Genomic DNA, 115343 nt, shown 5'->3' with positions numbered 1-115343 from the left:
CACTGCATGCCCCCAATGTAGTGAACCCCATTTTGTTCCGTATGGATGATACTGGTAAAACAAATGGTATTCACCCTCATAATAAACCATCCCATTGGGATCGTTCATCCAGTTAGCCTCGGGAGAAAAATGAAATTGATTCCGGTACGTTTCCTGATAATAGCCTGGATCTGATGCAAACGCTTTCGATACTGGTGTAAAAGATAATAAGATGATGATTCCAAGGACTAAAGAACAAACCCGATTAATATTTTTTCTCCTCATTTTTTCACTTCCCTTTTAAAATTTCATAAATTAAGATAAAGCGCTTACAGACATTGAAAGGACATCCCGGTCAGGGATATCCTCCTTGACCGGACAGGAATTATTCAAGCCAAGACACCGAGAGCATATCCAATAATACCTATTGCGAACAGAGCAAAGATCAGAGCTATAGCATTCACTTTCTTTTTGAGCAGTCTCATGCAAAGGAAGGTCAGCAAGAGTGGTAGCAGCCCGGGCATTAATTGATCCAAAATCATTTGTACAGTGGTGACAACTTCTTTCCCATCCGAACCAGTGTATCTTGACACCTCCAAAGGTACATTCAAGGTAGTCCATTTGGATACAAGTGCACCCATAACAAAGAGTCCTAAGATAGAAGCCGATTCCGTGAGTTTTTGTAACCGATTACCTGACATGTCGGAAACAATCTCCGTCCCTTTCCGGTAACCGTATTTCAGACCGTACCATTTAGTTGCCAGACGAAGGACGTTAAAGAGCAGGAAAAAGAGTACAGGGCCGATGATGCTTCCAGATAAAGCAATAGAAGCTCCAAGCGCGGCCAAAACCGGACGTATAGTCCCCCAAAAAATAGGGTCGCCAACCCCAGCCAAGGGCCCCATTAAACCGACTTTCACACCGCTGATGGTGGCATTGTCGATCGGTTGGCCATTCGCTTTCTGCTCTTCCATCGCCGCAGTCACACCCATAATGGGTGCAGAAATAAACGGTTGAGTGTTAAAGAATTCCAAATGCCGCTTTAAAGCTTCTTTTTGATCCTCTTTCTTGCTGTACAGCCGCTTAATCGCCGGAATTAAGGTAACGCAAAAGCCAATCGACTGCATTCGCTCAAAATTGAAAGAGCCAAGCAGGAACCATGAACGGACAAACATTTTGTTTAAGTCGTTATTGGTCAGCCTCTTTTCTTCCATTGTACTCCCCTTCTTCCATCAAAAATTTACTTATAACTCTTCAATTTCCGCCGTTTTATCGTTCCGCAGATTATATTTCGGACTGAGCTGGATGTATAGCAGAGCCAGCACAGCTCCTACGATCCCGAAGCCAAGCAGATTGATGTTCGTGAATGCGGCAACGACAAATCCCAGGAAGAAGAAGGGCATAAGATATTTGGCCGACATCATATTTATCACCATCGCATAACCTACAACCACAATGAAACCGCCTGCAATTTGCAGCCCTCTTGTAACAACTTCCGGAATTGCATTTAGCAGTTCTGTAACCAGGCCGGTTTCTGCAGCAATTGCTACCAATACGGCAGGTAGAGCAACGCGTAACCCTTGAAGAAGGAGAGCTATAAAGTGACATAATTCTATGCCTTTAAAATTTGCTGACTCGGCATATTTATCCGCCAAGTGTTGAAAGAATACGGTAATCGTTCTTACAAATATCGTTAACACTTGCCCTGCAGCCGCAATCGGAATTGCAACAGCAATCCCGGCACCAATCGACTGATGTCCGACAATAACCAATATAGTCGAAACCACACTCGCCAAAGCAGCATCCGGAGCCATTGACGCCCCCACATTCATCCAGCCCAAAGCCATCAATTCCAGCGTACCGCCAAGAATAATGCCCGTTTTGAGATCACCCAGGACCAAACCAATCAAGGTGCATGCAACCAAAGGCCGATGAGTCTGTCCTTCGTCCAGCACACTTCCCATCCCGCAAATGGCCGCAACCAGCGTTACCATTACGATTTCAAAAACACTCATGCATTAACCCCTCCTTTATATCAATCTACTATCAGAACTGTACTTCCTGAAGTTTGTTCATCAAATTGATTTTCGGATCACTGGCCACTTTTCTAATTTCCAGCTCAATGCCCTTTTCGTGGAGTTTCCTGAATGCGTCCACATCCTGTTTATCTATGGACACAGCTCCGGTAATCTGTTTTTTTCCTTCTTTAAAGCACATACCGCCTACATTCACCGATGTAAATGGTACCCCTCCTTCCACAACCCGCAGCACATCAGTCGGGTTGGTAAACAAAAATAAGGTCTTGAAGTCGTTGTACTTGGGGTTATTGTACGCTTCAATTGCCTTGTCAATCGTGACTACATAAGCTTTGATTCCAGGCGGGGATACTTGCAGCAATAAGGTTTTGCGCAGCGTATCAGCGGCAACCTCATCACTCACAGCGATGATTTTATTACACTTTGTTTCTTTCACCCACACCGTTGCCACCTGACCATGGATCAGACGGTCATCAACCCGAACAAATGAAATTTCCATTTACAAATCCTCCTCTATCTGGATACCTCGGATAACACGATAAGACATCATTGAATCCTGACCCGCACGGATTGCCAGATCACTCAGATTCTCCTCCTCTAATGCTCTGTTCGTGAGCAAATCTACGATCATTGGCAGGTTTACTCCGGTTACAATGTCCATATTTTCATGAACGGACGCTAAGCGGCTGGCCGCATTGTATGGACTACCCCCAAACAGATCAACAAGAAAGATCAGTCCATCCGTCCAATCAATCGTTTCCATTGCCGCTTTATATTTCTCAACAAGTCCACTGACACTTTCACCAGGTTCGAACGTCACACCTACCACATTCTCCAGTTGGCCGAAGACCATCTCCGTTGATCTTAGGATTTCTTCGGAAAATTTCCCGTGTGTGCCTACTATAACTCCTATCATTTGTTTCACCCCCTCAATGTTTCCTTCGCCTATATTATTATGCAAGACTCGTGCCAAACATCTGTATGCTTCAGTCTTCAATTGAAAAAGACCCAAATCCCCTAAGCTACAGGGATTTGGGTCTTAAGTTGCCAGGTGCTTATTTTCATACCCTCCATCATTGATACACTTTTGTGAGCGTTTTATACACTTTCCCAGCTGCTAGGCAATACCAATATATTCTTCGCTCAACATTTCGCAAATATAATACTTTTCGTCCTCAGTCAGTACCAGGTTAATACCACTAACAAATATTTCACAGGAATAGTTCACCGCAACCAGTAAGCGCTGATCAAATAAATTCACATCCCCCCGGTACACTAACCCGTCATGGATGACCATGCGCTCCAAGGCATGAGCCATATGAACGGCTATTTGCACTTGCAGCGCATAATTAAAATTGAATTCCAGTTCTTCTTCGAGCTTTTGAATAAATTTCATCAACATCCCCAAAATTTTGTGGGGATTCAGATACGTCATGAACTCCTTCAGAGTATTCTCACAGATATCTCTAACGACCACACTTTCTTCAGCAGGTACAATTGGGAAATGATTGTTCAATAACAGCTCTCTCAATGCCTGCTCGCCGCTTGCTTCGATCAATTGTTCCAAAGGAATAAACGGGACATGCGGATCACTAGACCGCTTTACTCCAACCACGGCAAGAATCGTATGCTTGGTCCGCAAGTCTTTTACCACTTTATCCAGCTCCCTGACTTTTACCGGTACAACGAGAACCCTCTCCTCCGTCAAATCGTAAACAATCTTCTCTACAAATTCCTTTAGTTTTACCGCAGCGCCTTTGCCGGAAGAACAAACCGTTACGATTACCCTGTTGCTATCCGCCTCCGCCTTCACTATGGCGGTACCGTTGTTATATCCACGAAAATCCTTAAGAGATTGGTAAATCCCCTCTACATCCATGTCGAAAATACTCGCTTTTCGCACTGCCTCTAGTGTGAGCGGGGTAGATACCATATCAATGGTTCTGACCTTGACCCCGACACGTTCCATAATGGTAGCTTCAAGATTGAGCAAGGAGCCCATGTCTACAAGCAGCAATACGCCCCGGCCATTGTCAATGCTCTTTACTTTCTCGACAATAATCTCGAGTACTTCCCTCGGACTTACATCCAGGGGCATATCCACCGCAGAAATATAGGAGCTGCCCAGCAAGTTGTTGACTACATCGACGATGCTGGTTGCAGTGCTGTTTCCATGGGCAGCTACAATTATCCCCACATTTCCCTGATGCTCCTCTTCCACAGATCTCAGTAGAATCGCCACATATGTAATCTCGGCATCGGGAACACTGATCCCGAAATAGGATTCGATCATGTCCTTGATAATCAGCGCCAATCTGTGTTCTTCGTCCTTGTCATCCACCGGCTTATACATTTGTTTCACCACATATTTCTTTTCTCTAATTCGCTTTAAAAAAGAGCTCATATGCAGGCTGAATGCATAAACGAACCTTTTGCTGTAATTCCGCTTCAGTTCTTTTTCCAGCATAGCCTGTACCTCTTCTGAAAAGTCCAGGATCTCCTTGTCTACGATTTTGAGGATCCTGTCTCGCCCTCCCTTAATGTTATAGAACCGGTTATAGAAGCCTTTAATATGGATATTGACATCTGTAGTAATGAATTTATTGATATAGCCATCGTCGAACCCTTCTTCCTTCAACAGCTCAATCTTATCTTCAATAAGCTTATAGAGGTTAAACGGTGGTTCGGAAGCATCTTCCTCATCGTCCCCTTTACTTCCCTCAGGAGTAACGTACAGATGAGAGATGATACCGCTCATTTCGTCCATTTCCTTGCGGTTTCTCCCGATATTAAATAAACCTTCTCTAATGTTGCCCGGCAAGATTTTGAAGTCCAGTTCTATTTCTTCCTGATTCTCATGAATGCTGTTCAAAAATCCTTTGGCGCAAACAAGCTGAATGCTGGATTTTAACTGGCCAATATTCCCGTAGGTTACACTGCCGATGAGTGCTTTAACGACCTCAGCCTCAACCCGGAGCGATTTATTTACCCGATGAGCCTCGTTAGTGAACAAATGCTTCAGAATCATTAACCGCTCTTCCATGGTACGTTCCTGAAAGTTAGGAATATTGATCGTAATGGGTATCCGCCGGATAAAGGTTTTCAGCAAGGAGGAACCGGGATCTTCGGTTGTAGCGCCGATCAGCAATACATTCGCATTCCGCTTGCGCTCTGACTCTCCCAATTTATTGTAGCTGTGCGTATCCATGAAATAAAAAATCATTTCCTGGCCTTCCGGAGGCAAACGGTGTATCTCATCCAAAAACAGGATTCCTCCATCGGCTTTCTCCACCAGCCCCGCCTTTTCCTGGTCAGCTCCGGTGAACGCCCCTTTTACATGACCAAAAATGTGGGAGAGCAGCAGTTGGGGGTTATTATAATAATCAGCGCAGTTAAATACGATAAATGGCGCTTGCTCCGGGAATCGCTTCATGTGCTTCCCATAATTGTACATTAACCTCGCAAACATCGTTTTCCCCACGCCTGTCTGCCCTACAATCAGCGTGTGCAGGCCCTTAGGCGGGTATAGTATGGCCGCTTTTCCCTGCTCAACCTGGTTTCTCATACTGCCCATGAATCCTATCAAAGTGTGAAACGGGTCTACCTGTTCACCAGGCAGCATCAACTCCTTAATACTGTTAACTTCTATTTGTTTTTCTTTAAGCTGAACCCGGAAGGTCTCCTCAATCACCTGCTTGTGCAAAAACTTGACAGGTCTTCCTTTGATTTTAATAATCAAATCAGCGCGTAGAAGACTATTAAGCTCTTTACTCACATTATTTCTAAGCATCTCCTGATGAGCAGCTATTTCCTCAGCAGTAATCCCATCACCTGCAAGCAAAGCCTCTTCCGACAGTTTCTTTGTGCAATCAGCAATATACGCTAATATCTGATCAATCCGTTTCACGTTGTCCCTCCACTCTGAACAGGTTTATAAGAAGCAGATAATAATTCTTTACCTGCACAAGGTTTTGGCAGGAAAATTGCATAATCTTTCCGAATATATATAAATGATACCATTTATTGACTTTAGAAAGGGGTTGAATTACATGATGCGATTCCGATTACAGCAAGAGCAGACAAACAAGCTGGTTATGACTCCCGAATTACGACAAGCCATCATGCTTCTTCAGTACTCCTCTGTTGATTTGATGGCTTATCTTCGTGAACAAGCGAATGAAAATCCGCTCATTGATTTGTCTGAGATCGAGATGTCCATTGAGAGGATAAGCAAGCCAGAAGAATTTTCATTTGGAAAAAGCGCTAACCCGGTAGACCTTCTGGATTTTGTCGCCAGTCCGGCGGATAATTTATTTGAACATCTGGTTGCGCAGCTTGGATGGGTTCGCGGGCTGTCACGGTCGCAACGCAGGGTTGCAAGGTTTCTTATTGGAAATCTAGATGAGAAGGGCTACCTTGAGTTGGATGTAATGACAGCAGCCGGATTACTTGACGTTTCTGTAGATGAGGTTGAGAATATGATTACCCTGGTCCAGCGCTTTGAACCGGCCGGCATCGCCGCTCGTAGTCTAGAAGAATGTCTTTTGCTTCAACTTCGGCATACCGGTAAGAATGATCCTTACTTGACTGCGGTCGTGTATCATCATCTCTCCGACCTCGCTTGTAATCGTATACAAAAAATTTCGAATTCCTTAGGAATAGGCATTCAAGAAGTACAGCAAATCGCCGACCGGATTCGAAAGCTGAATCCTTGTCCAGGAGCAGCGTTTGCTGCTAATGAACACCATTATATATTAGCTGATATTTCAGTTGAGTATATAAACAACAAGTATCTTGTACTGGTTAATGATATCACTGCACCAAAAGTGGAAATCAACCCCTTTTACCAGCGAATGCTGAAAGAGATACCTATGGAAGAAAACAAGCAGTTTTTCCATGAGAAGATGAATACGGCATTATGGCTTATGAATAGTCTTGAACAGCGCAGACTAACCCTTAAGAAAGTTGCTCAGGCCATTGTTGACAGGCAGAACGATTTTTTTGAACTTGGCATTCATTTTCTCAAACCAACCACCCAAAAGGAGATTGCTGAAATAACCGGCTTGCATGAATCGACGGTCAGCCGTGCGGTCAATAACAAGTACATACAGACCCCCCGCGGATTATTCGAACTCAAGCATTTCTTCACCTCCGCCCTGGCATCGGAAGACGGAGATGCCGTTTCATCGATGAGTGCAAAGGCGCACATCAAGCAGATTATCGACAATGAAGATAAGCAGAGCCCAATGTCCGATCAGGAGATCACTGAACTGCTTAAAAAGGAAGGACTGGAGTTGTCACGCAGAACAGTCGCCAAGTACAGGGAAGAACTAAAATATCAAACTTCCCGCAGAAGAAAGAGGTTTTAATTACAAAACACGAATAAAGCCCTTCCGAATTCCTGCCAAATGATGAAAAGACGGAGGCACGAGCCCCCGTCTGATGCATTAGAAGAATGATTGTTTCAAGATTAAATATAGCTGCCCCGCCTATTTTCTGATTTTGCTGATGAAAAACGGATATTCAGGAAAGGCTTCGTATAAATCGTTTTGCATAATTTGATATTTAGTATGACTTGCATATTCTTCCAACATTTCAAAGGGCGTATATTTTAAACCTGCCATAAACATCACATGTCCTCCAGGCTTAATTAAACGAAAGCATGAATCTAAGCATTTCTTGAAGTCCCCGGTTTCATTAATTGCGGACCCAATTAGGGTTACAATATCAAAGGCCTCTTGAGGCAAATCGGAATCGAAAATGCTTTTGCATAAAACCTTCGATGGATTCGGATGCTGTTCCCTCTGCTGTCTATACTCGAATATCCCACAAATACTTTCGTCAATATCAATGCTGGTTAAACTGCCTCTTCCCTTAAGCCAATATCCAAGGTAGTCGTCCCAACCTCCAGTTCCAATCCCAATATTACATACCTGGATTTCATCAAAAACATCAAATTTCTTCTTTACATAATCCCTTGTCGCCAATAGGGTGTGAATGCATGTTGGAGAGGAGTTCCATTCTCCGGCATCCGGACCATTAAGTTCCAAATAATACTGAAGTAATTTATCATCATCTATTTTCATTGATAAATGCTCCCATCATTTAATTATATTTGGTTTCTTCATTTCCGTCCGCATCCAGAGCAGCCGTTCATTGACCTCATCGATCTTTTGATTGTCCATTTCGATCAATTAAGAAAGACGCAAGCCTTCGTACCCATTCAAGATCATTGTTAGCTTTATATCTCATGAAACAGGATTTAAGCCGCCAATTTGGCGACCTCTGATGACACATACATTCTTATCCCCGTACAACAGCATGATGAGGTTAATGATGGTGTTAAACAACTCCACGGCTGCAGAGAACGAATAGTTTGCTATGCCCTTTGCGAAAACTGTAATCTTTAAATGCGATCAGAACACCATACATCGGGAAATATTTAAAGACAATAGTCAATTACGGCTCACGGCAGGACAAGCAGGTAAGCAAATAGTTTGTTTTGATGTACCTGAGTTTTTCTATAAGGCTGCGTGTTCGCTTTCGAGCCTCCGATTCTATATTATCTGTGATTGATGCTGTTTGTTGCAATGTCTCTTCCCCCTTAGTTTTCATTAGTACAACATAAATATGCTTTTTGAAACTATAAAGAAAGTGCTTCCATAAGTCACTGCCAACAACCTAGCAAATTCAATTTAAAATATAACAATTGTATCGTCAAGACTTTTTATAGATATAAAAATAAACATATGTACATATTTAAAACGCTTTATTATTTTATTATGTAAAATTCATTTGTTTTTCTGCTAAAAGAACGAAATAATAGCCTTTTATCACGATATATCCAAAATATAACAAATGGGGAGTTGTTTATTTTTGCGCAAAATGTAAACACGAAAACTCTTTGTATGCAATATAATTAATGTTCATTTGTAACATTTAACTCGACAATTTCATTGAATTATACTACATTTATTTTTGTCAAGCACGCAATACTTCTGCCAAAGGAGCCATTATTTTTGAACAAAGAGAAAATTACAATTCAAGATATAGCCGATTCACTAGGACTTTCCAGAAATACTGTATCCAAAGCATTGAATAATCATCCCTCCTTACCGGGCGATACACACAGCAAAGTGATTCAGAGAGCTACCGAGATGAATTACAAGCACGCTCGAATCGATCTCAATGAATCATTCTGCATACTCGAAGACGACCGATATTTTGCTGACTATAAGTGGCTTAAGGAGCGACTAGCAAGCATGAAAAAACTTCCGTCTGCGTTCGTGTGTGCCAACGATTTCATTGCTATTCATGTCATTCGTATTTTGAAGGACCTAAATATTCGCATACCTGAGGAGGTTATGGTTTGCGGATTCGAAAATGCCCCGGAGTCGCGGATCGTGGAACCCCATTTGACGACCGTCCATATTCATCGATCTGAAATGGGTTTTCTAGCTGCCGAAATGCTTCTTTCAAGAATCGAAAATCCCGATAGACCTCCACAGGTTACATATGTCAAGACAAAACCGATTTTCCGCCAATCGACGGGTCATGTATAGTTGAAAGTATGGTGAAGTGAGACAAATCAGCTTAATGCTGACATCGGAACCCCTGCGCTGATGGCTGATCATCTTGAATAAATGATAGAATCCAGAGGCCACTGAAAAACCAGTTTTTCATGGTAATAACAAGTACATGTATCAAAAAGACGACGGCTTATTCTGAATTCACAGAATAAGCCGTCGTCTTTATCTTGGGATTTATAGATACATAGAAGGGATGAGGATTCATTGCAACAGAAATTACATGAGCCGACTTGGTCACGACTTGGCTTTTCTCAACCGCCTGAACAGCAGCTCGATACGCCGGGAGGTATTGGCTAGACCAATATGCGTGTACTGGTCATCCGGTGAGGCGATCCTGGAGCGCAGCTCCTGCAGCTCGGACCGGGTCATCCCCCTGCCGTTTTCAACTTTTTAAGATTCGATAAATGAAATCAGAATCGAGGAGTAAAGGAACACGGTCACCAACTTCCATAAAAGCGAACATAAAAAACGGTCAACCAGAAGCTACTGGCTAGGTGCCGGTGACGGACAGCTTCTTCTTATACCATCACCGAGCTGGCCCGAATTGAGGACCGTTAATAGAGCTTCGGAGTTAACTGTTTTAGAAAGTCCGGTAGAACTGCTTCGCGCTTTCCTTCTCGGGCAGCGGCAGCCGCAGGCTAACAGGCAGCATCTCCGGGAAAGATTTGTGAGGCTCACGCTGATACCAATAAGCTACCGAGGAATAGTCATTCGACTGGGAGTTCCCATGACCGTGCTCAATACTGAAGCGCAGGGACTCCCGGAAGATAATGGGGTCGACTATATGGAAGCGGTATTGTGTCATTTTGCCGGAGTAGTCATTGAACAGGATGGTATTGCTCTCTCTCCATGCATCCCCGTTGCCGCGAATCGGCGCATACAACGACACTCCATGAAATGGACTGTCATATTTGCCGGACGGGTAGCCCCAGGCCGCACAGAAATAATCCTCCGTACCTGTGCCATGCAGGCGGGGCGGCCACGGCTCACCGTCAATGAAGAACATATCGTCCCCTTCTCCCGGCCAGCTGAAGCCCGGCATCGGATTCAAATGATCAATGCTGAGATTACAGCCGACGTAGTGCCCCTCCCCCACGGCATCCATAATCACATAGTTGTCTTCACCCGTCAGATTGTTAAGCTCATACACTTTCTGGTCGGCATAATTAGCCTTGTCCTGCCCATCATGCTCCAGCTTTAAGGCCGCCAGATCGACCGTCCCCCGGGTAGGATTCTCCCTGCGCCAGGAAGCGTGAAAGTAGAAGCTGTCCTCCGGGATCTGCTTCTCCACATAATCGACATAGAAATAAAGTACCATCTCATCTTCACATTCGTTGATAATCTCGATCCGTGCGCTGCTGCGGAACGGCATTTCAAAAAAACAGTTCATCGCCGCCTTGTCCTCAACAACCCCCTGGGTCGTAATCATATTGAGCGGCATGGAGACATAGTGGCTGGCTACCCCGTGGCCGACCCCGAAGAAATCGCCTACCGGCGATTCCACACTAGGCTCTTCCTCTCCATCCCAGTACATGCGGACCAACACTTTGCGGAACGCATATTTATTTTTAGCGGCTATCGTCATCCAGATATGCTGGATGATGCCCGAGCCTTCAATTTCAGCGATGGCTGCCGTATGGCCGGCTCCGATAACGATGAAATCCCGGTTGCCCCCGGTCTGATCCCAGCTGGACAGTCTGCGGGAGAGCCCTTCCTTGCGCAAATATAATGAACTCAACATCGATTCTCACTCCTTGGATAATTCAGGCTTTGATGCCTGTAAGTGTAATGCCCTCGATAAAGTACCTCTGCCCGATAAAAAAGACGACAATCGCCGGAGCCAGCACCACCGTAGCCGCGGCCATCATCAGATGCCATTCCGCTGCGTACATGCCTTTAAATTGCTGCAGTCCCAGCGCCAGTGTATATTTGGACTCGCTGTTCAGATAAACCAGCGGCCCCAGGAAGTCATTCCAGGAAGCCAGAAAGGTGAACAAGCCTACAACAACCAGCGCGGGCCGCGTCAGGGGGATAATAATGGAGATGAAAATCCGCCAGTGGCTTGCACCGTCCACATAAGCCGCCTCGTCAAGATCGCGGGGAATACTCAGATAAAACTGGCGCAGCAGGAAGATATTGAACGCGCCTCCGCCGAACCAGGCCGGTGCAATCAGCGGAATGAACGAATTGGTTAACCCAAGCTTGCTCCAGCCGATAAAGGTCGGAATCAGCGTAACCGCATAGGGCAGCATCATACTGGATAAGAGCAGGCCGAAAACAAGGTCCCGGCCCCTCCAAGACATGCGGGCAAAGCTGTACGCGCTGATGGAGCAGGTCACAAGGACACCCAGCATCGTAAAAATCACAATAACCGTTGTATTGATAAAGTAACGGCCAAATGGCAGAATGGTCAGCGCTTCGCTGAAATTACCAAACCGGAAGGGATCGGGTATCCATATGGGCGGCAGCTCAAAAATTTGCCCCATATCCATCAGGGAGCTGCGGATGAGCCAGATCAGCGGGAGCAGACTGAAGAGGCCTCCGGCCACAAGCACCAAATATACCAATCCCTTCTCAACCCATGCCCTTGTCCTCATCTGGCTTCATCCCCCTCGTAATACACCCATTTTTTCGATGTCTTGAAGACCATATAGGTCAACAGCATAATGATGATGAACAGCACCCAGGCAATGGCGCTCGCGCTTCCCATCCGTGAGAACTGAAAGGCTTCCCGGTACAGATAGAAGACATAGAATAAGCTGGCATTGTTGGGTCCGCCGCTGGTCATGACATAGGCCTGGGAGAACACCTGAAACCCGTTAATGATACCCATAATCAAGTTGAAAAAGATCGTCGGCGTCATCATGGGAATCGTAATATTCCGCAGCTTATGAAGCTTCGAGCCACCGTCAATTTCAATCGCCTCATAGAGCGAGCGGGGAATATCCTGCAGGCCGGCCAGGAAGATAATCATCGTCCCTCCCGTTGTCCACAGGTTCATCAGTGCCAGTGAGGGGACCACGGATTTCTCTCCAAAAATCCACTGGCTGCCGGGGAGCCCGATAGCACGGAGCAACTCGTTGGCCAGCCCCAAATCGGGATTCAGGAGCCACAGCCAAATGAACGAAATCGCAATAATCGGCACAATGGAAGGCAGGTAGAAGACGGTCCGGAAGATAGCTTTCCCCTTGATGTTCCGATTCAAAAGAATGGCCAGGAGAAAGGAATAGATAATGCCGGTTGGCACGCTAAGCACAACAAAATACAGTGTAACTCCGAGCGACTTGTAGAAATACTGGTCTTCCCCGCTAAACATTCTTGTGTAATTGTCCAGACCGATAAAGGTTGGTGAATTGGACCCCGAATAGTCGGTAAAGCTCATATACAGGCTGTATATCATGGGACCCAGCGTGAAAATCAGCAGTCCAAGAATGGCAGGAAGGGCAAACAGGATGCCGTAAAGCTCATTCCTGTAGGAGCTGCGTTTCGTCTTCGGACGGTTTACGCTCAGGGAAGAGACGGGTTCCATACACATGCTTCCTCTCTTCGGGCTGCCGCCGGCAGCGGCTCTGCCCCGTGAATCCGGCAGAGCCGCCTTTCGGCAAAGCCCGTTATTTCAAATAGGTGCCTTTTACCAGCGGCTTCACTTTGGCTTCCACTTCTTTCATCGCTTGTGCGGCGGTTTTGGTGCCAAGCCACACCTGATCCAGCCCCGCTGTTACCGCAGCGTCGATCTCCACAAAGTTTCTGACATTATTCTCTGCCGAAGGCTCTGCATGCTCGTAGGTGGAACGCATAACGGCATCCTGGAAACCGGCTGGGCGGCCCGGAAGCTCTTCATTTGCCCAGCTGTCGACCAGCTTCGGATCTTCATACCATTGCTTCAGCTGCGGCATCCAGAGTCCCTGATGAAGCTCCAGCACATTCTGCGGGTCCGTCAGGAATTTAGAGAATTCCCAGGCTTCCTTCGGATGCTTGGAGCTCTTGAAGATAATCAGGGAGCCTCCGAGGAAGAAAGTCTTATAGTCCTTCAGAACCGGCAGCACACCTACCCCCCAGTTGATATTGGCTTTGCTCAGATCGAGGTGATTCCAGCTTCCGTCGATGACCATGGCAACCTTTCTGGACTGGAGCGCCGTAGCCGGTGCCGGAATACTGCTGGCTTGAACCGGTGATGGAGCAACATGGTGCACATTGATCAAATCCGCGATTCTTTGGATGGCTTCAGTCGCTTCAGGCTTGGAGAGTCCGAATTCCTTACCGTCCTCTGTCAAATAGTCCCCGCCGTTGGACAGCACCAGCGGCATGTAGGATAACCAGCTGAGGCTGAATTTCACACCGTATTGCTTGATGTTCTTGGGATCAAATCCCGGATCATCTGGATGCTTACCGCTCCGGTCAAGCGTGAGCTTCTTGGCGGTTTCCACGAATTCATCCCATTGCCAGGCTTCTTCCGCTTGGGTTGGCGGCAGCTCTACCCCTGCTTCTTTGAACAGATCGGCATTGTACATCAGAGAAGGAACGACGGAGGCTTGATAAGGTCCCGCACTTTTATCCGTATCCCAATTCCACCAGGCGTACTGGAGATAATCCTCCTTTTTGATACTTGGATCATCCTTCATTAAATCGAAGAAATTATAGATCAGGCCTTCTTCACCCATCTTCAGCTTCCATGCGGCAGAGTAACTCAGATCCGGTGCTTCATTCCCGGCAATCATGGCATTCAGCTTCTGTAAAAAGTCTGTGCCCGGGATATGGATGGAATCAATAGTGACGTTCGGGTTCTTCGCTTCAAAAGCCTTAATGGCATCCTCCACCGCCTTCTTCTCCTGCGGGCTGCCCCAGAACGTGAATTTCAGCTTAACCTTTTCCCCTGTGGTCGAGCCTGTATCTCCAGTAGCGGGATTATTCCCCTCCTGGTTATTTCCTTTGCCTGTATTTGTCGTCGTATCCGCATTGTTTCCACCATTCCCGCAAGCGGTTACAAGTAACGCAATAATCATTAGGAAGAGTAACATCAGCTTGGTTTTGCCGGTATGCTTGCTCATTTGTTTATCCCCCTCGATTCGAATGTAAGCGCTGCAGTCGCCTTATATCCAGTGTATATGGGCCCGCCGCAAAAACCTATGGTATGATTTTTCGTTTCTTGTACGATTTTACGGTCAATCCTAAAAAGATAGCCCCGCAAGCCATTGGCCGGGGGTATGAGCACTTTATAATGTGGACCCTCACTCTGATCCCGGATACGGTATATTCAGCTTCACCCGTGTCCCGAATTCAGGGACCGATTCAATCTCTATGCCGTGTTTACTGCCATACAGCAGCTTTATCCGTTTATCCACATTTTTCAGGCCTATATTGGGACTCTCTTCCCTCAACAGCTGTTCCAGACGCTCCGGCTCGATCCCGCTGCCATTATCCTCTACACAGAACCGGATATCACCGCCCTGCCGCTGTCCGTAAATAGTGATCAGCCCGCCGCTCTCCATATTTCGAAAACCATGAATAATCGCATTCTCCACCAGCGGCTGAAGGAACAGCTTGGGCACGCTCACTTCCAGCAAGTCAGGCTCTATATCGAAATCCACGCGGAACCGGTGCTCGAAGCGGTTGGCCATAATTACAATATAATCCTTGAGCCAGGCGATATCCTCTCTCAGAAGCATCAGGTCTTTCCGGTTGTCTGTAGTGTAATGCAGCATACGGGACAAGCTGATCAACATATTGCTGACCTGCTCCTTTTCTCCATATACAGCCATCCAGTTAATTATATTCAGCGTGTTATATAGAAAATGGGGATTGAGCTGAATATTCAGCGCGAGGATTTCCGTCTCCCGCTCCCGCAGCTTGACCACATAATTCTCATTGATCAGTTCCCTGACCCGCTCATTCATGCTGTTGAACTTCATCAGCACATGGCCCAGCTCGTCCCTGCCCTCCACCTTGATCTGCGCATTGAAATCCCCGCCGCCCACCCGCTTGATAGCCAGCAGCAGCTTGCTGACCGGAGAAGAAATACGCGCGGAAATCACATAGGCGAACACAAGTGAAAGAGCAAGCAGCGGAGAGCCCAGCGCCATAATAAAGAACAGGATGGTATTCGCAATGTCATGGGTCAATGCACCTGGAGGAATCAGCACAACGGATAGCCAGTGGGTCACCGGAGACTGGGCGAAGCAAGCGATCATCCGCCGGCCGCCGACAGTCACATAAGTTGTTCCGCTTCCCTTGCTGCGCAATTCTTTGAGCCAGGCTGCGGATTCCACGGTCCCCAGACGCATTTTATCCTGATGGGAGATAATTGTTCCGTTCTCACTTGCTACAAGGAATACCGATCCTTGAATGGGAATGCTGTCCCTGAATATGTTGGCATACACATCACCCTTGAAATTCATCACCAGAACCGGCTTCTCCGACCCCTTGCTTGCCCGGACAATGATGTCATTCCGGACACAGGAGGGATTGATCTGCCGGACAGCCGAGAAAATATAACGGTAATCGATGTCGGTTCCCGCAAGCTCAGGCAGCGCATGCATCCGGGTATAATCATAGGTCGGCACCCAGGCGATACGCCCTTTCCCTTCGGCTGCGGCCTGATACAGCTCCGAGCTGTAGAAGTGGTCCGGCGGATAAGTATTCTTGACCTTGCTTCCATACACGAATGCTTGCGTGACCAGTTCAGCGGAGTACAGATCGGCAGATTGCGAAAAGTACCGCCCGAGAATCTCCGTCACTTTTTTATTGGTCTCCAGCAGTTGCTGTCCCCCTGCCGGTCCGCGACCGTCAAAAATCTGATACAGCTCGCATTCCACCATCAGCGAGAGGCTGTTATCCTGAATAATTTTCAGACGTTCATTGATGATCTGGTTGTTCTTCAGCACAATTTCACTAACGTTGTCGCGGGCCAGCTTCAGCATAATTTCCTTGCTCGCAAAATAATAACCAAAGCCGAGGATCGCTAAAGGGAGAGTAATTAGCACAATATAGGACAAGACCAGCTTATTCTTCAGCCTCATGGCCCCACCTATAATAAATCTTTCTTCCGGAATTCCTCCGGTGACAGTCCGGTTTCCCGCTTGAATACTCTGGTAAAATAACCGGCATCCCTAAAACCCACACTTAAGGCGATCACTGAGATTTTCCGGTCCCCGTCCTGCAGCTGTTCTTTGGCTTTGTCCATCCGCAGGCGCAGCAAATATTCGGTGAAGGTCATGGAGGTGTGCTGTTTAAAAAAGCTGCTGAAATAAGCGGGGCTGAAAAAAAATTGCCGGGCGACATACTCCAGCGACAGGTCCTCCATATAATGCGCCTCTAGAAATGCTTTGCACAGACTGATTGTCCGTCCGCTTTTGTTATCCTTGCGCTCCTCGATGCTGTCCATAATCCGGTTCAGAACATATACCGCCCGCTTCTCGACTTCGTCCAGACTTTCACAGGCCGGAATTTGAAATTCCATCTCAGAAATGAAGTTGCTAGCTTCCTCCTGACGGAGAAATACTTCACTTCCTTTGACTTCATTTACCAGAGCGTACAGGACACAATCTTTCAGATGGGCTGGGGACGGGCAGTCCCCTTCGAGCAGTCTCCCAATCAGCGCCTTTAGAGCCTGAGCTACTGTGTCCCTGTCCAGCCGTGCCAAGGCTTCAGTCATGCCTGAACCTACAGGAACCATCTTCAAGCTGGGCTTCTCCGGATTGTAAGCGATTTCATCATAGAGGACAAGCTGGCCTGCTCCCGTATAAAAGGTGTACTCCAGCGCTTTCTGCGCCTGCTCAAAAGACTTCGGAGCCCCGCTGTACAGATCCGCCACCCAGTTCCCTGCACCCAAAGTCAAGGTCAGGCCAAATTCGTCCCGGACCTGGCGGATAAATTGCCGAAACTGCTCCATATCCCGCTTCATCAGCCACTCCAGGGAATGGGCCGAGGTCACAATGGACCCGATCACCGGCTCCGCCCCTTCCAGGTTGAAGGAAAGTGAAGGACCCACCGTCAGGTAGATTTCCTTCATCCAGTTTTTCACACTGGTCTTAAGCTCCACAAAATCCTCAAGCGTATAGGTCTCCGCGACCTCCCTGTTCTGAAACTTGGCCAGCATGACGAAACCTCCGCTGATGGAAGGAAAAAGATTGCGGATTTCCTCAAGCTCCTCCTCACTTGAAGAAGAACGCATCCACCGGCTGAGCAAATGCTGCTCATAGACCGGAGCTGCCGAGCTAAGCCGCTGACGGAGAACCGCGCCATCCTGAAGACTCAGCCGTTCTTTCTCCAGCGCCGTATCGAGCTTGTCCAGGATCCCGGAAAGCTCTTGGAAGGCCAGCGGCTTCAGCAGATAATCGAAGGCTCCGAGCTGCAAGGCCTGTCTTGCATATTCAAAATTTCCGTAGACGCTGAGAATAATGATTTTGACCAGCTCTCTGCGGCTCTCCATATGTTCAATCAAAGTCAATCCATCCATATTGGGCATTCGGATATCTGTGAGAATAATATCGATCCGGTTATCTTCGATGATGCGCAGTGCCTCCAAACCATCCTTCACCATGAAAATCCGGTATTCCGGCCTGAGCTGCTTAATCATGTCCGCAATGCCCCGGCGGTGACGCGGTTCATCATCGGCAACAAGCACGTTGTACATCGCTTTCTCTCCTCTCGCAGAACAATCAAATTGTAAGTAAGATAGTAAGTCAGCCTACTGCGTCTGTCAATCTTCGAGTTCTTCCTATTATTTACAAAAAGGCTGCCGAAAACCTCTCGACAGCCTGTAGCCTTTCCAACCCTAGCGCATTGCTTGCATACCAGCTCAGCTGGTATGTCTTGCCATCAGTTCAATGGGGAACATCCTATCAACAGGCTGGGCAGGCTCCCCCTTCGATTCAATGGATTGAATCATTAGCTCCGAGGCATTCTGTGCCAGTTCGTTAATCGGATGCCGGATCGTGGACAGACTGAGCAGCTCGGATACAGTCGGCATGTCATCCACACCCAGTACCGCAAGGTTCTCCGGTACGGACAGATTCAGATCCTTGCAAGCCTTCAACACCCCAATGGCAGTGATATCGTTGAGGCAAAATAACGCCTGCGGCAGCTGACCATTTTTGCCCAGCTGCATCACAGTTTCGTACCCGAAGCTTTCAGTCATGTCTCCGGTAATAACTGTTGTGAGATTGCCCTTCTCCTGCATAGACTGGGAGGCACCGTTCAACCGGTCGTCAAATCCGGGGACCTGTCCATGCGGATAGGTCAGAATAATAATTTTTTGATATCCCCGGGACATTAAATGATCGACTCCCGTCTGGCCGCATTGATAGTCGTTCACCCGGACGATATGTGCTCCATAGGATAAATTATGCCGTCCGATGGTGATGACCGGAACATTGAGATCCATGAGCCTCGGCATGAACTTCTCCGTCTCCAGGGTCGCTTTTACAATAATTCCATCCACCATCTGGATATTCATGAAGATCTCATCAAAGTCCAGGAGAATCAGCTTGTACCCCATAGTCTTCAGTTGCTGCTTCAGCACCTTGGCGAAGTGCAGGAAATATAAATCTTCGAAATATCCGTCATAAGTGCTGTTCGACAGAACGAGTCCAATGGTATGCATTTTGCCGGTAATCAGGCTTTTGGCAACAGGGTTTACCTGATACCCGAGCTTTGTAATCGAGTCGCTTATTTTCTCCCGGGTCTCAGGGCCCATCCGGTGAAAATTACCGTTCATGAAATGGGAGACTGTTGCCGGCGACACGCCTGCATCTTTGGCGACCTGTACTAAAGTAACTCTTTGTTTTGCCATTTGCTGCACCTCTGCGAATTTACTTGCACAACTTGTATCCGCGGTTAACGCGGACGTCTTTCCATTACGTCCGGAAATTCCGGAAACGCCTGATGCGGCTCAGTCTGATACCAGTAGCTTATCGAGCTGATATCGTCACTGCGTTCAAATAAGGCTTGGCCGTCATGTCCTATTTGCTGTACAGTCACCTTCAGGTCCTCTTCGAACAGAATCGGATCAAGGATATGCCAGCGGTAGAAGCCCCGCATCGGGCAAGCCGCCCCGTCATAAATGTGTGACCGGGTGTTGTCCCTCGTCGCAAAATAAGGGAAACCCATAAATGAGGTGGAGTACGTCTGCTCCTGCACCGGGTTTCCATTGTCATATTTCACAAATCCCCAGGCACCGCCGAAATAATCCTCTGCCCCGGTGCCGCAGATCGTCGGCCAATCCCGGTCGCCGTCGATATAGAATTTCACTTCTCCTTCACCATACCAATAACGGGATAGGGAAGTCCAGGACATATAAGTGCCGATAAATTTGCCTCTTCCTTTAATTCCATCAATCAGGGTGTAATCCTGCCTCAGCACAGTGGGATTTTCTCTGCGGAACTGGGCGTGAAAATACTCGGTGTCCTCATCCAGCTCATCCACCAGCATATAGTCGAATTGATAGAAAAACGCCTCAATGCTCTGCGGATGCTCATTCGTAATCGTCACTTTGGCAGCTTGGCGGAAGGGCATGGCAAAGTAGCTGTTCATGCCGCCGACCGGATTAACGACTACCGGCAGTGAATTGACTACCGCCCGTGCCCCAAAGCCGTTGCAGAAGAAATCGCCCAGCGGCACTTCAACGGATGGACGTTCTTCATTGTCCCAGTACATGCGCAGCACCAGATCGCGCAGCACGAACCAGCCCGATTCGGTCTTATCAGTAACGGTCATCCAGATATGCTGAATGATCCCGGGACCTTCAATATCTACAAGCGTTGCGGTTTCTCCCTGAGCGAGCGAGATGAAAGCCTTGCCTTTGCGGGCAACGCCCAGAGGACCTTCCGCTTGGCCGCCTTGTCCCTTGAGGCCCTGCGGATTCTCCGCCGTAATCGCTCTGCTCTTGCCTTTCATTCTGCCAAACAGCTGATTCATCGATTGCATGTTTTATCGTCTCCTTATCCTTTGACTGCGCCGTCCGACGCCCCGGCCATTACATATTTATTCAGGAACAAGTACGTAACAATAATGGGAATAATGCTGGTGCTGATTGCCGCAAAAGTCTGGCCCCAATCTGTTGCCCCAAAGGCACCGATAAATTCCTGGAGCCCGACGGCAATCGTCTTGTATGCCTTATCATTCGTGAACGTGTTGGAGAATACGAAATCATTCCAGATGAAAATAAAGTTAATCGATGCCACTGTGATGGTTGTATTGATAGTAAGCGGCGAAATAATTCGGATAAACACCTGATAGATGTTGCAGCCGTCGATCACTGCAGCCTCTATAAGCTCATTCGGAACATACCTGTAGAAGCTGGTGAAGATCAGAATTGACAAGGGCAGAGCAAAACCAACCTGCGGCAGGATCAGTGCCGGATACGAATTCAGCAGCCCGTAATCCTTATACATAATAAACAGAGGAATCAGCGTAACCTGAATCGGAATCATGATGCCGATTGTAAAGAACAGCAGCAGCTTCGAATTCAGCCGGTTAATCATTTTGACAAGAGCAAATCCTGCCGTCGCGCTTAAGAATATAATTAGAGCCAGACAGGTAAAGGTTACAATGGCGGTATTCTTGATATACAGCAGCAGGCTGCTCTCCCGGAATACACTGACATAATTTTCGAACGACCAGGAGTCCGGCAAGGCGAATGGCTGAGTAGTCAGCTCGATGCTCGACTTAAAGCTGGACAGCATCAGCCAGACTACCGGATAGATTTGAATCAGGAGAATGGCAATGACCACGATATACAAAAGAGAAGAGGAGAGCTTGTTCTTTGCAAGCATGTCAGGCATCTCCTTTCCTTGAATTAAAAATAGCCCGAATAATCAGTACCGCAAGCAGACTTTCGATGACGATGAACACGGCAATCGAGCTTCCGTATCCATACTGGATGGTGGAGAACGCTTGTTTATACATATAAGTGGTGACAAGCTCGGTTGCAGACCCGGGCACACCAATAATGTAAGGAATGTCGAAGCCCCGCAGCGCCCCAGTTGTACACATAATCAAGGCCAGGCTCAGCACATGCTTGATGCTTGGAAGCTTAATATAACGAATCAGCTGCCATCCGGTTACACCGTCAATTTTAGCCGCTTCTTCGATTTCTTTGGGGATCGCAATCAGGGCCGCATAAAAGATAACCATATACATCCCGATAAACCGCCATCCCTCGGGAATGGACACAGCAATTAACGCCGTATGGGGATTGGAGAGCCAGGCCGATTGAAGATGCCCCATTCCCACCCAGTCCAGGAACATATTCAGCAGACCGAGAGGTTGAAGCGAATAGAAATTACGGAACATTTGTGCAATAGCTACGGTTACAACAACCGCCGGCAAATAGTATAGGGTTCTGAAGATTCCTGCGCCTTTGGTGACATAGGAGAGCAGCAGGGCAAAAAATAAGCCGATGAACACCTGCATAAATACCACAATCACCACGTATACCAGATTGTTTTGCACAGAATTCCAGAAATAGGTATCGTTGAACATCGCAATATAATTATCGAAGCCGATGTAGCGCGGCTCCTGAATGCCATTCCATTGCTGAAAGCTGTAATTCAGCGACTGGATAATGGGGACAAAGACCGTTCCCAAATAAAATATCAAAGCCGGCAAGATGAAGACTAGCCACGCTTTTTTGTCTTTAAGCACATTCATTTAGGGTCACCCCGCTTTTGTAATTACGCTATTATTGATTTAGTTCTCCACCCGGCCCTGTAGGCCCGGGTGGAGAACTATCAAGGTATACGAACTTATATTTTTATTTGCTGCCCGTATTCTTGGCAATGGCTTCATCAATCTGTTTGGCAAAATCCTCGGGAGTCATAAAGCCCATGGTCATTTTGGTAATCAGGTCGCTCATCACCGAGTTGGTGTTCGGATCAAGCAGAGTATCCCAAGGCTTGGCGAACTCTGAGCCGTAGTTGTCCATATCTTTTTTGATCCGCAGGAACAGCCCGGAGAATTTGGACTCGTCATCAATGGTGAATTTCAGTGGTGACATTTGTTGCTTGGCCACATAGACATCGCTGAAATTTTTCAGCACATAGCTCAGGAATTCCTTAGGCAGTCCATCGAACGTTTCCGCGGAAGCCCCGAGTCCGATGCCGCTGTTGCCGAAGAATTCATTATCCGGTGTAACCGCATTGCTGGTGGTTGGCAGATAGAAATAATCCACATTGCCCTTGAGTCCTTCCGGCAGGCTTTCTTCCACGAAGGATGGTATTTCCCAAGTTCCCATGTTGTACATCGCAGCCTGGCCGTTCAGGAACAGATTTTTGGCTGTCGTATAATCGGTGGTAGCGAATCCATCCTGAAAGTATTTTCCGATTTGAGAAGCGAAGTTAGCCGCCTGCATGCCTGCCGCATCCGACATTTTGGCTTTGCCCTGGCTCAAATCACGGATGAACTGATTGCCTGTGGTCCGGAACGGGTACATTGCCGCATAACGCAATACCGGCCATACATCAACGCCGTCTACAGCGATAGGAGTAATTCCCTTGTCTTTGAGCGCTTTGCTGACTGCAAGCAGATCATCAAGGGTTTTGGGCACCGCAAGGTTGTTGTCGGCAAATATTTTTTTGTTATACCAGGTCATTTCCATGTGGTATTCCATCGGCAGGAGATACAGGCTTCCATCCGGCAGCTCCTGGTATTTCAGCGCGGGCTCATAGAACTTATCATACAGCCCCTCGTCCTTCAGAAATTTCTCCATGTCCACCAGCAAGCCCGCTTTTACAAGCTCTTGGGCAAACGGGTCGGCATCACTGTCAATGAAATCCGGCATTTGTCCTGAGGCAACCAGCGTTCTCAGCTTGGTCAGGTAAGAGGGTCTGTCCGCCGTCACCTGAAGGTCCAGCTTAAAGCCGGGATGATCGGCGGCGAACCGGTCAGCAAGCTCCCGGACCGTCTGGACAATGGCCCCGTTCTCTGGTCTGGCCGAGAGCCAGGTCACCGTCTGCTCCTTAGGCGCATTCGAGGCACCGGCCTTGTCTGAGCTATTGTTGTCTGCGGAGCTGCCGCAGCCTGCCAGCGCGGCCCCGGCCAAGGAGAAAACTGCAAGCCCAGTGAATACCTTTGACATTTTCTTTGTCATTTTAAAAACCCCTCCAATATATTTATGTTATAAGTGCCGTGAAACCATTCTGTGTTCAAAGCTCAGCAGCCGTTTTCAGGATGATGTCCTGAACCGTTACAGCACCTTCATTGGCAAAAAATCCAAAATGGCCGTCTTTGAAATTATAGATCCGCGTAGTCATTGCAACTTCATTATTGACATAGAGGCATAAGATATCTTCTTCCAGAATCAGCTGGAAATGAATCCGGCTGTGGCTCGCAAAATCAAACGGACGCTCCAGCTCAATCATTTGCGGCTTGTCCCCGGCAATTTGCCATTGAAAGAATCCCGGCTCCGTTCTTGGCCACATATCAAAGGCAATCCGGTTGTGAAAAGGATCAAATTTGATGAAGTAACCATTGTCCAGTGCCTTGTCCGTGCGAACCGCGATCCCAAAGTCCTTCACATGCTGCCAATCCGTAAAGGAAGCCTCAAGCATGACCTGAGAAGGCAAAGGGTTAAGCACGCTATAAGCCAGCCCATCCGGGGAAGAGAGCTGCAGCCTGTTCCCTTGCTGAATGCAATTTTTCTCCTCTTGCAGCAGAATTTGTTCTTCCCTATTAAAATGTCCATAGATGGAAGACGGCATTCTCACAAGCAATTCTCCCTCTTCGTTCTGGTGCAGCTCATGGACAACCAGAGTGCCAGCCCATTCCCAATCTCCATAATCATTCGAGCCCTTCTTCGACGGAACCCAGCCAAAGGCGTACCGCTTCACGCTGTCGGTGGCTGTTTTGGCTGCATAAAATCCTCGGCCGTCAAAGGTATCCAGCGTCGGTGATGTGTATACGCCATCGATCGTTTTGCTCTTTTTATAATGGGTGACGAACTTCTCACTGAAGGTGGAGTAGACCAGGTAGTGCCACTCCCCCATCTTGAAATAATCGGGACATTCCATCGTAATGTATTTGTCCGGGCTGTAGAAGGGTTCACGGTATTTCCAGTTAAGGAGGTCATCCGATGTCAGAAGTGCGATGCACCCGCCTCTTTTCTCAGAAGAGTTCATTTCCCTGGTAGTCACCAGCATCCAATATTCCTGCTTCTCTTCGTTGAAGAACACAAAGGGATCACGCCAATCAAATTGCTCATAGATCACTTCATCCCCGTAAAGATTGAAGCCGCTATCCTTCGTCCAATGAATTCCGTCGGTACCGGTGGCCCGCAGTACAACTTGTAAGGGCTTACCATCCTTGCAAAACGCAGGGCCCGGGTTATGTCCCGTGTAGAAAAGATGGTACATGCCTTCCTTATCCTTGATCACAGAGCCCGTATACGCATTCCGGTCTAGAGCGCTTTCATCTCCGTTCGGCAGAACCTCTCCGTAATCCTCAAAGTCAAGTCCATTTCTGGTGGCCAGCAAATTCCATGAGGTATGGTTGCCATAGTCCCCCCCCACTCTCTCATCATGAAGATAGTAGAGCTTGTACTCCCCATTGTCATAAAAAGGAATCACATCACCGACCCAGCCATTCGCAGGTCTGTAGAATACTTTTCTCATTATCATCATCTCCATTAGTAAAACGTTTTACAAACATATAGTAACACAATTTTTATTATTGTCAACGGTTACATTTGTTTGTTTGCTGAGTTTCTAGGTATATAACGAACTGAGTATAATTGCATATGGTAAAACGTTTACTAATAAAGGACACTCTGCCCAAAGGCCACCTCTACAGGTTACGCATGTTAAGACAACGCCGGTTTTCCGCCAATCGACAGGCCATGAGGAGTAGAAAGTAGAACATTATCGTGAGCTACGGGTTGGCAGGAGATGAGAATTGAACGAGTCGTAAAACAAAAACAAGGAACCATCCTTCAGCATATTATTTGCCGAAATGGTTCCTTTGTTTTTAGTGTAGATAACTATAAATTCCCACTCATGTAAGGATATGCGGAAGGGGTTTTACCATACGGTACAAATAATACGGTTTTTTCTCTATGGAATCCGTAATCCGGTATCCTAGCCGCTCATACAGCTTGATGGCCCGGAAGTTTTCTTGCTTGACGGTCAGGGAGCATTTACCATAGTTGCTTAATCTGGCTTTTTCCTCTGCATAATGAATTAATTTCGAACCTACCCCGTATCCACGGCTTTCCGGCAATGCAGCCAACGCTCCTATATGGTATTCATCCGCTCTTCCCTCATTCAAGCTTACCGTAGACCACAACTCCCGCAAATGCAGCAGCGAATGCTTGATGAGATTCCATTTGCGCAGTTTGATTAGCTCCCGGACAGTGGGCCAAACCAGCTTATCCATTACAGATACCGGGTAGCAGGAAATGATCCCTATCGTTCTGTTGTCCAGCCTGGCTTCAAAAGCATATTGATGGCTGAAACGGTTCTTTCCGAGACCCCATAATTTTTGCAGAGTGTTCTCAATTAATGCTTTATCTACCGTTCCGATCAGCGGATAGGCCATATAATCCAGTGCCATCCCCATGAGTCTGCCTCCGGACGCCGATTTGGGATTGCCATGTGTTATTGAAATATTATCCATATAAAAGCTCCTTCCGATTGAATATGGTACTAATTGCAACTTAATTGGAATGACCCGTAACTCGTCCAGTTCCTTTTGAAGTATTCAGAAGAACGACTCCACCTACGATAAAAATGATTCCAATTCCAGTAAGAAATCCAAATGGATCATTCCATATGAAAACACCGAGTAAGGCAGTTAAAGCTGTTCCAACGCCTGCCCAAATGCCATAAACCAAACTTAATGGCAAAGTTTTCAAACAAAGTGATAAGAAAAGAAAGGCGGAACCCATTCCAACACTCAAACCTAATACGGGCAATAAATTTGTAAAGCCGTCAGAAAACTTAAGCATTGTAGTACCGAAAACTTCACCCAGTATTGCAATGCATAAATAGATATATCCTTTATTCATGTATTTTACCCCCAATCAATTTGTTGCTACCTTCATAATAACAACACCACTAATGATAAAAAGTATACCTGCAATCTTTTTGATGTTAACTGCCTCTTTATAAACTGCAATTCCAATTAATGAGGTAAGCGCAGTACCCGCTCCTGACCAAATGGCATATGCCGTACCTAAAGGTATGGATTCTATCGATACAGAAAGACCAAAGAATGCTAATCCCATACCTACTATGACTCCAATTGAAGGGTAAAACTTTTTAAATCCATTGGATAATTTCAACATCGAACTGCCAAACACTTCAGCCAAAATAGAACATGCAAGAATGAGATATGGATTCAATGTGTGTGCCCCCTAAATTTAACGAATTCGAGAATGAATGCGACTATGGTACTGTGATTTCTTCGACATCGACTTGAATACATCCGATTTCAAGCCCCGTGTATCGCTCTACCGCTTCTCTGATGTTCTGTTGCAGCTCCCTGCACACTACATGGATCCTAATACCATATTGCACGGCAATGCTTAAGCGGATATCGAAGTATTAAGGTACCTGATTTCAGTCTTTTTGTCTACTATCCGTTGAAAAATCAAGACTGATCCGGTTGGAATTGAAACTAAAAAAAGCCTGAACCAACAAGGGTTCAGACGATGACAATTCATATTCTTATCTGGTGACAAACTAATTTCCAAGTGATGCCCAATTAGAAATTGAATTCATATCGTTATTTAATACAGTTGTATACTATCTGTGCAATTTGTGCCCGGGTAGCAGAGACCTTGGGACCCAGCTCATTACCATTTCCCGTGATCAATCCTGCTTCCACTAATAACTTCATCGCATCTTTAGCATAACCGGATACAGTAGCTGTATCAACAAAGCTGTCATAGCCCTTATCATTTTTACCGGTTGGCAGCTCATCCAGTTGCTTCAGAATCTTGTAAAGAATAACAGACATATCTTGTTGGCTTATCGTTGCTTCCGGCATAAATGTATTGCCGTCCACACCAGAAACGAACCCTAATTTACGTGCTGTGCCCAGGTACTCGGTATAGTACTTATTCCCTGCATCCGAGAAATTATCGGTTACTGCGGCTTCTGTCTCGATCCCGTAAGCTTTCATGACCATCATCAGGAAGTCAGCCCGCGTCACATTTTTCTCAGGTGCAAATGTACTGCCTCCAACGCCATTCGCAATCCCTCTTGCCGCCAAATAGCCAACCGCATCGCTATACCAGTTCTCCGGGCTAACATCATTGAATTTCACTTCGTTATATCCCACAGCATAATTTGAGAGATGGGTTGTCTGAAAGTTAACCTTTCCTGTTGCTGCATCATAACCTCCCCTAACCGGTTTGAGGTTTTCTGCTTTGTTGATGTAATATACAACAATGGCATTCTTCTTTTCACTCGTCATTGGAGTATAAGGTACGCTAATTTTTAACTTCCCTCCATTGAATTCAGTAATTTCAGCATTACCTGCTTTTACAGAGAAATCAAAAACTGATCTGTCCTCTATTTTGTTCTGAACATTTTCTGGCAAGTCAGATTTAGCAAGCTTCATGATGCTTATTGTGCTATCCACTGCTGTACTACCACCAAGGGCAGACACTGCTTTTGGATCAAAAGTGATCGCAGCAATGCCTGCATCCACTCTTAGGTCAGCTTTTGTCGTGTCGACTAACGGTTTGAGAGCCTCCTTCGGAATGACTAAATTGACAGACTTTTCATTTGCTGCAGCATCAATCTTGATATCGATCACCACTTTTTGTCCAGCGGCTTCAGACTCTTTAACCTTTTGGACAAGGGCGGTAATCACGCTCGAATCAAGCTTGGCAGTGGCTACATTTGTTGCCATATCCTTTGTTGCCTTGATCATCACGGTATAAAACGTAGTATTGCCAGTGATAAGAGTACTAGGCTCTGTTCCTGAAGTACTAGGCTCTGTTTTTGGAGTGCTAATTCCCCCGTTACCGCTACCAGAAGGATTATTGCCGGCACCTCCACTAGTTGGGGGAACTGGCGTCCCTGGGGAGTCACTGGTTTTAACCAGAACAAAATCGTCATAGGAACCCCAGTCACCAGGCTTCGCATCCAGAGAAACCCCTATTTTCAACGTTCCGTCAATGACCTTAATATTTTCAATAGCTGCTTTGTTCCATACATTCCAACCCTTATTCGCAAAGCTGGAAGTTAATTGGGTCTGATCACCACTAACTGCATACAACTGATTCTTCATTTCCTCGCCAGCGCCCTGCGACCAAGCCGACAAAGTGTAGGTTCCATTCGTCAAGCCGGTAATCGTCTGAAATGCTTCAAATGTATATGCCGCTTCCTTCCAAAATCCAAGTGACTTTGCACCTGTGTAGGCAGAATTCGATGCTAAAGGCGTAGAATCAGGAGTGGTCCAACCCTCAGGAGTACCATCTTCATTAACATTTTCAAAGCTGGAATTCATAACAGGGTTCGGGTCCACAGTGAAATGAATGGTATACGTTCTTGTACCCTCTCCCGTTACAACAACCTTTGCGCTGCCAGGTAAAGCAGTTGCTTGTGTAATCACTGCCACTCCGCCGTCTGCTGTTGTTGCCGCAATTAAAGGTATGGTAGTCGTACCATACGGCAGAACCACATCATATTCCTGAATGTTTGGATCAAATCCCGGAACCGTAGCATTATTTACTTTTAAATCTGCCAATCGGGTGTTATCTTTCTTGATCAGCTCAAAATCGTCATTATTCCCCCACTGCCCGCCAGAAAGTTTATAATGGGCACCTACGGTTAGCGTTCCATCCGTAACTTCAATATTATCCAGAGTTGGCTTGCTCCATTGTTTCCAGCCTGTATTGGTAAAGCTCTGAGCTTTGCTGCCGGCAAAAATCTCCGAAACTTCTTCACCACCACCGCCGGAGACCCAGGCCGATAATGAATATGATCCATTTTCCAGCCCTGTGATGGTTTGAGAAGCCCTGAATTCAGCAGGGGTCGCACTATAGTAGTGTAATGCCAATGTACCGGAATGCACGTCAATATCGGTGCTAACCGCGCTTTCATCCCCTGAAATGCTCCACGAATTCAATCCGTCCTCAAAACCAGGGTTCTGTATCAAACTTGTACTGGGTACTACGGTAACTTCGCTTGAGGCAGTAAATCCTCCATCATAGGTAACAACTGATACGGTTGCAGTTCCAGTGGAAATTCCGGAAATAGTCCCACTATAACGGTCTACTTTGACAACTTCTGGCTTAGAACTGGTAAATGTTACTCCTTTATAGGTTGCATTCGTAGGGTCGATGATTGCTGATAATTTATCCGTCCCACCAACTTCAATATTAGCCGTATGCTTATCAAGAGCCACCGATACAACCGGATTAGGGTTGATTTCGCCAGCACCATCAATGAATGCATCCATAGCGAATGTCGGTGTGCCATCTATATTCCATGCGGATAAGGGATAGTCAAACATGATTCCTGTAGGTTCCCAGTAAAATATACCGGTTCCCATATGGTTTGGAACGCTATGCAGTTTATTTTGAACGGCTACAAGCATGTTATACACGCTATCAACATCCTTGGAAACGTCACCTCCGACTTCAACTATCATTACTTCCTTCCCATATTTCGCTTCCAATTTATTCATGTTTTCGCTTAATTCATTAATTGAGGATGTAAAGACTGAAGCCGGATAATAGGACAAGCCTATGATATCGTAATCGCTATCTTTGAGACCGGCATCTACGAGACCGGCAAAAAAGGGATCAACGCCTGCTTCAGCTCCATTTGCTCTATGGATAATAACCTTGATTCCTGGAAAAACCGCTTTCGCAGCGCTTGATCCGGCTTGAATCAGTTGAACGAGGTTGGACGTATTGCTGTAACTCCCCAACGGATGCATCATTCCATTATTAATTTCATTTCCTATTTGTACCCATTCTGGTGTTACGCCTGCTTCTTTTAGTGCATTCATCACCTCAGAGGTATATTCCGATACATGTACTTTTAATTGTTCTAAATCATCGTTAACCCATGCTGCAGGAGTGATCTGTTTTCCAGGGTCAGCCCAAGTATCGCTGTAGTGTAAATCAATCATAACCCTAAAACCGAGAGCGCTTACACGAGAGGCCAATGCAACTACTTCTTCTGTACTGTTATGACCATTGGAAGGGTCATCTGAGGGATCAACCCATGCCCTAATTCTTATGGAATCAATTCCATGATCCTTTAAAATCTGTAGAAGATCCTGTTCTTTCCCATGATCATTATAAAATTTATACCCTAAAGCCTCTAATTGTGGCAACCAGCTAATATCTGCGCCTTTGGAGAATGAGTCAGGAGCAGCCGAGGCTATTGCCTTTGCAGGTAAACCAAATGATGTCATAGATAGAATCATTGAAAATGTAAGAATGATTGCCAGAACTCTTTTTCTGTTTTTCATAGTACAGCCTCCATATTTAAATTTGTGAATCTTAGATTTTTCTTCTCAATTTAGTTAAGCGCTTTCAAAGATAATAATAATTTTTTTGTGCTAACCAGGTTGCCTGCGGTCAACGTTCACGTAACTTCCGTTCTCCAACGGAAAGCCTGCTACAGGCCCTCCTTATATAGAATAAAAAGGGCTGCCCCAAAGCCCATGCTTTGAGGGCAGCCCGGAAGCCGTTACATAAAGCTCTTATTCAGCTATTTTTTTTGTGCTGCAAGGAAGGCATCAATTTGCGATTGCATTTCAGTCTGGACCTTGTCGATGCCGGCTGATTTCAGCTGCTTGATCAGGTCTGCCTGGCCTTTTTCGATATCATCAATCAATCCGTACTCCAGCGGTATGGCGTAACGCAGCATTACGTTACCGATATTTGCCACTTCATTCTTCACTTTTGCTGTGTCGAAGACAAAGGTTTCGAGCGGGAAGTGATAGATGCTGGACTGCCAGGTGTTGAACATATCGTCAGCTTCCTTAGGATAAGCTGCATCTTGACGATTCAGCGGGGAATTCCAGCCCCAATTCGAGAAGCCAGTGTAGTTAGCTGCTGCAGGGCCTGCAGTGAACTTTTTATCGCCCTCAGGATTATAGTGAGTTCCGGAGATACCATACATAGTCAAGTCGTGAATTTCCTTGTCATTTTGCAGCAGATCGATCAGCATCAGAGCACGTTCTGGATTCTCCGAGGTTGCATGAATTGACATGCCGTTCTGTGTTGAGATCGCTGCGATTTTCTTATTGTCCGGAGTGAGGTCGGCAATTCCCAGTTCCACTTCCGGTTTGTCGCGGCGCATTTCGGAAAGGTTAGCGGCTACAGTGCCCAGGTTATGGGCATATGAGGAAATCTTCCCTGCTTTGATATCCTGCCATACATCATTTTTGTTGCTGACTACGTTTTTGGACCATGCGCCATTGTCGGCCAGATCTTTATAGTATTTAAGCAATGATGTGAATTCTGGAGTATCATAAATGTTGAATATTTTACCGGAAGCATCATCCAGCTTGTAAGCCAACGGCAGAAGGTTCGCATCCACCAGGTTGAAGTTGTTGTTCTGCTCCAGCAGTGTTTGGTCTAACTCATGAAACTTCCAGCCATCAGCAGGCTTAGCTCCGAAAGCGGTTATGCCTTTTTCTTCTTTAGCAACCGTTTTCAAGTAATTGGCATAGCTTTCAGGACTGTTGATTTCTGGAAGATTGTATTTCTTGCGCAAATCCTCCCGATATAATACAACCTTGTCGGTAACCTCAACATTATTGTTCGGAACCATGTAGAGCTTGCCATCGACTTTCGCTTGCTCCCAGTTCACTTTAGGCATAGCTTCCCAGGTTTGCGGCATATACTTGGACAGCATATCATCAGTCAGCTCCATGAATCCACCTTTAAGCGCCTGATCATTATAGAAAGCCCAGTTAGCTGTGTAAACGAGGTCAAAATCCTCATTGGCGGCAAATTTCAGCGGATACTTCTGTGTCCAGTCCGACCAGTCCAGGAATTCTGTTTCTACCGTAGCATTGATTTTCTCTTTTAATTTGGTGTTCAGCTCTCCGAATACTTTGTCGTAATCGCCAGGTTGGCCGCCGACCAGTATCATTTTCAGCTTGACCTCTTTGGAAGTATCAGGAGCGCCAGAATTCGTGGCTGCTCCTTCTGTAGTGGTTGCTCCTGCATTCGTTGCTTCCGCAGCTGTATTGTTGGTATTGTTACCGCCTCCGCATGCACTGAGGATGGTCCCCAGTGTCATCATCGTTGCCAGCGTAACTGTGAGTTTCTTTTTCTTGTTTGTCATGACAAGTGTTGCCCCCTAATGAAATAGTTGGTTGGATTATATATTGATAACCGGGTTGCCCCGGGATTATCCTTTGACAGCACCAATAGTGAGACCTTGTACAAAATATTTTTGAATAAATGGATAAGCAAGCAGGATCGGTCCTGTGGCCACAATCGTCATCGCCATCTTCAAGCCTTCGGTGGGCAGATTCGTATTTACAACCGCACCCGAGGCCATCATCGCCTTTCGCATGCCATCCATATTGCCCAGCATTTTGTAGAGATAGTACTGAAGTGGCATCAATTCGGACTTCGAAATATAAAGCAGCGCGTTGTACCAATCGTTCCAGTAAGCCAAGGCTATGAACAGGCCGATGGTAGCCAGTGCAGGCTTGGACAAAGGCACAATCAGCTGCATGAAGATCCGGAAGTCGCCTGCTCCGTCAATCTTGGCGGACTCCGTAATCGCATCAGGGATGCTGCTCATGAACGACTTCATGACGATAATGTAGAACACGTTCATCAGCATCGGCAGAATTAACACCATTAGCGTATCTTTGAGATGCAGGAAGTTGATGATCAGCAGATACGAAGGTACCAACCCACCACTGAACAAGGTAGTGAAGAAGAAGTAGAACGAGAAGCGGCTGCGCCATTCAAAGTCTCTTCGGGATAGCACATATGCTGTCATGGAAGTCAGAAACAATCCAAACAAGGTACCAATTAGCGTAACGGTGATCGTCACAGCGTAAGCTCTGAGCATATCAGCCGGATACTTGAACAGTACGCTGTAGGCTTCCGTGGAAAAGGTAGACGGGATAAGCTGGAAACCTTTCTCGATAATGGAGCTCTCTTCACTTAGCGAGGCCGATACCACCAGCAAGAAAGGAAAGATGCAGAATATAGCGAGTACTGTAAGCGTCAAGTATCCGATGATTGACAGTACCAGCCGGTCTGTGTTGGCACGTTTGCGTACCTTTGGTGTTTGGATCTTTGCAGTAGTTGAACTCATTGGGCTACCTCCTTTTCCTAGAATAAAGCACGATCTTTATCGTATTTGCGTACTGCGTAATTGGCGAGCATGATAGTCGCAAAGCCCAGCAGCGATTGATAGAACCCGGCCGCAGCAGACATTCCGATTTCATTGGAAGTCGTCAGGGAACGGAACACGAAGGTGTCGATAACATCGGTCGATGAGAATAGCAGGCCGTTGTTGCCGACCATGTTGTAGAACATCCCGAAATCGCCGCGGAAGATGTTGCCGATAGCCAGCAGAACCAGAATGATCACCGTAGGGATCAGGTTCGGAATTGTAATCTTCATAATGCGCTGGAATATATTCGCACCATCAATTTCAGCTGCTTCATACATTTCGGTATCAATACTGGTGATTGCCGCCAGATACATAATTGTTCCGTATCCCAGCGCTTTCCAGGCTGACACAACTACAAGAATAACCGGCCAGTAGGCTGCAGTGTTGTAAATATCAACCGGCTGCATGCCTAACCCCTTAAGTAATACATTAACGGTACCAACATCGAAGTTAAACAGGTTGTAGGCAATGGCTCCAACCACTACCCAGGAAATGAAGTAAGGCAGGAATAGTATTGTTTGCGTAATCTTCCGGAACCATTTGCCTGCAACCTCGAACAGCAGGATGCCCGCAAAAATCTGCAGCACATTGTTTACAAGAATAAAAGCAATATTGTATAACGCTGTGTTTCGTGTTACGCGCCAGGCGTCACCGGAACCGAAGAAAAATTTAAAGTTGTCCAGTCCGTTCCATGGACTGTTAAAGATACCATCGCTATAATTGTATTGCTTAAACGCCAGCACAATCCCCGCCATAGGCACGTATGCAAACAACAGGAAGAACAACACCGCCGGAGTCAGCATAAGAAGCAAGGTTCTATTCTTCTTTACTTTGTGCCAGAACCCATATTGTTTCAGTTTCATCTCGAATCCCCTTTCCATCTCTCAATTTCTCTATGTATTTAGTATAAAGAAGCATTCATCTCTTGTGGATTGAGCATGTCAACAAATACTAATACTTTTCCAACGATAGTTAAAATATATATTTCCCTAAAATACAAAAACGTCGCCTTCGGGCCGATGATCGACCTGGGCAACGTTCTGTTGGTTATACTTTATGCTTTTTGCGATACTCTCCCGGCGTCATACCTGTAATCTGCTTAAACTGCCGGTTGAAATAGATAAGGTTCTTGTAGCCCATGCGCTCGGCAATCTCATATATCATTAGTGTAGGATCACTCAGCAGCTCGAATACCCGGCTGGTCTTGCGTTCTTTCACGTATTCATTGAAAGGCAGTCCGTAATCTTCCTTGAACAGATAGCCTAAATAATTCGGTGTGAAGTTGAAATGGGCGGCCACCTCTTTTAAGGTAATCTTTTTCTCCAGATTCTCCTCCACATAGTTAATAATCTCATCAATCAGCCTGCGCTTCTGCCGCTGCCGCTTCACATACAGCAGCTCTGACAGTTCGAAGAACCTCCGTCTCATCCATGATAGAATGTCGTGAATCGTCTCGAACTGAAACAGAATATCCGGCTGATGTGATTCCCACTGCAGCAGCTCATACAGATTCTCGTTCTGCTGCTGCAAATCCGCATGAAGTTTGGAGGTGATGCGGATAATCAGCTCATAGACATCCCTTTTGCTGGCACTCGTGAACAGCTCCAGCAAATGGTCGTCGATCGCCACCAGGTCATACTGAATGATGGCCTCGAGCAGTTGTTCTACAGTTTGTTCAATGCGGACGCCCGGTGACTCTCGCGGTGAAGGCTCCATGCTATCACGGATCAGACGATTTTTGCCGAGTAGCCATTTCGCGCTGAGTGCCGCCTGCGCCTGCTGATAAGATTCATGCAGCCCCGCCTCTTCCTGGGCATATTGACCGACGCCGACAGTCACTGTGCAGAGAGAAGACTCTGCCACCCTGCGGATAAGCTCCTCCAGCAGATTCAGGAAGCTGTCCTGCGGGAGATTGCACAGAATTACAAACCGGTGATGCGAAGCGGCAATCAGTGTACCCATCTTGGCATTCTCAACAATGGATTTAATTAATCCGGCCATTTGCCGCGTCTTCACGCGCGCATCCTCCTCGGACAAATCACGCATCTTCCATTCCAGATCATCAATCTCTACAACTGCCGCCGCTGCCCCCTTCAGCAACAATGGAATCAAGGCGCTACGCAGATGCGGCTCAGCGGGTTCAGGGGAGGTTTCATCGAACCAGCGTAAGATAAGCTCCTTGTTCACAAGCGACAGTGCTTCGCTTAAGGAACGGTTCTGCTCCCGCTCCTGTTCTATGGCTGTACACAAGGACCCCAGCATTTCGTACAGATCCTTGTCCTTAACAGGCTTCAGCAAATAGCCGGAGGCATTGATCTGAATGGCCTCCTTGGCATAGCTGAAATCCTCATGGCCGCTGATGAAGACAATTTTGATCTTGGGATGGATCACTTTAGCCCTGCGTGCAAACTCCGTTCCGGTCATAATGGGCATACGTATATCGGACAGGATGATATCTACCCGTACTTGCTCCATGGCCTTAAGCGCATTGAATCCGTTATTCGCTGTCCCCACTACTGCAATATCGAGCGAGCTTGCCAGCACTCTGCGCCGCAACCACTCCAAATCGACAGCTTCATCATCTACCAGCAATACATTGATACTCATCGAAATTATTTCCTCCTGTGCTTGTACATGATGCAACCTCGTAATTCATCAGCGGAACTGCTCATCAATCTCCTCGCTGTCCTGAAGCCCGGCGGGAAGCAGAAGCTGAACCGTTGTGCCTGCCCCGTAAATGCTTGCAATGGTCACGCCGTACATGTCCCCGTATCTAAGCTTAATCCGCTCATGCACATTTTTAACTCCATAACCACCGGAATGGTTTGGCCCTTGCATCATTTTCCTGATATCATCGGGCCGCATACCGATGCCATTGTCAATAACCTTAAGCTCAATACTGCCGCCGACTTTCCGGCCCGTCAGACGAATAGCGATCGACTCCCCAAACCAGGCATGCTTGAAGATATTCTCCACAAAAGGCTGCAGCACCAGCTTAATTACCTGCATATGCATAATCTCCTCGTCCACATCGACATACAGGGTGAATGCATCCGCATATTTAACCCGCTGGATTTCCAGGTATGTCTCCACCTGCTCCAGCTCCTTCTCCAGTTCAATGTACACATTGCCCTGGTTCAGCGTCAGCCGGTAGAAACGTGACAGTCCCTCGACCATCTCCGTGACCTTGGCGATTTCGCCCAGATTAGCCAGGCTGCTTATGGTCGAAAGCGTATTATAGAGGAAATGCGGATTAATCTGTGCCTGCAGGGCTTCCAGCTCGGCCTGCTTCTTCTGGATCCCCTGCACATAAACGCTGTTAATGAGCCCCTGAATATTGGCGGCCATGTCATTGAATGAATCCGCAATCTGCACAAATTCATCATTACCAGAGAAGCGAATCCGTTTCTGGAAATTCCCCTCCTGGAAGGAACGCACCAAGCCTACGATCCGGCTCATCTTGCGCCCGGAAATACGAGCCACCACATATCCGATCAAGGTCATGACGAGGAAGCTGAGCGTACAGACTGCAATAATCACCTTGCGCAGCCGGCCAGCATCCTGGGTTAGATACTTTTGCGGAACCATGGCTTCAATTACGAAATCACTGCCCGGGATCTGCGCATGCAAACTTAGAAAGTTCTCACGTCCATCGTCATAAATGGCTGTTCCTCGCTGGAACAGAATGGACCCGGTAGTCTCTTCCACCAGCCGCAGAGTAATCCCCTCTTCTACGGGGAACGTATCGAAGCCGCCGAACAGATCCTCCAGGGAAACGGTAATACGCACAAACCCGATCACCGTTTTGTTATCACTGAAGCTGACCAGCCTGCGGACATGGGAGAGATTGTCCAGCTTCTGGTCTGTATCAATCTGCAGCCATAAATTATCCCGCATCGAATCCTTAAGAGACCGGTACCACTCACTGCCGGTGATATCCTGGATGGGCAGAATATAATAGTCGCTATCATAGATCGGCTCATCCAGGTTATCCCCTGATATAATATTGAGATCACTGTTCGGTGTATAGAGCATGAAGCGGATCTTGTTTCCGAACAGCTGCAGGGGGGCGGTAATCTGAGGAATAATATCATCGATCATCGTCAGATAAATCTCAAACGGTGTCCCCTTCTGCTCAAGCGCACGCTGCAACTGCTGGCTTCCGAACATGTTGTCCGACATCCGCTGTATCTCATCCATCTGATAGCGGATATTATTCCTGGCCTGCTCCAAACCCGTCCTGATGTTGGACTCTGCCATTTCTGTCCTTGAATCGGTCAGCATCGAATAGGAGATGTAACCGATGAACACATCGGTCAAGAGAACTAGCAGCAAGTAAGGGATCATCATTTTGTAAGTAAAAGGCATATATTTCTTCATCTTCAGCTTAGGCATCATTCGCGAGACATCCTCTGTATGGAATTCGTTATGTCTATATTATCGTTCCACTGGCCGGAAATAAAGGTTCCCCGGGTGCTGCCACTAGTACTACTTCAGCCGCTGCCAGTCCCATTGATACGGCTTTCACCTTAATGGAGCCTGCTGTTGATGAAGTCTGAATCAAGGCCAAGCACCAGCCGTTAAAAGCCCGCCGGATCGAAGACTTGTCCGGCTCATGGCTGCTTGGATTCCCGTTGCCTACACCGAGCAGAGACCCGGCGCCCGTCACTTCAAAGCGGATCTCATTGTCGGCTGCCGGAACGATATGCCCCTGTTCGTCCAGGATGGCAACCCGAACCGGAATCGTATCCACACCATCCGCTTGACCCTCCAGCCGATCAGGGTACAAGCAAATCTGGAATGGCTGGCCTGCTGTAACAACAGCCTTTTCGGCAATCACATGACCGCCGCGTTTTCCGACAGCTTTTAACTCTCCGGGCTCATATACGACCTCCCACGATAAATACCCGGTCTTGTCCACCTGCTGTTCACCCAGACTTTTGCCGTTCAGGCTCAGCTCCACCGTATCGGTATTCGAGAACACGCGCACCTCGATCCGCTTCCCCTCCGACCCGGGCCAATTCCAATGCGGAAGCAAATGAACGATCGGCTCATCCTTCCAGACCGCCTGCATATAGTAATAGCTGTCTTTAGGGAACCCGCAGGTGTCCATCAGCCCGAAATGCGAGTTCACGCACGGCCACAGATATGGAGTAGGTTCTCCCCGGTAATCGAACCCGGTCCACATGAAGACGCCAGTCAAAAAGCGGTTATTCACAAGATCACTCCACGCCTGCTGCGGGGTGCATCCCCATGAAGGAATATTCGTGCCATATTCGGAGCAGTAGCCTCTTACCGGATCATCTTCATAGATTCCCCGGGTTGCGGTATAACTGGCACATTCACTGCCGATCATGAGACGCTCCGGATACTGCTCGTGGTCTCGGATATCAATGTTGAGGTGTTCCCGGTGCCCGTAATTGTAGCCTGTAATCTCTACCACATCATTGTAGCCATTCTCATTCCAGCCGTGGTTCATCGCAGCAGAGGTCGGCCTTGTCGGATCTATCCGGCGGGTCGTATCTGCGAGCGTCTTGAGTATCCGGGCGCCCGTTACGGTGCCTTCCAAAACCTCCTCATTCTCCAGGTTCCAGATGATCACACAAGGGTGATTCCGGTCCCGGTAGAGCATCCGCTTCAGGTGGCTCAGGCCGCCAGGGCTGCTGTCAAGCTTGCGGTTCTCATCCATGACAAGCATACCGATCCGGTCGCACATATCCAACAGCTCGGGAGTCGGCGGATGATGTGCACTGCGATAGGCATTAGAGCCCATTTCTTTAAGCAGTCTGAGTTTATATTCGATCAGGCTGTCCGGCAGCGCCACGCCGACCCCGGCGAAATCCTGATGATTGCATGTCCCTTTAATCAGCAGCGGTTCTTCGTTCAGAAAGAACCCTTCATCCGCATCGAAGCGGATGGTGCGGATGCCGAACACCGTCTCATAGCGGTCAAGCTCTTTTCCTTCATATATGACAGTCGATTCTGCCTTGTACAGATATGGTGATTCAGGACACCAGAGCATAGGCTGCTCCACTTCGAAGATCTGCTCCAGTTCCGTCTCGGTGTACCAGTCCGCATACGCGTCCTCCATCTTAGCACAGACCTGCAATCCGGCACCATCATATATCACCGTGCGCAGGGAAACTGGAAGGCCCTCTGTGTAATCATTGCGGATGCGGGTGCGGATATTGACCATAGCCTGTTCTTTGGTAACTTCCGGTGTCGTTACATAGGTGCCGTATTCAGCCACATGCAGGCGGTCTGTATTCTCCAGCCAGACATGTCGGTAAATGCCGCAGCCCTCATACCACCAGCCTTCGCATTCTGTTGCATCGACTTTGACGAGAATGACATTTCTGCCTTCCTCGCCGTAACGGAGAACATCCGACAAATCATAACTGAAACCTATATAACCGCCATGATGCGAGCCGATCAGATGACCGTTGACCCATACCGTGCTGGTGCCGGATATTCCGTCAAAGCGTACTGTCCACTTGCTCCCGGCAGCGTCTGCCGGAAGCTCGAAGGTTTTGCGGTAATAGCCTATCCCGCCCGGCAAATAACCATGGCTGCCGTCCCGCGAGCCCAGCGACTCATCCTGAACATATTGCTGCTCTACACACCAGTCATGCGGCAGATTCACAGAACTCCATTCAAGCTGCTGTTCGCCCATCCCTTTATCGTTAAAAGCGATATCCAGCCACTCCCCCTCCTTCAGAGAGCTCGCATCAGTAATACCGCCTGTCATCCCACCCTTGACTGCGTAGGGAATCCGGATATCCCCTTTGTGAAAGCTCCAACTCTCATCAAACATGCTTTTGCTTCTCACCGTTTTAAGTTTCAATCTGCAACTGCCTCCTCGTTGAACTAATATTCATATTGTAGAGTAGATTAGCATTTCGCAGTTAGTACAATGCTAATAATGAATAGCACAAAATGAATAATACCGGGAGCTGCCGTTGCCAACACAAAAACACCCCAAGATTATCTCCCTCTCATACCTCACGACAAGGGTACATTCTCTTGAAGGTGTTTTGATTTGTCTCATGTTATAGGGTAAGTCCCTACTTTTTCTTCTTTATTCATCCGGAGCTTTACACGGTCTTTCACATCCTCAGGAATTACCCGGTTTCCATTCTCTACATTATAATGGACGCCTTCTACTACCCAGTTGATTTAGGATGGTCTGTTTTGATCAGGCCATATAAAACAATATCACTCATCGCCTTGATGCCGGACTCGAAGCTGACCTGATGGCCCGCAATAAACTCATAGTCCAGTAGCTTTCTCAGAGTCTCATTCAGCATGAGCTTGAGAATTACGGTGTCAACCTTTTGCAGCTCATCACGGTTTATCCCTTCCTCCACCAGTGCAATAACGCCATCCCAAATCGTATCCAGGTGATGATTCACCCTCTCGTAGAGCCGGGGATAATACCGCTGAAGGTCATCCATGTGCCTGATGATCGTGCCAATCGAATAGGCGTCGGGAATATTCTGAAAATAAAGTCTGATTTTATCCTGAATCGGGAGCCCTGTATTTTCCAGGATGGCTGTATCCGATTGGATAATCTGCGAAAAGACAAAATCTATCGTTTTCTCTATCATTTCATCCTTACTCGAAAAGTAGGCATACACTGTACGTTTGCTCGTGCCCAGTTCTCTCGCCAGGTCCTCCGTGGTAAACCGCGTGCCTTTGGCTCCAAAGCATTTTAAAATTTTCAAATAGACCCTGTTGTCCATGTTCCTGACAGTCCACCCTTCATTCAGCTTAGCGTCTATACCTTAACACTCATGTAAGGATATGCGAAAGGGGTTTTACCATACGGTACAAATAATACGGTTTTTTCTCTATGGAATCCGTAATCCGGTATCCCAGCCGCTCATACAGCTTGATGGCCCGTACGTTCTCTTGCTTGACGGTCAGGGAGCATTTGCCGTAGTTGTTTAATCTGGCTTGTTCTTCTGCATAATGAATTAACTTCGAACCAACCCCGTACCCCCGGCTTTCCGGCAATGCTGCCAATGCTCCGATATGGTATTCATCCACTCTTCCCTCATTCAAGCTTACCGTAGACCAGAGCTCCTGCAAATGCAGCAGCGAATGCTTGATGAGATTCCATTTGCGCAGTTTGATTAGCTCCCGGACAGTGGGCCAAACCAACTTATCCATCACAGATACCGGGTAGCAGGAGATGATCCCTATCGTTCTGTTGTCCAGTCTTGCTTCAAAAGCATATTGATGGCTGAAACGGTTCTTTCCGAGCCCCCATAATTTTTGCAGAGTGTTCTCAATTAATGCTTTATCTGCCGTTCCGATCAGCGGATAGGCCATATAATCCAGTGCCATCCCTATGAGTCTGCCTCCGGACGCCGATTTGGGATTGCCATGTGTTATTGAAATATTGTCCATATTAAAACTCCTCTCGATTCACATTGGTACTTATTTAGTTTTTCTAGTACCAAGATACCCCAAGCCATGTCTTTTGTCAAACAGAGCCTGTTAAAACTTTGCTGAATTGATCTGGCGGCTGTAGCAAATCAACCCTTAGTTCACCTAAGAAGATCCCTAGCATTTACCTTTGCAATAAAGCTCTTAGCCACATACTCAATGCTGGGGTCTTTAAAATAAGCTACCTTCTTCATAATTTCAGGGATATACATGTTCCGGCAAGATATTGACCCAATAATATGAGGGAAATTCCGGCTCCCTTTATTATTGACTTTACGCTTTGGTGAATAAAGTTCATCCGCTTTTACCTATGTTTTTTGCTTAACCAGTCCACTGACTACCCCTCCCTGTCATATAAATGACATTTCTAACTCAAACTTTCTGTGCTTATATCCTCAGTTATTTCCGAAGGAGGAATATGGTTAATCTAGTACAATCTTAGCATGTCACATGACCATGAAATTTCTTTAATTCCTAGAATTTTTCATAAGATTTTAAGTAAAAAAGAAACCCACATCATAACTGACCGCTCAACTGCAGTCAGTTATGATGTAGGTCTTCCAAGTAGACAATCTAATGATTAATTATAATGGCGGCTGCACCAATAACAACTTCCCAAGCTGGATCACCGTTTGATCATACCAATCTGGATGCTGCCGAACATGCTCTCTACCTCGTTCATTGCCGCATGCCTCAAACACAGCCGCTTTGTCTGTCTTCTCGGTATCGACTTCGAAGCGAACCGTATGTTTCCCATTCGGGAGCTCCGGCAAGAATACATACTGATTTCGATTATGATCGTTGTGTAGTGTGAATCGATCGACAATAAAGGGTTCTCTACCATCCACCGACACCTTCAATCTGCCAGAATCAGGCCCCCCGATATCGAAAAACCCGATACGGGTTCCCTCGAACTGCACCGTAATAGCCTCTCCAGGATCGACTGCTCGCCACAGGCCGGGAAACAACCAATTGTACTCGCGCACTAAAGCACAATCATCGGGAGTCATGTAAGACCATCCTGCGGAAAAATCGGTAAGACTATCCAATGACATCATGGTCGCATACTCCCAAGGATTAGCCGGGACCAACGGATTCTGAGGTAAGTGATGTACTGACCTTCCCGGATGTTCTTGAAGTTCTCTAATTTTCTCAAATGACCGGGTGATCGTATCCGTGTAAATCTGGTGTCCTTCGGGAATAGTCGGATGGATCGAATCATGTGTAAAAACAACGGCTCCGGAAATGGACACGTCTTCCCTTGAGGTAAAAACGAGTTTTCCCTCCGACACCAAGTGACTGACGGCTACGCCCAGATGAATCGAAGGAATACCGTAATAGTCGGCCACTTCCTCTTGCATTAGAGCCCCCTTCTGGTATTCCCCAGACTGAAATAAGGCCACATCCCGCTCCTTCAGCGTATAAACGAACAGGATATCGGTAAACCGGCTCCGCTTGCGGATCTGACGGACAATCCCTTCGATCCGCGCCTTGGATTCGGGATCTCCGCCATCATTACCAACAAATTCAACAAATACTAGATCAGGCCGATGACGCAGTACATCTGTCTCTAAACGGGCACAGCCCAAATCCGATCCTGTGCCATTAATGCCTGCATTCACAGAGCGGATATCCACCTTAGGATATTGCTTACGAAGCCAATCCGCCGTCATGACCCTGTAGCCTTCAGAACGCGTATTACTGCCGCCGAAATAGACGATTGTTACGGTATCCCCATTTTCCAATTTTTGAATTATATTGGGGAGCCCTTTACGAGGGAATAATTCCTTCATCGTGACTTCACCTGTCCTCATTTATCGTTTTTAGGAGCAAACCATTTTACAGCAAACACTTCAAAATAAGGCGAACCATAAGTTGCACAGAAATTAATCCGGATTCGCGTTACACCTTTTGCATCCATCTTATGTTTATTCAACGTGAGATAATTTCCACGAGTTATGATTGTCCTCTCAGTTCCGTCTTCTAAGGTCAAGGTCATATCATAATCTTGGATAAGGGACTCAATCGGGTCGTTGAAATGCTCCAAATCCAGCTGCGAATTAAAAACAAGCTGGAGTTCGTCCAGATTTTTGGGGCTGGCAAAACAGAATTCCAACCATTCCTGTCCTTCCGTACGTTTAGAAATCCAGCCGTTCGGTTGGCCATAAGGTCTGGAGTAGCCATTGACGACATTCTCAGGACTATACATATTCTGGGATGGTAACAGATCCTTGAAGCAAATGCTCTTATTAAATTTCTTCAGTCTGGACGGCTCTTCCGGTCTATAATAGAAGCTGACAGCTCCTGTCATTTTCTCTTCATTGCCGTATACGGCAAGGCTCGCCGTACCTTCCAATACGATGTAGATTTTGTCGTCAGCCGGTTTCCTGCAGCTCAAGTCTAGCGTAATCCAGTCGTCATTACCGGCTGCAATAACCATGCGGTAGTCTTTCAACTCGCTGGTGGGAATATAATTCTCCTTCCGTTCCCCGCCAAACAGCTTCACATGCAGTGTTTCCGAATGCTCGGACCTATTTTTAATTTTGATCCGTACGCTTTCAGCCACGGATGTCTGAATCGGCAAGACCAAACATAACCCTTTCTCCAAGGAAATCACTTCGGATGGATGAAGATTGTCATAGCAGCGCTGAGACGAAGCACGAATAGTTAAACCTTCAGCGAAGTAAGGATCCAATTCCTCTTGAAGCCCTACAATCGTTTGCCCGTCTCGAAGCAGCAGCGCCTGCAGCTCCCCCATATGAGATTCGACTATGGCTGCGGGGTCTATCTCATATTTCAAGCATAACGAAGCAGCCGTTCCAACCGCCTGCCCCATACAACCGCAGGTTGCCATTACCCTTGTAGATCCGAAAGCCACATGGGTAGCACTTATATTGCGACCAGCGAACATGAGATTAGGAATATTTCGTGAATATAAACTGCGGAAAGGGATATTGTACAATCCAGGCACGAAATTCCAAGCTGTAGCCGGCCCCTCATCGTAGATGCCCTTATTAGCATGTAGATCCATATACCATCCACCAACGGATACAGCATCTTCGAAATGCGGCTTTGCTGTAAGATCGTTCTGAGACAACATGTGATCCCCAATAAACCGCCTCGACTCCCGCTTTCCTGGAATCGGGCACACATAATCCAAGATGAGATTGTCCACATCATCAAATTCGCCGCTATTTTTGATATAATCCCAAATCCCGTACACCAATTTTCGCAGCTCCAATGCGATGTCTTCATTATTCTTGATAATATCCATATGTCCGCCGTATTCCAACCACCACAATCCGCCAAGCCCGTTGATTTTTCTTGGAAAAGCCCGATGGTTTAAGCCTTTTCTGATACTATCGAAAAAGGCCAACTTCGTAATATCATACGCAAAGCCAGGTCTTTGGTATGGAACGGAATATTCTACTTCACGGGCTTGAAACAGAATCGTATCGCCCATGGTGTAATGGTCCGCCAATTCAGGAGCCAATTCTTCCTTGTATTCATGCTTCGCCTCTCTCCCCCATCGGAAGAGAGCCCCTGCCTGATATCCGACAATTCCATCTCCGGAGCAATCGATATAGGTTCGGCTTTCAAAACGGAATTTTCTTTCGGAAGCTAATTGAAGGCCCTCCACCCATTTAATTCTGCCGTTCTCCATGCCCGTTTCATGCACGCATGTATTCAGAAATAGAGAAATGTTAGCCTCACCATAGACCATATCCAATAAGACCGTATCCGAAAGCGAAAGCATAAGCTTCTTGTTGTATAACGGATTATAGTGAAAAATCTTCAATTTGAGTTCTTCCACCAATCCGCCCTCGCGTGCATAATAGGATGGACTGTTTCCGAGATATGCCGACCCGTTGATATGAACCCTGACCTCGCTGCTCGCATTTCCCCCAAGAACCGGTCGATCATTAATAAGTGAAACCTGCAGCCCTTGGCGTGCGGCAGCAATGGCAGTGCATATCCCAGCAATACCTCCGCCTACGACGGTTACATCTGCTTTAATAAGCTCCATTTTGATACCCTCCATGATTTGATCCTTCTATCATGTTAAGCCTTTTGAAGCCCTTTTTTTTACATGATTTCGCGAAAAAATTATACATTTTTTTCAACGTTATTTGGATTCATACCGTGTCATTTTTATCCGATATTGCTTAGGAGTATCACCTGTATATTCTTTAAATAATTTGCAAAAATAACCTTCATTCACAATTCCTACTTCCTCGCACAATTCCAATAAAGAATAATCCTGAACATTTAACAGCTCGAGCGCTAATTGAATTTTTTTACGATTGATATAGCTGATAACGCCCTCATTCATTGTTTTTTTGAATAAGCTGCTAAAATACGATGGAGCTAAATTCACTTCCTCGGCAATCGCCTCGAGCGTTAATCTCTGCTTCAGGTTATTCTCTATAAACCGTATAGCACTCATAATTTCTACACGATGTAAAAGTTGGCCTGCGTGTACATATTCGAAGGTGAAATCGCCAATATAGGCAAGCTGCTCCCGGAAAGTCATAAATTCTATGGGAAACTCTGCTACTTCCGTCGTCAACTTGTTCCCCGATTTAAATTTCACAGTAATGTCTCTGTATAAGTCTCGTAGCATAGGCGCCATGATAGACTTATGGATTTTATGGTCCGTTACAAATTGGTTCAGATCAGCAAATGCTTTCTCCAGCTCTTCCTTGGAAACCTTTCTTTTCACCCCAGCAAGAAATTCAGCCAGTTTCTGCTGAAATTCTTCTTCTCTATCATTATGGTAATGGAAGCGATGCATAGGTGTTTTTACTACTTTCTCTGTATGATAATAGAAATCATCACTCACATTTTGTGCTTCCGTGTAAGCTTGTTTGATGGATTCCCAGCCTCGGTGCGGACCTCCAAAAGCGACAGATACCCTTTGATTCAAATATTGATGTAAATGGGAGACGATTTGACTACCCAATGAATGGCAAGCATATTCTGTGTCCATATCGCTGCGATTATTTTCCCAGGAAAGAAAGCCAATAAAACGATTATCGGATAGATCTGCAGCTACGCCTCTGCCACCATTCACCAAAGTTTCTTCGATTACATTCGTAATCGCATATTTCAAGATGTTTTGATCAGACGCTGAATATTCGTTTCGGAAACTTTCATACATATTCAGTTCAACAATGAAGCAGCAATAGTTGGCTTGAAAGAAATGGAACTGCATGCGATTGGCAAAATCCGATGCCCGATGAGAAGGAATTTCGCCTCTGATAAGCTCGTTAAAAAATTGCTTGCGGACTCTATATTTATTTTCAAGCACGGATATGTTTAACGATTGAAATTCCACTTCTTTTTTCTTAACCTCATTTAAAATCCCGGCTGCCTTATCTAAAGCTCGATCCAAATCCGCGTCCCTAAGCGGAACCTTAACGATGTACTCCAATACGTTCGCTTGAATAGCTCTCTGGGCGTATTCAAAAGATGAATAGGCGGTTAAAAGAATGTATTGGGTATGGGGAAGTTTTGGTTTTAGCTGCTCAATCATGGAAATTCCATCCATTCGCGGCATAACGATATCAGATATCACGATATCCGGCTTAAGCTTTACGATCTCCTCTATCCCCTTCAGCCCATTATTCGCTTTTCCCACTAAATGAAATCGCCTTTCCCTATGGGAGAGCCCGTTAAAATACAATTCCAATCTCTGAATGATTAGATCTTCATCGTCAACAATAAAGCAGGTGTAGTCTCTCACCATCATGCATCTCCTTTAAATAAGCCTGCTGGGAATAAGGCGCGAACCCGGGTTATTTCCTTAGGTATGCTTATGATTTGGAGCCCAAACTGTTCTCCGTAGTGAAGTCTGATTCGGCCATGAATATTATTTAACCCGATTCTTTTCCTTTTCACTTCCACATCACTTGGTTCTGAAATTAAAATATGCTTTATTTTATCAGTTGGGATACCCTCGCCTTGATCAACTACTTCTATGATGACGGTGCCGCCCTCCCTGTACGCATGAATAGTAATTGGGCCTTCGATCCCCCCTCCGTTATAACCATGGAAGATGCTATTCTCCACAAGGGGCTGCAGCAGCATTCGAAAAACTGGAAAATCTATTAACCCTGCTTCGATATTTTCAATCAAGTGGAAGTTCCTGTTATAGCGGATATTCTGGATCGCGATATAGTCCGATACATTTTGCAATTCCTGACGTAGTGAAACCTCTTCCGAAGCTTCGGCTATCCCATATTCCAATATTGAAATGAGAGACTCGATCACCACATCTACTTTCTCTATTTGTCCGAGTCGTATGACATTGCTGATAGAACCAAGCGTGTTATACAGAAAATGCGGGTTTATTTGAGACTGCAGCACTTGAATTTCAAGCTTCCGCTCAAGTTCATTATGAAGCTCCGCTCCCCGAATCAGTTCCACAATTTGCTGCAGCATACGATCGAATGCCCGGGAGAGATCTCCAAACTCATCGTTTCGGTTAATTGATATAGTAGTTGTTAGGAGGCCTTGCTCCACCCGCTTCATTTTTGTTTTAAGCGCATAGAGTGGGGTCCTTATATATTTGGCAATAAAAAAGGAAATGAACAGGCTTAAGAGAAAACCTGCAGCTAGAAGCCCGATATAATAGGTTTCCAATCTGGACAAAGCAGCTTTCAAGCGTGATTCATCGTTGATCGAGATGATGGTCCAGTTGAATTTCTCAGTCGGTTTTTTCAGAAGGGAGACCGGAATACCATCCTTGGTATGCAGTTGAAGGCTTGTTTCTGTAGTATCCAGAAGTTGTTCCGCTGACGTTTCCCCGATTGAAAAAGTATGATCTTGAATATTCAGCGGTCCTTTATTTTCCGAAAATCCGGCAATGATTTTTCCCGATGCGGTGATTAGAGCCAAGTTCATTTGTTCTTTTTTATTAATCTTGAACAAGGTTTCTTCAATGGCATTTAGATCTAAATCTACCGCAATGGCCATAGGAAACGGAGCGCCGTTCAGATATCGAACCATCGTAACTGTCCAGCCGGAATATTTAGATTTGTAAGGATCACTGACAAATGTAGTCCTTCTGTTCTTGTCAGCTGCATCAAACAAAGGTTTTCTTTCAGATAAAGGTTCATCGAATATTCGGGTAGGTGTACTTCCGCCTAGAATGGATAAATCGCTTTTGATCAAATAAATATTACTGACGTAATTACTGTTGAGTTCATACAGCTCTCTTAATTGCTTTTTAATCACGTCCGTATTGTTAATGTTGGCTTTCACCGATGACTCGACCGAGAACAGGATCGTCTGGAAGGAGGAAAAATTAACTGTGAAATACTGGTCTATCTTGTCAAGTATTTGGTTAGTGTAATAAATGTCAGTGGTTCTTATTTCCTTTTGGACATAGCGATAAGACAATTGGCTTATCAAGATTATGCAGCTTAATACAAATGCAAACACGATAAAAAATAATTTTAAAGGCAAGCTGATTCTTCTTCGCATCGATCATCTTCCTTTTAAATCTGTATTAAACAAATACTAACATATGACAATAAAGAGAGGGGCTATTTACAGCCACTCTCTTCGTTTAAAAGATAAGAATTTATATGCTTCGCGCATAAATATTCCTTATCTATCTCGCTGAAACGGTACCGTCCTTTAAAAGGACGGCGAAGCCGTTTCTGCTTGATTTACTTGATTAAGCCTGCTTCTTTAAATTGTTTGATTACTGACTCCTTATATCTCTGCATGTCAAACTTGGTTTCCAGTGTATTGAGGAAATTGTCCCAGCTCGAAAGAGGTTCTTTGCCAGTCATAAATTTGACCAAGCTTTCATTAATGTAACGTTGGCGGTCAGCTGCCAATGAATCGCTCGGGTCTTCAGTCAATAAATTACCTGGCAAAGTAGCCGTAACGTATTTCTGATTGTTCTTAAAAGCTTCTGCCGTCTTAGGATTCTGGAAGCTGAAGTACTCAGCATCATCACCACGACGCGGCATTCTATAATGATCGACCCATAGGTACTTATCTTTCATTTCCTTCGATAATTCGGAGGTTTTATTTTTGATCTTGCCGTCTACCAAATCCCAATGAATCCCTTTAATTCCGTATGCAAAATTCGGATAGGCTTCTTTGTCCGTAAAGAGATAATTCAGCATGGACAAGATACGAATGATTTTGTCCTTATCCGCTTTCTTGGATATGGCCCATGAATTGCCCTGGAACGATTTTCTCTCTACAATTTGATCACCATAAGGACCTATCATTGGAGGAATAACGATCCATTCCGGCACCTCTCCACTGATTTCTTTCATTTTCTGCTGATAATCTGGTTCCAGCCTTCGGGCATCTCTTATCATGAAGCCAACTTTACCCTTAAATAACTTTTGGTCCAACAAATCGGGAGTATTCATCGTCACCCAGTCTGGATCTACAACTTTGGCTTCCATCATTTTATTGATATAAGTGAGCGCTTCTTTCATTTTTGGATCGGTGAACAGGAACACCGGTTTATTGTCTTTCACATCAATGGCTGAGGGAGGATTGACGCCAAACATCCACATCAAACTATCGAAGCCGTAGGTTTGCAGATTGCCTTCTTTATTCATACCGCCTATGAATCCGTACGTATCGTTTTTGCCGTTACCGTCCGGGTCTTTCTCTGTAAAGGCTTTCATAACTTCGAATAGCTCGTCAGGTGTCGTTGGCACTTCCATATTCAGCTTTTTCAGCCAATCATTGCGGATGAAGAAGCTTCGACTGATACCGTTTACATTATCATAACCTGGAACTCCAATGGTTTTTCCTTGATAGGACATCGCCTCCCAGGAGTCGTTGCTAAAACGTTTCTGTAATTCAGGAAATTGATCCAGATACGGTGTCAAATCCGCAAGAACGCCTTGGTCATAATATTGCGCCAAATCAGCCCGGCTCTTCAAGAAGATCAAATCTGGAATATCTCCGCCGGCAATGAGCGTATTTAATTTAGTCGTTGCTTGCCCTGATTGAGGAATCATCATTTCCAAGTCGATATTCACTGCTTTCTCCAACATTTGGCGTTGGATATCTTCTTCACGGGGAGGAATCGGCGCAGCAGCGTTGAAAGTGCCTTGGTTAAACATCGAAATTTTCAATTTGGTTTCAAAGGGACTAGACTGGCCTTGTGAATTACCCGAAGCTGTCGATGTAACCTCTTTTTGTTCCCCACATCCTGACAATACCGTTCCCACACCGACCATTGCTGTCAGAATAGCAAATGTAATCGCTTTACTTTGCATAATGACCTCTCCTTTGCTTCTATATTATCACGGTTTTCCCGTAACAACTCAGGTTGGATTATCTTTTTAACCTTTAACCGATCCCAAGAGCACACCTTTGGTAAAATGCTTTTGCATAAATGGGTAAACGATCAAAATCGGAACTGTAGTCACGACAACTGCTGCCATTTGTATAGCGAACGTACTAACAGCTCCGGTATTGGCAAGCGAATCAGCACTTTGTGTTGCGACGTTAAGCAGGATGTTGCGCAAGATCACTTGGAGCGGCATTAAGTTGGAATCATTGATATAAACAATAGCATCGAAGTAACTGTTCCAATGCCCGACTGCGTAAAATAATGAAATTGTGGAAAGGACGGGCAAGGACAGAGGTAAAATGATCCGCCATAACGACTGAAGCTCACTTGCACCGTCTACCCTCGCTGATTCCTCGATTTCAGCAGGCAATTGCTCGAAAAAGCCTTTAATGATCACCAGATTAAATGCACTAATGAGATGTGGAATAATCAATACCCACGGACTGTTTAGCAATCCCAGAGAGCGGACTAGTAAATAAGTCGGAATTAATCCTCCCCCAAACATCATGGTAAAGACAATGAATAGTAAAAATGGGCTTCGACCCGGCAAATATTTTTTGGATAACGGATATGCCGCTATTACCGTAAAGAACACATTGAGAGCAGTGCCTACTATCGTTCGAAACAATGTAATTTTATACGCCTGCCCGATACCATGAGAAATGAATACTTCTTTATAGGCTAGAAAGGTAAAGGATTCTGGTATGATAACAATTCCTCTTCTTAGCACTTCCGATTCTGGCGTCACTGAAACAGCAACCACATATAGAAAGGGTAGTAAGCAAAGTAGAGCTAGCAAAATAAGAATAAAATAAACGACTGCTTGCCAGACCTTCTCTCCGATTGTCAAATTGATCATTTTGATAACCACCTCACCAAATTTGCCCATCGAATTTTTTGGCGAGCTTATTTGCTGCCAACACTAAAACAAATCCGATGACCGCTTTAAATAATCCCACAGCAGTAGCCAAGCCAATCTTAAGCCGCTCGAGCCCTTCACGGTATACCCATGTGTCGATAATGTCGATCTTCTCCTGATTAAAGCTGTTGGCAAACATGAATATTTGGTCAAAACCAGCATCTAGAATATGGCTTAATTTAAGGATCAGCATCAGAATCATAACGCCTCGAATGCCGGGAAGTGTTACATGCCATAGCTGTCTCCACTTGGAAGCGCCATCAATTCTAGCCGCTTCATATAAACTTGGATCGATTCCTGCTAATGCTGCAAGGTACAATATTGCTCCCCATCCAATATCCTTCCATATTTCAGATAAGATGATCAGCAGTCTGCCCCAGGCAGGTTCCGTTAGGAATGAGATGGGTTCAACTCCAGCTTCCTTCAAAATCATGTTAAAAAGACCATCCCCTGGGGCTAATAATGCCACCATCATTCCATAAACAATGACCCATGATAGAAAGTGGGGTAAATAAGTGATCGTTTGTACGATTTTCTTAAACCATTGGGTATAAACTTCATTGAGCAGCAAAGCAAGTATGATAGGAGCTGAGAAACCGAACAACAGCTTATACAGCGATATGATAATCGTATTTCTCATGATGTCCCAGAAATAAACGCCGTTCATAAAATCTGTGAAATTTCTAAATCCCACCCATGGGCTATCCCATAGTCCCAAAGCTAGGTTATAGTTTTTAAAGGCAATAATGATTCCCGCCATAGGAATGTATTTGAATACGGCAAAGTAAACTAATGCCGGGAACAAGAGAGCGTACATCACTTTATACTTTTTTATCGTTCTTATCCATGAATTCCGCTTTTTGGGGAGGGGAATGGCGTCCGCTGCCAATTTCGCTTGCATATCATCACCTCGTCTTTATTTGTAATTGTATAATAGCATCCCCCTACCCGGATAAATTTCTGTAATTTCAAGAATTTCTTATAAGATATTAAGCCCCTAACTCCATACGAGGATCGAACAACTATCTCGGTGCATAGTACCGACGCATTGCAGCGCGCAAGGTCGCTTATTATCTATTAACTCGCGGTGAAGATTACCGTGATTTGGGGTCCATTATTTTGAGGCGAGGCAGCAAGAGATGATCGACAAACAATCTGTGCGTAGGCTTGAAAAGCTAGGCTTTACCGTTACAATATCCAACCCCTCTGCTTCAAAACATCCATCCACCTCATACAAAATGAAGGCGCAGCTTTTTTTAAAAAAAGTCAGCCGCACTTAGTTTCATATTGCCATTTTTGAGTGTCCAGCGTTAATGATATTCAGGGTAGCTTAATGACGTGTGCCAAGCGTATCTGGATTAAAGGCGTCACTTCTTCTCGTGCCGCTAGGGAAAGGCTTTCACGCCCTTCAATATTATGAATAACCTCCGCATAGTCCAACCTTCACTAGCAGTAATGTAATCAGCGTACGGCGAGCAATGCTGCTAGCTGCATAACTCCGTAGGCTGCGTAAGGCGCTAGAAAGCTAGTACCGATCATGTTGCTCGTTGCCTGAAGAGGCCGCAATAACTCAGCAAGAGTATATTTGAATGCGCCATTAGGTGTATAAGAATCTTCAGAAGCCCCCACGCTAACTGCTAGCAGCAAATCCTTGCCATGCAGCTTGTTGCCGGTGCTTCCATAGGCCCAGCCATAGGTAACAACGGCATCTTCCCATTTTTTAAGCAATGAAGGTGTGCTGTACCAATAGAAAGGAAATTGCAGAACGATGCGGTCATGCTGCACTAATAACTCTTGCTCGGCGTTAACGTCAATCTCCTCGTTGGGGTAAGCTTCATAAACACGATGCACAGTTACACCGGCTTGCTTGTCCATTTCTTCCGCCCAGCGGCGGTTAAGACGGGAGCTAGATAGGTTAGGATGGAATACGAGTACCAGTGTTTTCATTCAGAATCTCTCCTTATTTCTGTTGAGTAATCTCTTTGTTCTACTGCACGAGATAAGAATAACAAGAAAAATCATTAGTTTCTTTGCTCACAGGCTCATTCTGTTTGTTCATTTGGCTTACTTTTCACATAAAAAAACGTTCCACGGTAATTCCCGCGGAACGTTAACCCTTAACTTATAACTTCACTTCATTCTCCTGTGGCTTAAACTTCAATCTATACTCTGAAGGAGCGAGTTCAAACCGCAGCTTAAACACTTTGGAGAAATAGGCGATATTCTCGAAGCCGGTGGAGTAACAAATATCTGTAACGGAAATCGAAGTTTCCAGTAACATCTTCTCAGCCTTATCTAATCTCCGGTTGCGTATCCACTTCAAGGGAGATGTATGATACTGTAAGCTTCCTGTTTTATCTGGTGCATTGACCAGCTCTTGCGGTGCCTTAATTGTTTTGCTGATGCTAATGGACATGAGCAGTTCCGCCTTTTTTAGCTTTTACCTATAGAATAACAGGAAACAAGAAAAGAAACTTTGCTGCTTAGCTCAAATCATTTGTCTATATAGTCCAAAATACAAAAGCTTATTCATTGATTATCTCAAGTAGTGCTTCTATCGGTTTATTATAGCTAGCCAGTTTCTTGGCATTATACTCTATACTTCCCAGCTTAATAAGTCCCGAAGCATATCCGGAGCTTTTGTAAAATATCGCTAGGTTCCCCCAAGGGGCGTAATAAGCAAGGTCTCCTATTGAAGCAGCTGTCCCTGGCGGAGAACCCTCGGCGGATAGACGTGCTGGAAGATCACCGATCTTCTCAGTGCCCGCATAGTCCTGTAAGGTTAGCTTTAAAGGAAGCTGGGTGATAAATCCTTCCACTGCTTTGCTATCTATTAATGTGGCTATATATTCATCCTGCCCAATTGTCATTATTAATTTCATGTTAGTTCACTCCCTTCACCTATGGATTGACTACATACTTTTAAAAATCTCAATCCCCCGCTTCAAGCGCTGCAAGCCATCTTCCAGACGCGTTTTGGGGCAGGCGTAGTTTATTCTTATAAACCCTTGTCCATTCCCGCCAAAAATAGCTCCTTCTGAAATGTACAACCCGGTTTCTTTTCTTATACATTCGCATAAAGCCTTCGAATCATTAGTTACAGCTGTGCAATCAATCCACGCCAGGTAGGAAGCCTCTGAATGAATGACCTTAAGCTCTGGAAGCTCTGCTGCCATAAAATATTCCATCCATTGCTTATTGCCCATTAAATATTCCAGCAGTGCGTCAAGCCAAGGTTCTCCTTCTGTAAAAGCAGCAATGGCTCCTTCAATAGCAAAAGCACCCGGTTCAGCCACTTCATCAGTATTGATCCCACGATTTACAAGCGCCCGCAGCTCCGGATTCGGTACGATAATAGATGACGTTTGGAGTCCTGCCAGGTTAAATGTTTTGGTTGGAGCCACGCACGTGATACTATTCTGGGCTATCTCTTCAGATACCGAAGCAAAGGGAGTGTAGCGGTAGCTTGGATGCGTTAGATCACAATGAATTTCATCCGAAAGGATCAGCACATGATGTCTAATACAAAGGTTGCCGATGGACTCAAGTGTTTGTTTGTCCCACACCTTGCCTATTGGATTATGCGGATTGCAGAAAATCAGGAGTGTTGTTTCGGGATCGGCCAACTTCTCTTCCAGATCGTTGAAGTCGATGGAATACCTTTGATCCTTATAGACCAGCTCGCTCGTAAGAACCTTTCGCTGATTATTCACGATCGAGTTATAAAAGATATTATAGACTGGAGCCAGCAACAATACTTTCTCATTCACTTTGGTCATTTTACGCACAATGGTGGAAATTGCCGGGACGACACCAGTACAGAACATAATCCATTCCTGTTGTATTTGAAATTGATGCCTCCTACTCCACCATCCTGCAACTGCATTGTAGTACGCATCAGGAACCATCGTGTAGCCAAAGATCTTATGGTCTAATCTCTTCTGCAGAGCTTCGACAATTGCCGGAGACGTCTCGAAATCCATATCTGCCACCCATAGCGCAAGCTCGTCCGTATGAACATCCCATTTATAAGAGTTCGTACCCAAACGGTTGGTCATTTTATCAAAATTAAACACGGAATGTTTCACCTGCTACCTCCGAATTAAACGAGTTGCTTCGTTGGACGAATTAAAATTTCACTTACAGCAACCGTTTCAGGTGTACTAATGACATAGGCTACTGCGTCAGCAATATCGCTTGGACTCAAACCCACACCTGCAATTTTTGCGTTATTTTTCAGCCATTCTCGGTTTTCAGCGTCATTGACCGTTGTGTACAGCTCAGTATCCACTAATCCTGGAGAAATAATTGTGCTGCGGAGATTGTTCTCACGTTCTTCCTGACGCAATCCCTCCATGATAGCACGGACAGCAAATTTGGTTCCGCAGTATACAGCAGAACCGGGATATACAACATGTCCTGCCACAGAGTCCGTTGCAATAATGTGCCCGGATTGCTGTTTTTTCATGATAGGCAAAACTGCAGCAATCCCATTCAGAACCCCCATAATGTTGATATCAAGCATTTGACGCCATTCATCGAAACGGGTTGCTGACAGCGGTGCTGTCGGCATAACTCCAGCATTATTGTATAGAACGTCTACACGGCCATACTTCTTAACTGCTAAATCAATAACCGCTTGAACTTCTTCTTGTTTGGTTACGTCCGCAACGGCATAAGAAATTTCAGCATTAGGCAGGGATTCAACAAGAGATTTCAGGCGATCTTCACGTCTAGCCGCAATCACTAATTTTGCGCCTTCCCCAGCAAGCTTCTTCGTTGTGGCTTCACCAATCCCGCTTGATGCCCCCATGATAATGACAACTTTCCCTTTAATATTAGTCATGTTAATTCCTCCTCAGTTATTGATACAGGCCAAGTTTACAACTTCAAGTTAACTTGAAGTCAAACTTCTTTTTTGATTTACGTAAACTACACTAAAACCAGTTATGGCAATCAATAAGAGTATCATTGCATTAGTGAAAACCAATGATTGTATACTTGGAGCATGAAATAGCTGTCTGACCAATGTCCCTTCATAAGGTGAAAGGGTGGCTCCTAAGTTATAAGCGACCAATACGATCGTAGTGCCCAATTTTGCCATATTCGCAATTTGCTGCGTAAATGTATGCAGTAAGTAAGGCATAATACACCGAAATGAAAAACCGATAACCATCGAACAAAATGTAGTCAGAACAATACTCTGTGAGATCGTCGTCATAAACATGGACACTCCCAGAAAAAGGATGGCCAAAGGAACAATATAGTGTCTGAGCAATTTATATAATTTCCCAAAAGAAAAGCCGGCAATAAAGGCTCCTAAACCTATAAAAGCAATCATATTGCTGCCGTTCGTCGCGTTCCCAATATTCTTCTCCATTATCAAAGGAGTAATCTGAATATTGTAGTTGATAAATAGAGTAACAATTACAAACAATAAAATGCCAAAGCCAATTATCACTCGTAAGGGCCTTTTATTACTTGGATGGTCTGAGGTCAGTGTTAGTTGTTCCGCCCCGCCTTTGTCTATCTCCCTTTTATCTTCCGGAACAAAGAAAAGGAAAGCAACAAAAACGGGAAGTGCCAATGCATAAACATAAAATGATGTATACCAGTTAATTTTTAATAATTGACCCACGATTAGCGTCAGACAGATACCTCCTAATCCCTCAAAGGCACTCTCAATTCCAATTAAAGATGCCTGTTTCCCAGGATTATTTTGGTATATATCGTTGATCATCTGAATGATTAAGCGGTTAAATAAGCCAATACCCAGACCAAACAAACAGCGGGAAACGAATAACAATGAAAAAACATCGTGCTTCATTGCCGGGAATGTCCCTGAAATGAATACGAATCCTAATCCTGTTAAAATGGTTCTCTTCTTTCCGATCCGCAGTTCCAGCCGATTCCCGATTAGAACACCAAAAATAACAAACAGGGAAGGTATTGTAGTCAGTAACCCTACCTGTGTCAGAGAAATAGCAGGAAAATCTTTCGCTATCGACGGAATATTAGCGGCGATTATTGGTCCTGAAGATATTAATAACGCTACTGACAATAAGGAGTACGTCTTTAGTTTTTCCTTTGGTTTAATATGAATCCCACTCCTTTAGCTACCGAATTCTGATTTAGTCATGCTTCGCTTCTATTACGAGTGTGCCTTTGAGCTTCCCCTCTCGTTCAAGCAATTTTCCGTCGTAGTCCTTAATTTTCACGGCCAATCTGCTGATAGATTCGTCAAGTTCTTTCCGTTTCTGTATCAGCTTCTCCCTCTCATCGACCAAAATCTGTTTGCGTGCTTCTAAAGAGTGATCACCGCTAGCGAATAATGACGTATATTCAATTAATGCCTCTATCGTCAAACCTGAATCCCGCATACATTTTATAAAATCAATCCATTTGATATCTTCCTCGTTGTAATCACGCACACCGCTTTCTTTCCGGTTAACCGGCGGAAACAAACCAATGCTCTCGTAGTATCTTAATGTGGCTGCCGAAAGATCAAACAGCTTAGCAACCTGGGTAATATTCATACCTTCACCTCAATATCAATTTTTGTTCTAACTTATCACTTAAAGTTAACTTTAAGTCAAGTGAAGCTGGTCTATTCATTTATAAAGCAATAACGCACCGAGTCCATGACTCAATGCGTTATTACGTCTTCATTCATTAGCAGACTACAGCTCTATACCATTGCTGTGAATTACTTTTTTGTACCACCCAAAAGATTTTTTCTTTCTGCGCTCCAATGTGCCATTTCCAGCGTCATCTTTATCCACATAAACGAAGCCGTATCTTTTGCTCATTTCTCCGGAACTGGAGCTTACCAGATCTATACAGCCCCAAGTCGTATATCCTAGCAAGTCGACTCCATCCTCTTCCACTGCCGTTATGAACGCTTTGATATGTTCCCGCAGGTACCCGATTCTGTAATCATCTGCGATATATCCCGTTTCATCAGGTGTATCCAGCGCTCCCAATCCATTTTCTACAATGAATAACGGCTTTTGATAGCGGTCATATAATGCATTTAATGTAATTCTTAGCCCCAGCGGATCAATCTGCCATCCCCATTCACTTGTCGTTAGATGTGGATTGCGCAGGGTCGGAAACAGATTTGCGGCGGTTTGCGTATTTACCTCAGGGTCCGCACTGGTTAACCGTGAGCCATAGTAACTGAACGAAATAAAGTCAACGGTATTATTTCTTAAGCATTCCTCATCTCCGTCTTCCATCTCCAAGTGAATATCCATTCGTTCAAGCATTTTCTTGGCATAGCTTGGGTATTCTCCACGGGACTGTACATCAACGAAGAAGTAGTGTTCCCGGTCTCTTGTCATTGCTTTCCAAACGTCATCTGGTGCACATGTATACGGATACGTGCTTGCACCCGCCAGCATACAGCCTATCTTAAATTCCGGATTGATTCTGCGCGCAATTTCAGTTGCTTTCGCACTTGCGACCAGTTGATGATGTGCTGCCTGATATTTTACTGCATCTTCATTTTCACCCTCTTCAAATACCAGGCCAGAGCTTCCAAAGGGCAAATGCAATAACATATTGATTTCGTTAAAGGTTAACCAATACTTCACTTTATCTTTGTAACGGGTGAAGATGGTTTCACATAGTCTCTCATAATATTCGACCATTTTGCGGCTTCTCCATGAGCCGATTGTTTTCACCAGATGGATAGGGACATCAAAGTGAGTAATCGTTACTAAGGGCTCAATGCCATATTTTAAACATTCATCAAAGACATGTTCGTAGAATTTCAATCCCTCTTCATTCGGAAGCTTGTCATCTCCATTAGGGTAGATCCGCGTCCATGCCAAGGATAAACGGAAGCACTTAAAACCCATTTCCGCTAATAATGCGATATCTTCTTTATAGCGATGATAGAAATCAATAGCTTCATGACTTGGATAAAAATGTTCTTCGTCACACTCCAGCATGCTGACCTTGCCTTTCATAACAGGAACCCGATCCTTCCCCGCTGGAATGACATCGACCGTTGACAGCCCTTTATTACCTTCTGCGGATCCATCTTCACATTGGTTTGCAGCAACCGCTCCACCCCAGAGAAAATCTTTTCTTAAGGTCATCTAAAATACACTCCTAAGATTGAGTATTGTTATTTATGCTTTTACTAGCAGCAGCGCATTGTTGAAATCTATATAATCATGAATACTCACTGATACTACATCTGAATAATTATAGGTATTGGTTACAATAACAGGAGTTTGAGTAATATACCCCTCTTGTTTAATTTTCTCCAGATCAAAGGTCAACAAGGTCTGTCCTTTAGCGATTCTTTGGCCTTCCACAACATGGGCTTCGAAATATTTCCCATTTAGTTTAACGGTGTTAAGGCCAACATGAATGAGGATTTCTACACCGTCATCGGATAATAAGCCCATGGCATGCTTTTTAGGAAACAGTGAAACGATAACCCCAGCAAAAGGAGCCACCACTTTCCCCTCACTTGGTTCTATAGCAATTCCCTTCCCCATGGCTTCTGAAGCAAAGGCAGCATCCTGTACATCTTGTAATGGAATGATTGCCCCTTTAATTGGGCTCATAATCACAGAGTCTTTAATCGTAATCGTTTCTTCATCACTAACAATCGTTTCTTGAGTGGTCAATTCTTTTTCATATTTCAAACTTAAGAGGTAGGTAATAACCGCAGTTACAACAGCCGTAATTACTAATGCAATCAAAATATTATATAGATTCCAGATATTCTCTCCGATGTAAAGTGGAATTGCTGGAATTCCTGAAGCTCCTGTCGCATAACGAGAGACATTCAATAGTCCTGCGTATAGTCCTCCACTGGCAGCACCAATCATAGCAGCAACGAGAGGATATTTTTTAGGCAAGTTCACGCCATACAAGACGGGTTCCGTAATCCCCATAAAAGCTGTTATCCCGCTGGAAGTTGAAATTTGCTTTAACGCCTTATCCTTTGTTCTCATCCCTACCACTAGTGCAGCAACACCTTGGGAAATACAATTTATCATCGCTCCAGGGCCGATAATGTTCTCGTAACCCAGTGTGGTGATTTGAGCCAACGATAAGGGAACGATATTATGGTGTAATCCAAACATAACCAGTATGGGCCAAAAGGTTGCGATAACGAATATAATCATCCAAGATCCGTGTGACCCAAGGAAATCAAATCCCATAGCTAAATACGTTCCGAAAAATGACCCTAGAGGTCCTAATACCGTTAAGCTAAGGAGCCCGACTACCAAAATCGTAAACATCGGAACAAAAATAACTTTGACTGCGTTTGGAATGATTCTTTTGAATATCGCTTCAATGTAAGATTGTGCCCAAACAGTTAAGAGGATTGGAACGACAGAAGAGCTGTAAGCAACCAGGGTCAAGGGGATACCGAAGACGCTAACGTCATTCCCGTCTGTCCGCAATTGGGTCAAGTTTGGATGGAGTAAAAACCCGCCAGTACTAAAGCCAAGACAGGACTGCACTTTAACTTATTAGCAGCAGAGTACGCCAATAGAAACGGCAGGAAGTAGAAAATGGCATCCGACATAAAACTTAATACATAATAGGTCTGGGACTCCTTTGAAATCCAACCAAATAAAATAAGTAGAGCGAGCAGCGCTTTTATCATACCTGCGCCAGCAATAGCTGGAACGATCGGACTAAATGTACCGGAAACGAAATCGATTAATTTGCCGATGAACCCTACCTTTCTCTCTTTAGCTAGTTCACGACCTGAACCTTCTACGGATTTCAGATGCTTAATAGCCTCCGTGTAAACGTCTTCAACATGAGTACCAATAACTACCTGAAATTGTCCGCCGCTCTCGATAACATCAAGAACGCCGTCCAATGCTTTCACGGCTGGTTGATCTGCCTTATTATTATCATTCAGCGCAAATCTGAGTCTGGTCATGCAATGAGTTAATGTAGATACATTTTCACTGCCTCCGACTTTCTCTACAATTTCTCGAGCTAATTCCTCATACTTCTGGCTCATGCAATTATGCCCCCTCTTAATAAATGCTGCATAATATGAACGAATACGGAAGCGCTTTACAAACATAAAAAGCTATTTATAAGCGATAAGTAAAGGCTTCATTCACATTACACCTTTAAAATATCACTATATAAACAGCTATAGCCAATGCCTATATTTCATTCTTCATTATGCCTGCAAGGCATGCTTGATATATTGTAAAAACCTGGTCGCAGTCTGACTGAAAATTTTGTGTTTTTTCCAGACAATCACACATCCGAATTGAAGTACAGGATAGAAGGGCCTAAAGCATAAATGATCAGAATGCTTCATTGCGAAAGCACCCTCAATGCAAATTGCCGTGCCCATTCCCTGCTCCACGAGATTAACCACATTGGATATTAAGTTATAGGTAGCTACAAAGCGCAATTGTGAGTGCTCATCGGCAAACCAACTGGCAATTTCATTTTGTAATACTGATCGGCTGGGTATTAGCAAGGGTACTCCGGCCAGGTCTTTGGAAGTAACATATTCCTTCTGTGCCAGCGTTGACGAGGTTTTGGTAAGAATTCCCCAGCGTTCCTTTTGCGGCAGTCTGATAAAATCATATTTTTCAATATGAATAGGCTCCAACAATATGCCAATCTCAAGTAAGCCCTTATCTATTTTTTCCTTTATATCATCGCCTGTCCCGCTGAAAATATGATAGGTGACCTGTGGATATTCAACATTAAACGCTTTTAATAACTCGAAAATAACATTTGATGTTAATGATTCAACACTTCCAATGGATATTGTTCCTCCAACCAGATTGCTCTGATCTTTAAACTCTTTCTCTGTTTTATCCGCAAGGGTAAGGATTTCTTCTGCTCTTTGACGCAAAAGCATCCCCGCATCGGTTAGTGTTATCTTACTTTTTCCACGTGTGAACAATTGAGTTCCTAAGTCTTTTTCAAGATCGGCCAGCTGTCTGCTTAACGTAGGCTGTGTAACATGCAGGATAGTAGCCGCATGTGTAATATTTTCAACACGGGCAACTGTTAGAAAATACCGAAGTACTCTTAATTCCATGGTTCCTCCTGATTGCATTTATTTTAAAATTTCAATGGTTACGGTGAAGTCACCATTCATGCCTGTGAATGCCTCCATTCCATGGAGCATATAAGGTCAGATCACCTACTGAAGGATCGAAGCCATCCGGCGCTTCCTCCGTCGTAAGAGTATTCGGGAGGTAACTGATTTTTTCTGTTCTGTTGTAATCGTCAAAGGTCAATTAGCGAGGGCATGTCAAAACTCATTAATAACGGATCGACCATATCGCATGTTCCATGGCTATTTATAAATAATCCTGAATTCCCTAACCAGCGAATGATTGTATTTTCCGTTTTCTCAAAAGCTTCTTTTCCAAATGGTTGTGTTTTTGGAGCTGCAGCTTGAGTTTTATTTTCTTTCAAGTACATCCACCTGCCTTTCTTATTTTCCGAAATAGAGCAAGCAATCGCTTTGTATTTATAAAGAATATCAGAAACATAAAAATCTGCTTTGTTGAGAAGCTCATTTCATTTGATCATTCAGCTCATATATAATATTTGAAGCAGCAATTCCTTCATCGTCCAGTATTATTTCTCCAATTCCATTCGCTTTAATGATTCCGGAGATTGGATTTTTGACACTGTCAATCATTGTAGTTGTTGTCACATTAATAGTGGAATATTCAAAGGCCAAATCCGTATTGATTATGCTCCCATCTACAATTACCACGTTCTCCATGTAACACATTCCCTGATTACTCTCAATAGTGCAGTTAATAAACGTAATATTTTTAGAATTCCATCCTAAATATTCTCCGGTGATTAACGAATCATATACGGTGACATTTTCACAGTTCCAGAATGCGTCTTTTGAGAGTAGCCGCGAATTACGGATTTCTATGTTTTTCGCACCATCGAAAACATAGTTTCCGGTCAAAGTTAAATCATCCACTCTGATATTTTCACTGTTCATCCCAAAATAATCTCCTCTTGCAGTTACATGTAACAATTCAATATCCTTGCAGTTCCATAGCGTCTCCTCTGCATTAGGCATATCCACATGATTCAGACGGATATCACTTGCCCTGCGAAATGTCTTGGGTGCTTCAATGACACTGTCATTCATATAAATATGATGACTGTACCAGATTCCTGAGCGTGCCATTTCCTGAAGAGTTGTTCTCTTTAAGCTAATGTTCTGGGAATACCATAGCGGATACTTCCATTTAAAAAAACTGTTGTGGATAGTAATATCTTCACTTTCCTTCAGCGGTGATTCACCTTCCGCAAAAGTAGAGTTTTTAATCAAAAGATTCTTGCTCTTAAATAGTGCGCGTTCTCCTGTTAGCTTTTGTTGATCAATAGTTTGCATTGCTAATCCCCCTGTCTCAGATCAGCTTACAACTTAAAGTTAACTTGAAGTCAAATATTTTCGCCACGAATAGATAGATAATTATTGATCCTTACTTGCGTTAAAGTCCACTTGAAGGTATACACTAATACACTAGATGATGTTGCAGTTAATACATGAATGGAGGATGGTAACAATGGCAGAGAAACAAACTGCAGGAAGAGACAAGCTGGGAGAATTTGCACCTAAATTTGCTGAACTGAACGATGATGTATTGTTTGGTGAGGTTTGGTCAAGGGAGGAAGAACTTTCTCCCCGCGATCGCAGCATGATTACAGTAGCAGCTCTAATCTCAGGAGGAAACTTTGAACAGTTAACTCCACATCTTCATAAAGCGAAAGCAAATGGAATCACCCAAGAAGAAATTGCAGAGATCATTACACACCTTTCGTTCTATGCCGGTTGGCCCAAAGCTTGGTCCGCTTTTAATATCGCTAAGGAAATCTATAAAGAATAAAAATAGAGAGGATGTCCATGATGTCAAATGAACAATTAGAGAGCAGCACCATTTTTCCATTAGGAAAAAAAGTTGAAGCTAATTTTATCGGCGATGCTTATTTACAAATGGTCTTTACTGATCCAACTCCTTTAAATGCCCCGATCGGAAACGTGACCTTTGCCCCTGGCGCCCGTAATAACTGGCATTCACATAAATTTGGGCAGGTTTTATTAGTTACAGGTGGTGAGGGTTGGTATCAGGAAAAAGGAAAACCTGCAAAGTTACTTAAAACTGGTGACGTAATTAATATTGCACCAAATGTGAAGCATTGGCATGGTGCTACCCAAGACAGCTGGTTTGTACATCTGGCTATTACACCAGGCGAAACCGAATGGTTAGAGCCTGTCGATGACGTTTGGTATGGTAGTTTATAAACATTATTTATCACATTATAAAAGTCCCGATATAGGAAATTCCTAATCGGGACTTTTATTGTGTTCATTTAAAAATCAAATCCACTAATTTCAATGCGTTTAAATGCATAAAAATACCTGCTTGAATATTTATGCATTATATTGAATATATTAATGGATTATCGTCTTTCATGATCCACTTTTATCATCATTTGTGGTCGTTTTTGCCGCTTTGGTGATCCCTCACAACAATCGTTCTAGGTTTCTTGTAATCCTACTTCTTACCCACACCGGCTATATCCGCAGTTGCTGCAGGTCTTACAGCCTTCGATGTTAACCAGCGAGGCGCTGCCGCAGGATGGGCAGAGGTCGCGGGAGGCCGCCCCATGGCTGTGTGCGGCATGGCCGCCGTGGCCGTAGTCCGCTACTGCCGCAGACGGTACGCTCGCTTTCAACTCAGCGTTCAGCGCTTCGTTGAAATCCTCCAGCTCCAGCGTTGCCGCGATCGGAGCGGGGACATGGTCGTCATGTGCGTTGTTCAGCACATGCGTTTCCAGTGCCTTCGCTACCGCGTCGGCGATGGACTCGACGCGGTTCGCGCCGAAGCCGATGGCACCGGAGCCGCCGATGCCCTTGAGATGCTTGATCAGCAGCTCGACCTTCTCGCCGTGGTCGCCGTAACGGAGGAACAGCGAGCAGACACGGCCCAATGCTTCCGCCATGGCGAAGACGTCGGAGCCCGCTTTGCCGACATTCAGGAAGATTTCTGCCGGAATGCCATCCAGGTCGTTGATGGTGATATACGCCATGCCGAATGGCGTGTTGATCTTATAGGTTGCGCCGCGCAGCACCTGCGGGCGTTTCTTGTATTGCTTGTCAACAACATTGGCATTGGCCTGTGGCGCAGGGCTCGCTGCCACAACTGCGCTGGCCGGTGCAGCTTCTACTGCTTCCGGTGCAGCCGTTTCCGCTGCCGGAGCCTCTTTCTTGTCTTCCTTCTTCGTGGTTTCCAGCACTTGCACATCGCGGCTGCCGTCGCGGTAGATAGTTACACCTTTGCAGCCCAGATCGAAGGCCATTTCGTACAGCTCGGCAGTTTCTTCAACAGTGAAGTCTGACGGGCAGTTGGCGGTCTTGGAGATCGAGCTGTCCACCCAGCGCTGAATGGCAGCCTGCGCACGGATGTGATCCTTGGCCGACAAATCCATCGAAGTTACGAAATAATCAGGCAGCTCTTCACCCGGATGGGCTTCCAGCCATTCCTGTGCGATCGGCACGAACTGCTCGTCGTAGCCGAGACGGCTTTGACGGAAATATTTGAAGGCAAAATAAGGCTCAATACCAGTCGAAGTTCCTACCATTGTACCGGTGCTGCCTGTGGGCGCCTGAGTAATCACGGTAACGTTGCGCATGCCGTGCTTGCGGATGGATTCACCCACCTCCGGATAAACTTCGGTGATGTTTTTCATAAATCCGCTCTGCAGATATTTGTCGGATTCGAACGCCTGGAACGAACCCTTCTCGCCGGCAATTTCTGCTGAGGCCAGATACGCTTCGCGGGCCATAAAGCCGTACAGCTTGTCCAGAAACTCCAGCGATTCAGGACTGCCATAACGGATGTTGAGTTTAATCATCAGCTCAGCCAGACCCATGGTTCCAAGGCCTACGCGGCGTTCCAGCTTCTGGTTGGCTTCATTTTCCGGGAAATGATACGGCGTCTTGTCAATGACATTGTCCAGGAAGCGAACAGAATAACGGGTAGTCGTCGCCAGATCGGCCCAGTCCACATCATGATTCTCCGCGTCGTAGAACTTCGAAAGATTGACAGCGGACAGGTTGCAGACGCCCCAGCCCGGAAGTCCTTGCTCACCGCACGGATTGGTGCAGATAATCGGATTAAAGTACCAGCTGTTGGACATTTGGTTGTAGTATTCCATGAATACGACGCCCGGCTCTGCCGATTTCCAGGCTGATTCAATAATCGTATGCCACACATCCCGTGCTTTAACTGTACGGTAAGGAATGACCCGGCGGCCGTCCGCTTTCCATTTATCAAGGTCTCCGTCCCAAATCGTATCATAATCAGGGTCAGTCGTATCCGGGAATACGAGCTCCCAGTCGAGATCCTCTTTAACAGCTTTCATAAAAGCGTTGCTGACGCATACTGAAAGGTTGGCATTGGTCACTTGACCCATAGTCTGCTTCACAGTAATGAAATCAACCACATCCGGGTGCCAGTCATTGATCATCAGCATCAGCGCGCCACGGCGGCTGCCGCCCTGCTCAATCAGCCCGGTCGTATAGCTGAACAGCCCGCCCCAGGAGACAGAGCCGCTGGATGATCCGTTCACGCCTCTAACGATGGCACGGCGGGGACGCAGCGAAGACAGGTTAATCCCCACGCCGCCGCCGCGGGCCATAATCTCGGTCATTTCCGACAGTGTCTGCATAATTCCGCCGCGGCTGTCTTTAGGCGAAGGTACTACATAACAGTTGAACAGCGTCAGCTCTTCACTGGCACCGGCGCCTGCGGCGATCCGGCCGCCCGGTACAAGCTTCCAATCATCGAGAATGGAGCGGAACTTGCCTGTCCATTCTTCCTGAAGCTCAGGCGTTTTCTCTACCGAAGCCATGGCGGCTGCGAGCCGGTCCCACATTTCCTCCGGAGTTTTCTCTATATTAAGCGTAAGCTTTTCTACGTCCGATTTCACCAGTTCACCACTGCGTGTCTTCACTGTAACAATCCGTCCGCTGCGCTCTACAATTTCGCCAACTTCCTTGGTAGGGAATTTGGGATCGTCTTTGGTCAGGACGAGAACAACATCGCCTACCTTGGCATTATTGCTGTCCGCATCCTTCCACGCATAGCGGTCCAAAAATATTTTCTCGCTAAGGCCCTCAAGGCGCTGCTTACGTTTCACTGTACTCAATAGAAAAACCTCCCGGATGTATGATATGTAAATCTTCCGTTCCATGATGTGGGCTTACGTTTTGTGACCCACAACAAAAACTTCCAGCTGCCCTGCTGCAAAGGAAGTTCCTCTTGTCAATAACAAATTACCGTCAAATGCTCTGATAAATCAATATTTCAAGCATTTGTAACAATATATTGTGTGCGTCAGCTTTTAAACTATACCACATATTGTATCGGAGGTCTTTTTCGATATAAGAAGCCCCGTGGCGAAAAATCGGCATTCATGACGCATTTTCTCACTCTTGCTCGTTTTTTTATAATATCAGAAACTAAAAGTTTCATCTGCGGGTGAGTGAATCTTTAATATGCGCAACTCTTTAGCAATCCATATCAGGTTATGAATTCTCTCTTTTACGCGCATACTACTTCTACGCTAGTTCGATATGATACAGCGCCGGAGGAGGCTGCAACATGACGCAATTATCCCGCAATTCCCTGACGCAAGAGGTCAATACACCCGCACCGCAGCTGCCTGTTCCCCTATCCTTTGAGCGAAACTGGCTGCATGATCTGGAGTCGAGACTGGAGAAAGGCGGGCCTTGGGGGGACCTGAGGTTATCCCGGCTTGCCGTGCAGGGTGAAGAATCGGGCCTTGTCACCAGCTTCGACGAGCTGCAATGCCTGAAGCATTTGTCAGGACTGTCTCCGCTTCCCCACCAGCTTGATACCGCTCATAAGGTACTCTTTGAAATGTCGGGCCGGGCGATTCTCGCCGACGAAGTCGGACTCGGCAAAACGATCGAAGCCGGTCTCGTGCTTAAGGAATATTTGGTACGCGGACTGGTAAGCAAAGTGCTGATTCTGGTTCCCGCCTCGCTCGTCCTGCAGTGGGTACGCGAGCTGAACGCCAAGTTCGGCATAACTGCCGTAGCACAGAAGAAGACCTATTCCTGGGGAAACGACATTGTGGTCGCTTCCATGGACACCGCCAAACGTGATCCGCATAAAGAACTGCTGCTCGGCTGCGAATACGACATGCTGATTATCGACGAGGCCCATAAGCTGAAGAACAAGAAGTCCACCAACTACCAGTTCGTTCAGCAGCTGCGCAAAAAGTACTGCCTGCTGCTCACCGCCACCCCTGTACAGAATGACCTCGGCGAGCTGTTCAACCTGATCACCCTGCTGAAGCCGGGGCAGCTTGGCAATCAGGGGGATTTTGCCGCTAATTTCGTCGTGGACAAACGCCAGCCGAAGAATGAAGTCCAGCTGAGGGGCGAGCTGTCTAAAGTCATGATCCGCAACCGCCGCGGCGAGGGCCCGGTCAACTTCACCAAGCGCAAGGTCCGCAATATACCGCTCACACTCTCACCGGAAGAGAAGGTATTATATGACGGCGTTACCGCCTTTGTCAAAGACCAATATCAGGAATCAGGCGGCAATCTCAGCAGCATGCTTTCTCTGGTTACGCTTCAGCGTGAGGTATGCAGCAGCCGCGATGCTGTATTCATTACCTTGGTGAACCTAATCAAAAAGCTGCCTGCCGATTCTCCGAAACGGGAGCGGATGATGGAGCTGCTGCAGAGCATCCGCACCGTCAAGACGAATACCAAAGCGGAGAAAACGATGGAGCTGATCCGTGAAATGAACGAAAAGGTTATTGTCTTCACTGAATACCGCGCCACGCAGGAATATCTGCTGCAATACTTCCGTGAACACGGGCTGCAGTGTGTGTCATACTCCGGAGGGATGAACCGCGGCAAGAAGGACTGGATGATGGATCTCTTTCGTGGACGGGCCCAGGTGATGATTGCTACGGAGGCCGGCGGTGAGGGCATCAATCTGCAGTTCTGCCACCATATGATCAATTTCGATCTGCCGTGGAACCCGATGCGGGTCGAGCAGCGGATCGGCCGGGTCCACCGTCTGGGCCAGGAGAACGACGTGGTCATCTACAACCTCTCCACAGAAGGTACGATTGAAGAGCATATTCTGCATCTGCTGCATGAGAAAATCAACATGTTCGAGATGGTCATCGGGGGTCTTGATGTGATCCTGGAACGTTTCGAGAAAAAGGAATCGCTGGAGAAAAGCCTTTATAAAATCATGCTTGAAGCCCGCAGCGACGAGGAGCTGCGCAGCGGACTTGACCACATCGGCGAATCCATCAGCGAGCTGACCCAAGGCATACAGAATGAAAGCGAGGCCACCTGATGACCCTTTCTCCGCAACAAGTCCGCAAGCATGTCATGGATTATCTGGAAGCAACGGAGTGCTCGATCCTTGAGGTATCTCCGCTGCATGTGACGGTGAAGCTCTCGCCGCGCGCCGACCGGATGCTCACCGACCGGCCCTATTATTGGGGGTTCGTGGAGCGCACCGGCGTCGATCCGGAGACGCTGTCGTTCACCTTCGTCTTCGACCCGGAGAAGTACGACAGCTTGGCCGCGCAGGCTGCTCCTCCGCCCCGGGCACAACGGGGCGTGGCAAACCGCCCTGCGGCCGGGCTTCTGCCGGGCGCAGGCGGCAGCCTTGGCGCGGCAGAGATGGAAGCAGGCGCGGACAGCCCGGCGGCCGGTTTCGGGCAGCCGCCATCCGCAGGGGCGGCTCCCGCTGAAGCAGACCCGCAGGACGGCATTCTCGCCCGCTACTTTGGCGTTGTGCCGGTACTGCCGCGGATCGGCCCGGGCATGATCCGCCGTGAGGATATAGTATACGGCAGCAAGCGGCTGAAGCAGATCTGGGCCGCCGCGCGTGATGAGGGAAAATGTCTGCAGCTGTTTGAAGACCCGGGAAGCAGACAGCGGATGACGCTGTTCTCTGCGGCCTATGAACCGTGGCTAGGCGTCTGTTACAAAGTGGAGATGACTTGCGATCTGAAGCGGGAAGAGCTGCATTTTATCGGAATTTCCTTAACCAGCGGGGTCATTACCGCCGACTTTGGCACGAGGCTGAATACACGGGAATTAACTCCCCGCTTGCCGGAGAATATTCACATCCAGCCCTCAGAGCTTACAATTGCCGCCGGGGCCGACCGGCTGGAGGCTTATTTGACTTCACAGCTCGCAAAACTGGACTACAGCTGGGCGGAGGAAGCCCGGGAAAGGCTGCGGCTTGAGCTGAGCATCGTAGACATTTATTATGAGGAGCTGCTCAAAGAGCAGGACGAAGAGAAGCGGCTGGCGATCCAGGAGCAATATAACCGCCGCCGGAAGGAGACCTCCTGGCAATACGAGCCGCAGGTTGCAGTTTCTGCCGTAACCTACGGACTGTTTCATCTGCGCAGCACATAGAATGCGACCCTGCTCGCTAAAAGCAGGCAAAAAAACAGTGGAATTCCCGCAACCCGGCGGACAGCATGCAACACCCTTTTTAGAGCTTGTCCGCTACAATTAATTTATACCCGTTCCATGAAGATGATTTGATTTGGACCAAGAAAGGTGAACGACGACATGACTATAAAATCAAGGCGGAAGGCCGTGCCTGGTCGTCGCGGCCGCTTCCTCCTCATTCTGTGCCTCTGCACAATCGGGCTGTCGGCAAGCTCTGCCTTTCCGGCTGCCTATGCCGCTAAGGACACCCGCGTCACTGTCACACAAGCAGTCTCCCCTGATGTGCTGGCCTCACTTGTAATCAAGGTGCAACCATCAACGGAATCGCTGCAGGACTTCACCAAGCTGACCATCCGCAAGCTGTCCGCCGATGCTCCCTTCACAAGCTGGAAAGAAGCCCGTACCGACTATTATCCGCTGGGACCGGGCACACATAGCTGGCTTGTTAATATCATGGACGGCGGGCAGCGCATCGGATACCTGATTGTCTCGGCTACAGAGCAAGGCGGTTATATGCTTAGCGAATACGGAACCGGAACCTCCGGGCTGCCTTACAGCTTGACCGATCTGCGCCAGTTTCTGGTGCAGGAGGAACTCATCTCTTCAGATTATTCAGGAAAGCTTGAACTGACGGCTCTTTACGCCTCTTTGCTCCCGGTGTGGAAATTAACCCTCGACCATACGGATATATATATCAATGCTTCGGTACCGCAAGTTCTGCCGTGGGGTTCAGACAAAGCAGAAGAGGTCCTGAAGGTACAGCTAGATGGAGTCAATACAATCTCCGGGCTGGACTCCGGCTGGTCTCCCCTGCAGACCTACCGGAGTGAAGGTCTGGATGATCCATACGCTGATTTACAGTGGCTGACCAGCCCCAAGCTGAAGCTGGACAGCGCAGAAAACTTCACTATTCTGCTGATTCAAAATGGCAGTCTCGTCTTTCAGTCAGCTGGCAGGAACGATACGACCGGAGCGCCTTTTATGATTACGGGGTATCAGCGCTGGCTGCCTGCCGGTTCCAGCGGGAACAAAACCGGCAGCAGTCCGGCCATCGTCTATGCCGCTGCGGGTCCGAAAGGCAAACGTTACCTCCCTCTCTCAGCTCTTCAAAAAAGCGGTACCCTGCACCAGCTGCCTCTAGCCGGCAAAACAGTGATCGGTACGCTTACAAATTCTAAGCGTTAAAGTAACCCATTGTAAGTACAACGTCTTTCCCGCGGGCATGCAACAAAACAACCTTCCACAGTGCCATATACAGGGCACCTTGGAAGGTTGTTTTCAGTTCAAGCTGTATGCGATTTGCCGGTACTACTAGTTGCAACCTGATCACTTCCTGTCGTTCCGGCTCCATTTGCTCCGCCAGATCGACCAGCCGAGCGGCAGCATGCCGAACCATTTCTCTGCCCACGGCTCTTTCTCGGCCTTTCGCCGCGCCCGGCTGGCACGAGGGTCCTCCATATAAACGACTACCTTTTCCGTAATATACTTCACAAGTTCATCACCGCTGGAAGCCATTTCGCCACCTCCTGAAACTGAATGCTGAATTTGGGCACTCACCTTTGACTTCTGTCTTCTGTCTGGATATCCATGTTCCTAGTGTGCTCTTGAACAGCTATATCTAAACCGTGAAGCTGCTTTTCGTATAGGTTTGCCTGTTCCAGCACAATCTAACAAAGTACCCAGTCCGGTCAAAAGATCATTACCGCACGAGGAGGTCATCCACTTGAACTACTTGATGTACTTGAAGTACCTGAACCCAACCAGAACCCAAACCACCCGGGGAAGCGGTACACTGCGCCGGCTGTTCGTTATCGTGTCATCCGCCCTGTTGCTTATGCTTCCCCTGGGAGATGCGGGAATTGTGCAGGCGTCACCGGTGCCTTCAGGAGCCGCGGCGAAAGAAGAGCGCCAGCATATGCTCGGCCATGATCAACGGATCATTCTGATTGATGCCGGGCATGGGGGAATTGACGGGGGGACATCATATGGCAATATCCTCGAGAAAGATATCACTCTTGCCATCTCCCGCCGGCTGTTCCTGCTGCTGCGCAGTGACGGCTTTGATGCGATCCTTAACCGGACCGGTGACTATGCCCCCAGCGATGATAACCGCTGGCTGCGCAGCTCCTCCCGCCATTTGCGGGACCTTGCCCAGCGCAAGGAGCTGGCTGAGACGCTTCCGGCAAATGTCGTGGTCAGCATTCATATTAACTGGGCCGCTTCACCTTCCAAACACGGACCGCTTGTGCTGTACCGTCAGGAGGGACGCAGCTTCCTGCTGGCGAGATCCATTCAGAACCAGCTCAATCATCTCTATGATGTGAAAGCCAGCCCGTTACGGGGCAAGCCGTTTTATCTGCTCAATAAAATAACCGCCACAACAGTGATCGTTGAGGCGGGTTTTGTGAGCAGCCCGACCGACCGCGAGAAGCTTTGCAGTCCGAAAGGACAAGAGGAAATTGCCGAAGCGATTGCTAACGGTATTGCCGCGTATCTTATGGAGGTGTAAGCTGCGAATTCCATTGCCATTCGTCCCGGACCAGTTCGGAAATGCCTACAAACTCGACACTGTCCTTTGTTTCGGCAATGCCGCTGCGGATGCCCGCAGCGGTCTCTTTGCCCTGGATACCAACATGGCCGATTGCTATACAGTAGTTCTGGTTCAAAGCCCTTTCCTGCACCAGCCGCATTTGCTTCACGACATGACTTGCCGTATGAACATCGTCCAGAAAGATATGATTCTCCACGGGCGGGAGTCCGATCTTCCGGGCCATTCTGCCGGCTACCGAACGGTAATTCGTATGGCTGTCCACAAAAAACAATCCGCGTTTCTTGCATACCGCCAACACGATGCCCATTACCCGCTCATCACCGGTCACCTTTGAGCCCATGTGATTGTTAATTCCAACGGCAAAAGGAACATTGTCCAGTGCAGCCTCGACCTGCTTGCGTACCTCGGCATCGCTCATCCGGGTCAGAACCGCACCCGGGCCCAGCCACTCGGGTTTGCCTTGCTTCGGTTCCATCGGCAAATGCACCAGCACATCGAAGCCCTGCTCATGTGCGCGCCGTGCATCCTTCTCTGTAGTCGATAGAAACGGCATTACGGCAACAGTGATCTTAACCGGCAATTCCAACATTTCCTCCGTACCACGCATGTCATTGCCGAAATCATCGACAATGATGGCTATCCTGCTGCGGGCTGGTTGTTTAATCTCCTGCTGTCCTTCAGCCTTAGCACTGCCGATAACGGCGGGTTCGGCAAGGACGGCTGAAGACACTACAGACCGGCTGCCCCTGGCGTGATGTGAAACTGAACCAGCAGATGTTCCGTGCGCAGTGGCAGCGGGCGGAACCAGCGCCGGCATCAATGCGACAACGGCAATAATTAGATACAGAATGGTGCGTTTGCCCGTATGATTGCTCCTTTTCAAGAGGATCTCCTCCTTCGTGCTATGTTGCCATTGTTCTCATTGTTTGGAACCTGAAGGAGAAATATGTACGGGACAGGTACGCAATAATTAACAATCGTTATCCGGCCTGCTGCCCCCGGCGGTCAGCGGCAATGATCGCATCAAATACATCCTGCGGGGATACCTCAAACGGCATATTTGCCATCGGGCTGTCTGCCTCACAGCTGGCTTGGGCCGCAGCCATAAGTTTCCCCGGCTCCATCTCAGAAAGGCCCATTTCCTTAAGCGTTACAGGCAGGTCCACCTCCCGGCAGAAAGCAACAACGGCAGCGATCTCCTCCTCCGCTGCATGCTCCAGCATCAGCTGCGCCAGCGTGGCGAACGCCACCTTTTCCCCGTGAAGCATATGCCGGCATTCCTCAAGCACAGTCAGTCCGTTATGAATGGCATGGGCGGCGGCAAGTCCGCCGCTCTCAAAGCCGATGCCGCTAAGGTAAATATTCGCTTCCACGATATGGCCGACAGCCGCCGAGGCTATTCCTTGGCGGGCATCCTCTAATGCCTCAGCTCCTTCAGCAAGAAGCGTATCCAGACAAGCACGCGCCAGCGCATATGCGGCGATCGAGCTCTGTCCCCCTGCATGGGTCACAGCGCCGGAATTACGGCAAGCCCTCGCTTCAAAAAAAGTGGACAACGCATCGCCCATTCCTGCCGCCAGCAATCTCGGAGGGGCTTTAGCAATAATATCTACGTCGGCGATTACGGCATTGGGACTTTGCAGCAGAGGGAGATAGCAGTCAAACTCGCCCTCCTCCGAATAAAGTACCGACAATGCGCTGCAGGGCGCATCCGTAGAAGCCACTGTCGGAACAATGACCACCGGCAATCCGGTATAACGGCTGACGGCTTTGGCCGTGTCCAGTGTTTTGCCGCCGCCGATGCCCAGAATTATACCTGTAGCGTTCAAGTCCAGCTCCGCAACAATTTGCTCCACCAGCTTTAGACAACATTCTCCCTTGAACTCACGCTGAACAAGCGGCATAGACTCAGCGTCAAAGCTGCTGACGATATCATTTCCGTAGGTAGCGAGGATGTAAGGATCTACAATGGCATAAGCCCCTGTGGCTCCCATTTGTGTGCAATAAGCACCCAGCTTTGAGATTTCACCGCCGCCTTGAATATATTTTGACGGGGAATAGATGATTTGATTCATATAAAGTTCCTCCTTTTTCCAATCCTTATCAGTTTAAGGAAGAACCCGCCGCCCGGCAAGGACAAAGCAGACATCCTCTGCACTTTTCTAATCCCCACGGTATATGCAATCTGCTCATGCCAAAGAGCGCTCCCCTAAGATTCCAGAAACGCTCCATTGTATAGATCGAGTTAAAACCTGTTCAATTTTGAAGTTGTATAAGCTTAAATTTTCCGGACAGGCATACGTTTGACATCCCCGGTCAGCGTGCATTCCTGTTTGCCAAAGTTGCTCTGAGTGATCTTGGTATCAATCAGGTCCACGATTTGCTGCAGCGAAGCAATCTGGTCCAGTATTTTCTGTCTATGAATCTGAATCATTGCATACAGCTCCGGGTATTCAGCAAGATTGGAATCCAGCGACAGGTCAAGATATGGCCGCATATCATCCAGGGACATTCCCGTTTTTTTCAGACAGGTGATCAGCTTCATGGTTTCGATATCTCCATCACTGTACACCCGGTGGCTGTTCCCTTTGCGCTGTGCCCGGGGCAGCAGTCCGATCTTCTCATAATAACGGATTGTGTCCTCCGTGATTCCCGTCAGCTCAGAGGCCACTTTAATGGAGTAGCCCTTGATCATTGCGTTAACCTCACTCATGCTGCCACCTCCGTTTTCTTATTTTTATATTGTATAACCTGGAGTCAGCTCCAAGTCAACGTTTATTTCACGGCAACCTGCCCTTATCTGCTGCCCTGTTTCAAGGATTTTGAATACCGTCAAAAAATACAGTCAAACCTCCTTGACTTGGAGTCGGCTCCAAGTTATACAATGAGCGCATCATCAACCGTCAGGCCTAAGACCACTATTACTGAACTTTGAGGAGAGATTACTATGACAACACAAACACAGCGCGGAATCGCGCTGATTACAGGAGCCAACAACGGAATTGGCCTGGAATTGACCCGCAAACTGCTGGGTGAAGGCTGGGAGGTGATCGCACTTATCCGCTCTGGATTTCCCGAAGAAGATGCCCCTATCCTTGAAGCACTAAGCAGCAAGCGGGTGCGGATTTATAAGGCGGACCTTGCAGATTTTCATAGTCTGGGAAAAGCGCTCGGGGAGGTTGTGGCGGCTGAACCCCGGATTGATCTGCTGTTCAACAACGCCGGCGGCAGCTTTGCCGAATTGAGTTATTCCAAGCAGGGGCGGGAGCTGCACTTTGAGCTGCAAACAGTGGTCCCCTACATTATAATGATGGAACTAAAAGTGCTGCTCCTGAAAGGAACTCATAAAACGGTGATCAATACTGCCTCCAATGCGGTTCTGACACTGAAGGAATTTAATCCGGATACCCTGGAGCGTCCAGCATCCTTCAAAAAACTGTTCGGCCCCTACGCTACTTCCAAAATGGCGCTTTCACTCTGGACCAAAGAAATCTCCACACAGCTAGCCGCTGAAGGAATAATGATCCGCAGCGCAGACCCGGGGGGCAATAATACGATCCGCAGCGGCAAAAAATCGGGTTTACCTTTTTATCTGAAGCCGATTATCAAGCTGTTCTTCCCTCATCCCAGCTACGGGGCCGGTCTGCTGTACAAAGCGGCTTTCGGCAGGCACAGCCATGTGCCCGGAGTATTTCTCGTCAAAGACGAGGTGAGCAACCTGAAGTTCGCCTCCGAGAGCCGCAAGGTTCTGGAAAAAGTGCAGGCCATTTATGAACATGAGTATGTTCCTGCCTACAACAGCTCTTGATAATGTGGGGTGGCTAACTAATTGTAGTACAACCAAAATTATTGCATTTTTCATTTTAGGAGGTCAGTTCGACTGATTTACCATATCCTCATCACAATCCTTTTAGCCGCCCAATCCTTTAAATGCGCGCAGCAGCAGCAAATTTTCAATCGCAATACTCGCTTTCCACCAGTTTTCGGCGACTGCAAATTCTTTCTCATAAGCAGCCCAGCTCCAGGTCAAATTCCAAACTCCCTCCGGATTTCGGGTGCTCAGTATGTAGTCCAGCTCTTGTTGAACCAGCGCTGCGTGATCCGCGGCACCCAAACTATCCGGTGTTTTGATAAATGCAGAAGGTCTGCAGCTGTATCCGTTCCAATCCCCGGCTCCGCGTGCCAGCAGCACTGCGATTTGGGCTCTGGCAGCTACTATTAGCTGCGGATAAGCGAAATGCTCCTCGACCTTAGCGGCAGAGATACACTCCAGCATCGTGAGCACACATATCAGCGGATGCATCTCTATATCGGGATGCTCCAGAAACCTGCCTGCCAAGTCTTTGGCAATTTGCATGCCTTGTTCATAGAGCCGGCTATCTCTGTCGGCAAATTTGAGGATTGCCCCAGCCAGAATTGCTGTCGGATTATACATACTGCGGGCGGTGCTGTTCGAATCCGTATGCCACCATGGGGCATGAGGGTAATCATTATTGGAGTCCACTACATTCCTCCAGATACCTTCATCCATCTCCGCTCCACTGTCCAGATACCTCATCATCCCTTGAACGATCGGATGGGTCCGGTCATCAAAATGAACCTCCAGCAGCTTCTCTACCGCTGTCGCTGTCTGAATCGGTGTGGAGTTCGGATTCCAGGAGTCGGCTTCAAGCGCATGTCCAAAACCGCCGTCTTCATTCTGATAAGCAGATAAGGCCTCCAACACTGCGGACAAAGGCCCTTCTTCGAAATGGAACCTCCATCTGGCGAGATCCAAAGGACGGGCATTGCGGTAAAACCAGCTGCGAATTCTGTTGTAATCCGTAAGCGGCAAACTCATTATGATTCTCCTTCCGGTAATTAGATCGGCCTGTAAGTCCTTGGTGCTAAAGTATATACTTGTATTAAACAAAACCCGCTATGTAGATAGCTATGACATCACTCATTATTTTTACAATGACGTACAATCTCTATTTCTGGGTCCTAAAGGATACATTGATATTACACTTGTGGTTTAAGAAGTTGATAACGGCTATATCCTTACTGCTTGTATTACCGTTGTCCACAACAAATATCTATGCGGCCACTCCGCTCCATATCGTGGCGAATTCAGTTGATTATTCTGCATCTCAATTTATGATTAAGGAAAATCATGTTTATTGCAGAGAAGTCTATTTCCTGGGATAAGGAGTCGAACAAAATAACGGTAGCGGGTAAAATAAGCTATTGAGCGATAACCGCCGCAGACTATGTTCCACCTCTTGTCTAATCCACAATTTGGAGTTTCCGCTTTGGTTCAGCCTCTGCCCCTAAGGCATACCGTTGGAAAATTTGCGGTTATGTTAATATTAAAAAATATGTACATGCATAACATAAAAGAAAAAGCGGGTAGAGGAGTGAACTATGAACAAGACTAAGGATGCCGCAGGTGTGTTCTCTTTGATGAAGCAGCTGTTCCAAAAAATCAAACTCGACGATGTGCAGGGTATCAGTGCGCAGTTGACTTATTATCTGATCCTCTCCCTGTTTCCTTTCCTGATCTTTATTATGACACTGATCGGTTACGCCCATATTTCTATCGAGGACAGGATTGCGGAGCTGCAGCAGATCATGCCTGCCGAAGCCGTCTCTATTATTGAAGAGATTCTGCAGGATGTATCCGAGGGACGGAGTGAGGCCCTGCTGTCCTTCGGGATGCTGGCCACGCTGTGGGCTGCCTCCAAGGGCATCAATGCCATCATCAAAGGGCTTAACCGCGCCTACGATATTGATGAGAGCAGGGTGTTCTGGAAAATACGGGGGATTGCTTTCCTGGCCACCATGATCATTGGTGTTGTTGTTCTGCTCAGCATTCTGCTGCTCGTACTGGGGAGCTGGCTGAAGACACAGATTTTTCTGCTCGCTGATCTGCCTTACGGGCTGCAGAAGGTATGGGATCTGCTGCAATATATCGTCCCGCTGTTCGTGCTGTTCGTCGTGTTCACTCTGCTCTACTGGATTGCACCCAGCCGGAGGCTTACGCTAAAAGAGGTTATGCCCGGCGCGATGTTCTCCACCATCGGCTGGATCATAACCTCCATTCTCTTCTCCATTTACGTCAACCAGTTCAGCGATTTCACCAAAACCTACGGAAGTCTCGGAGGCGTCATGATCCTGCTGATCTGGCTGTACATCAGTTCAATCATTATACTGGTCGGCGGCGAGATCAACGCGCTCCTGTTCAATCGCAGGCCCATCCGTAAATAGATTCCGGTGAGGCTGAGGCATTTTAGACTACACCATTCTTCGCTTCATCGTGCGGTTTGGCGGAGTCTGCCCCGGCTATCTCGGGAAGGTATGCTCCTTCTTCTTGCAAACGTCTGCGCAAGGTAGGGATATCCACCGCATGCACGTCATTGTCAGGAAGCTTCACTGCCAGTGCTGCGGCAATCCCGGCGGCTTCGCCCATGGCCAGACAGACCGGCATCACCCTGACACTGCCTTGGACCTCGCGCACACAGGAGATGGAACGCCCGGCGACCAGGACGTTTCTCAACGTCCGCGGGGTCAAACAACGGTAAGGAATGCCATGCGATTCGCCCGGACCGTAACGTTTAATGACTTCCTGCTTGCCTCCAGCCTGCTTCTCTTCCTTTTCCGTCCCATGGATATCAATGAAATAGCTATTGCGGCAGATTTCATCCGCGAAGCTGCGTCGGTTCACATAATCCTCCACACTTAGTACGTAATCCCCGGTAATTCTTCTTGTCTCACGCACTCCCATTAACGAACCTGTACTGGCCACAAAAGAGCTGCCGAAGGATGCCGGCATAAACTCGGCAAGCGCCTCCCTGTAAACTGCGGCAAGTTTCCTTCCCTGCATCAGTGCAGCCGATACCGAAAAGGCATCCGTGTTGTCCACTTCCCATAAATGGCCGGCGTTAAAGCCTACCGTACGGGGAGCAATCATATTGTTGCAGATATGCGAATCCGGGATCAACGGATATTTGCCGGACCGCAGAATGTCATAGATCGGACTGGTTTTATTATTGCCATGCAGCAGCGGTCCGTTCAGATAAGCATATTCATCCACATTCCCGAGGTTGAAGCAGTGCGTGGCCGGCATGAGGTCACCGGTTCCGGTATCGCCCTTGAGGTATTCCGCGCCTGCCCAAGCCGCAACATCGGCATCTCCTGTACAGTCGATATATACCTTGGCCTGCATAGCCTGCAGGCCGCTTTTGCTGGCCGTAATCAGTGCTTCCACCCTGCCGTCTTCACCGGTTTCCACAGAGCCAAGCAGGGTCTGGAACAATACAGTTACACCAGCTTCTTGAACCAGCTCATCATAGATGACCTTCAGCTTCTCCGGTTCAATCGGCACCCAGTCCATGGCATCCTTGTCAACATGCGGCATCTGAGCTTTCAGGGCTTCAAATACTTTCATCGCCAGCCCTCTATAGATGATGGTCTCCATGTCGGAGAATGGACACCATGCCGGCACCAGTCCCGAGGTTCCCATTCCGCCAAGGCTTCCCGTCGCTTCAATCAGCAGTGTTCTTGCCCCTTCACGCGCGGCGGCGGCGGCGGCCGTGCAGCCCGCAGGGCCGCCGCCCACAACGATCACATCCCAGTTGTCCTGGAGCGGAACTTCATTGCTCCGCATCCTGTAGGTTTTCATTCTATTTTCCTCCAAACACTCAGCCTTTTATTTAGCGGATGCCGCATACCAGTCATTAACTTCTTTGACACTCGCTTCTCCGCCAGCGGCATTGTACTTTTCAACAAAGGTTGTTACCGCCTCAGGGGTCTCCTCACCTACGATTACCTTGACGGCAAAATCATTGATCATCTGACCCAGTGAAGCATTGCTCTTGGAATATTCCGGCAGGGATGGAGCCAGCGCAAGCGGATCAGAGATTCTGGCCTCTGCAGGCAGCTCATTGTTAAGGAAGGAGAAACCGGCAAACAGACGTGCATCCTTCTGGACACGGGCCTGCCAATAGATTGGATACAGCTTTTCATCGATACCGGTCAGATAGTTGCTTGCATTGCCCCGTTCATCCGTGAACAGAGGCAGAATCGGGCTGTACATGCCATCTTTAAACGTATGATGTTTGCCTTCCTCTCCGATGGCGATCAGCTTGAACGTTTCTTTCTCCAGCTTGGCATTGATCCATTTAATTGCATCTTCAGGATGTTTGGCAGATTTCGGAATAAAGGTAATGCGGTCGAACCCGCCGCTCATCCCGAGGCCCATTTGCCCGTCTTTCCCTTTTAAGGCAGGAAGGTAAGCAAACTTGGCATCCGGGAAATTTGCAGCCAGCGCATCAGCAATGCCCGGAATGTCATACCAGGGAAGCTGAATTACACCCACCTTGCCGCTGGTGAACTTCTCCTTCAGGGTAGCATCCTTGTTCACTGCAAATTCCTTGTCCAGAAGACCCTGCTTATACAAATCGGACATATAAGTTAAATATTCCTTGAATCCCGGGTGCAGCGGTGTCGGCACCAGTTTGCCGTCGACCTGGTTCCAGCTTGTGCCAATTCCGAATGCACCGGTAATATTGGCTGTCGTTGCGAGAGCACCGTCAATGGACATCGGTGCGCCGTTGCTGCCGTTACCGCCGGGATCTTTTTCCTTAAACGCCTTGAGCACTGCTGTAAATTCATCCAGCGTCGTCGGCATCTTTAGCCCCAGCTTATCGAGCCAATCCTGGCGGATCATCAGATCGGCCCCGGCAAACTGCGAAGAGCTGTTCGGAATCGCGTACAGTTTGCCATCTACCTTCATGGCATCAAAGGACGCCTCTGAGATGGACGCTTTAATGTTGGGTCCAAACTCATCAATTAGCGGTCCCAGATCCACCAGCGCACCCATTTTGGCATAATCGGTATACACGGCTTTTTCACCGGAAATGGTAATAACGTCATAAGGCTCACCGGAGGAAATCAGCAGGTTAAGCTTATCCATCGCTTTGTCTGCCGGTAGCATTTCGTATTTCACCTTGTAGCCGGTCTGTTCTTCAATCACTTTGGCAAGCGGATACGTGTTGTAATCATCCTTTGACCACAGATTGAGTGATTTCAGCTCAGGTTTGGAATCGCTTTCAGTTATTGCAGCGGTTGTAGACGCCGGAGCCTTTGCCCCCTCCTCTGTTCCCTTGCTCTCTTTGTTACCATTGTTACCCGATGAACCGCAGGCCGTTGCTGCAAGCAGCAGCCCGGTGCACATCATGAGAGACAATCCTTTTCTATATTTCATCCTTATAACCCTCCTCCAATTGTATGGGGTGATGCTGTATATGAAACGCTCTGTCAAAGAGCGGCTTCATAGCGCAAGCTGCGGGGACAAAACTCAGCCTTTTACAGAGCCGATCAGCACCCCTTTGATAAAATACTTCTGCAGAAACGGATACACAAACAGGATCGGGACAGTGGAAGCTACCACAGTCGCTGCGCGTATGCCTTCAGGTGACATATTCATGAGATCGTCCACGCTTTTGTTCACAGCATTGGCCGCACTGGCATCCATTACGACATCCTGCAGATACAGCTGCAAAGTCTTAAGCGCGGTATCGTTGATATAGATCATCGGGCCGAAATAATCATTCCAGAAGCCCACGGCATAGAACAGGGCAATGGTGGCGATAACCGGCATGCTGAGCGGCAGGATGATCCGGAACAGTATAGTGTACGTCTTGGCACCGTCAATCCGTGCCGATTCCTCCAGCGCTTCGGGAAGACTCTCGTAGTAACTCTTGATAACCAGCATATTAAAGACACTGATCATCCCGGGCAGAATCAGCACCCATAGATTGTTGATCAAATGCAGCTGGCGCATCAGCAGATAATTGGGAATCAGCCCTCCGTTGAACAGCATAGTGAAGATGAACAGCACCATAATGAAGGAAATACCCGGCAGATTACGTTTGGATAACGGGTACGCGGTAAGTGCGGTCATCAGGATCGAAATAGCCGTTCCTACTACAGTGACACCGATGGATACACAAAAGGCGCGTATGAACATCGAGGAGGAAATAACCTCCTTCAAAGTGTCAAGCTGGAAGCCCACAGGCAGGATGCCCACCTTGCCGGAAGTGATTGCCCATTCTTCACTGACCGATTTGGATAACACGTTCAGCAGCGGCAGAAGCATAATAATCCCCAGGGCGATCAGGAAGACATACACGGAGATATCGAGCACCAGATCTCCTTTGGTTCGTTTGGTCATTGTTATCTTCTCTCCCTTCCCGGATTACCAGATTCCGCGCTTAAGCAGCTTGCGGCTGATGTAGTTGCCTGAGACAATCAGGATGAAACCGACGACGGAGTTAAACAGCCCGACTGCTGTACTGAAGCTGTAGTCCATCTTGCCAAGACCGATCCGGTACACGAAGGTTCCGATGACATCAGCTGTTTCATATACCACCGGATTGTACATTGTGAGAATTTGCTCTGTACCCGCGTCGAGTACTGAACCGAGACGGAGTATGAACATCAGCACCACCGTCGGCAGAATTCCCGGAATGGAAATATGCAGCATCCGGCGGATTCTGCCCGCCCCATCAATGGCAGCCGCTTCATATTGCTCCTGATCAATACCGGCAATGGCGGCAATGAAGACGATGGCATTCCAGCCCGTTTCCTTCCAGCCTGCGGTAAACACCACGAGACTGCGGAAATACTCATTGCTGACAAAAAAACTGACCGGCTCTCCGCCAAACCACTGGATGATGTTGTTGACCAGCCCGCCCGATGTGGAGAGGATGGTCACGAATAAGCCAGAGATAATGACCCAAGACAGAAAATGCGGAAGATAAATGATCGTCTGAATCGTCCGTTTGAAGAACATCAGCCGAACCTCGTTCAGCACCAGCGCGATGAAGATAGGAACCGGAAAAAGGATCACAATTTTATAAACGCTGATTAACAGCGTATTCATAAACACCCTTCCGAATTCTTCCGACTGGATCAGCTTATGAAATTGCTCCAGCCCTACCCACTCGCTGCCCTTAATGCCTTCAAAAATGTTGAAATCCTGAAAAGCAATCAGCACCCCGTAAAGCGGTGTATATTTGAAGAGCAGGAGAAACAATAATCCGGGGATCAGCAGTACATAATAATCCCTGTTTCTCCATGCATATCTCCACCTGCTTGCGGACCTGATTCTGGTTGGCTTAACCTTGCTCTTCGGGTTCAAATCCGTGACACCTGCGCCCAAGATGACTCACCCCCAACTGTTTATGGGTTAATTATAAAGATGGACCCCGGTACTGGTGTAGGAGGTAAAGCGATTATTTCTGGTCTCAGGTGACTGTAATAAAGCTGCAGAAACTATTCTGATGAAACCGCTTTAAATTTCACAGTAACAAGGGTTCCCTTTCCGATCTCCGTCTCAATGGACAAGCCATACCGGTTGCCTGAGAAATAGCGGATTCTTTCATTGACATTATAGAGCCCAAACGAACCCTCTGAACTGCCCGGCTGAAGCCCGGCAGACGGCTCGGTCAGCAGACGGTTGGCCTGCTCCTGACTCATACCGATTCCGTCATCACAGACTGTGAGTACAATATCTCCCTGTTCAAGAGCTGCGGTAATTGTGATCACTCCTTGTTTTTGCTTCGTCTTGCGGATGCCGTGAAGCAGAGCATTCTCCACCAGAGGCTGCAGCGTCAGCTTCGGCATTATATATTGTTCAAGCCCCGGTTCCGCATGAATGGTAAATGTAAACGTGGACGGGAAGCGGTTCTGCTGAATCTCCAGGAACACCTTGGCCAGATTCAGCTCATCCACAATGCTGACGTTGTCGCGCCCTTGGTTCAGGCTGAGCCGGAAATAACGGGCCAGCGCTTCAATCATCTGGCTCGTGTCCTCAGCGTCATGGGCAATGGCCGACCAGTTGATCATATCCAGGGCGTTGTACAGGAAATGGGGATTGATCTGCGCCTGAAGTGTGCGAAGCTGGGCCTCCCGCTCCTGCATCTTGGCCTGATACGATTCTTCCATCAGGTTATTGACCTTGTGAATAAGATGGTCCACACTGCGCTCCAGCAGCCGAAAATCACCATCAGGCATGGAGCGGCGGTCCTCCAGCCAGCCGATCCCTTCCTTGCGGATCATTCTGAGAATCATCTGTACTCTGCGCTGCATGCCTTGAATCATGAACATGAAGAGAACAAAGACCAGTACCAGGAACAAAACCGTAATTCCCGCGAGTGTAGCAATACTGGTGAACTGATTCATCGCTGTAGCCCTGTGTGAAATCTCAGGCTCCGATACCTGTGCAACCAGCTTCCAGCCAGTCGTTCCGATGGTGGTGTACACTACGTTCACTTCTTCACGGCCAATCGAATGCTTTAGGATGCCTTCCCCCGAGTGTTCGATGGTGTCAAGCAGCTCTTCAGGCAGGACATCCGCTTCCTGTTGCAGATTTCCTGGTTTGTTATCCGACTTATTCAGACCGGTACTATCTGAACTGTAGATCAATCTGCCGCTGGCATCGGTTAGAAAAGGCGCATACTTGTCCGAGAACTGCAGCTCCGACATAATCTCCCCGATCAAACCTTCGGACACATCCATCACGAGAATACCCACAATCTCTTCATATTCCTGGGGATTGCGCAGCATCCGGGCTACGGAAAAAATATTTTTTTTACCAATGTCGTTATACTTCTCCTGGTAAACACCGGTCCATACCATCCCCCCGCCGGCCTCTATCACCGATTCATACCATGGATATCTCTTTGCATCCTCGAGGGAATACAGATTAATCCGGTCTCCGGCATACAGGCGGGAAGGATCAACAAAAAAACGCAGGCGGAAAATATCCTCATTCTCCTGCGCGGTTTCGGCCAGATTGCGGAGCTCCTTAATTTGTTTTAGCTGCTCCGTGATACTGGCTTTCTGGAGCAGATTATCGTAGAGGATTTGGTTCATAAACACCGAATTGCTGCTGTCGCGGATGTGTTCCAGCTTGTAAGTTAAATTCAGCCCTGCCTGCTTAAGTGTAAGCTGCATCGAACGGGTAACTTCCTGTTCCAGAATTTCACTAGACCGCTGATAAAAGGAGGCCAGTAAAATAGACACCGGCAGCAAGATTAGCAAGGCATAGACAAGCAGCCACTTTCTTGCGGCCAGAATCCCCTGTCCAAGTCCAGTCAGATAGCTCCATCCCAGTTTCATAAAGGTGACCCCTCATTTCTCCGGCCTTTTTGTCGTATCGCCCTTGGGAGGCACAAGTTCTAATTTTGCTGTTCTCTGTAGGCGCTGGGTGTGCTCCCGGTCATTTTTTTGAACAGTTTGCTGAAATGGCTGGGATCGGTATAACCTACGGCATAACAGACCTCGTAAAATTTGTTCTGCGGATCTCTCAGCAGCGTTTTCGCCTTTTCAATCCGTACTTTGGTCAAATATTCAAACACGGTTTCACCCGTTTCCTGCTTATACAGCAGCCTTACATAGGTAGGACTGAGATATACGCCTGCTGCAATATCGGCGATCGTCAAATTGTCCGCATAGCGCTCTCCGATCAGGCGGCGGACCCGTTCAATGACCTCACTGGACTTTCCGCTGCGTTTGGCCTCCACAAAATCACAGACATGCCGCAAATACGATTCCGTATACCGCAGCAAATCCTGTATCGTTTCCTGGCGCATAACCAGCTTCCAGGCTTCCATTTCCCGTTGCTCCCACTCTGCCGTCATGCCGTTCAGCTCTATCAGCACCTGGCTGGACTGCAGGATCAGGTGGAGACTGACATTCTGCGCGTAACGGGAGCCCTGCCCCCGGTTCTGCTCCAGCAGGCCAAAGATACCACTCAATTCCCCCTGCAGCCGGTTTTGATCGCCTGACTTAAGGGCAGTGATTACGCGTTCGCTCCATTCCGGCTCAAATCGGTAACGCAGATTCTCTCCGGACTCAATGTTATCCATCGTCAGAATGCGATTTTTACCCAGATACCATTTCTGGTCGGCGGCAGCTCTTGCCTGCTTATAAGAGGCCGGCACCTCAGAAAGGCTGCCTACTCCATCCCCCACCCCGATGGTTACGCTCAGCTTCAGCCATTTTCGCAGATTGTCGCGGATCGATTCCGCCAGCAGCAGCAATTCGTTCTCGGGAGAGCGGTCAGCTGAAAGCTCTGCATTTTCTCCAGCTTCTCCTGGCCGGGGCACTGCATCTAGAATATCTGCCGCCCTGCCCGCAAGCTCCGGTTTGATCTCCCTGTCCGCCTCCTGCCCTCCAAAAGAACGGGTCAACAAAATGCCGACATACTCTCCCGGCTCCTTCTCAAACGTCACACCACGCATTTGCTTATCCGTTAACTCTTGAATGATATTCAGCACCGTATAGGACAAAAGCTGTTTATCCCGCTCACTGCGTGAATCCATTACCTGCGGAACATCATCAATTACGATGACCATAATGATATAGCTGTCCGCAGAGAGCAGCGACAGTCCCAGAAATTGCAGTTTATCCTGAACCTGGGCCATGTTGATGTTGTCGCTGACCACCGACAGCAGAAATTTCTCGCGCAGCAGCGGCATGCTCTGGGTCAGCTTAACCTGCATTTCCTTCACCCGGGCCCGCTCCCGCCTCTCCGCATCCAGTGCAGCAGTCACTTTTTCCATCACAGCGTACAATTCTTTTCTGCTGACTGGTTTAAAAATATAATCAGCCGCATGCATCTGCAGCGCCGATTTCAAATACTCTGCATCGTTATGCCCGCTGATGAACACGATTTTGGCATCCGGCAGCAGCGCACGGACCTCCGCAGCCATCGTAATTCCGTCCATGGAAGGCATTTGCACATCCGTCAGCACAATATCCGGCCTAAGCTCACGTATGAGCGTAAGCCCTGTATCTCCGTCATCCGCAGTTCCGATCAATTGAATCCCTTGTGCCGCCCAGTCTACATAAGTGCGCAGCCCGTTCACCACCGAGGGCTCATCATCCACAATGACTAATGTTTTCACAGTATCAGTTCCTCTCTATATGAGATTATTTGTTTCACAGAATTAAATACCTTATTTCATTGTAAAAAATTTCAACCGATTAAGATATTCTCCTGCAAAAATAATACAAAGTAGGATTAATGGATTGTAATCCCCCTCATTTCTTATTTCCCGGGAAAGTTTCTTTGCATAATAAGTCACGTAGTGATATAGTCACGTTATGACATAGTCACGATGAGACATATATTATGTGAAAAAGGTGATCCTGGTGTCCTCCATTGAAAAAGCACTTAAAAAGTACGTGCCGATGACCGAGACAGCATTCTACATTCTGTTGTCCCTGACCAAACCGCGCCACGGATACGGAATCATCAAGCATGTTGAAGAATTGTCAGGCGGACGGCTCAGACTGGGGTCAGGTACGGTCTATGGAACATTGATCAAAATGAACAAAGACGGCTTGATCACCGTATTTGCCGATGAAGAGAGAAAAACGGTATATGAGGTATCGGAGCTTGGAAAAAAAGTGATGACCGTAGAAATTGGCAGATTGAAAGAGCTGCACAGCAATGCGATTAACTGCGAGGAGGAATTCTTATGAAGACTGTATTTCGGCCTTTCTGGAGCTATGACTTGCTCAAAACAGAAACCTGGCTGACCGGGATGGCCAGCCAGGGATGGCTGCTTGAAGGATGGAATATTACACTTCGGCGGTTTATTTTCCGGCAGGGTAAGCCGGGTAACATTACCTTTCAAATCGGGTATGCTCCATCAGCTCAAACCTCCTTGTCCACCTATCTGGCCGCTGAGGGCTGGACAAGGAACGTGCATCAAGGGAAGTGGACCATTTATGCCAATGAACGGCAACCCGGCCAAATCAACGCCTACCCCTCCCGTAAGGAAGCGATCAAGCGAAACCGGAAGATTTCTTATTTTTTCACAGCGATTATCGTTTATTTGTTATTAATTGCACTAATTCCGCTAATCACGATAGGTTTTTCCCTTTCCCAGGATACGCCCCTCCGGGTAGTGAAAAGCCCCATGTGGCTGGTTACCTATATCGCTGCAGCCTTCGCCATCGCTCTGCTGGTACTCGCGTTCTATTCCGTTATCAAGATCAGGGCAGCCAATAAAACATTACGCGGGGACAATCAAGACAGCTACGAACTTGACGTACAGCCCAATCCTACCGGACCCAAGATCATCCGGATCAAACTAGGCTGGATGTACGCTCCGGACCGGCTGGAGCAGTGGCTTGAGAACAAAGAACGGCTTGGATTTAATCTGTGTAAAATCGGTCCAGGCGGAACACTGTTCTATTTCAGCAAAGGCAGCCCACGGCGGATGAACTATCATGCCGACTATCAAGTGATTTCCGATGAAGGTTATTTGGAGCTGCATAGGGAAGCCGGCTGGAAGAACGTCTACAGTTCCCTCTCCTCCTTGCAGAAATGGACGATCTGGAGCCGGGAATATTCGGAAGGCGCTGAGCGCCCTGAAATATACAGCGATCAATTCCACCGCTTAAAGCACGCCCGAAAAATCGCCATCAGCTACACTGCGCTATTCCTCCCGATGCTTCTGCTCTATAGCGTGAATTTGGGGGCATTTATTGATGGCATGCTAAATGACGGAATCACCGCTTCCCGGGCATGGATTACTTCGCTTATGTTCATCAGCATTCTCCTTTTCGGGTCGTTCGCGGGCAGAACCTGGCTGTATTACCGGCGTCTTAAGAAACAATAGGCCGTTGAAGAATATCCGCCTACCGCAAAGGACAAAATGCCAATATGATAACAACCACCCTAGCAGCTATCACTAAAAGCCCGTTAAGACGCTCGCTCTACCATTTCACCAGAGCACGCAATCTTCCGGCTATTGCCGGACTGGACAGACTGGCCGCATCCGTGCTTTTAGACCCTGAGCATGCATGCGGTGTGCACCGGACGACGCTGCAGCAGTCCCGCTATCAAGGCCGCTCAGTCTGGTTAAATGCCCATCTGCGGATCACGCCTGAGGCCATGGACCCGGAAACAACGCCGGAGCAATTCCGCGCCTGCCTTGACCGGCATGTCTTCCTGTGGCCGACAGAGCGTGATTGTCTTGCCATGGCTGCTATGTACTCCCGCAGAGAACCCATGGAACATTTTGCCATCCTGAAATTCTCCGCCTATGAACTGCTGAGTGATCATTTCGAGCATATCAGGCTGTCCAAATATGACTCCGGAAGCTCCCCGCGGTATCCGCACCGGATGTCTTACCGCAAGAGCTGCGGGATGCTGCTGCCCATTGAACGTTTCATGGAAGCTGCCGGACATTCGATCCCAACCAAACCTTCCGAGATCAAAGAAGTGCTGGTTGAACAGCAATTGACTCCGGTAAGCCGCTATCTCCAGACGGTATATTGCTCCGACCCCGAAAGGGTTCCTGAGGTCTGGAAGCCGCTTTTTATGCCGGGATACCTGTAATATAAAAAGCAATAAACAACAATCCGGGCATTAAGGTTGCCGGGAAGCCTTTGAATCCCTTTTTATCTTTTACAGCAAAAATGACGGCAATGTTCAGCAGCTGCCCTCCCAGAATGGGCAGTACTGCAAATAACAGGGCAAACTCACTGTCCGATTTCAATGCTACCATTGTCAGCATCGAATAATAGACCAAATCCCCCACACCGATGAGCGGGATCAGCCCCCGCTTTCCGGGAACCGGAAGACAAATAGACAACCGCGCAGCTGTATTGTTTTGTCCTATTAGTTTGGCATTAAGCGTGAACCGCCCTCTCTTGGTGAAACTAAACACATCCATTACCACCACTCCGAGAGCAGCACCAATGATCGCACTCTCCGACACGAATACGTAGGCTGACAGCATATGCGCCAGAAAAAGTGCGCAGACGATGTTCAAACCATTGTGCAGATAAATAACAGTCCGGCTGATCCTCTTCTTCCAGATCCAAATATTTGCTGCTAACGCAGCTGTGAATCCGGCAATGGCAATCGCATGCGGCAACTCACGAACAATTCCCGCCAATGTCGTTATAAGCACCGTAAGAAAAAAAATATAAGTAAATTCCCAATGCATCCTGTTCTTTGCAGCATCAACCATTGTGATCTTCCTCCAGTGTTAAGTAACTCCTTGTATTCCCGCTTCTCCCATATAGGCTACATCTGTTTGCTGTATTTAATCGTGTAGAAGAGCTGCGTAAAATAGCCAAATAAATAAAGGCCAATGGTGGTCAACACCACCCATAGAGAAATCCCTGCAAAGATAAACAGAAACGGCAGTGCAATCATAACCATAAACATAATATCGAAGGCTTTGGCCTTGGCTTTCATCCGGATAGCTGTATTGCGTTCGTCGCGGAAATCAATCACAGCCTGCTTTTTGAGCTTGGGATGCTTCCGGTAATACCCTTGAACGATAAGATTAGCGGCACTCATACTGAACAGCCCCGAGCCTATCCCCACACATATTCCGGCAAGCTTTTCTGTACTTTCATCAATCACCAGAAGGCCGACCACAGTCAAAATACCTCCAAGCAGCAGCAGAATAGTAAACAGCCAAACTGTCTTGTTCATTTTCATTCCGATTCCTCCTCATAGATAAAAATATCTTCAATGGCCAGCTTGAAATAGCGGGCAATTTTAAAGGCTAGAATAATGGACGGATTATATCTCCCATTTTCGAGCGAACCAATGGTCTGCCGCGAAACTTCTAATGCCTCGGCAAGCTCCTCTTGCTTAATCCCCCGCTCCTTGCGAAGCTGCTCCAGTCTGTTTTCCATGCTTTCACCTCACTCATTACGGAAAGTTAACTTTCCATAATAATAACATTCACCTTTTCCAATGTAAAGTACACTTTCCATTTGCTTATAAGCTCTATTAAATATAAAAAAGGCCCTTGACGGCATCACAGCCAAATCAAGAGCCTGCCAATACGGGCAGAACTATTCAAAAAAATTCTCTATTTCCTTAACTATAGTTTCAAGGTTTCTGTTGTTTTGAAAATGGCTTGCATTTTCCAGGACAACAATTTTTTGCAGATGGTTAAAAATCTTTTTCGACCTTGGAACAACCTGTTCAGCAGGGAAAAATATATCTTGATCAGCGACAATTAGTAAGGAAGGTGCGGTGTACGCCATCAATTCTTCCTTGGTAGCATACTTGGGAAATACCGTTTCCAACCGGACATAATCATATATGTATTGTATCTGCAACAACAAATCCTCATGGATTTCATCATCGAACATTGCTGCACAAGCCTTGTACAAATTTTTATCGGTAGAAATAACTTTATATATAGCAAGCGGAATGAGTATCTTCCTCATCATGCCGAGCATTTTACCTCCCGCAATACCTGAAGGTACAAGAAATACTGCTTTTTCAATACGCTCAGGTGCGTAGGCAGCCAAACGTATAAGTATTCCGCCTCCGTACGAGGGTCCAATAAATTTCGCCTTCGTTAGACCCAGACCATCCATAAGATCACAAACCCACTCAGCGTATTCATTTGTTTTGGGATTGAGCCGGATTTCAGCACTTTTGCCCGGATGTCCGATGGTATCTGGTGCATAAATACGATAGATCTTCGACAGAGGTTCAAACCACTTAAGCGTTATTGGATTGACTACATTTCCTCCGTGAAAGCAGATTAAGGGTGGTGCTGTTTCATCACCCCCGACTAAAATATGGGTTTTGCCAAATCGCGTATCCACGTATCGGCTCTCAAATTTCGTATCCAGCCGGGATTGCAGCTTGTCATAGATGCGAAGTATTTTTTCTTTACCCAAGGGACTTTTATAGATTGACTTCATCGCTCCACCCTCCCTTCAAAAATCCTCTCCGCAAGACTTTCGATAAAGAAATGCACCACTTCTTCATGATGCTCTCCGCTAATCTCATTTTTATGAAGTACCGTGAAAAATATCGCCCTCATCGCAGAGGATACAAAACCTATATCACATTCAACCTCAAGGTACTTTAAGAGCATTGAGATTTCGTCCTCGTCATCCGATAGATGTTCTTTAACAGTTTCTTCCGGCAGCTTTTGGATCAGAAGCTCGTAATCACCGTTTTGAAGATTTAGAATCCACGGGTTTTTCTGGACCTCTTTAAACATTTGCATAAGACCTTGGATAAAACTCTGCTTTGGGGGCTCATTAGAGGTTTTTAATGCTTCAAGCATTGCATTCTTTATACGTTTATCAACGCTTTTAAGAACATCGAAAAAAAGCAGTTCTTTTGATGGATAAAATAAATAAAATGCACCTTTTGAAATACCCGCCATTCTGACAAGCTCGTCCACGCTGGTTTTTTTAATTCCATACTTTCCCCAGCATATCTCAGCCTTGCTTAGGAGCCTTTCCTGTATCATTTCCTTTTCTTTATCGCTAAATTTCTTCGCCATGCCGCCTCCTTAATACTATATGACCGTTTTTGATTTTATAGTCATAAAATAACATTTTTATTCCTTGAAATCAATAGGCATCCGGGAGAAAAGGCAATTAACGCCGGCGACACGTTCAATTCGCCTAAATATACTAAACCAGACAAGTGGAAACAGCTCTTCCGTCCTCAAAAGGAAGGTATCCGTTTCAGCGAGTATAGCGTGAAGCATATAATTCCTTATATTTCAAAAGAAAAAACCCTTCCTAAGAAGGGTTTTCTTTGTAAAGCACGATGCGGTCAAGAGGACTCGAACCTCCACGATATTGCTACCACTGGCACCTGAAGCCAGCGCGTCTGCCAATTCCGCCATGACCGCATATTATGATGACTCGCTTTCGCGGTCACAAGATAGATCATATCATACTGAGAAATCAGTGTCAATCTTTTTTGACTTTTCGTTGGTTTCATTAATTTTTGGTTAAATATTGCTTTTATTGATGAATAAGAGGTATAATAAGAACAAGGGTTCGCATAATATAAATGAGGTGATTTATAATGGCGACTACCAAGAGAAGTACACTAATCACACCAGCTATTCCTGAAGATATAACCAAAGACGAATTGTCCCTTGTCAGAAGCTATCTGCTGCTAACGTTTATTCATAAAGTATTTGAACGGGATTGCCGGGTGATCGGCAAGAGTGGTCTGTTTAAGACGCCACAGCTTTACATGGAACTGGTCTCCAGTGCAACCAAGAAGACCTCGCTAATGCTGCAAGAGGTAACCCGTGAGCTGGCTTCACATCATTTGAAGATCACCACCATCCGCCAGGATCAGCGAGGCGTTGAAGCACAGTATGCCTGCCGCGGTTATGTGGGAGAGATCAACATCCTGTGGCCTGGATTCCGCAATGAAATGATGCTGCGTATGCGCGCTTATCTCGGATTAAATCCCGAGCTCGCCGTTCTCCCTAAGGAAGAAAGCGTCGAACAGATGGCTATGTCCATCTAATAGCATAATGAAGTATATAAATAATAATGACAGCCCTTATCCATAACCGGACAAGGGCTGTCATGCTGTGAGTTGCTTATATATTGTCCGGATCTTGTCTAGGCTCCGAGAAAGGCTGATACACGTAATTACGGTCAAGCTTCACTACCCGCTTATTGGGACGGCGCACCATCACCTGTGACTCGTCCCAGGCCAATACAATACCCTTGACGTCATTGCTCTCCAACGCATCACGTACGACACGTATTTTCTCTCCGGATATCCGGTACGCATCCAGCTGTTCATCACTGATCATGTGGTAATACTCCCCTCTCTCCGTTAGTTAGCTTGTCCATTGTCTCCCGCAATTCACTCATGAAAAAGGCCCGAATGATAAATCATCTGGGCCTCAGTTCCTTACTAGAAAGCAACTCTGTATGTCTTATGAAGATACTATATCAGCGCTTCATTCTTCTCAAACCAGAAATCAAGAACTTTAGCGGACATCACACGTTCTTCCAGATATTCAACCTGATGATCACTGAAGTTCTGTTTCCAGTTGAAATCCAGTTCTTTACACAAACCTGTGATTGTCAAAAGTTCCGACCAGGCTACATAACGTTTGTACCAGAAAAATTGAGGATGTTCAATCATATAGGGATACAGATCGTCGAACTCCGTGTGTTTACAATCCAGCGCACGCTCGAAATGATCCTTGGCCTCGGATAATTTATCTATAAAGAATTGCTCTGTCACCGGTTCTTTCCCCATTGTGACGCCTCCTCTCCTATGTCTAATATTTATTATAAAGGAAAAGTCATAGGGTGAAAAGCAGATGTTTTAAAAATAGGCTATACACCTATTAATTGCCACTGTTTAGTCACCAAAGACTATTGTTCCTTCACTTAGAGACATAATTCTGACCAGCGACTCCAGACGGATGCCCTGTTCCCGGATGGTGCGGGCTCCTGCCTGAAAGCTTTTTTCCACCACTACGCCCAGTCCAACCAGCTCGGCCCCTGAACGCTGGATGATCTTGATCAGTCCGCGCGCAGCATCACCATTGGCGATAATATCATCAATAAAAAGAATCTTATCATCCGGGGAGATATACTGGCGGGACAACATAATATCAGTAACGATTCCCTTGGTGAACGATGGTACTCTTTCGCATAAAGCATCGGGATCGGCGAGCAATGTTTTTTTGCGGCGGGCAAATACAAGCGGCACCTTCATTTCATAAGCGGTGGCAAATGCCACGGCAATACCCGAGGACTCCACGGTAACTACCCGCGTAACTCCGGCGTCCGCAAATCTCCCGGCAAACTCCCGTCCCATTTCCATCGTCAGCATGGGATCCACCTGATGGTTGAGCAGACCGTCCAATTTCAGCACCTGATCCGAAACGACGACCCCTTCCTGCAAAATCCGCTGTTTCAATACTTCCATAACTTTGAACCTCCATTACCCTTTATAATTCCAGACGTTCCACTCTAATACACCCATTTGCCATTAGGCGGAAGTCATGTCCTTCTGTTCCTCATCATAACCTGTACTATATGGACTGCACAAGGCAATCCTGCGGGCGGTGCCCATTTTTTATATTCATAGCATTGAAGGAGGCGAGCCATGAAATCCCATGTCCGCACGTTGCAAATCGCTTTCACTTATATTGGCACCATTGTAGGCGCCGGATTTGCCACCGGCCAGGAAATCCTAAGGTTTTTCACCCGGTACGGCCACTGGGCGGTATTAACCATTCTGCTCGCGACGGTGCTCTTTATTTGGCTGGGCACCAAAATGATGGTGATTGCCCGGCGCATCGAAGCCGATTCTTATGAAGACTTTAACCGCCATCTCTTCGGCGAGCGGGTTGGCAGCAGCATCAGCCTCTTTACCTTGATCGTTCTCGTCGCAGTCAACAGCATCATGCTGGCAGGGGCAGGGGCAATATTTCAGGAGAATCTGGGATTGCCGTTCCAGGCAGGTCTGTTGATTACAATATTCGGCTCATACTTTTTACTGAAACGCGGAATTTCCGGTATCCTGCAAATCAACAGTGTTGTCGTCCCCTTAATGCTTACTTTGTCGTTAATCATCATTTCCAATACGCTCGGTGTGCCGGGAGCAGGGCGCTTTCTGTTTCTTGAAACCGACCGCAGCATCTTCGGAGCATGGATGTCGCCACTGCTCTATACCGCCTTCAACCTCGGGATGGCCCAAGCCGTGCTTGTTCCGCTGGCCCGCCATACCGATGATGAAAAATCCCTGGTGCGGGGCGGCATCCTCGGCGGGACAGGGATCGGGTTCATGCTGCTGGCCGCTCATTTTGCCATGAGCTCGCAAATGCCTGGCATCCTGCAGTTTGAAATCCCTATGGGCAGCATCGCCTTCCGGCTAGGCCCCCTTGTGCAGAGCATTTATCTGCTGCTGATCTTTCTGGAGATCTTCAGCACTTTTGTAGCCAACATCTATGGAGTCGGAGTACAGCTTAAGCAGCATCTGCCCATTGCCCCGTCCCTCGTCACTCCCCTGCTGATGCTGATCTGTTATTTATTCAGCCAATTTGGCTTCAGCTCACTATTGGGAGTTTTCTACCCTATATTCGGTGCCTTGGCGCTAGTCTGGGTTATTATGCTGCTGCGCGCGCCTATGTCTCCTCCGCCCCCGATAGCTGACCCTTCCGGCCCGGAAGGCAAAGCCATCACTATTGTAGCTGTCAAACCGGTAATTCGGATCACACGGAAATAACAGCTGGAAGGATGAAGCAACTGTTCCCTCCGGATGAATCCACTTCAGCGAGAAATAGAAGGATAATTTATATCGTGAAGCATAATATCTTTTAATTTAAAGATCCTTACGGCCGCTTGGTTCGCAGCCGTACAGCTTCTATACAGAGATCACAGCGGCTGCTGGTATCAAACGTGCAGCCGCTTCGGCTACATGCCGGTGGCAGGTCATCATGACAATCTGCCGGGAAACCGACAATTCACCGATCAGTGCCAGTGCCGCATGCAGGCGGCGTTCATCAAAGTTGACGAACAGGTCATCGAAGAGCAGCGGCAGGCTGGCCTGGCGGGTCATCGTCTCTGCCAAAGCCAGGCGGATAGCCAGATACAGCTGCTCCGCCGTTCCCCGGCTGAGCAGTCCGCTGTCCAGAAGGCCGGCATCCTTATGCTCCGCCTTCAACTCCTTGTGCCCAAGCGTCATCACGATTCTCAGGTATTCGCCTTCCGTCAGCTTGTTGAAATACACCGAAGCCAGCTGCAGTACCTGCGGCTGCTTCTCCTGCTCGTAGATGCGGCGCGTCCTCCCCATCAGTTCGGCAGCCAAGGCTGATACAGCATACTGTCCGGCCAGAATCTTCAGCGCCGCCCGCTGCTCCTCCAATTGCTGGAGCACTGTGTCTTCCATACAGCGCTCCTTCAAATACTCGCGCTCCTGCAGCAGCTTGCCCCGGTGCTGAAGCAGCGCGTTACGTTCTTCCTCAATACTTGCCGCAGTATCCTCCGCTGCGGACCGTTCCCGCTCCAGCGCAGCAGCATCATGATGCTCCAGCAGCTTCTGCAGTTCGGCCGCTTCCCCATCCTCCCATCCGCCGAACATGGCCAGCTCCCACTGGCGGATCGATCTGGTCAGCTCCAGACGCCGCAACACGGCTGACGAACGGCGCAGAAATTCCTCGCCGTCCGCAGCACCGCCCTCCTGCAGCAATCTGCCGCTGCGCTCATTCAATACCTCAAGCGCTTGACGGCCCCCGGCAAGCTCTGCCTGTACTTCATGCAGCCGCTCTTGGGCAGCTTCCCGGCGGAGCAGTTCCGTCTTGAGCTGGTCCCAATCCCGCTTCCTGATCTCCAGCCAGCTCAGCAAGGTGAGCGCGGCAGTTCCAGCGGCAGGTTCCAATAATGGCAGAACCTGTGTATTCCCTGTACTTGCAGTATCGTTCAGGGATAAAATTTCAGAATTTACGGATGGCAACAAACCCGAGGGACCTGCTGATTTTGCTGCAGCGTTGTCGGCGGCAGCTGACGACAGTTCGCCCTCCGTTGCTGCCTCATGCCATAAATTCAGGCATTCTTGTTCATAAACAGCACACTCTTCTTGCAGCTCCTTAAGCCGTGCCGCCAGTTTGCTCTCCTGGCGCAGCAGCTCGTTCCCCTGCTCCACTCTGGCGAATATATCCGGCAGCCCTTCGGGCGACAAGCCTTCCGGCAATCTGTGCTGGCGCAGCCATGTTTCATAGCTCTCATCCAGCTGGGTAAATTCAGCCTCAGCACGGTCCATCTCTTCGGCCAGCGCCCGCTCCTGCCCGGAGAGCGTCTCTACCTCTGTCAGGCAGGTGTCCCGCTCGCCAGCCAGCCGTTCCACACGCTGCCGCCAGGCATTCCAGGCTTCCATGAGCCTGCGAAGCTCCTTCATGCCAGCCTCCAGCCCGCTTGCTTCAGGGCTGGGCGCTGCCGCCGGCCTGCGGCCCGGCCGGCTCAAAGCACTCTCCGGCTCCGCACCGGAGAGCAGCAGCCCGCGCAGCCGCAGCATTTCCGCTGCGGCCACGCTCCCGTCCCCGCCATGCTCCAGCGGGGACGTTTCCGGTCTGCGCGCGGCGCGCAGACCGGCCCACAGAGCCAGGTCCGCGGCGGCCAGCAGGCCGAGCGCGGTCCAGGCGCTGACCGGCGGCGCACCGGTCAGGTACAGCGCGGCCGGCAGCAGCAGCGTTAGCGCTGCGCCTGCCGCAAGCAAGCGCCGGTACAGCGCAGCCCGGCGCTCTCCCGCGCCGGAGCCGCCACCGGCGCCGGGGCCGCGCAGCGGCCCTGCCCCGCCGAGCTGCGCTTCGCGCCAGCGCTCGGCGGCCTGCTGCAGCTCGTCCCACAGCTGCAGCACTTCACGCGGGCTGCGCGGGGCGAGGCCCGCGAAGTCCGCGGCGCCGCTTGCGTGCTCGCGCGCAAGCGAACGTTCCGCCGCCTGCAGCGCAGCGCCCGCGGCGGCGAGACGGGAGCGGAGGCTCTGCCGCTCCGCCTCACGCGCTTCCATCCGCCGGTCATACCCGGCGAAGGATGCCGCGAAGCGCCGTGCGGCTTCACGGTCCGCCGCCGCACCGGAGAAGTCCGCCAGCTCAGCCGGGCTCCAGCCTGCGCCAATCCCGCGCAGGATGCGCTCCAGATGCTCATGCAGCGCAGCAAGCTCGCCCGTGAGACGCTGCCGTTCCGCCCTCCGGTCCTCATAACTGGAACGCCGGCGGTCCAGACGCTCAAGTGCTGGTCCTTGAGCAATCAGCATCAGATCCGGCGGATGCTGGGCAAGCTCAGCGATAAGCTCCTGCTCCAGACGCTCCATGCGGAATACCGCTGCTTCGCTGCTGCGGATCTCCCCTTCAAGGGACTGCCAGCGAACTGCACCGTTCTCCGGAAAGACCTCAATCACCGGCAGCTCTGCCAGCTCCAGCCCCGCTTCCCGCCACTTCAGCCACAGCTCGCGGATGTCCTGCACCTTCCGCAGTTTGACCAGCATCTCCCCGGTGGAAGTCCGCAACTTTTCCAGCCCCGCCAGCTCCAGCTGCGCATTTTCCAAAGCAGCAGTATTCTCATTATACCGGGGAAGATAAGAACGGCTCTCAGCCATTTCACGTTCAAGCTTGTCGATGCTTTGCAGGATTTTGGCCGCATCCTGCACTTTCCCGCGCGGTTTATACAGCTTCTCGGCTTCCTGGATCAATCGCCGTTCGGCCCGCATAATTTCGCCGCCACCGCCCATCCCGGCATGGAACAGGTAGCTGCTCATCTCCTCGGACTGCAGTGCCCCAAGCTCCTGAAGCTCGTCCAGCGACACGGCAAACAGCTGCCGGAACATGCTTCTGGAAATGCCGCCGAGCAGACGCCGCTCCATTTCCGCTTGCCCCACTTCCTCGGACCGTCCATCCGGATAGCTGACGGTAATGTTCAGCTTTTCGCTGCGTCCCGCCGTCTCTCCACCTGCGGCATAACGGCGGATTCTCCATAGGCCTCCCTGCCCGTCATTCGCCGTCAGCATGCCGCCATGCAGACCACCCTGTGCGGGCTCATATCTTTCCGCCAGATTCACCCTGGTCGGGATCCCAAAAAGCATCGCCCGGATGAACTGCAGCGTAGTGCTTTTACCGGCCTCATTACGTCCAAACAGAACAGTTACGCCTTCCTGCAGCTCCAGTTCCCGGTTATGCAGACGCCCGAAGCCTCCGATCTGCACATGCTGTATCTTCATCCTGTACTCCCCCGCTCCTGCCGGTCGGTGGAATGCCCGGTCCCTTCGCTGGCTGTATCCGTTGCACCTGGCAGTCTGATGTCTGCTTTCTCCCCCTCAGCGGTCTCTTCCACCCCGCTAAGCAGTGTAATCCCCAGCTCTGACGCGCTTTTCAGCCAGCCCCGTTTCTCCTCTTCATCTGCCATGGACAGCAGTCTGCGGAGCTCCTGGTTCTCCATGAGCGGCTTCAATGCACTTCCAATCAGTTCATCCAGTCCTTCCGCCGTCTCCCCGCTGCGCCCCGACAGCCGCAGCATTTCACCCAGGAAGCTGTCCTCCTGCAGCAGCCGTTCCCGGTCTATCGCCAGACCTGTTTCCACCGAGAAACCCTCTGTCCACACGAGACCGGCATATTCTTTCCGCTCCGCACGTTTCGCCTCACGCCGCTGCAGCTCAGAGAGCAAATCATCCGCTGCACCCTTTTCTGCCAGTATCCTGTGCACGCCTCCCCTGCCTGTAAGCCGAAACCGCACAACCGACATCATTTGCGGAAGCTCATTCCTGATTTCCTCAACTGCCTGCTCGACAGCTTCAATCCATTTCACCTCATCCGCCAAGCCTTCAATGGAAATCTCCCTCACCTGCCAGCGGACGGAATCCAGTTCATGAAACTGGAGCGATGCAGCTCCTGCTTCATCCACATTCACCACATAACAACCTTTGGGTCCGGTCTCTTTAATGCTGCGGCCCTGGATATTGCCCGGATACACAATAGACGGGCGCTCATGCAGAATACTGCGTTTATGTATATGTCCCAGCGCCCAATAGTCAAATCCCCGGCTGATCAAATCCTTGCGGGTGCAGGGGGAATAGGTTTCGTGCTGAAGATCCCCATCCACGTTGCCATGCAGCAGCGCAATATGAAACAGGCTGCTTCCGGTCCTGCGGCTAAATTTCAAGGCTGTATTCTCCGTTACCTTTGCTGTTGGATAGGAAATTCCGCTGACCACAGCAGCTTCCTTCCCGTCGCTCCGGCGGCGGGCGATGGCCTGTCCCGGGTCTCCTGAACTGAATACAGTAACATGCTCCGGCGGTTCTGTTGCCAGACGCGGCCCATCGAGCGGATCATGGTTGCCATGAATCAGGAAGACCTGGATGCCATGCCTTCCCAATTCCTGCAGCGCTTCCTGAAACCGGAGCTGTCCCTGAAGCGAAGCATCGGAGACATCGTACACATCCCCGCTAATGACCACAAAATCAACTTCTTCATGAACGGCTACGTTAACAAGCCGCCCGAGGGCGGCGAAGGTAGACTCCCGTAAATAGGAGCGTATAGCCTGCGGAAGCTGCGCCAATCCGGCAAAACGGCTGTCTAGGTGGAGATCCGCGGCATGCAGGAAACGAAAAGGAATCATCTGCTCACCCTTTCGTTCCCGGCTGATATTGCAGATAGGTTTTTTTGAGCTCATTGGCCACCCGGGTCAGCGAATACAGGCTTTTTGCTTTATCCCAAGCCGAACGGGACAGCTCATAGCGGTAACCCGGATCGCTGATTACTTTTTCCAGCGCATCCGCCAATGCCACCTCATCGTCAGGATTGACCAGAAGTCCGTTTACCCCGTCCTCAATTTGTTCCGGAATCCCTCCCACATTCGTGCCGACAAGAGCCAGACAGCTAAGCGCCGCCTCCGCAAACACTGAGCCAAAGGCTTCCGCGCGTGAAGGGAGTACAAAAATATCAAAGAAAGGCATAAATTCTTCCGGGTGTAAAGTGTATCCGTAAAAAATCGTCTCATTATAGATGCCCAGATTCTGGGCTAATGACTCCAGCTCGCCGCGGCTGGGACCATCCCCAATGATGTGCAGCACGTACTCATGGCCCCGTTTGTTCAGCTCGGCACAAGCTTTAAACAACGTATCTATCCCTTTGGCCGGCACAAGCCGGGTTACGGTCACCAATTGCGGGATGATGTTGTCATGCGGAACAGGCTTGAATCTTTTCTCATCGAAGCCGTTTGGAATGATGCCTACGCTCGAAGGCTGGTCAATGTATGGCGCCAAATAATCGGCAAAAGAGCGTGAAACCGTCATCAGGCGGTCACTGACATGCTCCAGCTCACGGTATACCGAGACAAGAAATTGATGCTCCGGACCGCCTTCTTCAATGATTCCATTCAGAATCAGCTCACGTTCATAGCTGGAATGCAGGGTCTGGATCAGCGGGATTTCCGGATAGATCTTTTTCATTGCCAGACCGGCAATCGGATGATGGGCATGGATCAGATCATACTTTTTACTCATCCTCAGCTTCGTCCACCATAGGTAATCGCGGTAGGTCTGAATATATTTTTGTACAACCGGACTTTCGCCATACTTAGTCCAATCGAAGGTCTCAAATACAATCTCTTCGCGCCCCTTGCCGCGAATCCGTTTGGGCAACCAGAAGAGATCCATATCCCAGCGGCTGGAACGGAAACGTTCCTGGAGATAAGGAATCATTGAAGATACACCACCGGGCTGTTCCGGCGGGAAGAATAGCGCTTGCAGTAAGTTCATCTGGTACATCCCCTTTACAATTGCCCTGATTACGGTGAGACCCGGCAATTATGATATAGTAATAAATATGTACAATTACTGGTACGCTAAGGTCCCCTACCTTGATTTTATCGGTATCCACCTGAAACAGCAACCAAGAAGAACGCTTGAGCCTGAATTGATTTTGACAAGAGGAGAATGAATGATGACGGAAGAACAGCTGCCCGCCGCTTATACCACTGCCATGAGAGAAATGCTGGGGCAGGAGGCGGACACTTTTCTGCAAAGCTATACTTTGCTGCGGACCCAGGGTCTGCGATTCAACACTTTAAAAAGCCGGCTTGGAACCGGCATCCGCGCTGCCGAACATGCGGTTTCCTTATTCGGCCTTACACCGGTACCTTGGTGCCACTCAGGGTATTATTACGAACATCCCGCCCGGCCCGGACGACATCCCTACCATACCGCCGGACTATATTATATTCAGGAGCCCTCGGCAATGTCCGCGGCCGAGCTGCTGGGGCCGCTTCCCGGTGAGACGGTGCTTGATCTTGCCGCCGCTCCCGGCGGAAAGACGACACATATCGCCTCTCTAATGCAGGGACAAGGTCTGCTTGTGTCCAATGAGATCCATCCCGAGCGGGCCAAAATTCTGGCCGAAAACGTCGAACGCCACGGCATCTCCCACGCACTGGTGACCAGCGCAGCTCCAGGGGAGCTGTCACGGCGTTTCCCGCAGGTCTTCGACCGGATTATGCTGGATGCCCCCTGTTCTGGTGAAGGTATGTTCCGCAAAGATCCTGCTGCTGTAAGCGAATGGTCTCCGGGCCATGTCGAGATGTGTGCGGCAAGACAATGGGATATTTTGCAGGATGCCTATATCATGCTGAAACCGGGCGGCAGCCTGGCGTATTCGACCTGTACCTTCAACCGCAGCGAGAATGAAGATACCATCGCCCGGTTTATAGAGCACTATCCCGATATGGAGCTGATTGCCGAGAAACGCCTCTGGCCGCATCTGGAGAAAGGTGAAGGACATTTCGTCGCCCTGCTGCGCAAGGCACCTGCAGAAGAAACTGCGAATAGCCGCAGCAAACGGGGCAGCGGACGGGGCAAAAACAGCCCGCGAACAACCTCCTCCGTGCGCGATGCTTACCAGCAGTTTCTGGACTGGGCAGCGGAGCATCTGCCAGGATTCACCAGCCAGGGTGTACCTCTGCTCTTTGGAGAATCCTTGTACCTGCTCCCGGAGACATTTAACGATAGCCTGCATACCGGTCTGCTTGAAGGCCTCAAAATCCCGCGGGCCGGGCTGCATATGGCCCATCTGAAGAAAAACCGGATCGAACCGGCACATGCCCTGGCAATGTCTCTTCAGCCCAGTCAAGCTGCCCGAAGCTGGGACCTTGCGGCCGATAGTCATGAAATTCAAGCCTGGCTGCGCGGTGAGAGCCTGCCGGTTCCGGCTGAGCTGCACGGCTGGACACTGGTCACGGTTGACGGACTTCCTGTTGGCTGGGGCAAAGCCAGCTCCGGTCAACTGAAGAATCACCTGCCCAAAGGGCTGCGGATCCTAAAAGCCCATATTGACGAGCAATAGGCAACTGACCGGTTCGTGATGCCTCCCCCGGCATATGATGACATTATCCCAAAGACGCAGCAGCATAACTGCGCGGCATGGGAACTAGACATGAGTTAAGGGAGGAATCAGACATGGGTGCACATCCAGGCTTCACATCGACCGGTGCGATTTTGGTGCTCTTTATTTTACTTGTCATCATTTCCCGTTCGTTGTTTGTCTAATTCCGATCGAGCAGCAACGTACAGTGGTACCAAGCGGCCCGCCGTCCCTTTAAGGGGCGGTGCAGCCGCTTTTTTGCATTTCTAGTTCACGGCTGTTTATATCTAGCCAGACGTCAGCTACCAGAAAAAAAAGCATAAACCAGCGCCTCAGGGCACTAGTCTATGCTTTCACATTTATATTCTCACTTCACACTATTCCTACTTCATACTTATTTTCTCAAGCATTACGATAGGCAGTACTTCACCAGCGCGTCGCGGACCCCGCTGTCGTTGTTAGTTCCAGTAACCGCGTTTGCCGCTGCTTTGACCTCGAGTGGTGAATTGTCCATCGCAACACCCAGTCCAGCGTAGGTAAGCATTGAAATATCATTATAATAATTCCCGATGGATAAGACTTCCTCCTGAGGAATCCCAAGCTGCACAGCCAGATTCTTCAGCGCATTCCCCTTGGAAGCCTCAGGATGCATGAAGTCTACAAAAAACTCCCCGCTGCGCAAAATGTTGTACTGCTGCGTCCAAGTACCCCATTCACGTTGTGCTTCATCCAGAATGTCCGACTGGGTGAAAACCGTAAATTTTACAATCGGTTCACGAAAATCATCCCAGGCCGGCAGCGAAGCAGGCATAATCCGGAAGTGCTCGTACATAAAATTAGCCTCTTGGGTCAAATTCTCCACATTATCGACGTACATATCAAAAGCGGTATTAACATCGAAATGGATATCATGCTGCCGGCAATACTCAATGTAAGGGTCAAGTCCACGGGCATCCAGCCCAAATTGATGCAGCACTTTGCGGTCATTGACTCGGACAGTCGCCGCTCCGTTGTGGCCCAGCACATACCCCGACAGGCCCATTTCTTCCATAAATGGAATCGAGTTCTGCGGGCTGCGGCCTGTGCATAATACTATCTGGCCCCCCAGCCGCGTAACCTCAGCAATTGCCTCTTTATTCTCATCACTTAAGTGGTGATCATCATTCAACAGTGTTCCGTCTACATCCAGCGCAATCAGTTTGTATCTCATACCCCACCATCCTTGTCTGTCTTTTATATCTATATATGCAAGCTTACAAAACCCCCGTCAACTAAGACACGTACTTTAATTAAGCCGGTATTAAATCAGCAGCGGGGCTATATCTCATGTTTCCTGGCCGTCTGCACCGAGCAGACTCAGCTCTTCTGCCGTCAACTCCCGGCAAGCGCCCAATGGCAGGCTTTCGTCCAGCTTCAAATCCCCCATAGACACCCGCTTCAGAAACGTCACTTTTTTGCCAACCGCAATAAACATCCGCTTCACCTGATGGAATTTCCCTTCAGTAATGGTTAGGGAGATTTGTGAGGTGACATTGCTGCCGCGCTCCCTGCCAAGGATTCTCAGCTGTGCCGGGAGAGTCACATAACCATCTTCCAGCTCCACACCGGCGGCAAATGCAGCCACATCCGTTGCGTCTACTTCGCCCTCCACGACCGCCTCATACGTCTTCGGCACATGTTTTCGCGGGGATAGCAGCTCATGGGCGAGCTTGCCGTCATTGGTAAGCAGCAGTAGTCCAACCGTATCCTTGTCCAGTCTCCCGACCGGAAACGGCTCGAACTGCGCATACCCCGGCTTCAATAAATCAAGAACAGTCCGGTCCCGTTTGTCTTCTGTAGCAGACAAGACACCCGGGGGCTTGTTCATCATCAGATAGATATGCTCGCGGTACAGAATCGGCTCCCCATTGAGCTCTAACCTGTCAAGATAGGGGTCAACATGAAACCCGCTGTCCTTTACCACCATCCCATTAACAGTAATCAACCCCTGCTTCGCCTGCTTGCGGATGTCACTGCGGGAACCTGCGCCCATATGGGACAGCACTTTATCGATCCGTTGTTTCTTACCGTTATTTCCCGAAGCCCCCATGCCTTATGTCCACCTCCAGCCAGCCGGATATTCATTCTTCAGCATTCCGTCCTGCCACTTCGCCCAGCCTGCGCTGTACCCGTCGATACAGACCAGCACATACCCTTTGAGTGCACTGCCTGGCTTCACAGACAATCGTTCTGCCGGAATGGATAATGTTTCGCCCTTAAGATAGGAGACCGCTTCACCGCTGCTGCCGGACAGGGAAAGACTGCGGCAACTCTCCTCCGGGTGCAGGGCGGTAGCGAGCGGATGCCCGGGAATAAACCGGCCGCTGCGCACATGACCTACATACCAGCCTGGACGGATCGTCTTCAGTCCATTCAATGCTTCCTTCGGCAATGGCGAGATGTACAAATGTTCGCCGAACCATACGGGATATCCCGCAGGCTGCCAGCCGAGCTGCTCCTTGAAGAAATCGGCATAGGCGGCAAGCAGTGTCTCTTCTCCTATGCTTTGCTGTTCTCTGCCGGAGCCGTTGCCGGATTTGCCGAATGCACGGCCGCCTTTGCCACGTCCTCTTTCCGCTTTACCTCCAGCAGCTTTAGCTGAAGGTGATGCTTTGCCAGATTTGTTCCGCGCAGCGATCCCAAGCGCAATGTCCCGGTCTCCGCCTTCCTCTTCCGGAGCGAGGCTCCCATCATGGCGCAGCACGGCCATGAAATGCCCCTCGCCCTTGACCTTATGCGGCCACAGCCGGGCCGTCTCCGGCAATTCGCCGAACCCCGGCGCGAAAGAGCCTGTGCCGCCTGCAGGAACCGGTGAGAACCGGGGATGTGCGGCCAGAAAACCGGCTATCGTCCCCTCATTCTCTTCTACCGCAAACGTGCAGGTCGAATAGACTAATGTCCCGCCGGGCTTCAGCGCCGCAGCGGCAGAGACAAGAATGTCCCGCTGCATCGCCGCATATTTCTCCGGCGTTCCCGGCTCCCACTGCTTCACCATGTCTTCATCCTTGCGGAACATGCCTTCACCGGAGCATGGCGCGTCGATTAGAATCCGGTCAAAGAACCCGGGGAATGCTGCTGCGATCCGTTCGGGGCTTTCATTCAGTACAATGCCGTTGCGGACACCGTAAAGCTCCAAATTTTTAGCCAAAGCCTTGGTCCGCTCCGGATGAAGATCATTGCTAACCAGAAGACCTTCACCTTGCAGCTTAGCGGCGATCTGCGTAGATTTGCCGCCCGGTGCGGCACATAAATCCAGCACCCGGTCACCTGGCTGCACATCAAGCAGCTCTACAGGAGCCATTGCACTCGGCTCCTGAATGTAATACAGACCGGCATGGTAATACGGATGTTTACCGGGTCTGGCGCCTTCCCCAGTATAGAACCCGGCCGGACACCAGGGAATCGGCTCCAGCTCAAAAGGTGCCAGCGCCAGCAGGTCCTTCACCGATATTTTCAAGGTATTGGCGCGGATACCGCCATAAGGAGTTTCCTTGTAGGTCTCCGCAAACTGTTCATACTCTGTTCCCAACAGTTCTTTCATCCGCTGCGTGAACGAGCCGGGCAATTGTGCCGCCATGTTGCTTTCCTCCTGCTTGTTGTTTCTGAATGTAGGAATGAATAATTCAAGGAACACCCCGGTGGAGTGCTCCTTGTTGTCTTGCTGTATTTATTGCTTCATTTGCGGTGGGGTGAGTGAACCGGCCGCTGGGGCCCCCTGCGCTGCGGCAAGTTGGGTGTAATCCGGGCAGCTGCAATCTTTACAGCCTCTTCCAGACCGGGATCTGTAATTTCAAGGGTCAGATCATAATAGGGAAACGGCTGTTCATCATAGCCTTCCAGCTTGCGGACATATTCACCAGTCTCCTGTACAAGCTTCGCAAGATGAATTCCCAGCGTTTCATCCGGATACTTCTGCAGCACATTATGGGCCCCGCCCAGCATAATCCTCCCGCCGCGCACATTCCCGTTGCGAAAATGATACAACCCGACCGCTACCTGAAGAAATGCTTTGTACAGCGGATCACGGTCTTTGGCCAGCCACAGCTCTTCAAGCACCTCATGACATTCGAAATAATCTCTGTCTCTATTGAAATAGACCAGGTACGCCAGATACAGCGGTTCATAGACCATCCGGCAGACTGTCCTTCTTCGCATTAGAGAGCAGCTCACGCACATGGTCCAGCAATTCCTTCATCGCATCCATATCCTGAGCCTGCCAGATCACATTGAAACGTTCCTGGCTTTCAATCGCCTCGTTCACCAGATGATAGAAATACAATTGATGAATCGCCTTGAGCAATTGAGTCGTCATATTGGAATTTTCTTCGAAGGTTTTTTGAGCCTCCAGAATTTCTTCACGGATGCTGGACATTTCACTGTCCAGTATGGAAGCGGCCTCTGCTGCCGTCTTGAGCCGCACCCGCATTTCATCGGGCAGGCTTTCACGGTATTTATAGTTCAGCGAATGCTCGATGGTTGCCCAGAAATTCATCGCCAGTGTGCGGATCTGAATCTCGGCGAGCACAATCTTTTGCCCCAGAGCCGTCTGAACAGGATATTTAATAATCATATGGAAGCTGCGGTAGCCGCTTTCCTTGTAATTGGTGATGTAGTCCTTCTCGTAAAGCACTTCAAGATCCTTGCGGGCACGGATATACTCCGCCACTCTGCGGATATCCTCAACGAATTGGCACATGATGCGTATGCCGGCGATATCCTCAATGCCTGTCTCCAGATCTTCCATCTTCACATTCAGCCGCTTGGCCTTCTCCAGAATGCTGGACAGCCGCTTCACGCGTCCGGTTACGAACTCGATCGGCGTATATTCCTCTTTCTTCTTGAGCTCCGAGCGCATCGTCTTGAATTTAACCTTGAGTTCCTCCACAGTCTGTTCATATGGAAGCAAAAAAGTTCCCCAGTCCCTGCCGTCCATCGCCTTCGTCCTCCTGTCCATTCATCCTTCAGTGATGATCAGCGCCCACCGCTTCTAGGATATTACGGAATCCGTCCCGCCGCAGAAGCTGCCTAAGTCCGGCATGCAATCTGCGGTTAACCTCCGGTCCTTCATAGATGAGAGCTGTATAAATTTCAACCAGGCTGGCACCCGCCCGGATTTTGTCGTAAGCATCCTGGCTGGTAAAAATACCGCCTGAACCAATAATCGGCAGCTTGCCGCCGGTCTGGCGATAAATGCTGCGGATAATCTCTGTGGAACGGTCGCGCAGCGGTTTGCCGCTGAGGCCCCCTGTCTCTCCGGCTTTGTCACTCTTCAGCCCCTCACGGTTAAGTGTGGTGTTCGTAGCAATCACACCGTCCACACCGGCTTCAGAAAGTGTATGTACCATATATTCAAGCTCGGTGTCGCTGACATCGGGAGCAATCTTGACCAGCAGACTTTTGGCCATACCGCTTTTCTCACGCTGGAGTTCCATTTCCTCTTTCACTTGGGCCAGCAGGTTTGATAATTCACTGCCATGCTGGAGACTCCGCAAATCCGGTGTATTCGGAGAGCTGATATTAACCACAAAAAAATCACCGTACGGATAAAGCGTACGGATACACTGCCGGTAGTCCTCATGTGCTGATTCATTTGGGGTCACTTTATTGCGCCCGATATTGACCGCCACAGGAATTCTGCGTTTCTTCAGCACCTTCAGCCGCTGGGCCATGGCTTCTGCGCCTTCATTATTGAAGCCCATCCGGTTAATCAGTGCTTCGTCCGGAAGAAGACGGAATAACCGCGGGCTGTCATTGCCCGGTTGGCTCTTGGGCGTAACCGTACCCACTTCCATAAATCCGAAGCCAATTGACGAGAAGCCGCCCACCGCTTCAGCGTTCTTATCCAGGCCTGCTGCAAGACCCACCGGAGTAGGGAAATGCAGACCGAACAGGTCTACCGCAAGATCGGCTGTCTCTGGGACGCCGTACATCAAGCGCATGGCCGCACTGCCGCCCGGAACCAAGGCCCCTTTGTTCAAACCGCCTATGACGAGATGATGTGCCTTCTCCGGGTCCATTTTAAAGAAAATTGGTTTACCTAAATTTCGATACAGCACCGTTCTCGCTCCTTCAAGGGATAATACGTTATTTCCCGCGACTCCCCGTTTCTCTTGGTTTCTTCTTAATTTTATCCGTTTCGGGAAGAAAAGAAAAGTTTTTTGCCCAGGTGATGCCTGCGAGCGAAATGCAGAGTATAGTATTTTTCTTGCAAACGCATTACAATGTAAGGGTAATCACTGATCAAGAGAGAAAGAAGGATGACCCGTATGTCAACTAAACGCAAACCTCCTACACTCCAGCAGAAGAAAGAAGAAGTCAACCGCAAAGCAATTCTGTGGATTAGTGTAAGTCTGGCCTTGCTGGTTCTTCTTATTATTGTTCTATTTCTTGTAGCAGGTAATTAATTCAGCCAGTGGTAGACTTTGTGGGGGTTGGTCTGATTTTGAGGTGCTCCAGAGGGAAAGGCTTCCTCCGGATGCAGCAGCTCCTCAGGCAGAACCCCTTTAGTAATCTGGACCTTCGTTCCCATCGGTACCATGGCGAATAATTCCTCCACATCTTTGCGGTTCATCCGGATACATCCCAGCGATTCATCTTTGCCTATGCTGTCAGGCTCGTTTGTGCCGTGTATGGCATAGTTGCTGTCCGAAAGCTGCATCCCGCGGCTGCCGAATTCCCCGTTGTCATGGCCATTCGGATTGACCACCTTGTCTGTGATCGCAAAAGTCCCTTCAGGTGTTTTGTCGCCGCCGAGCCCAATCTCATAGTTCCGCAGAATTATCGAGCCGCTGGTCACTGCCAGGCGGTGTTTTTGTTTATCTACAATAATAGTCAGCGGTGCTGTAAAAAAGGGCATTTCCGCCGCTGCATCACGGCTTGCTTCAGGAGACTTGCTGCCCTGGCCAGCTGCAGGAATCCCTGTTGCCGTGGCAGTAGCCGGCTTGGCAGTAGCCGCCGGGGCCTGCGGGACTGCCGGGGAAGCTGCCGCACGCAGCGAGGCGAACTTTGCTTTCATCAGCGGAGTCGTCCCACCCAGCCAATTCCCCGGGAACGGCGCCTCCAGTTCTCCAAGGGATTTCGGCAGCACGCCCTTGCTGCTCTTGTAGGATCGCATGGCGCTCCACAGCACTGCCAGCTCCTCCTGGTCCTCTTGCCATCCTGCCGCCTGTTTCATCAGCTCTGCTGAATCCGGGGGCTGGCAGGCACAGACCGCCGAATTGTAGGATTGGTATACAATCCGACCTTCCTTACTCTTCTCCAGCTTTGCCTCGAGCGGCAGCTTCTTCTTCCATATAAGCCATTTGCCGGAGCGCTCCATTCGCAGGATCGCCGTTGAGCCGGTCGGCTGGCTGTTCTGCAGCAAGCCCGCCAGCGCTTTGCCAGGTCCGGCAGCATCCCCCGGCTGTGCCGTAAAGGATAGCTTCACCGGGGCAGGAGCAGGCTGTACTCCAGTCTCTGGCACGGCCGTTGCCGTAAGTTCCTCTGGTAAATCTGCCGGAGCTCCGCCGGCAATCTCTGGAGCCGAGTTGTCCGTTTCACCGGGACCGGGAAGGGTACCCGGCGCAGCTGCATCCGGCAGAAACACCAGCAGCAGCAGAACTAGTGTTAACAGAACACGGCGCATTCTCTGCTTGTTCTGGTGACGCTGCCGGGCAGCCTGGAGCAGGCCGTCTTCATATTCACGCAGCATTTCGGCCGGCACCTTGCTGTGCTCGAAAGCTTCGTATACTTCACCGGCCTGATTGAAGCAGTAATTCGCTTTGCCTTGCTGGCCGTTCTTATAGTATTCCTTACCAAGCAAGTACCATGCCATCTTGTTTTCAGGATGCAACTGAACATACGCCTTAAGATGCTGCGAGTTTTTCATCGGGGCCTCCGCGGGTTTGTGATTCTTTCCTTATATATATCGGTCAGTCCGTCAAAAAAAGACATCCCCCAACCGAATTTACGCCGGCGAAGAGATGTCTTTATGTAAATATAAGGTTCGCGCTGAGCGATCCTTATATCCTGTAGTCAACGAAAAACGTTTTGGATTAACCTTCTTTATTAAAAGGAACATCCGCAATTTTGATGGAGTCCGTTGGGCATCCATCTGCAGAATCCTGCAAATCGTCGAACAAATCATCCGGAATTACAGTACACCCGCGATTGCTGTCATTCTCGTAGATCACTTCTGCCAAACCTTCATCATCATAATCAAAAATATCAGGGGCCGTCGCGCCACAAGCACCACAAGCGATGCAAGTATCTTTTTCGACCCAAGTGTATTTAGCCATTTTTTCTCTGCCTCCCGTTAAACAATACAGCCTGCTGTAGCAGCCTGTTATTTTTCTCATATTAATATAAATAGAATACAATTTCAATTAGTTTTCAATTCGTTTCCATTTTCGACGCATATTCCATTGCTTGAATGTCCATGCCGGGCAAGGCTTTTCTCATATTTTATCAGGATCAACACTTTCGAGATTGTCCTTCTGCAGAGAGGTGCCGCGCTCCTTATGATTGCGGAGGCGGGCCGAGTGGCTGTCACTGAGCATGCCGGCCGTCAGCACCGCATTCTCTCCGAATTTGTTGCGCAGCATATCCATCGTTTTGTTCAGGGACTCCTTCTTCGGCTGACGTTCATAATCGAACAAATCCAACTGGATAGCGGAGTCCTCCTTGGGGCTCAGTCCCTGCAGGGTAACACCCAGCAGTCGTACCGGCTTGTCCCCTTTCCAGTGCTTGGCAAACTGCTCACACACCGTCTTATAGATGTCTTCTGCGCTTTCTGAAGGAGTCTCCAGCTGGCGCGACCGGGTAATGGTCTTCATGTCGGGTGTGCGGATCGTAAGCTGCACACCTGCTGCCACCAAGCCCTGCTTCCTCAGCCGCCGGGCAACCTGGTCGCTAAGATTCAGCAGAATTGG

General features: G+C 48.1%; 105 protein-coding genes and 1 tRNA gene (2 of these 106 cut by a window edge). 19 read left to right on the top strand and 87 right to left on the bottom strand.

What is annotated here, in order from left to right; all coding sequences use genetic code 11:
- From NST99_RS12640 to NST99_RS12615, 6 genes are all read right to left on the bottom strand, one after another.
- On the bottom strand, positions 1-264 hold the start of the coding sequence (locus tag NST99_RS12640) for a GH32 C-terminal domain-containing protein (protein ID WP_341092092.1). It extends 4656 nt beyond the left edge of the window; only the first 264 of its 4920 coding nucleotides appear in the window; the start codon lies at positions 262-264; its stop codon lies beyond the left edge, outside the window.
- 104 nt (positions 265-368) lie between these two features.
- Positions 369-1193, bottom strand: coding sequence for a PTS mannose transporter subunit IID (gene manZ / locus NST99_RS12635; protein WP_341092089.1), 825 nt, complete (start codon positions 1191-1193; stop codon positions 369-371).
- 30 nt (positions 1194-1223) lie between these two features.
- A complete protein-coding gene (locus NST99_RS12630) occupies positions 1224-1994 on the bottom strand; it encodes a PTS mannose/fructose/sorbose transporter subunit IIC (RefSeq protein WP_341092087.1) in 771 nt (256 codons plus the stop codon).
- A 31-nt stretch (positions 1995-2025) separates the two neighbouring features.
- Positions 2026-2514 carry a mannose/fructose/sorbose PTS transporter subunit IIB gene (locus tag NST99_RS12625; RefSeq protein ID WP_341092085.1) on the bottom strand — a complete coding sequence of 163 codons (489 nt, stop codon included), beginning with the start codon at positions 2512-2514 and terminating at the stop codon, positions 2026-2028.
- On the bottom strand, positions 2515-2931 hold the full coding sequence (locus tag NST99_RS12620) for a PTS sugar transporter subunit IIA (protein WP_341092083.1): 417 nt from the start codon (positions 2929-2931) through the stop codon (positions 2515-2517).
- A gap of 201 nt (positions 2932-3132) precedes the next feature.
- Positions 3133-5922, bottom strand: coding sequence for a sigma-54-dependent transcriptional regulator (locus NST99_RS12615; protein ID WP_341092081.1), 2790 nt, complete (start codon positions 5920-5922; stop codon positions 3133-3135).
- Between the two features lie 145 nt (positions 5923-6067).
- Between NST99_RS12615 and rpoN the strand changes: the two genes are divergently transcribed.
- Entirely contained in the window at positions 6068-7384 is a 1317-nt protein-coding gene (gene rpoN / locus NST99_RS12610; RefSeq protein ID WP_341097633.1) for an RNA polymerase factor sigma-54, read from the top strand.
- A gap of 120 nt (positions 7385-7504) precedes the next feature.
- On the opposite strand, the gene NST99_RS12605 is transcribed toward rpoN, so the two are convergent.
- Positions 7505-8101, bottom strand: a complete 597-nt coding sequence (locus NST99_RS12605; protein ID WP_341092080.1) for a class I SAM-dependent methyltransferase — start codon at positions 8099-8101, stop codon at positions 7505-7507.
- A gap of 933 nt (positions 8102-9034) precedes the next feature.
- Here NST99_RS12605 and NST99_RS12600 point away from each other — a divergent pair.
- Entirely contained in the window at positions 9035-9577 is a 543-nt protein-coding gene (locus NST99_RS12600; protein ID WP_341092079.1) for a LacI family DNA-binding transcriptional regulator, read from the top strand.
- Between the two features lie 261 nt (positions 9578-9838).
- Here NST99_RS12600 and NST99_RS12595 read toward each other — a convergent pair whose 3' ends face one another.
- The 33 genes from NST99_RS12595 to NST99_RS12435 form a co-directional block, all read right to left on the bottom strand.
- Positions 9839-9973: a hypothetical protein gene (locus NST99_RS12595; RefSeq protein WP_341092077.1), complete on the bottom strand. Its 135-nt coding sequence runs from the start codon at positions 9971-9973 to the stop codon at positions 9839-9841.
- A gap of 211 nt (positions 9974-10184) precedes the next feature.
- Positions 10185-11345, bottom strand: coding sequence for a glycoside hydrolase family 172 protein (locus tag NST99_RS12590; protein WP_341092074.1), 1161 nt, complete (start codon positions 11343-11345; stop codon positions 10185-10187).
- A 22-nt stretch (positions 11346-11367) separates the two neighbouring features.
- Positions 11368-12201, bottom strand: a complete 834-nt coding sequence (locus NST99_RS12585; RefSeq protein ID WP_341092071.1) for a carbohydrate ABC transporter permease — start codon at positions 12199-12201, stop codon at positions 11368-11370.
- Positions 12198-13133 carry a carbohydrate ABC transporter permease gene (locus NST99_RS12580; RefSeq protein WP_341092069.1) on the bottom strand — a complete coding sequence of 312 codons (936 nt, stop codon included), beginning with the start codon at positions 13131-13133 and terminating at the stop codon, positions 12198-12200. The genes NST99_RS12585 and NST99_RS12580 overlap by 4 nt, the downstream gene beginning before the upstream one ends.
- Before the next feature lie 82 nt (positions 13134-13215).
- Entirely contained in the window at positions 13216-14652 is a 1437-nt protein-coding gene (locus NST99_RS12575; RefSeq protein ID WP_341092066.1) for an ABC transporter substrate-binding protein, read from the bottom strand.
- 180 nt (positions 14653-14832) lie between these two features.
- Complete coding sequence (locus NST99_RS12570; RefSeq protein WP_341092064.1) at positions 14833-16620, bottom strand: cache domain-containing sensor histidine kinase; 1788 nt, start codon at positions 16618-16620, stop codon at positions 14833-14835.
- 8 nt (positions 16621-16628) lie between these two features.
- Positions 16629-18236: a response regulator transcription factor gene (locus NST99_RS12565; protein WP_341092062.1), complete on the bottom strand. Its 1608-nt coding sequence runs from the start codon at positions 18234-18236 to the stop codon at positions 16629-16631.
- A 165-nt stretch (positions 18237-18401) separates the two neighbouring features.
- A complete protein-coding gene (locus NST99_RS12560; RefSeq protein WP_341092060.1) occupies positions 18402-19394 on the bottom strand; it encodes a LacI family DNA-binding transcriptional regulator in 993 nt (330 codons plus the stop codon).
- Between the two features lie 44 nt (positions 19395-19438).
- Positions 19439-20527, bottom strand: a complete 1089-nt coding sequence (locus tag NST99_RS12555; RefSeq protein ID WP_341092058.1) for a glycoside hydrolase family 172 protein — start codon at positions 20525-20527, stop codon at positions 19439-19441.
- A 14-nt stretch (positions 20528-20541) separates the two neighbouring features.
- Positions 20542-21375, bottom strand: a complete 834-nt coding sequence (locus tag NST99_RS12550) for a carbohydrate ABC transporter permease (RefSeq protein WP_341092056.1) — start codon at positions 21373-21375, stop codon at positions 20542-20544.
- 1 nt (position 21376) lies between these two features.
- On the bottom strand, positions 21377-22252 hold the full coding sequence (locus NST99_RS12545; RefSeq protein ID WP_341092054.1) for a carbohydrate ABC transporter permease: 876 nt from the start codon (positions 22250-22252) through the stop codon (positions 21377-21379).
- Positions 22253-22355: 103 nt separating this feature from the next.
- Positions 22356-23690 carry an ABC transporter substrate-binding protein gene (locus NST99_RS12540; protein ID WP_341092052.1) on the bottom strand — a complete coding sequence of 445 codons (1335 nt, stop codon included), beginning with the start codon at positions 23688-23690 and terminating at the stop codon, positions 22356-22358.
- Positions 23691-23745: 55 nt separating this feature from the next.
- A complete protein-coding gene (locus NST99_RS12535) occupies positions 23746-25209 on the bottom strand; it encodes a glycoside hydrolase family 32 protein (protein WP_341092050.1) in 1464 nt (487 codons plus the stop codon).
- A 379-nt stretch (positions 25210-25588) separates the two neighbouring features.
- On the bottom strand, positions 25589-26209 hold the full coding sequence (locus tag NST99_RS12530) for a GNAT family N-acetyltransferase (protein ID WP_341092047.1): 621 nt from the start codon (positions 26207-26209) through the stop codon (positions 25589-25591).
- Between the two features lie 40 nt (positions 26210-26249).
- Positions 26250-26600: a DMT family transporter gene (locus NST99_RS12525; RefSeq protein ID WP_341092045.1), complete on the bottom strand. Its 351-nt coding sequence runs from the start codon at positions 26598-26600 to the stop codon at positions 26250-26252.
- A 15-nt stretch (positions 26601-26615) separates the two neighbouring features.
- Positions 26616-26936 (bottom strand): DMT family transporter, encoded by a 321-nt coding sequence (locus NST99_RS12520; RefSeq protein ID WP_341092043.1) that lies wholly within the window; start codon positions 26934-26936, stop codon positions 26616-26618.
- Between the two features lie 43 nt (positions 26937-26979).
- Positions 26980-27129 carry an Asp23/Gls24 family envelope stress response protein gene (locus tag NST99_RS12515; RefSeq protein WP_341097631.1) on the bottom strand — a complete coding sequence of 50 codons (150 nt, stop codon included), beginning with the start codon at positions 27127-27129 and terminating at the stop codon, positions 26980-26982.
- 190 nt (positions 27130-27319) lie between these two features.
- The gene (locus tag NST99_RS12510; protein WP_341092040.1) at positions 27320-31030 is read right to left on the bottom strand and encodes a glycosyl hydrolase 53 family protein; all 3711 of its coding nucleotides are present in this window, start codon (positions 31028-31030) and stop codon (positions 27320-27322) included.
- Between the two features lie 242 nt (positions 31031-31272).
- A complete protein-coding gene (locus tag NST99_RS12505) occupies positions 31273-32859 on the bottom strand; it encodes an extracellular solute-binding protein (RefSeq protein ID WP_341092038.1) in 1587 nt (528 codons plus the stop codon).
- A 66-nt stretch (positions 32860-32925) separates the two neighbouring features.
- Positions 32926-33852 (bottom strand): carbohydrate ABC transporter permease, encoded by a 927-nt coding sequence (locus NST99_RS12500; protein ID WP_341092035.1) that lies wholly within the window; start codon positions 33850-33852, stop codon positions 32926-32928.
- Between the two features lie 17 nt (positions 33853-33869).
- Positions 33870-34796, bottom strand: coding sequence for an ABC transporter permease (locus NST99_RS12495; RefSeq protein WP_341092033.1), 927 nt, complete (start codon positions 34794-34796; stop codon positions 33870-33872).
- A gap of 184 nt (positions 34797-34980) precedes the next feature.
- Entirely contained in the window at positions 34981-36540 is a 1560-nt protein-coding gene (locus NST99_RS12490; protein ID WP_341092032.1) for a response regulator, read from the bottom strand.
- A gap of 48 nt (positions 36541-36588) precedes the next feature.
- A complete protein-coding gene (locus NST99_RS12485; RefSeq protein WP_341092030.1) occupies positions 36589-38331 on the bottom strand; it encodes a sensor histidine kinase in 1743 nt (580 codons plus the stop codon).
- A gap of 34 nt (positions 38332-38365) precedes the next feature.
- Complete coding sequence (gene galA, locus NST99_RS12480) at positions 38366-40777, bottom strand: beta-galactosidase GalA (RefSeq protein ID WP_341092029.1); 2412 nt, start codon at positions 40775-40777, stop codon at positions 38366-38368.
- 319 nt (positions 40778-41096) lie between these two features.
- Positions 41097-41675, bottom strand: coding sequence for a TetR/AcrR family transcriptional regulator (locus NST99_RS12475; RefSeq protein WP_341092027.1), 579 nt, complete (start codon positions 41673-41675; stop codon positions 41097-41099).
- Positions 41676-41724: 49 nt separating this feature from the next.
- A complete protein-coding gene (locus NST99_RS12470) occupies positions 41725-42345 on the bottom strand; it encodes a GNAT family N-acetyltransferase (RefSeq protein WP_341092026.1) in 621 nt (206 codons plus the stop codon).
- Between the two features lie 623 nt (positions 42346-42968).
- A complete protein-coding gene (locus NST99_RS12465) occupies positions 42969-44177 on the bottom strand; it encodes a GDSL-type esterase/lipase family protein (protein ID WP_341092024.1) in 1209 nt (402 codons plus the stop codon).
- 17 nt (positions 44178-44194) lie between these two features.
- The gene (locus NST99_RS12460) at positions 44195-46411 is read right to left on the bottom strand and encodes an FAD-dependent oxidoreductase (protein WP_341092022.1); all 2217 of its coding nucleotides are present in this window, start codon (positions 46409-46411) and stop codon (positions 44195-44197) included.
- A 99-nt stretch (positions 46412-46510) separates the two neighbouring features.
- A complete protein-coding gene (locus tag NST99_RS12455; RefSeq protein ID WP_341092020.1) occupies positions 46511-48133 on the bottom strand; it encodes a response regulator transcription factor in 1623 nt (540 codons plus the stop codon).
- Positions 48133-49650 (bottom strand): sensor histidine kinase, encoded by a 1518-nt coding sequence (locus tag NST99_RS12450; RefSeq protein WP_341092018.1) that lies wholly within the window; start codon positions 49648-49650, stop codon positions 48133-48135. The genes NST99_RS12455 and NST99_RS12450 overlap by 1 nt, the downstream gene beginning before the upstream one ends.
- A 410-nt stretch (positions 49651-50060) precedes the next feature.
- The gene (locus NST99_RS12445; protein ID WP_341092016.1) at positions 50061-51647 is read right to left on the bottom strand and encodes an extracellular solute-binding protein; all 1587 of its coding nucleotides are present in this window, start codon (positions 51645-51647) and stop codon (positions 50061-50063) included.
- 66 nt (positions 51648-51713) lie between these two features.
- A complete protein-coding gene (locus NST99_RS12440; RefSeq protein ID WP_038589742.1) occupies positions 51714-52583 on the bottom strand; it encodes a carbohydrate ABC transporter permease in 870 nt (289 codons plus the stop codon).
- A gap of 13 nt (positions 52584-52596) precedes the next feature.
- The gene (locus NST99_RS12435; protein WP_038589741.1) at positions 52597-53544 is read right to left on the bottom strand and encodes an ABC transporter permease; all 948 of its coding nucleotides are present in this window, start codon (positions 53542-53544) and stop codon (positions 52597-52599) included.
- A 238-nt stretch (positions 53545-53782) separates the two neighbouring features.
- Here NST99_RS12435 and NST99_RS12430 point away from each other — a divergent pair, with 238 nt between their 5' ends.
- The gene (locus NST99_RS12430; RefSeq protein WP_341092014.1) at positions 53783-53923 is read left to right on the top strand and encodes a hypothetical protein; all 141 of its coding nucleotides are present in this window, start codon (positions 53783-53785) and stop codon (positions 53921-53923) included.
- 181 nt (positions 53924-54104) lie between these two features.
- Here NST99_RS12430 and NST99_RS12425 read toward each other — a convergent pair whose 3' ends face one another.
- The 14 genes from NST99_RS12425 to NST99_RS12360 form a co-directional block, all read right to left on the bottom strand.
- A complete protein-coding gene (locus tag NST99_RS12425) occupies positions 54105-54590 on the bottom strand; it encodes an NAD(P)H-dependent oxidoreductase (protein ID WP_341092012.1) in 486 nt (161 codons plus the stop codon).
- Positions 54591-54765: 175 nt separating this feature from the next.
- Complete coding sequence (locus tag NST99_RS12420; RefSeq protein ID WP_341092010.1) at positions 54766-55059, bottom strand: helix-turn-helix domain-containing protein; 294 nt, start codon at positions 55057-55059, stop codon at positions 54766-54768.
- 109 nt (positions 55060-55168) lie between these two features.
- Complete coding sequence (locus NST99_RS12415; RefSeq protein WP_341092008.1) at positions 55169-55525, bottom strand: cyclophilin-like fold protein; 357 nt, start codon at positions 55523-55525, stop codon at positions 55169-55171.
- Between the two features lie 30 nt (positions 55526-55555).
- On the bottom strand, positions 55556-56731 hold the full coding sequence (locus NST99_RS12410; RefSeq protein ID WP_341092006.1) for a MalY/PatB family protein: 1176 nt from the start codon (positions 56729-56731) through the stop codon (positions 55556-55558).
- A 14-nt stretch (positions 56732-56745) separates the two neighbouring features.
- Complete coding sequence (locus NST99_RS12405; protein ID WP_341092003.1) at positions 56746-57489, bottom strand: SDR family oxidoreductase; 744 nt, start codon at positions 57487-57489, stop codon at positions 56746-56748.
- Positions 57490-57537: 48 nt separating this feature from the next.
- On the bottom strand, positions 57538-58704 hold the full coding sequence (locus tag NST99_RS12400; protein ID WP_341092000.1) for an MFS transporter: 1167 nt from the start codon (positions 58702-58704) through the stop codon (positions 57538-57540).
- Positions 58705-58774: 70 nt separating this feature from the next.
- Positions 58775-59179: a MerR family transcriptional regulator gene (locus NST99_RS12395; RefSeq protein ID WP_341091998.1), complete on the bottom strand. Its 405-nt coding sequence runs from the start codon at positions 59177-59179 to the stop codon at positions 58775-58777.
- A 144-nt stretch (positions 59180-59323) separates the two neighbouring features.
- On the bottom strand, positions 59324-60748 hold the full coding sequence (locus NST99_RS12390; RefSeq protein WP_341091996.1) for a 6-phospho-beta-glucosidase: 1425 nt from the start codon (positions 60746-60748) through the stop codon (positions 59324-59326).
- 33 nt (positions 60749-60781) lie between these two features.
- The gene (locus tag NST99_RS12385; RefSeq protein ID WP_341091994.1) at positions 60782-62083 is read right to left on the bottom strand and encodes a glucose PTS transporter subunit IIA; all 1302 of its coding nucleotides are present in this window, start codon (positions 62081-62083) and stop codon (positions 60782-60784) included.
- Positions 62080-62649: a PTS transporter subunit EIIB gene (locus tag NST99_RS12380; RefSeq protein ID WP_341091993.1), complete on the bottom strand. Its 570-nt coding sequence runs from the start codon at positions 62647-62649 to the stop codon at positions 62080-62082. Before NST99_RS12380 ends, NST99_RS12385 begins: the two co-directional genes overlap by 4 nt.
- 168 nt (positions 62650-62817) lie before the next feature.
- A complete protein-coding gene (locus NST99_RS12375; RefSeq protein ID WP_341091991.1) occupies positions 62818-63699 on the bottom strand; it encodes a LysR family transcriptional regulator in 882 nt (293 codons plus the stop codon).
- A gap of 49 nt (positions 63700-63748) precedes the next feature.
- Positions 63749-63901, bottom strand: coding sequence for a cyclophilin-like fold protein (locus tag NST99_RS12370; protein WP_341091989.1), 153 nt, complete (start codon positions 63899-63901; stop codon positions 63749-63751).
- Positions 63891-64082, bottom strand: a complete 192-nt coding sequence (locus NST99_RS12365) for a hypothetical protein (RefSeq protein WP_341091988.1) — start codon at positions 64080-64082, stop codon at positions 63891-63893. The genes NST99_RS12370 and NST99_RS12365 overlap by 11 nt, the downstream gene beginning before the upstream one ends.
- A 100-nt stretch (positions 64083-64182) precedes the next feature.
- The gene (locus NST99_RS12360) at positions 64183-65031 is read right to left on the bottom strand and encodes a DUF3737 family protein (protein WP_341091987.1); all 849 of its coding nucleotides are present in this window, start codon (positions 65029-65031) and stop codon (positions 64183-64185) included.
- 175 nt (positions 65032-65206) lie between these two features.
- On the opposite strand from NST99_RS12360, the gene NST99_RS12355 reads away from it, so the two are divergent.
- Both NST99_RS12355 and NST99_RS12350 read left to right on the top strand, forming a co-directional pair.
- Positions 65207-65527 (top strand): carboxymuconolactone decarboxylase family protein, encoded by a 321-nt coding sequence (locus NST99_RS12355; RefSeq protein WP_074085122.1) that lies wholly within the window; start codon positions 65207-65209, stop codon positions 65525-65527.
- A 20-nt stretch (positions 65528-65547) separates the two neighbouring features.
- The gene (locus tag NST99_RS12350; RefSeq protein ID WP_341091978.1) at positions 65548-65943 is read left to right on the top strand and encodes a cupin domain-containing protein; all 396 of its coding nucleotides are present in this window, start codon (positions 65548-65550) and stop codon (positions 65941-65943) included.
- A gap of 260 nt (positions 65944-66203) precedes the next feature.
- On the opposite strand, the gene NST99_RS12345 is transcribed toward NST99_RS12350, so the two are convergent.
- On the bottom strand, positions 66204-68897 hold the full coding sequence (locus NST99_RS12345; RefSeq protein ID WP_445744962.1) for an adenosylcobalamin-dependent ribonucleoside-diphosphate reductase: 2694 nt from the start codon (positions 68895-68897) through the stop codon (positions 66204-66206).
- A gap of 410 nt (positions 68898-69307) precedes the next feature.
- Between NST99_RS12345 and NST99_RS12340 the strand changes: the two genes are divergently transcribed.
- The 3 genes from NST99_RS12340 (at position 69308) to NST99_RS12330 (ending at position 73353) form a co-directional block, all read left to right on the top strand.
- Positions 69308-71050, top strand: a complete 1743-nt coding sequence (locus NST99_RS12340; protein WP_341091974.1) for a DEAD/DEAH box helicase — start codon at positions 69308-69310, stop codon at positions 71048-71050.
- A complete protein-coding gene (locus NST99_RS12335; protein ID WP_341091972.1) occupies positions 71050-72129 on the top strand; it encodes a YqhG family protein in 1080 nt (359 codons plus the stop codon). The genes NST99_RS12340 and NST99_RS12335 overlap by 1 nt, the downstream gene beginning before the upstream one ends.
- A 159-nt stretch (positions 72130-72288) precedes the next feature.
- On the top strand, positions 72289-73353 hold the full coding sequence (locus tag NST99_RS12330) for a hypothetical protein (protein ID WP_341091971.1): 1065 nt from the start codon (positions 72289-72291) through the stop codon (positions 73351-73353).
- Between the two features lie 141 nt (positions 73354-73494).
- Here the strand turns inward: NST99_RS12330 and NST99_RS12325 are convergent, their stop codons facing one another.
- Positions 73495-73683 carry a YqzE family protein gene (locus tag NST99_RS12325; RefSeq protein ID WP_341091969.1) on the bottom strand — a complete coding sequence of 63 codons (189 nt, stop codon included), beginning with the start codon at positions 73681-73683 and terminating at the stop codon, positions 73495-73497.
- Positions 73684-73891: 208 nt separating this feature from the next.
- On the opposite strand from NST99_RS12325, the gene NST99_RS12320 reads away from it, so the two are divergent.
- On the top strand, positions 73892-74677 hold the full coding sequence (locus tag NST99_RS12320) for an N-acetylmuramoyl-L-alanine amidase family protein (protein WP_341091968.1): 786 nt from the start codon (positions 73892-73894) through the stop codon (positions 74675-74677).
- Here the strand turns inward: NST99_RS12320 and NST99_RS12315 are convergent.
- The 3 genes from NST99_RS12315 to NST99_RS12305 all read right to left on the bottom strand — a co-directional run bounded on the left by NST99_RS12315 (position 74664) and on the right by NST99_RS12305 (position 77432).
- A complete protein-coding gene (locus tag NST99_RS12315) occupies positions 74664-75602 on the bottom strand; it encodes a divergent polysaccharide deacetylase family protein (RefSeq protein WP_341091965.1) in 939 nt (312 codons plus the stop codon). The two genes, NST99_RS12320 and NST99_RS12315, sit on opposite strands and share 14 nt — an antisense overlap.
- 97 nt (positions 75603-75699) lie before the next feature.
- Positions 75700-76794, bottom strand: coding sequence for a glycerol dehydrogenase (locus NST99_RS12310; protein ID WP_341091963.1), 1095 nt, complete (start codon positions 76792-76794; stop codon positions 75700-75702).
- Positions 76795-76997: 203 nt separating this feature from the next.
- A complete protein-coding gene (locus NST99_RS12305) occupies positions 76998-77432 on the bottom strand; it encodes a MerR family transcriptional regulator (protein WP_341091961.1) in 435 nt (144 codons plus the stop codon).
- Positions 77433-77666: 234 nt separating this feature from the next.
- On the opposite strand from NST99_RS12305, the gene NST99_RS12300 reads away from it, so the two are divergent.
- Positions 77667-78527: an SDR family NAD(P)-dependent oxidoreductase gene (locus tag NST99_RS12300; protein WP_341091959.1), complete on the top strand. Its 861-nt coding sequence runs from the start codon at positions 77667-77669 to the stop codon at positions 78525-78527.
- 102 nt (positions 78528-78629) lie between these two features.
- Here the strand turns inward: NST99_RS12300 and NST99_RS12295 are convergent, their stop codons facing one another.
- Positions 78630-79559: a hypothetical protein gene (locus NST99_RS12295; protein ID WP_341091958.1), complete on the bottom strand. Its 930-nt coding sequence runs from the start codon at positions 79557-79559 to the stop codon at positions 78630-78632.
- Between the two features lie 563 nt (positions 79560-80122).
- Here NST99_RS12295 and NST99_RS12290 point away from each other — a divergent pair.
- Positions 80123-80965, top strand: coding sequence for a YihY/virulence factor BrkB family protein (locus NST99_RS12290; protein ID WP_341091956.1), 843 nt, complete (start codon positions 80123-80125; stop codon positions 80963-80965).
- Positions 80966-80987: 22 nt separating this feature from the next.
- Here the strand turns inward: NST99_RS12290 and NST99_RS12285 are convergent, their stop codons facing one another.
- The 6 genes from NST99_RS12285 to NST99_RS12260 all read right to left on the bottom strand — a co-directional run bounded on the left by NST99_RS12285 (position 80988) and on the right by NST99_RS12260 (position 89673).
- Positions 80988-82379, bottom strand: coding sequence for an FAD-dependent oxidoreductase (locus tag NST99_RS12285; RefSeq protein WP_341091953.1), 1392 nt, complete (start codon positions 82377-82379; stop codon positions 80988-80990).
- 27 nt (positions 82380-82406) lie between these two features.
- Positions 82407-83963 (bottom strand): extracellular solute-binding protein, encoded by a 1557-nt coding sequence (locus NST99_RS12280; RefSeq protein WP_341091951.1) that lies wholly within the window; start codon positions 83961-83963, stop codon positions 82407-82409.
- Between the two features lie 93 nt (positions 83964-84056).
- Positions 84057-84932 (bottom strand): carbohydrate ABC transporter permease, encoded by an 876-nt coding sequence (locus NST99_RS12275; RefSeq protein WP_038589718.1) that lies wholly within the window; start codon positions 84930-84932, stop codon positions 84057-84059.
- Positions 84933-84956: 24 nt separating this feature from the next.
- A complete protein-coding gene (locus NST99_RS12270) occupies positions 84957-85868 on the bottom strand; it encodes an ABC transporter permease (RefSeq protein WP_341097630.1) in 912 nt (303 codons plus the stop codon).
- 167 nt (positions 85869-86035) lie between these two features.
- On the bottom strand, positions 86036-87883 hold the full coding sequence (locus NST99_RS12265; protein ID WP_341091948.1) for a sensor histidine kinase: 1848 nt from the start codon (positions 87881-87883) through the stop codon (positions 86036-86038).
- 59 nt (positions 87884-87942) lie between these two features.
- Positions 87943-89673, bottom strand: coding sequence for a response regulator transcription factor (locus NST99_RS12260; RefSeq protein WP_341091946.1), 1731 nt, complete (start codon positions 89671-89673; stop codon positions 87943-87945).
- 286 nt (positions 89674-89959) lie between these two features.
- On the opposite strand from NST99_RS12260, the gene NST99_RS12255 reads away from it, so the two are divergent.
- Genes NST99_RS12255 through NST99_RS12245 form a run of 3 tightly spaced genes read left to right on the top strand, consistent with a single transcriptional unit; the run spans position 89960 to position 92120 of the window.
- Positions 89960-90253 carry a PadR family transcriptional regulator gene (locus tag NST99_RS12255; RefSeq protein WP_341097628.1) on the top strand — a complete coding sequence of 98 codons (294 nt, stop codon included), beginning with the start codon at positions 89960-89962 and terminating at the stop codon, positions 90251-90253.
- A complete protein-coding gene (locus NST99_RS12250; RefSeq protein WP_341091943.1) occupies positions 90250-91398 on the top strand; it encodes a DUF2812 domain-containing protein in 1149 nt (382 codons plus the stop codon). Before NST99_RS12255 ends, NST99_RS12250 begins: the two co-directional genes overlap by 4 nt.
- A 44-nt stretch (positions 91399-91442) precedes the next feature.
- Positions 91443-92120: a DUF7002 family protein gene (locus tag NST99_RS12245; RefSeq protein WP_341091941.1), complete on the top strand. Its 678-nt coding sequence runs from the start codon at positions 91443-91445 to the stop codon at positions 92118-92120.
- On the opposite strand, the gene NST99_RS12240 is transcribed toward NST99_RS12245, so the two are convergent.
- The 6 genes from NST99_RS12240 to NST99_RS12215 form a co-directional block, all read right to left on the bottom strand.
- The gene (locus NST99_RS12240) at positions 92101-92757 is read right to left on the bottom strand and encodes a hypothetical protein (protein WP_341091939.1); all 657 of its coding nucleotides are present in this window, start codon (positions 92755-92757) and stop codon (positions 92101-92103) included. The genes NST99_RS12245 and NST99_RS12240 overlap by 20 nt on opposite strands.
- Positions 92758-92813: 56 nt before the next feature.
- On the bottom strand, positions 92814-93236 hold the full coding sequence (locus NST99_RS12235; protein ID WP_341091936.1) for a hypothetical protein: 423 nt from the start codon (positions 93234-93236) through the stop codon (positions 92814-92816).
- Entirely contained in the window at positions 93233-93436 is a 204-nt protein-coding gene (locus NST99_RS12230) for a helix-turn-helix transcriptional regulator (RefSeq protein ID WP_038589712.1), read from the bottom strand. Before NST99_RS12230 ends, NST99_RS12235 begins: the two co-directional genes overlap by 4 nt.
- Before the next feature lie 162 nt (positions 93437-93598).
- Positions 93599-94465 (bottom strand): alpha/beta fold hydrolase, encoded by an 867-nt coding sequence (locus NST99_RS12225; RefSeq protein WP_341091934.1) that lies wholly within the window; start codon positions 94463-94465, stop codon positions 93599-93601.
- Positions 94462-95058 (bottom strand): TetR/AcrR family transcriptional regulator, encoded by a 597-nt coding sequence (locus NST99_RS12220; protein WP_341091932.1) that lies wholly within the window; start codon positions 95056-95058, stop codon positions 94462-94464. The genes NST99_RS12225 and NST99_RS12220 overlap by 4 nt, the downstream gene beginning before the upstream one ends.
- Before the next feature lie 273 nt (positions 95059-95331).
- A tRNA-Leu gene (locus NST99_RS12215) sits at positions 95332-95415 on the bottom strand.
- Between the two features lie 179 nt (positions 95416-95594).
- Between NST99_RS12215 and NST99_RS12210 the strand changes: the two genes are divergently transcribed.
- The gene (locus NST99_RS12210; protein ID WP_341091931.1) at positions 95595-96050 is read left to right on the top strand and encodes a hypothetical protein; all 456 of its coding nucleotides are present in this window, start codon (positions 95595-95597) and stop codon (positions 96048-96050) included.
- A gap of 76 nt (positions 96051-96126) precedes the next feature.
- Here NST99_RS12210 and NST99_RS12205 read toward each other — a convergent pair whose 3' ends face one another.
- The 3 genes from NST99_RS12205 to NST99_RS12195 all read right to left on the bottom strand — a co-directional run bounded on the left by NST99_RS12205 (position 96127) and on the right by NST99_RS12195 (position 97478).
- On the bottom strand, positions 96127-96345 hold the full coding sequence (locus NST99_RS12205) for a hypothetical protein (RefSeq protein WP_076112335.1): 219 nt from the start codon (positions 96343-96345) through the stop codon (positions 96127-96129).
- A 137-nt stretch (positions 96346-96482) separates the two neighbouring features.
- Positions 96483-96800 (bottom strand): hypothetical protein, encoded by a 318-nt coding sequence (locus NST99_RS12200; RefSeq protein WP_038589706.1) that lies wholly within the window; start codon positions 96798-96800, stop codon positions 96483-96485.
- 105 nt (positions 96801-96905) lie between these two features.
- Positions 96906-97478, bottom strand: coding sequence for a xanthine phosphoribosyltransferase (locus tag NST99_RS12195; RefSeq protein WP_038589705.1), 573 nt, complete (start codon positions 97476-97478; stop codon positions 96906-96908).
- A gap of 180 nt (positions 97479-97658) precedes the next feature.
- On the opposite strand from NST99_RS12195, the gene NST99_RS12190 reads away from it, so the two are divergent.
- Positions 97659-98780, top strand: coding sequence for a YkvI family membrane protein (locus tag NST99_RS12190; protein ID WP_341091927.1), 1122 nt, complete (start codon positions 97659-97661; stop codon positions 98778-98780).
- Between the two features lie 138 nt (positions 98781-98918).
- Here NST99_RS12190 and NST99_RS12185 read toward each other — a convergent pair whose 3' ends face one another.
- The 3 genes from NST99_RS12185 to NST99_RS12175 are packed head-to-tail and all read right to left on the bottom strand — an operon-like array spanning position 98919 to position 104798.
- A complete protein-coding gene (locus NST99_RS12185) occupies positions 98919-102263 on the bottom strand; it encodes an AAA family ATPase (protein WP_341091925.1) in 3345 nt (1114 codons plus the stop codon).
- Positions 102260-103711 carry a metallophosphoesterase family protein gene (locus NST99_RS12180; protein WP_341091923.1) on the bottom strand — a complete coding sequence of 484 codons (1452 nt, stop codon included), beginning with the start codon at positions 103709-103711 and terminating at the stop codon, positions 102260-102262. Before NST99_RS12180 ends, NST99_RS12185 begins: the two co-directional genes overlap by 4 nt.
- On the bottom strand, positions 103662-104798 hold the full coding sequence (locus tag NST99_RS12175) for a glycosyltransferase family 4 protein (protein ID WP_341091921.1): 1137 nt from the start codon (positions 104796-104798) through the stop codon (positions 103662-103664). The genes NST99_RS12180 and NST99_RS12175 overlap by 50 nt, the downstream gene beginning before the upstream one ends.
- A 184-nt stretch (positions 104799-104982) precedes the next feature.
- On the opposite strand from NST99_RS12175, the gene NST99_RS12170 reads away from it, so the two are divergent.
- Together NST99_RS12170 and NST99_RS12165 are read left to right on the top strand one after the other, a co-directional pair.
- Positions 104983-106377, top strand: coding sequence for an RsmB/NOP family class I SAM-dependent RNA methyltransferase (locus NST99_RS12170; RefSeq protein WP_341091919.1), 1395 nt, complete (start codon positions 104983-104985; stop codon positions 106375-106377).
- A 113-nt stretch (positions 106378-106490) separates the two neighbouring features.
- Positions 106491-106580, top strand: a complete 90-nt coding sequence (locus NST99_RS12165) for a YjcZ family sporulation protein (RefSeq protein WP_218642532.1) — start codon at positions 106491-106493, stop codon at positions 106578-106580.
- Positions 106581-106804: 224 nt separating this feature from the next.
- Here NST99_RS12165 and NST99_RS12160 read toward each other — a convergent pair whose 3' ends face one another.
- The 6 genes from NST99_RS12160 to NST99_RS12135 form a co-directional block, all read right to left on the bottom strand.
- Entirely contained in the window at positions 106805-107605 is an 801-nt protein-coding gene (locus NST99_RS12160; protein ID WP_341091916.1) for a Cof-type HAD-IIB family hydrolase, read from the bottom strand.
- A gap of 114 nt (positions 107606-107719) precedes the next feature.
- Positions 107720-108484, bottom strand: coding sequence for a pseudouridine synthase (locus NST99_RS12155; RefSeq protein WP_341091913.1), 765 nt, complete (start codon positions 108482-108484; stop codon positions 107720-107722).
- A gap of 3 nt (positions 108485-108487) precedes the next feature.
- On the bottom strand, positions 108488-110011 hold the full coding sequence (locus tag NST99_RS12150) for an RsmB/NOP family class I SAM-dependent RNA methyltransferase (protein ID WP_341091912.1): 1524 nt from the start codon (positions 110009-110011) through the stop codon (positions 108488-108490).
- A gap of 98 nt (positions 110012-110109) precedes the next feature.
- Positions 110110-110589, bottom strand: a complete 480-nt coding sequence (locus tag NST99_RS12145) for a DUF309 domain-containing protein (RefSeq protein WP_341091909.1) — start codon at positions 110587-110589, stop codon at positions 110110-110112.
- Positions 110555-111367, bottom strand: coding sequence for a GTP pyrophosphokinase (locus tag NST99_RS12140; protein ID WP_341091908.1), 813 nt, complete (start codon positions 111365-111367; stop codon positions 110555-110557). The genes NST99_RS12145 and NST99_RS12140 overlap by 35 nt, the downstream gene beginning before the upstream one ends.
- Positions 111368-111395: 28 nt before the next feature.
- A complete protein-coding gene (locus NST99_RS12135) occupies positions 111396-112490 on the bottom strand; it encodes a quinone-dependent dihydroorotate dehydrogenase (RefSeq protein WP_341091906.1) in 1095 nt (364 codons plus the stop codon).
- A gap of 210 nt (positions 112491-112700) precedes the next feature.
- Between NST99_RS12135 and NST99_RS12130 the strand changes: the two genes are divergently transcribed.
- Positions 112701-112838, top strand: coding sequence for a hypothetical protein (locus NST99_RS12130; RefSeq protein WP_341091905.1), 138 nt, complete (start codon positions 112701-112703; stop codon positions 112836-112838).
- On the opposite strand, the gene NST99_RS12125 is transcribed toward NST99_RS12130, so the two are convergent.
- From NST99_RS12125 to NST99_RS12115, 3 genes are all read right to left on the bottom strand, one after another.
- Entirely contained in the window at positions 112835-114301 is a 1467-nt protein-coding gene (locus NST99_RS12125) for a L,D-transpeptidase (RefSeq protein WP_341091903.1), read from the bottom strand. The genes NST99_RS12130 and NST99_RS12125 overlap by 4 nt on opposite strands.
- A gap of 166 nt (positions 114302-114467) precedes the next feature.
- Positions 114468-114710, bottom strand: coding sequence for a ferredoxin (locus NST99_RS12120; RefSeq protein ID WP_341091901.1), 243 nt, complete (start codon positions 114708-114710; stop codon positions 114468-114470).
- Positions 114711-114869: 159 nt separating this feature from the next.
- Positions 114870-115343: the 3' end of a DNA polymerase IV gene (locus NST99_RS12115; protein WP_341097627.1), read on the bottom strand. The gene runs 819 nt beyond the window's last position; 474 of the gene's 1293 nt are visible here — the last part of the coding sequence; the start codon falls outside the window, past its right edge; it ends in the stop codon at positions 114870-114872.

Source organism: Paenibacillus sp. FSL L8-0470, from assembly GCF_038008625.1.
In the GTDB taxonomy this organism is placed as follows: Bacteria; Bacillota; Bacilli; order Paenibacillales; family Paenibacillaceae; genus Paenibacillus_AQ.
This window is presented reverse-complemented; position numbering and strand designations above follow the sequence as displayed.

Coding starts and splice junctions, on each gene's coding strand:
- NST99_RS12310 (WP_341091963.1), bottom strand. CDS start 76,794: ATGAATCAAATCATCTATTCCCCGTCAAAATATATTCAAGGCGGCGGT.
- NST99_RS12160 (WP_341091916.1), bottom strand. CDS start 107,605: ATGAGATACAAACTGATTGCGCTGGATGTAGACGGAACACTGTTGAAT.
- NST99_RS12175 (WP_341091921.1), bottom strand. CDS start 104,798: ATGAACTTACTGCAAGCGCTATTCTTCCCGCCGGAACAGCCCGGTGGT.
- NST99_RS12245 (WP_341091941.1), top strand. CDS start 91,443: ATGATAACAACCACCCTAGCAGCTATCACTAAAAGCCCGTTAAGACGC.
- NST99_RS12130 (WP_341091905.1), top strand. CDS start 112,701: ATGTCAACTAAACGCAAACCTCCTACACTCCAGCAGAAGAAAGAAGAA.
- NST99_RS12125 (WP_341091903.1), bottom strand. CDS start 114,301: ATGAAAAACTCGCAGCATCTTAAGGCGTATGTTCAGTTGCATCCTGAA.
- NST99_RS12150 (WP_341091912.1), bottom strand. CDS start 110,011: ATGGCGGCACAATTGCCCGGCTCGTTCACGCAGCGGATGAAAGAACTG.
- NST99_RS12330 (WP_341091971.1), top strand. CDS start 72,289: ATGACTATAAAATCAAGGCGGAAGGCCGTGCCTGGTCGTCGCGGCCGC.
- NST99_RS12305 (WP_341091961.1), bottom strand. CDS start 77,432: ATGAGTGAGGTTAACGCAATGATCAAGGGCTACTCCATTAAAGTGGCC.
- NST99_RS12345 (WP_445744962.1), bottom strand. CDS start 68,897: ATGGAACGGAAGATTTACATATCATACATCCGGGAGGTTTTTCTATTG.
- NST99_RS12490 (WP_341092032.1), bottom strand. CDS start 36,540: ATGAGTATCAATGTATTGCTGGTAGATGATGAAGCTGTCGATTTGGAG.
- NST99_RS12540 (WP_341092052.1), bottom strand. CDS start 23,690: ATGACAAAGAAAATGTCAAAGGTATTCACTGGGCTTGCAGTTTTCTCC.
- NST99_RS12325 (WP_341091969.1), bottom strand. CDS start 73,683: ATGGCTTCCAGCGGTGATGAACTTGTGAAGTATATTACGGAAAAGGTA.
- NST99_RS12205 (WP_076112335.1), bottom strand. CDS start 96,345: ATGATCAGTGATGAACAGCTGGATGCGTACCGGATATCCGGAGAGAAA.
- NST99_RS12275 (WP_038589718.1), bottom strand. CDS start 84,932: ATGACCAAACGAACCAAAGGAGATCTGGTGCTCGATATCTCCGTGTAT.
- NST99_RS12445 (WP_341092016.1), bottom strand. CDS start 51,647: ATGCAAAGTAAAGCGATTACATTTGCTATTCTGACAGCAATGGTCGGT.
- NST99_RS12525 (WP_341092045.1), bottom strand. CDS start 26,600: ATGAATAAAGGATATATCTATTTATGCATTGCAATACTGGGTGAAGTT.
- NST99_RS12535 (WP_341092050.1), bottom strand. CDS start 25,209: ATGAGAAAAGTATTCTACAGACCTGCGAATGGCTGGGTCGGTGATGTG.
- NST99_RS12460 (WP_341092022.1), bottom strand. CDS start 46,411: ATGGAGCTTATTAAAGCAGATGTAACCGTCGTAGGCGGAGGTATTGCT.
- NST99_RS12415 (WP_341092008.1), bottom strand. CDS start 55,525: ATGAAATTAATAATGACAATTGGGCAGGATGAATATATAGCCACATTA.
- NST99_RS12425 (WP_341092012.1), bottom strand. CDS start 54,590: ATGAAAACACTGGTACTCGTATTCCATCCTAACCTATCTAGCTCCCGT.
- NST99_RS12510 (WP_341092040.1), bottom strand. CDS start 31,030: ATGAAAAACAGAAAAAGAGTTCTGGCAATCATTCTTACATTTTCAATG.
- NST99_RS12485 (WP_341092030.1), bottom strand. CDS start 38,331: ATGATGCCTAAGCTGAAGATGAAGAAATATATGCCTTTTACTTACAAA.
- NST99_RS12250 (WP_341091943.1), top strand. CDS start 90,250: ATGAAGACTGTATTTCGGCCTTTCTGGAGCTATGACTTGCTCAAAACA.
- NST99_RS12565 (WP_341092062.1), bottom strand. CDS start 18,236: ATGTACAACGTGCTTGTTGCCGATGATGAACCGCGTCACCGCCGGGGC.
- NST99_RS12350 (WP_341091978.1), top strand. CDS start 65,548: ATGTCAAATGAACAATTAGAGAGCAGCACCATTTTTCCATTAGGAAAA.
- NST99_RS12550 (WP_341092056.1), bottom strand. CDS start 21,375: ATGCTTGCAAAGAACAAGCTCTCCTCTTCTCTTTTGTATATCGTGGTC.
- NST99_RS12360 (WP_341091987.1), bottom strand. CDS start 65,031: ATGCAAACTATTGATCAACAAAAGCTAACAGGAGAACGCGCACTATTT.
- NST99_RS12605 (WP_341092080.1), bottom strand. CDS start 8,101: ATGAAAATAGATGATGATAAATTACTTCAGTATTATTTGGAACTTAAT.
- NST99_RS12185 (WP_341091925.1), bottom strand. CDS start 102,263: ATGAAGATACAGCATGTGCAGATCGGAGGCTTCGGGCGTCTGCATAAC.
- NST99_RS12220 (WP_341091932.1), bottom strand. CDS start 95,058: ATGGCGAAGAAATTTAGCGATAAAGAAAAGGAAATGATACAGGAAAGG.
- NST99_RS12180 (WP_341091923.1), bottom strand. CDS start 103,711: ATGAGCTCAAAAAAACCTATCTGCAATATCAGCCGGGAACGAAAGGGT.
- NST99_RS12120 (WP_341091901.1), bottom strand. CDS start 114,710: ATGGCTAAATACACTTGGGTCGAAAAAGATACTTGCATCGCTTGTGGT.
- NST99_RS12170 (WP_341091919.1), top strand. CDS start 104,983: ATGACGGAAGAACAGCTGCCCGCCGCTTATACCACTGCCATGAGAGAA.
- NST99_RS12200 (WP_038589706.1), bottom strand. CDS start 96,800: ATGGGGAAAGAACCGGTGACAGAGCAATTCTTTATAGATAAATTATCC.
- NST99_RS12470 (WP_341092026.1), bottom strand. CDS start 42,345: ATGGACAATATTTCAATAACACATGGCAATCCCAAATCGGCGTCCGGA.
- NST99_RS12570 (WP_341092064.1), bottom strand. CDS start 16,620: ATGAGGCTGAAGAATAAGCTGGTCTTGTCCTATATTGTGCTAATTACT.
- NST99_RS12390 (WP_341091996.1), bottom strand. CDS start 60,748: ATGACCTTAAGAAAAGATTTTCTCTGGGGTGGAGCGGTTGCTGCAAAC.
- NST99_RS12575 (WP_341092066.1), bottom strand. CDS start 14,652: ATGAGCAAGCATACCGGCAAAACCAAGCTGATGTTACTCTTCCTAATG.
- NST99_RS12595 (WP_341092077.1), bottom strand. CDS start 9,973: ATGACCCGGTCCGAGCTGCAGGAGCTGCGCTCCAGGATCGCCTCACCG.
- NST99_RS12440 (WP_038589742.1), bottom strand. CDS start 52,583: ATGATCAATTTGACAATCGGAGAGAAGGTCTGGCAAGCAGTCGTTTAT.
- NST99_RS12560 (WP_341092060.1), bottom strand. CDS start 19,394: ATGGCAAAACAAAGAGTTACTTTAGTACAGGTCGCCAAAGATGCAGGC.
- NST99_RS12295 (WP_341091958.1), bottom strand. CDS start 79,559: ATGAGTTTGCCGCTTACGGATTACAACAGAATTCGCAGCTGGTTTTAC.
- NST99_RS12505 (WP_341092038.1), bottom strand. CDS start 32,859: ATGACAAACAAGAAAAAGAAACTCACAGTTACGCTGGCAACGATGATG.
- NST99_RS12405 (WP_341092003.1), bottom strand. CDS start 57,489: ATGACTAATATTAAAGGGAAAGTTGTCATTATCATGGGGGCATCAAGC.
- NST99_RS12395 (WP_341091998.1), bottom strand. CDS start 59,179: ATGAATATTACCCAGGTTGCTAAGCTGTTTGATCTTTCGGCAGCCACA.
- NST99_RS12545 (WP_341092054.1), bottom strand. CDS start 22,252: ATGAATGTGCTTAAAGACAAAAAAGCGTGGCTAGTCTTCATCTTGCCG.
- NST99_RS12495 (WP_341092033.1), bottom strand. CDS start 34,796: ATGAAACTGAAACAATATGGGTTCTGGCACAAAGTAAAGAAGAATAGA.
- NST99_RS12590 (WP_341092074.1), bottom strand. CDS start 11,345: ATGTTGAGTTCATTATATTTGCGCAAGGAAGGGCTCTCCCGCAGACTG.
- NST99_RS12290 (WP_341091956.1), top strand. CDS start 80,123: ATGAACAAGACTAAGGATGCCGCAGGTGTGTTCTCTTTGATGAAGCAG.
- NST99_RS12630 (WP_341092087.1), bottom strand. CDS start 1,994: ATGAGTGTTTTTGAAATCGTAATGGTAACGCTGGTTGCGGCCATTTGC.
- NST99_RS12335 (WP_341091972.1), top strand. CDS start 71,050: ATGACCCTTTCTCCGCAACAAGTCCGCAAGCATGTCATGGATTATCTG.
- NST99_RS12355 (WP_074085122.1), top strand. CDS start 65,207: ATGGCAGAGAAACAAACTGCAGGAAGAGACAAGCTGGGAGAATTTGCA.
- NST99_RS12340 (WP_341091974.1), top strand. CDS start 69,308: ATGACGCAATTATCCCGCAATTCCCTGACGCAAGAGGTCAATACACCC.
- NST99_RS12265 (WP_341091948.1), bottom strand. CDS start 87,883: ATGAAACTGGGATGGAGCTATCTGACTGGACTTGGACAGGGGATTCTG.
- NST99_RS12555 (WP_341092058.1), bottom strand. CDS start 20,527: ATGCAATCGATGAATCAGCTGTTTGGCAGAATGAAAGGCAAGAGCAGA.
- NST99_RS12280 (WP_341091951.1), bottom strand. CDS start 83,963: ATGAAATATAGAAAAGGATTGTCTCTCATGATGTGCACCGGGCTGCTG.
- NST99_RS12230 (WP_038589712.1), bottom strand. CDS start 93,436: ATGGAAAACAGACTGGAGCAGCTTCGCAAGGAGCGGGGGATTAAGCAA.
- rpoN (WP_341097633.1), top strand. CDS start 6,068: ATGCGATTCCGATTACAGCAAGAGCAGACAAACAAGCTGGTTATGACT.
- NST99_RS12155 (WP_341091913.1), bottom strand. CDS start 108,484: ATGGGGGCTTCGGGAAATAACGGTAAGAAACAACGGATCGATAAAGTG.
- NST99_RS12300 (WP_341091959.1), top strand. CDS start 77,667: ATGACAACACAAACACAGCGCGGAATCGCGCTGATTACAGGAGCCAAC.
- NST99_RS12165 (WP_218642532.1), top strand. CDS start 106,491: ATGGGTGCACATCCAGGCTTCACATCGACCGGTGCGATTTTGGTGCTC.
- NST99_RS12430 (WP_341092014.1), top strand. CDS start 53,783: ATGATCGACAAACAATCTGTGCGTAGGCTTGAAAAGCTAGGCTTTACC.
- NST99_RS12500 (WP_341092035.1), bottom strand. CDS start 33,852: ATGAGTTCAACTACTGCAAAGATCCAAACACCAAAGGTACGCAAACGT.
- NST99_RS12375 (WP_341091991.1), bottom strand. CDS start 63,699: ATGGAATTAAGAGTACTTCGGTATTTTCTAACAGTTGCCCGTGTTGAA.
- NST99_RS12380 (WP_341091993.1), bottom strand. CDS start 62,649: ATGAGCCAGAAGTATGAGGAATTAGCTCGAGAAATTGTAGAGAAAGTC.
- NST99_RS12240 (WP_341091939.1), bottom strand. CDS start 92,757: ATGGTTGATGCTGCAAAGAACAGGATGCATTGGGAATTTACTTATATT.
- NST99_RS12195 (WP_038589705.1), bottom strand. CDS start 97,478: ATGGAAGTATTGAAACAGCGGATTTTGCAGGAAGGGGTCGTCGTTTCG.
- NST99_RS12420 (WP_341092010.1), bottom strand. CDS start 55,059: ATGTCCATTAGCATCAGCAAAACAATTAAGGCACCGCAAGAGCTGGTC.
- NST99_RS12145 (WP_341091909.1), bottom strand. CDS start 110,589: ATGCGAAGAAGGACAGTCTGCCGGATGGTCTATGAACCGCTGTATCTG.
- NST99_RS12625 (WP_341092085.1), bottom strand. CDS start 2,514: ATGGAAATTTCATTTGTTCGGGTTGATGACCGTCTGATCCATGGTCAG.
- NST99_RS12255 (WP_341097628.1), top strand. CDS start 89,960: ATGACCGAGACAGCATTCTACATTCTGTTGTCCCTGACCAAACCGCGC.
- NST99_RS12285 (WP_341091953.1), bottom strand. CDS start 82,379: ATGAAAACCTACAGGATGCGGAGCAATGAAGTTCCGCTCCAGGACAAC.
- NST99_RS12235 (WP_341091936.1), bottom strand. CDS start 93,236: ATGAAAATGAACAAGACAGTTTGGCTGTTTACTATTCTGCTGCTGCTT.
- NST99_RS12580 (WP_341092069.1), bottom strand. CDS start 13,133: ATGGAACCCGTCTCTTCCCTGAGCGTAAACCGTCCGAAGACGAAACGC.
- NST99_RS12620 (WP_341092083.1), bottom strand. CDS start 2,931: ATGATAGGAGTTATAGTAGGCACACACGGGAAATTTTCCGAAGAAATC.
- NST99_RS12190 (WP_341091927.1), top strand. CDS start 97,659: ATGAAATCCCATGTCCGCACGTTGCAAATCGCTTTCACTTATATTGGC.
- NST99_RS12475 (WP_341092027.1), bottom strand. CDS start 41,675: ATGGACAACAGGGTCTATTTGAAAATTTTAAAATGCTTTGGAGCCAAA.
- NST99_RS12455 (WP_341092020.1), bottom strand. CDS start 48,133: ATGGTGAGAGACTACACCTGCTTTATTGTTGACGATGAAGATCTAATC.
- NST99_RS12140 (WP_341091908.1), bottom strand. CDS start 111,367: ATGGACGGCAGGGACTGGGGAACTTTTTTGCTTCCATATGAACAGACT.
- NST99_RS12585 (WP_341092071.1), bottom strand. CDS start 12,201: ATGAGGACAAGGGCATGGGTTGAGAAGGGATTGGTATATTTGGTGCTT.
- NST99_RS12210 (WP_341091931.1), top strand. CDS start 95,595: ATGGCGACTACCAAGAGAAGTACACTAATCACACCAGCTATTCCTGAA.
- NST99_RS12225 (WP_341091934.1), bottom strand. CDS start 94,465: ATGAAGTCAATCTATAAAAGTCCCTTGGGTAAAGAAAAAATACTTCGC.
- manZ (WP_341092089.1), bottom strand. CDS start 1,193: ATGGAAGAAAAGAGGCTGACCAATAACGACTTAAACAAAATGTTTGTC.
- NST99_RS12530 (WP_341092047.1), bottom strand. CDS start 26,209: ATGGATAATATTTCAATAACACATGGCAATCCCAAATCGGCGTCCGGA.
- NST99_RS12435 (WP_038589741.1), bottom strand. CDS start 53,544: ATGCAAGCGAAATTGGCAGCGGACGCCATTCCCCTCCCCAAAAAGCGG.
- NST99_RS12465 (WP_341092024.1), bottom strand. CDS start 44,177: ATGAAGGAATTATTCCCTCGTAAAGGGCTCCCCAATATAATTCAAAAA.